The organism is Bartonella sp. AP58NXGY, assembly GCF_042195785.1.
Taxonomy (GTDB): Bacteria; Pseudomonadota; Alphaproteobacteria; order Rhizobiales; family Rhizobiaceae; genus Bartonella.
The window spans coordinates 1-115,343 of the sequence record NZ_JBHIOY010000006.1; the positions used below are offsets into that span (position 1 = coordinate 1).

Annotated in this window: 88 protein-coding genes, 1 other RNA gene and 1 pseudogene (1 of these 90 running past the window's edge); 45 read left to right on the top strand and 45 right to left on the bottom strand. The window is 37.3% G+C overall.

What is annotated here, in order from left to right; genetic code table 11:
* Window positions 1–124 (top strand): annotated as a pseudogene (locus ACFINC_RS05255) (integrase); the annotation flags it as partial.
* Between the two features lie 31 nt (window positions 125–155).
* On the opposite strand, the gene ACFINC_RS05260 reads toward ACFINC_RS05255, so the two are convergent.
* The 3 genes from ACFINC_RS05260 to ACFINC_RS05270 form a co-directional block, all read right to left on the bottom strand.
* Window positions 156–332, bottom strand: coding sequence for a hypothetical protein (locus ACFINC_RS05260; protein WP_375616496.1), 177 nt, complete (start codon window positions 330–332; stop codon window positions 156–158).
* A 509-nt stretch (window positions 333–841) separates the two neighbouring features.
* Window positions 842–1,408, bottom strand: a complete 567-nt coding sequence (gene rsmD, locus ACFINC_RS05265; protein WP_375616400.1) for a 16S rRNA (guanine(966)-N(2))-methyltransferase RsmD — start codon at window positions 1,406–1,408, stop codon at window positions 842–844.
* Window positions 1,389–2,789 (bottom strand): pseudouridine synthase, encoded by a 1,401-nt coding sequence (locus ACFINC_RS05270; protein WP_375616401.1) that lies wholly within the window; start codon window positions 2,787–2,789, stop codon window positions 1,389–1,391. Before ACFINC_RS05270 ends, rsmD begins: the two co-directional genes overlap by 20 nt.
* A 269-nt stretch (window positions 2,790–3,058) precedes the next feature.
* Between ACFINC_RS05270 and ACFINC_RS05275 the strand changes: the two genes are divergently transcribed.
* Window positions 3,059–3,505, top strand: coding sequence for a nucleoside deaminase (locus ACFINC_RS05275; RefSeq protein WP_375616402.1), 447 nt, complete (start codon window positions 3,059–3,061; stop codon window positions 3,503–3,505).
* A 681-nt stretch (window positions 3,506–4,186) separates the two neighbouring features.
* On the opposite strand, the gene ACFINC_RS05280 is transcribed toward ACFINC_RS05275, so the two are convergent.
* From ACFINC_RS05280 to gshB, 18 genes are all read right to left on the bottom strand, one after another.
* Complete coding sequence (locus ACFINC_RS05280; protein ID WP_375616403.1) at window positions 4,187–4,672, bottom strand: hypothetical protein; 486 nt, start codon at window positions 4,670–4,672, stop codon at window positions 4,187–4,189.
* Between the two features lie 177 nt (window positions 4,673–4,849).
* Window positions 4,850–7,765: an isoleucine--tRNA ligase gene (gene ileS, locus ACFINC_RS05285; RefSeq protein WP_375616404.1), complete on the bottom strand. Its 2,916-nt coding sequence runs from the start codon at window positions 7,763–7,765 to the stop codon at window positions 4,850–4,852.
* A 247-nt stretch (window positions 7,766–8,012) separates the two neighbouring features.
* Window positions 8,013–9,725, bottom strand: a complete 1,713-nt coding sequence (locus ACFINC_RS05290) for an outer membrane beta-barrel protein (RefSeq protein ID WP_375616405.1) — start codon at window positions 9,723–9,725, stop codon at window positions 8,013–8,015.
* Window positions 9,726–11,430: 1,705 nt separating this feature from the next.
* Window positions 11,431–12,309, bottom strand: coding sequence for an outer membrane protein (locus ACFINC_RS05295; protein ID WP_375616406.1), 879 nt, complete (start codon window positions 12,307–12,309; stop codon window positions 11,431–11,433).
* 1,361 nt (window positions 12,310–13,670) lie between these two features.
* The gene (locus ACFINC_RS05300; RefSeq protein ID WP_375616407.1) at window positions 13,671–14,507 is read right to left on the bottom strand and encodes a porin; all 837 of its coding nucleotides are present in this window, start codon (window positions 14,505–14,507) and stop codon (window positions 13,671–13,673) included.
* Window positions 14,508–14,842: 335 nt separating this feature from the next.
* Complete coding sequence (locus ACFINC_RS05305; protein ID WP_375616408.1) at window positions 14,843–15,676, bottom strand: outer membrane protein; 834 nt, start codon at window positions 15,674–15,676, stop codon at window positions 14,843–14,845.
* 1,481 nt (window positions 15,677–17,157) lie between these two features.
* Entirely contained in the window at window positions 17,158–17,511 is a 354-nt protein-coding gene (locus ACFINC_RS05310; RefSeq protein ID WP_375616409.1) for a hypothetical protein, read from the bottom strand.
* Between the two features lie 1,404 nt (window positions 17,512–18,915).
* Window positions 18,916–19,536 carry a ribonuclease D gene (locus ACFINC_RS05315; protein ID WP_375616410.1) on the bottom strand — a complete coding sequence of 207 codons (621 nt, stop codon included), beginning with the start codon at window positions 19,534–19,536 and terminating at the stop codon, window positions 18,916–18,918.
* Window positions 19,529–20,923 carry a M20/M25/M40 family metallo-hydrolase gene (locus ACFINC_RS05320; protein WP_375616411.1) on the bottom strand — a complete coding sequence of 465 codons (1,395 nt, stop codon included), beginning with the start codon at window positions 20,921–20,923 and terminating at the stop codon, window positions 19,529–19,531. Before ACFINC_RS05320 ends, ACFINC_RS05315 begins: the two co-directional genes overlap by 8 nt.
* Before the next feature lie 86 nt (window positions 20,924–21,009).
* Entirely contained in the window at window positions 21,010–21,885 is an 876-nt protein-coding gene (mutM, locus tag ACFINC_RS05325) for a bifunctional DNA-formamidopyrimidine glycosylase/DNA-(apurinic or apyrimidinic site) lyase (RefSeq protein WP_375616412.1), read from the bottom strand.
* Between the two features lie 285 nt (window positions 21,886–22,170).
* Window positions 22,171–23,418, bottom strand: a complete 1,248-nt coding sequence (locus ACFINC_RS05330) for an aminopeptidase (RefSeq protein WP_375616413.1) — start codon at window positions 23,416–23,418, stop codon at window positions 22,171–22,173.
* A gap of 179 nt (window positions 23,419–23,597) precedes the next feature.
* Window positions 23,598–24,434 carry a cell wall hydrolase gene (locus ACFINC_RS05335; protein WP_375616414.1) on the bottom strand — a complete coding sequence of 279 codons (837 nt, stop codon included), beginning with the start codon at window positions 24,432–24,434 and terminating at the stop codon, window positions 23,598–23,600.
* Window positions 24,435–25,020: 586 nt separating this feature from the next.
* Window positions 25,021–25,743, bottom strand: a complete 723-nt coding sequence (phoU, locus tag ACFINC_RS05340) for a phosphate signaling complex protein PhoU (protein ID WP_375616415.1) — start codon at window positions 25,741–25,743, stop codon at window positions 25,021–25,023.
* A gap of 21 nt (window positions 25,744–25,764) precedes the next feature.
* Complete coding sequence (gene pstB / locus ACFINC_RS05345) at window positions 25,765–26,523, bottom strand: phosphate ABC transporter ATP-binding protein PstB (protein ID WP_012230692.1); 759 nt, start codon at window positions 26,521–26,523, stop codon at window positions 25,765–25,767.
* A 50-nt stretch (window positions 26,524–26,573) separates the two neighbouring features.
* Complete coding sequence (gene pstA / locus ACFINC_RS05350) at window positions 26,574–27,866, bottom strand: phosphate ABC transporter permease PstA (RefSeq protein WP_375616416.1); 1,293 nt, start codon at window positions 27,864–27,866, stop codon at window positions 26,574–26,576.
* Complete coding sequence (gene pstC / locus ACFINC_RS05355; RefSeq protein WP_375616417.1) at window positions 27,863–29,323, bottom strand: phosphate ABC transporter permease subunit PstC; 1,461 nt, start codon at window positions 29,321–29,323, stop codon at window positions 27,863–27,865. The genes pstA and pstC overlap by 4 nt, the downstream gene beginning before the upstream one ends.
* Window positions 29,324–29,398: 75 nt before the next feature.
* Complete coding sequence (locus ACFINC_RS05360) at window positions 29,399–30,445, bottom strand: substrate-binding domain-containing protein (RefSeq protein ID WP_375616418.1); 1,047 nt, start codon at window positions 30,443–30,445, stop codon at window positions 29,399–29,401.
* Window positions 30,446–30,578: 133 nt separating this feature from the next.
* The gene (gene gshB / locus ACFINC_RS05365) at window positions 30,579–31,526 is read right to left on the bottom strand and encodes a glutathione synthase (RefSeq protein WP_375616419.1); all 948 of its coding nucleotides are present in this window, start codon (window positions 31,524–31,526) and stop codon (window positions 30,579–30,581) included.
* Window positions 31,527–31,613: 87 nt separating this feature from the next.
* On the opposite strand from gshB, the gene ACFINC_RS05370 reads away from it, so the two are divergent.
* Complete coding sequence (locus ACFINC_RS05370) at window positions 31,614–32,369, top strand: molybdopterin-synthase adenylyltransferase MoeB (protein ID WP_375616420.1); 756 nt, start codon at window positions 31,614–31,616, stop codon at window positions 32,367–32,369.
* A gap of 1,555 nt (window positions 32,370–33,924) precedes the next feature.
* Here ACFINC_RS05370 and ACFINC_RS05375 read toward each other — a convergent pair.
* Window positions 33,925–34,488, bottom strand: a complete 564-nt coding sequence (locus ACFINC_RS05375) for a c-type cytochrome (protein ID WP_375616421.1) — start codon at window positions 34,486–34,488, stop codon at window positions 33,925–33,927.
* A gap of 104 nt (window positions 34,489–34,592) precedes the next feature.
* On the opposite strand from ACFINC_RS05375, the gene ACFINC_RS05380 reads away from it, so the two are divergent.
* The 24 genes from ACFINC_RS05380 (at window position 34,593) to truB (ending at window position 60,668) form a co-directional block, all read left to right on the top strand.
* On the top strand, window positions 34,593–35,324 hold the full coding sequence (locus ACFINC_RS05380) for a 3-deoxy-manno-octulosonate cytidylyltransferase (protein WP_375616422.1): 732 nt from the start codon (window positions 34,593–34,595) through the stop codon (window positions 35,322–35,324).
* On the top strand, window positions 35,321–36,184 hold the full coding sequence (locus ACFINC_RS05385; RefSeq protein ID WP_375616423.1) for a prephenate dehydratase: 864 nt from the start codon (window positions 35,321–35,323) through the stop codon (window positions 36,182–36,184). The genes ACFINC_RS05380 and ACFINC_RS05385 overlap by 4 nt, the downstream gene beginning before the upstream one ends.
* A 550-nt stretch (window positions 36,185–36,734) precedes the next feature.
* Window positions 36,735–37,142 (top strand): hypothetical protein, encoded by a 408-nt coding sequence (locus ACFINC_RS05390; RefSeq protein WP_375616424.1) that lies wholly within the window; start codon window positions 36,735–36,737, stop codon window positions 37,140–37,142.
* A gap of 1,608 nt (window positions 37,143–38,750) precedes the next feature.
* Window positions 38,751–38,848: signal recognition particle sRNA small type (ffs, locus tag ACFINC_RS05395), an RNA gene on the top strand.
* Between the two features lie 219 nt (window positions 38,849–39,067).
* Complete coding sequence (locus tag ACFINC_RS05400) at window positions 39,068–41,008, top strand: DNA polymerase III subunit gamma/tau (protein WP_375616425.1); 1,941 nt, start codon at window positions 39,068–39,070, stop codon at window positions 41,006–41,008.
* 14 nt (window positions 41,009–41,022) lie between these two features.
* Window positions 41,023–41,346 carry a YbaB/EbfC family nucleoid-associated protein gene (locus ACFINC_RS05405; protein WP_375616426.1) on the top strand — a complete coding sequence of 108 codons (324 nt, stop codon included), beginning with the start codon at window positions 41,023–41,025 and terminating at the stop codon, window positions 41,344–41,346.
* Window positions 41,347–41,379: 33 nt separating this feature from the next.
* A complete protein-coding gene (gene recR, locus ACFINC_RS05410; protein WP_375616427.1) occupies window positions 41,380–41,985 on the top strand; it encodes a recombination mediator RecR in 606 nt (201 codons plus the stop codon).
* Between the two features lie 68 nt (window positions 41,986–42,053).
* On the top strand, window positions 42,054–43,082 hold the full coding sequence (locus ACFINC_RS05415; protein WP_375616428.1) for a YeiH family protein: 1,029 nt from the start codon (window positions 42,054–42,056) through the stop codon (window positions 43,080–43,082).
* A gap of 743 nt (window positions 43,083–43,825) precedes the next feature.
* The gene (gene tsaB / locus ACFINC_RS05420) at window positions 43,826–44,512 is read left to right on the top strand and encodes a tRNA (adenosine(37)-N6)-threonylcarbamoyltransferase complex dimerization subunit type 1 TsaB (RefSeq protein ID WP_375616429.1); all 687 of its coding nucleotides are present in this window, start codon (window positions 43,826–43,828) and stop codon (window positions 44,510–44,512) included.
* Window positions 44,512–45,003 carry a ribosomal protein S18-alanine N-acetyltransferase gene (rimI, locus tag ACFINC_RS05425; protein ID WP_375616430.1) on the top strand — a complete coding sequence of 164 codons (492 nt, stop codon included), beginning with the start codon at window positions 44,512–44,514 and terminating at the stop codon, window positions 45,001–45,003. Before tsaB ends, rimI begins: the two co-directional genes overlap by 1 nt.
* Before the next feature lie 31 nt (window positions 45,004–45,034).
* Window positions 45,035–46,411: a tRNA (N6-isopentenyl adenosine(37)-C2)-methylthiotransferase MiaB gene (gene miaB / locus ACFINC_RS05430; protein WP_375616431.1), complete on the top strand. Its 1,377-nt coding sequence runs from the start codon at window positions 45,035–45,037 to the stop codon at window positions 46,409–46,411.
* Window positions 46,412–46,540: 129 nt separating this feature from the next.
* A complete protein-coding gene (locus ACFINC_RS05435) occupies window positions 46,541–47,698 on the top strand; it encodes a PhoH family protein (RefSeq protein WP_375616432.1) in 1,158 nt (385 codons plus the stop codon).
* On the top strand, window positions 47,695–48,186 hold the full coding sequence (gene ybeY / locus ACFINC_RS05440; RefSeq protein ID WP_375616433.1) for an rRNA maturation RNase YbeY: 492 nt from the start codon (window positions 47,695–47,697) through the stop codon (window positions 48,184–48,186). Before ACFINC_RS05435 ends, ybeY begins: the two co-directional genes overlap by 4 nt.
* An 83-nt stretch (window positions 48,187–48,269) precedes the next feature.
* Window positions 48,270–49,295 (top strand): hemolysin family protein, encoded by a 1,026-nt coding sequence (locus ACFINC_RS05445; RefSeq protein WP_375616434.1) that lies wholly within the window; start codon window positions 48,270–48,272, stop codon window positions 49,293–49,295.
* On the top strand, window positions 49,258–50,892 hold the full coding sequence (gene lnt / locus ACFINC_RS05450; protein ID WP_375616435.1) for an apolipoprotein N-acyltransferase: 1,635 nt from the start codon (window positions 49,258–49,260) through the stop codon (window positions 50,890–50,892). The genes ACFINC_RS05445 and lnt overlap by 38 nt, the downstream gene beginning before the upstream one ends.
* A 149-nt stretch (window positions 50,893–51,041) precedes the next feature.
* The gene (locus tag ACFINC_RS05455) at window positions 51,042–51,455 is read left to right on the top strand and encodes a helix-turn-helix domain-containing protein (protein WP_375609192.1); all 414 of its coding nucleotides are present in this window, start codon (window positions 51,042–51,044) and stop codon (window positions 51,453–51,455) included.
* A gap of 131 nt (window positions 51,456–51,586) precedes the next feature.
* A complete protein-coding gene (gene metK / locus ACFINC_RS05460; protein ID WP_375616436.1) occupies window positions 51,587–52,846 on the top strand; it encodes a methionine adenosyltransferase in 1,260 nt (419 codons plus the stop codon).
* 5 nt (window positions 52,847–52,851) lie between these two features.
* Window positions 52,852–53,553 carry a tRNA (guanine(46)-N(7))-methyltransferase TrmB gene (locus ACFINC_RS05465; protein ID WP_375616488.1) on the top strand — a complete coding sequence of 234 codons (702 nt, stop codon included), beginning with the start codon at window positions 52,852–52,854 and terminating at the stop codon, window positions 53,551–53,553.
* A 151-nt stretch (window positions 53,554–53,704) separates the two neighbouring features.
* Window positions 53,705–54,331 (top strand): ribosome maturation factor RimP, encoded by a 627-nt coding sequence (gene rimP / locus ACFINC_RS05470; protein ID WP_375616437.1) that lies wholly within the window; start codon window positions 53,705–53,707, stop codon window positions 54,329–54,331.
* Between the two features lie 50 nt (window positions 54,332–54,381).
* Entirely contained in the window at window positions 54,382–56,013 is a 1,632-nt protein-coding gene (nusA, locus tag ACFINC_RS05475) for a transcription termination factor NusA (protein WP_375616438.1), read from the top strand.
* Window positions 56,014–56,649 (top strand): RNA-binding protein, encoded by a 636-nt coding sequence (locus ACFINC_RS05480; protein WP_375616439.1) that lies wholly within the window; start codon window positions 56,014–56,016, stop codon window positions 56,647–56,649.
* Window positions 56,646–59,165 (top strand): translation initiation factor IF-2, encoded by a 2,520-nt coding sequence (gene infB, locus ACFINC_RS05485; protein ID WP_375616440.1) that lies wholly within the window; start codon window positions 56,646–56,648, stop codon window positions 59,163–59,165. The genes ACFINC_RS05480 and infB overlap by 4 nt, the downstream gene beginning before the upstream one ends.
* Before the next feature lie 123 nt (window positions 59,166–59,288).
* On the top strand, window positions 59,289–59,702 hold the full coding sequence (rbfA, locus tag ACFINC_RS05490; RefSeq protein WP_375616441.1) for a 30S ribosome-binding factor RbfA: 414 nt from the start codon (window positions 59,289–59,291) through the stop codon (window positions 59,700–59,702).
* 3 nt (window positions 59,703–59,705) lie between these two features.
* Window positions 59,706–60,668 carry a tRNA pseudouridine(55) synthase TruB gene (truB, locus tag ACFINC_RS05495; protein ID WP_375616442.1) on the top strand — a complete coding sequence of 321 codons (963 nt, stop codon included), beginning with the start codon at window positions 59,706–59,708 and terminating at the stop codon, window positions 60,666–60,668.
* Between the two features lie 1,611 nt (window positions 60,669–62,279).
* Here truB and ACFINC_RS05500 read toward each other — a convergent pair.
* Complete coding sequence (locus ACFINC_RS05500) at window positions 62,280–63,908, bottom strand: MFS transporter (RefSeq protein WP_375616443.1); 1,629 nt, start codon at window positions 63,906–63,908, stop codon at window positions 62,280–62,282.
* Between the two features lie 311 nt (window positions 63,909–64,219).
* On the opposite strand from ACFINC_RS05500, the gene rpsO reads away from it, so the two are divergent.
* From rpsO to ACFINC_RS05515, 3 genes are all read left to right on the top strand, one after another.
* Window positions 64,220–64,489 (top strand): 30S ribosomal protein S15, encoded by a 270-nt coding sequence (rpsO, locus tag ACFINC_RS05505; RefSeq protein WP_005774142.1) that lies wholly within the window; start codon window positions 64,220–64,222, stop codon window positions 64,487–64,489.
* 253 nt (window positions 64,490–64,742) lie between these two features.
* Complete coding sequence (pnp, locus tag ACFINC_RS05510) at window positions 64,743–66,938, top strand: polyribonucleotide nucleotidyltransferase (RefSeq protein WP_375616444.1); 2,196 nt, start codon at window positions 64,743–64,745, stop codon at window positions 66,936–66,938.
* Between the two features lie 73 nt (window positions 66,939–67,011).
* Window positions 67,012–68,007 (top strand): class I SAM-dependent methyltransferase, encoded by a 996-nt coding sequence (locus ACFINC_RS05515; protein WP_375616445.1) that lies wholly within the window; start codon window positions 67,012–67,014, stop codon window positions 68,005–68,007.
* A 19-nt stretch (window positions 68,008–68,026) separates the two neighbouring features.
* Here the strand turns inward: ACFINC_RS05515 and hslU are convergent, their stop codons facing one another.
* The gene (hslU, locus tag ACFINC_RS05520) at window positions 68,027–69,337 is read right to left on the bottom strand and encodes an ATP-dependent protease ATPase subunit HslU (RefSeq protein ID WP_375616446.1); all 1,311 of its coding nucleotides are present in this window, start codon (window positions 69,335–69,337) and stop codon (window positions 68,027–68,029) included.
* Window positions 69,338–69,919, bottom strand: a complete 582-nt coding sequence (gene hslV, locus ACFINC_RS05525; RefSeq protein ID WP_375609183.1) for an ATP-dependent protease subunit HslV — start codon at window positions 69,917–69,919, stop codon at window positions 69,338–69,340. It abuts the gene before it with no gap.
* Between the two features lie 217 nt (window positions 69,920–70,136).
* Between hslV and ACFINC_RS05530 the strand changes: the two genes are divergently transcribed.
* The 4 genes from ACFINC_RS05530 (at window position 70,137) to ACFINC_RS05545 (ending at window position 74,657) form a co-directional block, all read left to right on the top strand.
* Window positions 70,137–71,126, top strand: a complete 990-nt coding sequence (locus ACFINC_RS05530) for an asparaginase (protein WP_375616447.1) — start codon at window positions 70,137–70,139, stop codon at window positions 71,124–71,126.
* A gap of 176 nt (window positions 71,127–71,302) precedes the next feature.
* Complete coding sequence (gene coaA / locus ACFINC_RS05535; protein WP_375616489.1) at window positions 71,303–72,247, top strand: type I pantothenate kinase; 945 nt, start codon at window positions 71,303–71,305, stop codon at window positions 72,245–72,247.
* Between the two features lie 13 nt (window positions 72,248–72,260).
* The gene (locus ACFINC_RS05540) at window positions 72,261–73,628 is read left to right on the top strand and encodes a M17 family metallopeptidase (RefSeq protein ID WP_375616448.1); all 1,368 of its coding nucleotides are present in this window, start codon (window positions 72,261–72,263) and stop codon (window positions 73,626–73,628) included.
* A 165-nt stretch (window positions 73,629–73,793) separates the two neighbouring features.
* Complete coding sequence (locus ACFINC_RS05545) at window positions 73,794–74,657, top strand: NlpC/P60 family protein (RefSeq protein WP_375616490.1); 864 nt, start codon at window positions 73,794–73,796, stop codon at window positions 74,655–74,657.
* A 1,558-nt stretch (window positions 74,658–76,215) separates the two neighbouring features.
* Here the strand turns inward: ACFINC_RS05545 and mutT are convergent.
* The 3 genes from mutT to ACFINC_RS05560 form a co-directional block, all read right to left on the bottom strand.
* Window positions 76,216–76,629, bottom strand: coding sequence for an 8-oxo-dGTP diphosphatase MutT (mutT, locus tag ACFINC_RS05550; RefSeq protein WP_375616449.1), 414 nt, complete (start codon window positions 76,627–76,629; stop codon window positions 76,216–76,218).
* A 126-nt stretch (window positions 76,630–76,755) separates the two neighbouring features.
* Window positions 76,756–77,988 (bottom strand): bifunctional glutamate N-acetyltransferase/amino-acid acetyltransferase ArgJ, encoded by a 1,233-nt coding sequence (argJ, locus tag ACFINC_RS05555; protein ID WP_375616450.1) that lies wholly within the window; start codon window positions 77,986–77,988, stop codon window positions 76,756–76,758.
* A 129-nt stretch (window positions 77,989–78,117) separates the two neighbouring features.
* Window positions 78,118–79,071, bottom strand: a complete 954-nt coding sequence (locus ACFINC_RS05560) for a peptidylprolyl isomerase (RefSeq protein ID WP_375616451.1) — start codon at window positions 79,069–79,071, stop codon at window positions 78,118–78,120.
* Between the two features lie 434 nt (window positions 79,072–79,505).
* Between ACFINC_RS05560 and secA the strand changes: the two genes are divergently transcribed.
* From secA to prmC, 4 genes are all read left to right on the top strand, one after another.
* Window positions 79,506–82,223, top strand: coding sequence for a preprotein translocase subunit SecA (secA, locus tag ACFINC_RS05565; RefSeq protein ID WP_375616491.1), 2,718 nt, complete (start codon window positions 79,506–79,508; stop codon window positions 82,221–82,223).
* Between the two features lie 10 nt (window positions 82,224–82,233).
* Window positions 82,234–82,653 (top strand): Fur family transcriptional regulator, encoded by a 420-nt coding sequence (locus ACFINC_RS05570; RefSeq protein WP_375606771.1) that lies wholly within the window; start codon window positions 82,234–82,236, stop codon window positions 82,651–82,653.
* Between the two features lie 222 nt (window positions 82,654–82,875).
* Window positions 82,876–83,952 (top strand): peptide chain release factor 1, encoded by a 1,077-nt coding sequence (prfA, locus tag ACFINC_RS05575; protein ID WP_375616452.1) that lies wholly within the window; start codon window positions 82,876–82,878, stop codon window positions 83,950–83,952.
* Window positions 83,949–84,815, top strand: a complete 867-nt coding sequence (gene prmC / locus ACFINC_RS05580) for a peptide chain release factor N(5)-glutamine methyltransferase (protein WP_375616453.1) — start codon at window positions 83,949–83,951, stop codon at window positions 84,813–84,815. Before prfA ends, prmC begins: the two co-directional genes overlap by 4 nt.
* On the opposite strand, the gene nrdF is transcribed toward prmC, so the two are convergent.
* The 4 genes from nrdF to nrdH are packed head-to-tail and all read right to left on the bottom strand — an operon-like array spanning window position 84,812 to window position 88,552.
* Window positions 84,812–85,786 carry a class 1b ribonucleoside-diphosphate reductase subunit beta gene (gene nrdF, locus ACFINC_RS05585; RefSeq protein WP_273722534.1) on the bottom strand — a complete coding sequence of 325 codons (975 nt, stop codon included), beginning with the start codon at window positions 85,784–85,786 and terminating at the stop codon, window positions 84,812–84,814. The genes prmC and nrdF overlap by 4 nt on opposite strands.
* A gap of 11 nt (window positions 85,787–85,797) precedes the next feature.
* Window positions 85,798–87,948, bottom strand: a complete 2,151-nt coding sequence (nrdE, locus tag ACFINC_RS05590; protein WP_375616454.1) for a class 1b ribonucleoside-diphosphate reductase subunit alpha — start codon at window positions 87,946–87,948, stop codon at window positions 85,798–85,800.
* Window positions 87,930–88,328: a class Ib ribonucleoside-diphosphate reductase assembly flavoprotein NrdI gene (nrdI, locus tag ACFINC_RS05595; protein ID WP_375616455.1), complete on the bottom strand. Its 399-nt coding sequence runs from the start codon at window positions 88,326–88,328 to the stop codon at window positions 87,930–87,932. The genes nrdE and nrdI overlap by 19 nt, the downstream gene beginning before the upstream one ends.
* The gene (gene nrdH / locus ACFINC_RS05600; protein WP_005774163.1) at window positions 88,328–88,552 is read right to left on the bottom strand and encodes a glutaredoxin-like protein NrdH; all 225 of its coding nucleotides are present in this window, start codon (window positions 88,550–88,552) and stop codon (window positions 88,328–88,330) included. Before nrdH ends, nrdI begins: the two co-directional genes overlap by 1 nt.
* A 683-nt stretch (window positions 88,553–89,235) precedes the next feature.
* Here nrdH and ACFINC_RS05605 point away from each other — a divergent pair.
* Genes ACFINC_RS05605 through ACFINC_RS05615 form a run of 3 tightly spaced genes read left to right on the top strand, consistent with a single transcriptional unit; the run spans window position 89,236 to window position 91,791 of the window.
* Window positions 89,236–89,988, top strand: coding sequence for an ABC transporter ATP-binding protein (locus ACFINC_RS05605; RefSeq protein WP_375616456.1), 753 nt, complete (start codon window positions 89,236–89,238; stop codon window positions 89,986–89,988).
* Window positions 89,989–89,991: 3 nt separating this feature from the next.
* Complete coding sequence (locus ACFINC_RS05610; RefSeq protein ID WP_375616457.1) at window positions 89,992–90,861, top strand: metal ABC transporter permease; 870 nt, start codon at window positions 89,992–89,994, stop codon at window positions 90,859–90,861.
* 9 nt (window positions 90,862–90,870) lie between these two features.
* Window positions 90,871–91,791 carry a metal ABC transporter solute-binding protein, Zn/Mn family gene (locus tag ACFINC_RS05615; protein WP_375616458.1) on the top strand — a complete coding sequence of 307 codons (921 nt, stop codon included), beginning with the start codon at window positions 90,871–90,873 and terminating at the stop codon, window positions 91,789–91,791.
* A 1,264-nt stretch (window positions 91,792–93,055) separates the two neighbouring features.
* Here ACFINC_RS05615 and ACFINC_RS05620 read toward each other — a convergent pair.
* The 7 genes from ACFINC_RS05620 to ACFINC_RS05650 form a co-directional block, all read right to left on the bottom strand.
* Entirely contained in the window at window positions 93,056–94,102 is a 1,047-nt protein-coding gene (locus tag ACFINC_RS05620; protein WP_375616459.1) for a sn-glycerol-3-phosphate import ATP-binding protein UgpC, read from the bottom strand.
* Window positions 94,103–94,113: 11 nt separating this feature from the next.
* Window positions 94,114–94,965, bottom strand: a complete 852-nt coding sequence (gene ugpE, locus ACFINC_RS05625; protein ID WP_375616460.1) for a sn-glycerol-3-phosphate ABC transporter permease UgpE — start codon at window positions 94,963–94,965, stop codon at window positions 94,114–94,116.
* 10 nt (window positions 94,966–94,975) lie between these two features.
* Window positions 94,976–95,860, bottom strand: coding sequence for a sn-glycerol-3-phosphate ABC transporter permease UgpA (gene ugpA / locus ACFINC_RS05630; protein ID WP_375616461.1), 885 nt, complete (start codon window positions 95,858–95,860; stop codon window positions 94,976–94,978).
* A 95-nt stretch (window positions 95,861–95,955) separates the two neighbouring features.
* The gene (ugpB, locus tag ACFINC_RS05635; RefSeq protein ID WP_375616462.1) at window positions 95,956–97,290 is read right to left on the bottom strand and encodes a sn-glycerol-3-phosphate ABC transporter substrate-binding protein UgpB; all 1,335 of its coding nucleotides are present in this window, start codon (window positions 97,288–97,290) and stop codon (window positions 95,956–95,958) included.
* Between the two features lie 1,277 nt (window positions 97,291–98,567).
* Window positions 98,568–99,290, bottom strand: coding sequence for a glycerophosphodiester phosphodiesterase (locus ACFINC_RS05640; protein WP_375616463.1), 723 nt, complete (start codon window positions 99,288–99,290; stop codon window positions 98,568–98,570).
* Window positions 99,291–99,458: 168 nt separating this feature from the next.
* The gene (gene guaA / locus ACFINC_RS05645) at window positions 99,459–101,015 is read right to left on the bottom strand and encodes a glutamine-hydrolyzing GMP synthase (RefSeq protein WP_375616492.1); all 1,557 of its coding nucleotides are present in this window, start codon (window positions 101,013–101,015) and stop codon (window positions 99,459–99,461) included.
* 132 nt (window positions 101,016–101,147) lie between these two features.
* The gene (locus ACFINC_RS05650; RefSeq protein ID WP_375616464.1) at window positions 101,148–102,437 is read right to left on the bottom strand and encodes an RsmB/NOP family class I SAM-dependent RNA methyltransferase; all 1,290 of its coding nucleotides are present in this window, start codon (window positions 102,435–102,437) and stop codon (window positions 101,148–101,150) included.
* A 515-nt stretch (window positions 102,438–102,952) separates the two neighbouring features.
* Between ACFINC_RS05650 and ACFINC_RS05655 the strand changes: the two genes are divergently transcribed.
* Window positions 102,953–103,099 carry a hypothetical protein gene (locus ACFINC_RS05655; protein WP_375608015.1) on the top strand — a complete coding sequence of 49 codons (147 nt, stop codon included), beginning with the start codon at window positions 102,953–102,955 and terminating at the stop codon, window positions 103,097–103,099.
* A 177-nt stretch (window positions 103,100–103,276) separates the two neighbouring features.
* Here the strand turns inward: ACFINC_RS05655 and guaB are convergent, their stop codons facing one another.
* From guaB to ACFINC_RS05670, 3 genes are all read right to left on the bottom strand, one after another.
* A complete protein-coding gene (gene guaB / locus ACFINC_RS05660; RefSeq protein WP_375616465.1) occupies window positions 103,277–104,776 on the bottom strand; it encodes an IMP dehydrogenase in 1,500 nt (499 codons plus the stop codon).
* Between the two features lie 157 nt (window positions 104,777–104,933).
* The gene (locus tag ACFINC_RS05665; RefSeq protein ID WP_375616493.1) at window positions 104,934–106,505 is read right to left on the bottom strand and encodes a phospholipase D family protein; all 1,572 of its coding nucleotides are present in this window, start codon (window positions 106,503–106,505) and stop codon (window positions 104,934–104,936) included.
* A gap of 404 nt (window positions 106,506–106,909) precedes the next feature.
* Window positions 106,910–108,301, bottom strand: coding sequence for a sigma-54-dependent transcriptional regulator (locus ACFINC_RS05670; protein WP_375616466.1), 1,392 nt, complete (start codon window positions 108,299–108,301; stop codon window positions 106,910–106,912).
* Window positions 108,302–108,554: 253 nt separating this feature from the next.
* Here ACFINC_RS05670 and ACFINC_RS05675 point away from each other — a divergent pair, with 253 nt between their 5' ends.
* A complete protein-coding gene (locus ACFINC_RS05675) occupies window positions 108,555–108,914 on the top strand; it encodes a hypothetical protein (protein ID WP_375616467.1) in 360 nt (119 codons plus the stop codon).
* A gap of 295 nt (window positions 108,915–109,209) precedes the next feature.
* Here ACFINC_RS05675 and ACFINC_RS05680 read toward each other — a convergent pair whose 3' ends face one another.
* Together ACFINC_RS05680 and ACFINC_RS05685 are read right to left on the bottom strand one after the other, a co-directional pair.
* Window positions 109,210–110,202, bottom strand: a complete 993-nt coding sequence (locus ACFINC_RS05680; RefSeq protein ID WP_375616468.1) for an SIS domain-containing protein — start codon at window positions 110,200–110,202, stop codon at window positions 109,210–109,212.
* Window positions 110,203–110,241: 39 nt separating this feature from the next.
* Window positions 110,242–111,132, bottom strand: coding sequence for a UTP--glucose-1-phosphate uridylyltransferase (locus ACFINC_RS05685; protein WP_375616469.1), 891 nt, complete (start codon window positions 111,130–111,132; stop codon window positions 110,242–110,244).
* 269 nt (window positions 111,133–111,401) lie between these two features.
* On the opposite strand from ACFINC_RS05685, the gene ACFINC_RS05690 reads away from it, so the two are divergent.
* Together ACFINC_RS05690 and ACFINC_RS05695 are read left to right on the top strand one after the other, a co-directional pair.
* Window positions 111,402–112,658: a lytic murein transglycosylase gene (locus ACFINC_RS05690; protein WP_375616470.1), complete on the top strand. Its 1,257-nt coding sequence runs from the start codon at window positions 111,402–111,404 to the stop codon at window positions 112,656–112,658.
* Between the two features lie 14 nt (window positions 112,659–112,672).
* Window positions 112,673–113,749 (top strand): SGNH family hydrolase, encoded by a 1,077-nt coding sequence (locus ACFINC_RS05695; RefSeq protein WP_375616471.1) that lies wholly within the window; start codon window positions 112,673–112,675, stop codon window positions 113,747–113,749.
* 162 nt (window positions 113,750–113,911) lie between these two features.
* Here ACFINC_RS05695 and ACFINC_RS05700 read toward each other — a convergent pair whose 3' ends face one another.
* Window positions 113,912–115,343 carry the 3' portion of a M3 family metallopeptidase gene (locus ACFINC_RS05700; RefSeq protein ID WP_375616472.1) on the bottom strand. The gene runs 593 nt beyond the window's last position, so the window shows 1,432 of its 2,025 coding nt (coding positions 594–2,025); its start codon lies off the right edge, out of view; the stop codon is at window positions 113,912–113,914.

Genomic DNA, 115,343 nt, shown 5'->3' on the forward strand with positions numbered 1-115,343 from the left:
ATCACAATTGAAAGCAATTTTTGGCTGGACAGAAGATCAGATGGCATCCCTTTATACAAAGAGTGCAGATCGTAAAAAGCTCGCAATAGAGGCAATTAAAAAACTTCAAAAAAATGAGGGATAGAGGCAAAAAAATATAATAGAATCAATAATCTTTAAATTCCCTTATATTTGCTTAATATATTTGATTTTATTGTAATATAATATGCCCAAGAAGGCCATTTTTCTACATCCTCCCATATAACCCAAATTTGCTCAGCACTTGCTTTTGTGTTAATTTCTTCGCTATACATCCATTTAAACACGATAATCTCCCCTGTTTTAGAAATCATTTAGCTTTATTGCTAAAGAATAATATAAAAAGTATCCTTAAAGCTGCACAACGATAAGATACTTAATACTCTCAAATTTACTTAATATGTAATGATTAAATCAACAAGAGATACTACTAAACTAAACACACAAATATTCAGGATAAATGAACAATATTTTCAATAATAAACAAACTATCTTTTTTAAATTTATACAATAACAAAAATAGAAGTTACGCATCATATAAGATATAAATGTAGACTGCATAGCTTAAAGCTTTCAACTGCTGATGAAATGTGATGATTAAGGTATAGCAGAAAGAAATTAGACAAAAAAGATCATACTATTATCGAGGAATATATATCCTATTGGAGAAAAAACATCCTTCTGTAGTAAAGCTAATAAAAATTCATCAATTCCTTTAACATTAGAATCTTTTATTGATTTTCTGCTTAACCTTTTAAAAAACATATAAAATGAAGAAAACTGTGAAGAAACATCACCCTATCGGATAAAAACAAGAACTTTCTCAAGATGTAAGCGATCGTAATTTATAGAGACGTATTGCTGTTTCACCATAAAAACGCTCATCATCTAGATAAAAGACGTCAGGTAAACGAATCATTGTATCTTTCTTTTCTTCAAGTATGAAGAGTGTATCAGCTTTTGCCCAACCTCCTCGCAAAGCTTCTACAAAAGCACGTTCACCTAAACAACGGCTATAGGGAGGATCAGCGCAGATAACATCAAAGGGAAGCATTGTTCCAATATTGCCAAGTTTGGTTGCATCACGACGCAAAATCCGTCCAACCCCTTGCAATTCAAAAGCTTCGATATTTTTTTGAAGTACCCCACGCCCCTCAACTGAATTTTCAACAAAAACAGCAGCCTTTGCTCCACGTGAAAGTGCTTCAATGCCTAAAGCCCCCGTACCAGCAAAAAGATCAAGAATGCGTTTATTGGTCCAAAATTGTTCTTCACGGCTAGAAAGAATATTAAAAAGGCTTTCACGTGTACGATCACTCGTTGGGCGAATCGACTGATTAACAGGCGAAAATAAAACACGACCAGCAAATTTACCGCCTATAATCCGCACGCGGACCTCCAAATCGCTTCGAAGTTTTTGCACCATCACTCTGTGATTTAGATTTTTTCATAGCACCACCAAATGATTTTACTTTTTTCTTTCTCTCAAAAGAACGCTCATCATGACAACCTTTTATCATTTTCTCTTTATCCTTTAAAAAGCGATCTTTCTTACCAAAGGGATGCGTCCCGTCATAAGATATTTTGCCACGTTTTTGAACAAAACTTTCCCTCTTCTCTTTGTGTGACGAACTTTCTTTTAGTTTTTCCTTGCCTCGATGAAAGGACTTTCTACCATCTAAATCGCTCTTATAACCATGCGATTTCTCCTCACTATAGGAAGGCTTTCTACGTGCACTTTGCGGACGTGCACCAGGAGCCATCCAAACATTAGCACGGCGAGAACGCGGTAGAAAACACTCTACTTTTCCTTCTTCACTTTTCTCCTTTTTTACATTTTCATGAGATTTTGTACTTAATCGTGCACGACTATGTTCAACAGAACCATCTCTTGAGCGACGTCGTATCACCCTTTCACTTGAGAAAACCCAACCATCATTTGCAACAGAAAGATCTTTCTGGCTTTGCTTTTCTGCAACAACTGCAGAATTTGAAAATGGCTTAAGAATAGGAGCATCAAAATCTGCATTGGCTTGCATAATCAAACGCTCCCCCAACTGATCTCGTAACATCCGCCCTTTTAACTCTTGCACAGCTCCTTCTTCTAAATCAGAGAGATGAAATGGACCATAAGATACACGTATTAATCGATTAACTGATAATCCCAATGCACCTAAAACATTCTTTATTTCACGATTTTTTCCTTCTCGCAAAGCAACAGAAAGCCATATATTCGACCCTTGTTCGCGTTCAATTGATGCTTCAATTGAACCATAAAAAATACCATTAATCGCAATACCATTTTTAAGGTTATCCAGCGCACTCTGTTTTACTCTTCCATGAGCACGGACGCGATATTTGCGGACCCACCCCGTTACAGGAAGTTCTAATACACGCGCTAAGCCACCATCATTGGTTAAAAGCAAAAGCCCTTCCGTGTTAATGTCAAGCCTTCCAACAGAAAGAACACGCGGCATTCCTTTTGGTAAATTACTAAATACTGTAGGTCTGCCTTCAGGATCACGGTTCGTGGTGACAAGACCTGCTGGCTTATGGTAAAGCCATAAACGCGTTCGTTCTATAGGAGGTAAAAGTTTGCCATCAACTTTAATAACATCAGAGCGGCTAACATTAAAAGCTGGCGTTTTCACGACTTTACCATTCACAGAAATACGACCTGAAACAATCATCATTTCTGCATCTCGACGCGAAGCAACACCAGCACGCGCTAACCTTTTAGCAATTCGTTCACTCTCATTATTTTCATTCATTTGCGTTTCAAACCAATCTTTGCAAGTATGTTCAGAAAATTATTCACATGCACCATACCGCTTATCCTGAAAAATGAAGTAGCATAATCATTTATCATTTTCTATCCTTTAACGACAATAATGTATCTGTTGACTTGCAAGTTTGTTTTAAACTCTTTAAAAAATAGAGGTATTCTTTTCATTATAAAAGCGTAATAAATTATTCATTCCATAGCATTCCTTATCGAGATAACCTTTAGATTTTCTATACCTTCAGTAGAAAGAATATTATGACTTTGACACCCATGGAAATAGCCCTTTTAGAAGCGCAAGAAGCTGCAAAAAAAGATGAAGTTCCCGTAGGTGCTATCATTACACGTGGAAAAGCTATCATTGCACGCGCTGGTAACTTTATAAAATCTACATATGACCCTACAGGACACGCAGAAATACGCGCAATCCGTATGGCTTGCAAAACATTGCAAAGCGAAAGGCTTCCTGGTTGCGATCTTTATGTAACACTTGAGCCTTGTGCTATGTGTGCCGCTGCCATTTCATTTGCACGCATACGACGTCTCTATTACGCAATAAATGATCCCAAAGGAGGTGCTATAGAAAATGGTCCACGTTTTTATCAGCAACCAACCTGTCATCACAAACCTGAGATTTATTCTGGTTTTAAAGAAAAAGAAGCAACTCAATTACTTAAAGATTTTTTTGTACAAAAGCGATACTAAAAATAATTCTTCTTCCATAGCTTTCACTCTTTAGAAACTATCCTATTTCTTAAAAAAGATTATTCATCCTTCTGATATAGCGAAAGCTATTTCAAAATATTTTTTCTCTCACACTCTTTTAATACTGCATATTTAATACTGCATATTGTTTCTATTATACAACATATTGATTTATAAAAATAATTCATTTCTTTTTATATAAAATATTTTTATATAAACTATAAAGTTCAAAATATCGTGGAATACTCTCATTTCAAATGACGTTGAATCAATAAAATCCTTTATTGGCACATCATAAGTGAGGTTACTGTCTAGATAAAAAACGATTTAGAAAAGACTAAAAATGTCTCTTATGAAAGCTCTCAAATGCAAAAATTGTCACAACATTGGAGTCTGAAAAACAAAATGATGGTATAAGCTCTCTCCTTCATAAGAATAAAGATGCTAATTTTCAATGGCTTTCATGTTATACTATCCACACAAACAACGTTGTGAAATGGACTTAAAAGATATTTCTTGTTAAAAAAGCAACGCCGAACCACTCTCTCGATGCTATAGCCATATTGCTATTTCATGGAAATAACAACCAGCTTGCAGCAGCATTATAACGCTGCATGAACGAGAACTTGGTGTCATAAGTAATGAGAAGAATACTTCGCATACTTTTATTTTGTCTTTTTCTTATCGACCAATAGGTGCAATTTTTGCCGGTTGGCGATAACTTAAAGGTGGTTCAGTGAGATAGCGACGGTATTTTGAACTTCCAACTTGTGCTCTCTGACGACGTAAATATTCTTGTCGTTGCTTCGCACTCAACTGTGAAGGATTTTTTGAACCAGCGCCATTAACTGACGATCCTTTGTGAGGAAAAGGAGTACTTTCTCGATGCTGCTTCGATGCTTCTATTTCATTGACAGATCTATCTTGTTGTGGGACCGGCAAAAATCTGCGTGAACTAGGGCTTGGTATTACAAGTTTTGGATGAGGTTTCATGACAATCTGGCTGCTATTATTTGTTGGTGTTAAGGAAGTAATATTAGCAACATCTTCAAAAAACTGTATCGAAACTGGTTTATTGGTACCATAGGTAGGCGCATTACATCCCGTTAAAACAAAGCATATACCTAAAATTCCTATTGGAAATATTTTTATTTCACGTTTTCTCACTGCCTATTCCATTTCCTAAGTATATGGCTGATTAATATTCCCGTTATTTATGAGAGAACGGTCCATACACAAATTTCCCCCCTGCAGACAAAATAACGGAATTTACTTTGTACCACAAAAAACTATACTCATCAATATGAGAAATATACTTGCATTTCTTTCCTTTGATTTAAAATTTTAAATCTTACCAAGAATCTGTAGTTCCCGCAAAGCAGCAGCATCACGAGCAGATACATCCGGATAAGCTGGATCACTCCCAACATCTTGTGTATAACGCCATGATCGAGCACATTTTTTTCCCAACGCTTTCTTTGGATATACACCAACACCTTCAACATCATCCAAAGTAAATGCATCGGAAGGAATTGTATCCTGCGTAATTGTTAGAGCACTGGTGATACAGATCTCCGCCATATCCACATTTTCTAATGCCTCTCGTAAAACCGGATTAGAAATAAAAACAACAGGCGCAGCTTCCAAAGAAGATCCAATACGCTTATCAGCGCGTTCGAGTTCTAAAGCACCTGTCACAACTTTACGGACCTGCCGAATTTTTTTCCAACGCTCAGCCAAAGATTGGTTTTGCCATTCTCCTGGTACAGAGCGAAATTGTTCCAAATGCACTGATTGGCTTTCTGGATAACGCTCTAACCAAGCTTCTTCCATAGTAAAAGGCAACATTGGAGCAAGCCATGTTACCATACGCTCAAAAATCTCACGGACAACCTGCAAGGAGGCCTTGCGTTTTTTTGATGAAGGCGCATCACAATAAAGAGAATCCTTGCGGATATCAAAATAAAATGCCGATAACTCAATGATTGAAAAATCTAATAATGCACGCATAATCTTTTTAAAATCAAACTCATCGTAAGCGCGATGAATCAACTGATCAAGTTCAAAAAGCCTATGCAATATAAATTTTTCAAGATCCGGCAGTGCACCATAAGATATTTCTTCTCCATCATCATGTGCTAAAGTTCCAAGCATCCAACGAATTGCATTGCGTAGTTTACGATATGAATCCACATTTGTTTGAAGTATTTTTTTGCCTAAACGCTGATCTTCCCAATAATCTGTTGTCATCACCCAAAGACGAAAAATATCAGCTCCAGATGTTTTAATGATCTCTTGCGGAACAACCGTATTGCCTAAAGATTTAGACATTTTCTTACCATTCTCATCCAAAGTAAAACCGTGTGTGATCACGGCCTTATAAGGAGAACAAGCACGCGTACCACAGCTTTCCAAAAGAGAAGATTGGAACCATCCGCGATGTTGATCTGAACCTTCAAAATAAACATCAGCAGGCCATTTTAAATCAGCCCGATCTTCTAACACAAAGCTATGGCTGGCTCCAGAATCAAACCAAACATCCAAAATATCATAAACCTGTACCCAAAGCTCATGTGCACGCTCACCTAAAAAACGTTCACGTGCTCCTTCAGCAAACCATGCATCTGCCCCTTCTGCTTCAAAAGCCCGTAAAATACGCTCGTTCACACCTTCATCTTTTAGAATAACACCATCCTCATTCGCAAAAATACAAATAGGAACACCCCAAGAACGCTGACGAGAAAGAACCCAATCAGGACGATCTTCTATCATAGAAGCTAGGCGATTTTGCCCAGAAGATGGCACAAAACGCGTTTTTGAAACAGCTTCCAAAGCCCGACTACGTAAAGTTGAACCATCCCCAAAATCTTTATCCATTGAAATAAACCATTGTGGTGTATTGCGAAAAATAACGGGTTTTTTTGAACGCCAACTATGCGGATAGGAATGCTTTAAACGCCCCCGTGCAAACAATCGATCTGCTTTAATTAAAGCATTAATGACCTCTTTATTGGCGTCCCCCATTTTTCCATTATCATCAATAACACGTGCAGGTCCTCCTTCACGATCTGGTCCTAAACCTGGAACATCTTTCGTATAGAACCCTGCATCATCAACAGGAAACGGTATAGATAAATCAATCCCCGCTTGCTCCAGTAAGGACTTATAATCATTCCAAATTTCAAAGTCCTCACGCCCATGGCTTGGTGCTGTATGGACAAAACCTGTACCAGCACTCTCTGTTACGTGCGAACCATCAAGCAATGGAATTTTAAAGTTATACCCCCCAGCTAAACCTTTGAGTGGATGAGAAAGAACAAGAGCTTTCAACTCTTCAGAAGAAATAACACGCAAACGCTTCAAAACAAGTTTGGCTTTTTCTCCACAACTCACCGCTAAAGCGTCTGCAAAGAGAAGCTTTTCTCCCACTTGAGGACCAAAATCATTTTCAGCACTTTCAACTTCGTAAATACTATAAGAAATTTGCGAAGAATAACTCACTGCACGATTGCTTGGAATTGTCCATGGTGTTGTTGTCCAAATGACGACATAAGCACCATATAAATCATCAGAATTTGCTTCAAAAACAGGAAACTTAACCCAAATCACCTCTGATTCATGATCATGATATTCAATCTCAGCCTCTGCCAAAGCCGTACGCTCCACAACAGACCACATCACCGGCTTGGAACCACGATAAATCTGATCTGACATAGCAAATTTTATCAATTCACTAGCAATGCGTGCTTCTGCATGAAAAGCCATTGTAGTGTAAGGTGTGTTAAAATCTCCCACAACACCAAGGCGTTTAAATTCTTCGCTTTGAACGGTTACCCAATGTTGTGCAAATTCACGGCATTCTTGACGAAACTCATTCAGAGGTACCTCGTCCTTATTTTTTCCCTGTGCTCGATATTTTTCTTCAATTTTCCATTCAATTGGAAGCCCATGGCAATCCCAACCAGGAACATAATTTGCATTAAAACCGCGCATTTGAAATGAACGAACAACCACATCCTTTAGAACTTTGTTTAAAGCATGCCCGATATGAATATGACCATTTGCATAAGGTGGACCATCATGAAGAATATAAAATGGACGATCTTTTGCTTGTTGGCGCAATTGCGCATAAAGCCCTATATTTTCCCAATGCGCCATCAATTCAAGCTCTTTTTGCGGAAGACCTGCACGCATGGGAAAATTTGTCTGTGGGAGATAAAGAGTTTTTGAATAATCTATTGTTTCATTTTTCACAGTCATTGTGAAATATTCCTGTCCACTTTTACGAGTTTACTTTTGCATAACTTCCCTGAACCCTGCAACTCTGGTTTTTATCTATAGGGAAATCCGAGCTTATCATTCGTATTAAGCAGCGATCAAGAAAATATATCATTACACTTTATGGGCTTTAACATGAAATTCACAAGAAAAGAAACCAAAAAATGATTAAAAAAAATAAAGGCTCCACTATTAGTGGAGCCTCTTAGAAATTTACTCTTAAAAAAGATCAAAATTTGTATGCTACACCAACACGGAAATCATTGGTTTTGTAATTAACTTCAAGTTTTTCTTTTGCAAATTTCTTTTTACCAAAATCGGAATAACGATATTCTGCACGTACAATCACATTATCCAACATCGCGAAATCAATGCCACCACCCAGAGTGTAACCAATCATGGTTTTTGTCTCATCAGTTAAGTTTTTAGAAGAAACGACACTTCCATCCTCACCCTTAACAGATATTGATACAGTGTCTTGGAACTGCCCATAAGCAATACCACCAGCAAGATAAGGCATAAAGCGATCAGCAGCAAAACCGATACGTACCCGTGTAGCACCACCCCAATTTTGTTTGAAAGTATGGTTTAAAGCTTCAACTTCATCTTCTTGATCCAGAGCAAGTTCAGAAGCAACCTTTTTGATTTGTTCTATACCGTATACACTGGAATTGCTCTTATCTGCCACTTGGGGACTTTGTGCACCGTGTCCAGCCATATTCTGTCCACCATGAGGATAAGAAGCATGTGGGCGAGAACCATGCGAGTATGCAACAGAACTATGCCCACCTCCGTGAGATGCACCATGTGGATGAACATGTCCACCTCCAGTTCCATTAGAGGAAACGCGCGAATGAGCACCGTTTGTCCCATTGGAAGTTTTTGGATCTGTTCCAGATAATCCTGATCTCGCCAGTACAAGTGGTGCACTCGGTATTGTTCTTTCTGCTAATGATGATTCTACTGATGTAGGTGTTTTTGCTGCCTGCTTACTTGATTCTGTTGATGGAACAGAAAGTGTTGCTTTTGTTACAACTGGTTGCGCAGGAACACTTGATCCTCTTGTGCCTACTTCTACTGCTTCACCTCCCACAGACGATCTTGCCAATAAGAGGGGTTGTGACTGCTGTGGTTTTCCTGTCTCTGTGCTAGAGGATACTTGTGTAGGTACACCTGGCTGTGATCCACTTACCTCGCTTACCGAAGTGCCTCTTGTATCTGATACTGTCTCTGTCTTTGAGGAGGCAGATTGCGTTTTTAACGATATTGTAGAAGAACTGCCAGTTGTTGCTGAGTGATTTGATTGTCCTGCTCCTGCATTTGATTGTTGAACTAGGGCCATTTGTCCATCTTGTGTTTGACTGGATTGTGTTGCAGTAGGTTCTGCTGGTGGAGTTTCTGCACTTGTTGCTGGTGTAGATTTTTCTGATTCCGCCTGTTTAGGCAATATTGCCGCAGGCTGTCCTGAAGCATTTCCTAGTGTGCTTGCTTGTGGGGTTGAAAGAGTTTGTGTTTCTGCTGATCTGCGGGCTCTTCCTACTGCATTCTCTACTGTAGCGTTATTAGATGCACCTATGGTTATGGTTTTTGTGTGTTTTTTTCCAGATAACATTAAATCCGTATCAATACCAAAAACAAAGCTGTCACCGAGATCGATATTAGACCCTGCATAAAAACCACCTGCAAAACCTGAAAGTTTAGGAGAGAACTCTTTATCCAGCGAGAAATTCTTTTCTTGATCAATAAGAGCCATATCCGCTTTGCTCGAAAAACCACCGGCTTGGACACCTAAATAAAGACCTGTCCATGAAAAAGTAGGAGCAACAATGGCAGAAGAAGTCGATGATGCTGGCTGATGAGGAATCAGAACATCAGCAGCTAACGCTGTAGATGCCGAAATTAAAGAAAAAATAGACGCTGTTATTAAACGTTTTGTGTTCATAAAATCTCTCCAAATATCCAAAATGAAATGTATATAGAGTATCTTTTTTGAAATATCTGTAGCAAAAATAACACACTCACAAAAAAATAAAGGATTTTTGAAAATAAGCTTTCTTAACTATTTAGTTTTGTATTCAATGAGAATTTGTAAATTAAATCACACTAAAATTATGTGTCTTAAAGTTGGATTCATTTCCATTAAATTTTCGCATAACTGTTAATGATAATATTCTTTATAAATTTCTTTTTACCGAAATCTGAATAACAGCACTCTGCATGCAATAAACTATTATCTGTTATTGCAAAATCAATGCCAGTGCAAACAGTGAAATAAAATATTGCCTTTTTTAAAACCAAGCACCCTAAAAGTTTCATAAAATAAAACATTCATAAAAAAAACTTTTAGATTTTTTTCAGAAATCTTGTCGTCCTAACACATCACTTTGATTTATAAAGATAACTTATTGTTTGTATGTTTAATAAAAAAATCTAATACCGTAGGATTCTCTCGTTTAAAACCTGTTCCATGTTGAAACCATCAAAACCATGTCTCTGTGTATGTCATAAACGGGATGGAGCATGTCAATAAAAAATATTAAAGACAAGATTAAAAATACTTTTTATAAACGCTCTTAACAGCTAAGGTCTGTCTGAAACATTGGTGGCTAGTACAGTGTATGATGGTGCCAGTTTACTCTTTTTATTAAGCATAAAGGTCGTAGTACTCAATGGAGTTATTATATTGGGGGATTATCGCTTTATACTATTCACGAATCTTGACATGAAACGGATATGATATGCCCTGAGAAATATTTCTTTAAAACAAGCGTGTGAATACGTAACAACGATATAGTCCGTTTGGGGCATTTTGTTTTCATAAGAGGTGTGATCCCATTAAAGAATGCAATAAATAAAAGCGCAAAACAATGCATCATCCTCACTATTAAAAAAACATTGCTCTCAATGCTTTTGAAAATCATAAAACTCAATTAAAAGAAGAAGACAAAGTTGAAAACTGATTTTTATCTTTATAACTTTATATGCCTCTCCAATGAAACTGTATTTCCGTTTCAGAGAGTACTCTAACAGGATATATGTAGTACGATCGCTCTAAACTAGCATATAAAAGGAGGCTAAAGTTAGTCACTGGTTATGATCTTTTCCTGTTTCTGAGATTAATTGAACGCTTTTCACTTAAGCGTGAAATAGCAGCAGTGATATAAGATTTTATTAATCAGTAATTATAAAATCTCTATATATGTAACCAATTTGCTTATGGAGAAGCAAGCCGGCACCCTCACACACTTTGCCAGCTCGTGAGTGTTGCTACAGCCCTTTCATTAAGACGGTTCATAAGAGCCATTTTTAGTCCTTTCTTCTATAGTTTTTATCCACACATTCATCCTACCTGTGATGTGCAAGCAAGTGATTTTTATTGATTCAACATACACAGATTTGAAATGAGAAAATTTTACGGTATTCGAGAATCTAATTCAACATGAATAATGTTAAATTATCTTTATAAATCAATATTTTGTATGACATTTATAATAGACAACTTTTTTCTTTAAAGCTTTATAACACAAAATGAAACAATAAAAACAAGAAGGGATTAAGAGAGATTAAAATAAATGGCTAATAAAATAAAGGCCCCGTTAAACGAGGCCTTCGTATTTTTTTGTGCTTATAATCTCATTTTTAGGAAATTAGAACTTGTAAGCGACACCTACCCGAAAGTCATTGGTTTTGTAGTTGAATTCACGTGTATCGTTTGCGAATTTCTTTTTACCAAAATCGGAGTAACGGTATTCTGCACGTAAAAGAACGTTGTCTGTCATTGCAAAGTCAACTCCACCACCAATAGTAAAACCAACCATTGTCTTCGTGTCATCAGCCCAAGTACCACCAGTCAAATCTACATTTTGCTTAACTGGTGGGTTTTCCACCACATCAGCTTTCTGCTCAACTTTAGCTCTCTCTCCTTTTCCTGCAACTGACTGAATGCCCTGTACCTGTGCATAGGCAATACCACCAGCAACATAAGGCATAATGCGGTCAATAGCAGCAAAACCGATACGAACGCGTGTAGCACCAGACCATTTTTCTTTATAACTGTGTTTTTCCGTTACTTTGTCACCTATTTCAAACTGCTGCTGATCTTTTAGTTCAACCTTAGCTTTTTCAAAGGCATTATTAAAAAATGCCACATCTTCTTTAGTAAGAGTCAATTCACGGGCTGTTTTTGATTCTTCACGGTCTGCCCAAACTGCATCGGTTTCAACACCCAGAATGAGACCATTTCCGAGGTCTACGTTAGATCCTGCATAAATACCACCCATGAAACCAGAAGGACTAGGTGTATTATCTTTTTTGTAAAGTTCTTTGTCTGCTCCTGGAACAGATAATTTTGTTTTACTTGAAAAATTGCCAACTTGACCACCAAGATAAAAACCTGTCCAAGAAAACGAAGGAGCTGTGATAACTGCTGGTGCGGCTTCATAAGGAATCATGACATCAGCTGCATGTGCTACAGAAGATGAAATCAAAGCGACAACAGAAGTTGCTATTAAAGATTTTGTATTCATAATTTTGCTCCTAAATTAACTACAAGATGATCCTACAAGATTATAAACGGAAAAGCTGTAGTAAAAATGTCACAATTGTGCAAATAAAAAACCGAGAAAACAGCGCTTTTGTAAAAGTCAAGATCTTTTGGAAATTTAATTTTTTATTAATACTTTGTATTCATAATTGCGCTTTTGACAAAATTAGAACTTGTAAGCAATACCTACACGAAAGCCATTGTTTTGTAGCTTAGTCTATCCTTTGCAAATTGCTCCTTACGAAAGTCTGAGTAATGGTGTTCTGCACGCAACAGAACGTTGTCTGTCATTACAAAGTCAACACCTAAGATGAAACTAACCAGTGTCTTTGTCTTCATCATGCAAATTATCAGAAGCGATCACTTGACCAGTATTATCAGCCAGTCTCTTTTTTCACTTTAATTGCGGGAATGCCCTACATTTGCGTATAAGCAATACCATCAGCAAAATAAGGTATTATACGATTAGCAACTGCAAAACTAATACGGGACCATGTTACACTAAACCATTTTTCTTCTTCAGTAAAAATTATAAACTATTGTATCATCATCGTGAAGCTTTTCTGCATCAGCCAAAGTAACGCCAGCATTTATAAGATTTTGGCTAAATTTTTATATCTCATACGCCTCAAGATCCTCTAAGTGCATTTTTGTATTTCCACGGTCGTGCCCAGACTGCATCTGTTGCTACACCTAAGATGAGGACATTTCCAAGATCTACGTTGGAACCAAAATAAATACCACCCATGAAACCAGACGGCTTAGGCAATCCATATTTGTATGGAGTTTTTTCTTTTATCTCTAAATAAAATAGATCAACTTGACTTGAAAAGTTGCCAACTTAACCACCGATAAAAAACCTGTTCAAAAAAGTAGGAGCAGCAATACCTGTTGGAGCTGCTTCACCAAGGATGATAGCATTAGAAGCTTGTGTCGCAAAGTTGTAGTTATAGTGATAACAGAAATTATGATTAAAGATTTTATATTCGTAAACTTTGCTCCTAACTTATTTAGGAACAAAGTATTATACAACTACAGAAAAACGCTGTAGTCAACATGATACAACCATAGGAAATGAAAGACAAACCCAAGATAAAATCATTTCATAACTTCACTTCGTACAATAAATTGTAAGTTATAAATATGCATAAGATATTGATTTTACATCGTAGTTATTGTCTCTCGTTTATGAAAATCTTTTTAAGAAAATCCGAAGAATATATTTTACACCGCCAATAAATATGGGGTGTGTGATAATATAGCAATAGAAAAATAACAGAGGCTCCGTCTTCGACAGAGCCTCATAACAATTTATTTTGTCTTCATCATTTCGTTTTTACGAAATTAGAATTTGTAAGCAACACCTACACGGAAATCATTGGTTTTGTAAGCTATTTTATCCCCATCCTTTACAAATGCTTTTTTACCAAAGTCTGAGTAACGGTATTCTGCACGCAACAAAACATTGTCTGTCATTGCGAAATCAACACCACCACCTACAGTGAAACCAACCATTGTTTTCGTTTCATCAAACACTTTAGCAGAAGCGATTTCGGCACCTTTAGCTGTCTCTGCCTTAAGAGAATCGACTACCTGCAGCTGCGTATAAGCAATACCACCAGCGAAATAAGGCAAAATGCGATCAACGGCTGCAAAACCAATACGAACGCGTGTAGCACCAGACCATTTTTCTTTTAAAGAGGTGCCCTCTACACGTTTGTCAGTCGCCACGATACCAGCAATAGTTTTTCCTGTAGCAGGTGTAGCTTTAGCTTCTGTAAGCTCATCTTTGAAAGCTTGAAGTCCTGCTTCCCCAATGACTGCTGAATGCGCTTTTGAATCTTCGCGGTCAGCCCAGACTGCATCGGTTTCAACACCTAGAATGAGGCCATTACCAAGATCTACGTTGGAACCTACATAAATACCACCCATGAAACCAGAAGGCTTAGGTGTCCAGTCTTTATCTGTAATTTTCTTTTTTGTTTCTGAATCAACTACATCAACTTTACCTGAAAAGTTACCAACTTGACCACCGATATAAAAGCCTGTCCAAGAAAATGAAGGGGCTGCTGCGATGACTGCTGGGGCTGTTTCACGAGGGATGACAACATCAGCAGCTTGTGCTGCAGAAGCTGCCGCTATAGCGATAACAGAAGTTGTTACTAAAGATTTTATATTCATAAACTTTGCTCCTAATTTATTTATGAGCAAAGTGCTACAAGATTACAGAAAGAAAAGCTGTAGTAAAAATGATACAGTCACAGAAAATGGAGGACACATCCCAGACAAAATCGCTTCATAGCTTGATTTTGTACAGGAAATTACAAACTTTATATATAAATAAGTTACTGATTTTAAATATAATTCTTGTTTATTGTCTATGATTTTTTTAAGAAAATCTGAAGAATATCTTTTCATATCCACAATAAATTATGTGTTGTGTGATAATATAGCAACAGAAAATAACAGAGGCTCTGTCAAAGACGGAGCCTCTTCGTTATTCAACTTACCATCTGTTAAAATTTGTAAGCAACACCTACACGAAAATCATTGGTTTTGTAAGAAGTCTCATATTTATCATTTGAGAATTTCTTTTTACCAAAATCTGAGTAACGATATTCTGCCCGAACAATAATATTATTGGTCATTGCTAAATCAACACCAGCGCCAAAAGTGTAACCAACAAGGGTCTTTGTTTCATCAGACAGAGTACCAGAAGCGATTACTTTGTCTGAATCTTTATCTGTTATTGAAATCAACGCACTATCTTGAAGCTGTGTATAAGCGATACCACCAGCAACATAAGGCATAATGCGTTCAGCTGCAAAACCAATACGCACGCGCGTTGCACCAGCCCACTTTTCTTTAAAAGTGAAACTGTGGGTTCGTTTAGCGCCAGGTTTCAGCGCATCTTTACCAATATTAATTGCAGCGTCTTTTAATACCTTGTTAATATAATTGATGTGTTCTGGGGCAATGACATATGTTTTTCCTGTCTTCGTGTCATCTTTATTAGACCACATGATATCTGTATCAACACCTAAAATAAGGCCATTGCCGAGATCAATATTGGAACCTGCGTAAAGACCACCCATGAAACCAGATAGTTTAGGCAAATAATCGTCATCTACTGGAATCTTTTGTCCTTTAGCAAGAATATCCATCTTCGTTTTACCCGAAAAACCACCAAGCTGCCCACCAAGATAGAAACCTGTCCAAGAAAAAGTTGGAGCAACAATAACGGGAGCAACAGGGGTTGGACGCGGGGGAACAATAACATCTGCTGCCTGCGCCGCTGAAGCTGAAACAAAAGCGAAAGCAGAAGCTGTTATTAACCATTTCATATTCATATTTTCTCTCCATAGCTGAATATTTATTTGAACACACCATTTCATATAGAGCCCTATCTCTAGATATCTGTAGCAAAAATGATACACTCATAAAAAAAACAAAAAGCCACTCCAAGCACCTTTAATTGCTTGATCTGTAATAAATAAGAATTAAACTATGCCACTGCACAAAGGATCTCTTTTCGTCACATTTGCTCTCCTTTATGAATTTTGCAAAAAATCTGTGCTCCCCCCCTCCGTGTAAAGCATGTACTATGGCTATGAAAGATTGTCTTTTATAGCTCACCTGCACTATTGAAGATGCTCTCATTTATATTAAAATAATGAAAACCATTCCCCTGTACATCACAAAAGAGCAAATGTGTGTGGATAAATAAAACTATTAAAGGCTAAAATGCCACCTATGAATACTCTCAATATCAAAAATAGCGAGAACTGTTAAAATATTGAGAACAGCCAAATGCAACCGTTCTATTTAAATTCATACAAACAACGTTTTTAGCTTCATCCTTCGCATAACAAAATGTGAATAGCTCTTTGATTGTTTTTTCATCATTGTAAAGAATGCTTGTACCGCACAAAATAAGATCTCCACTACCCTATGGACTGCAACAAAATTACCATGCAATTTCATCACGCTTGCTCTTTGTTTTTAATTTAGGAATTTATTCCTTTTTGACATACTTACCATTTTTTTCTTCTCTCAATCTATAGTAAAGTCTTTTCAGAGCTTCAGCCTTATTTGTAGGCTATCATTTCATACTTCTTTACAAGACTAAATTGAAAAAAAATGCCTAAAGACAGACAACCGGTATGATAAACATTAAAACTTTATAGAAATCTCCTTAAAGCTGAAAAAATGAGAAATCTTTCTTAAAGTTTTCAAACATACCTTTCTTAAAAAATCATAGATTTAGCAGAAAAAATATCTGATATTTTGAATCATAGACAAATGAATATTTTATAAATTCTGTAGTCGAAGCATACCATCAAAGATCAAAAATTTAATATTTTTGTTTCTTCACGCGATTTTGATGAAGTATCCTCTCAGATCCTCTCTGCAAACAGCTTAGTTTCTTGTCGAGAGAATTTTTCTTAGCTCCTTCCCCATGTGATTCATTTAACTAAAGGCTCCCTCTGAACAAGCCCTACTCTAAAAACACTTAATCAAGGAGTTTTATATGCACTGTATAGTCACGCTTAAAATGACAGTATTTACAGCATAATAGCGTAACCCAAAATCCGGAGGCTATATTTATCCAAATCCATGAATTTTGTAACGAGGATTGCCATTATACAGAGTACTCTTGCACCGAAATCCACTTCCCCATATCTTTCCAAATAGTACTCTTCCCCCCTCCGTACACAATTATAATACCCTTTGCGAACAACTGCTCCTCCACTTTTCAAATGATAAAAAATATCTCCTCTCTTCAATTCCCGATCATACGTTAGATCTCTTGAAGTTGTTTTTTTACTTTTTAATAACTCATTGGACTTCGTGCAAATAGGTTTGGTCGTCCTCTTTTCCCTGATCCTCTTTTAGGATAATGACCTCTTTTTTTACCAGAATGTAACACAGGGACTAACTTAGCTGCTGTTATGCATTGGTTGTTATGCGTGCAAGAAAGTTCCATTTGAACAACTTCAGAGAAGATCTTGCTCAACTGTTCACTAGAAAAAAGATCTATAGGAGGAACAAGAGAAGGTACACCCTCTATTAACTTTTGAGAAGACAAGAAAGAAGCTCCCTGAGCTACAGAGATTGAAGCAAACGTAGCAAAAGCCGTAATAAAATATTTTATATTCATAAATTTAACCTCACAAATATCCATAATGGATTTTACCTAGTGTCTTCATTGCAAATTTCCAGAAAAAATAGCATGTTTATAGATAAAAAGTGAGAATCCTCAAAAAACAAAACTTTGAGGCATTTTAATTTTAAAATAAATGCAAATTGCCCCACTTTACAAACATAGAAATCACTTGTTTGGCAATGCATAAAAGCACAAAATATCGTCTGGGGCGAATAAACTACGCAAATGTCATATCAACATATTGATTTATAAATCCCCCTATTGAATGAGCACTCTCAGTATCATAAGATTATCTTATTTTAAATTCGCTCATGATACATTAAGCAAAATTATTCGCTTACATGTCATAAATGAGGTTGATATATGGATAAGACTCTTGAAAAAAGGGGGGGCTTCCGAATCTGTTTAAATACAAAAGCTATTGCAACATTTTGATTTAGTAAAAAGTGCTCTTGCTGACTTGTTTCTAGCAAACTTTTCTAGGAGTCGTTCCTTGCATTGTTCAGTATAATCGTGGTTATCTTTATACATTAATCATATAACATATTGATTTATAATAATAGTTTAGCGTTATTTATATTGAATGAGAACCCTGAATACCATAAGATTCTCTCATTCCAAATCTTTTTCATGTTGAATCAATCAAAACCATTTGTTTGCACGTTACAAGTTGGGAGAGCTGTGTGGAGTGAAACTGTACAATAAAGGACTAAAAATGCCTTTTATGAATCGTCTCCAGTGCCAAGGGTTGTCGCAAAATTGGATGTTGGCAAAATGTGTGATGGTAGCGGCTTGTTAACTCCATAAGCGTAAGATGGTAGTGTTCAATAGATTTTATATTGATTGGAGGCTTTATCGTTATATCTTTTATGAGCGCCACCGTAAAATAGACTTGAGTGCCGGTTTCTTAAAAAAAAGCACATGAATTAGCAACATAAATATATTCCGTTTAGGGCGTTCTGTTTTACACGAAGAACGTAAATCCATTAAAAAACATGAGAAACAAAAGCATGAAGCAATACGTAATCTCTATTATTTAACAGACATTTCTTTAAATACTTTTGAAAGTCGTAAAGCAAAATTAAAAATGATGGTAAAGATGAGATTTGGTTTTTACATTTACACATTCATATTCTCCCCCAATTAGGCTGTATACCGGTTTCAGAGATTTAAGCCTTCTAACCTACCGTATGTTTCCAGCCTCTCCTTAAAACCGCTTTTTTCAAATAAAAGCTGTTACAAACACAAAAAATATAAATTCGTCAATGTTACTTTTATTGCCTAAATTTCCATTGAAATAGAACTTAAAAATTATATTGTAACTCTTGAAAAGACGAGAGAACAAAAAACTGCTTGTATATTATCAGCATTTTATCCTCTCGCATTAACTAATTAACGCCATTTAAAAGCCAATTTCTAAAGTTAGCTATGCGCAAAAATATCAACTTCCGCCCATCCTAAAAGATCAAGCCTAGCTCTCATAGGTAAAAATTGAAAGCATGCCTTGGCAACACTTTCTCGCTCTTCACGTCTTAAGCGTTCTTCAAATATAACTTTTAAACGATGTAAATATAACACATCCGACGCAGCATATTCAATTTGTGCCTGTGATAACGTTTCTGCTGCCCAATCCGAAGATTGTTGCTGTTTAGAAATATTCACATTCAGCAATTCATTACAAACTTCTTTTAAGCCATGACGATCCGTATAAGTACGCGTGAGTCTAGAAGCAATTTTTGTACAAAAAACAGCTTCTGGCATAACACCAAATGTATGCGCTAAAATAGCAAGATCAAAACGCCCAAAATGAAATATTTTGGTAACCGCGTTATCTTCAAGAAGCTTGACCAAATTAGGTGCACTCTTTTGTCCTTTAGCAATTTGTATAATATCAGCAGTACCATCTCCGGAAGAAAGCTGCACAACACATAAACGATCACGATGCGGTTGTAAGCCTAAAGTTTCGGTATCAATCGCAATAGCATCAGTTTTATAATTGTCTAAGCTTGGTAAATCACCTTGATGAACACGAATCTCAGCCATTTACCCTCCTATTTGCTAAAGCTGCAAGAATACGCGCCCAAGACCGCTGCCCCTTATGAAACGATTTTAAATTATACTTTTCATTGGGAGAATGAATACGATCATTATATAATGCAAATCCAACCAGAACAGATTCCATATCAAGAATTGACTGAAAATCTCCCACAACCGGAATTGATCCCCCCATAGCGTCGAGTATAGCAGGATTGCTCCATTCTTGCGACAAAGCTTCTTTTGTGGACTTTATAAAAGGTGAATCATAAGGAATTTGAATTGCAGAAGAACCACCATGCCCCTTAAATTCAACAGTACAATCAGCAGGAATAAGACCGCACACATAATGACGGAAAGCTTGGCGTATCTTCTCTGGATCTTGCTTATGCACTAAACGAAAAGATACTTTCGCATTCGCTTGAGAAGCAATAACCGTTTTTATTCCTTCTCCTTCATAACCACCACTAATCCCGTTAACTTCTGCTGTAGGACGCGCCCATACAAGTTCTAAAATGCTCCGTCCTTTTTCACCAGCAGGAATGGAAAGTCCTATAGGACCAAGAAAATTTTCAGCAGTACAATTCAGGGCATTCCATGATTGCAAAATCTGTGAAGGTGTTTCTTCCACTCCATCATAAAAACCTGGAAGCGTTACACGACCATTGTCATCATGAAGTCCTGCTAAGATTTTTGTTAAAATATGAATAGGGTTGGCAGCTACCCCTCCATAAGCACCAGAATGCAAATCACGATCGGCTGCCGTAATCGTAACCTCTTCTCCTAAAATACCCCGAAGAGTAATACAAACAGATGGTGTATCAGCATCCCACATTGCTGTATCACAAACCAATGCACAATCAGCCTTAAGTTCATCCCTATTTTCTTTTAAAAAAGGAACAAGAGAAGGAGAACCACTTTCTTCTTCTCCCTCAAATAAAACAGTAACCTTAATGGGAAGTTGCCCCGTTTCTTTCTTAAATGCACGACATGCCTCAACAAAGGTCATGAGCTGACCTTTGTCATCAGAAGCGCCACGAGCACAAATAACTTTTTCTCCATCTTTTTCCTTTAATGAAGGATTAAATGGATCATCTTCCCATAAATTTAATGGATCAACAGGTTGAACATCATAATGTCCATAAAATAACACATGCAGACAATCATCTGAAGGTCCTGGATGATGTCCAACAACCATTGGATGACCTGGTGTATCACGCCGTGAAGCCTCAAAACCTATTGTTTTTAAATCTTCTACCAACCAATCAGCTGCTTTACGACATTCATCCTTATAAGCCAAGTCTGTAGAAATCGATTGGAAACGTAAAAGAGAAAAAAGGCGTTCAAGGCTCTTTCCTATATTCTCATCAAGATGTGTTAATACTTTATTCAGCATAAAAAAAACCTCTCAAGCCTCGTATATTCGTATAATTGTAAAAACCTGACTTTAAGCCTCTTGTAGGATTTTGCAAGACACCTTATTCATTTTTGACACTGTGAGCAGTAAAAACTTGAACGCCCAGCCTGTAAAATACGTATAATAGGCGCTCCACATTCCAAACATTCCTTGCCTTCTCGTCCATAAACTGAAAAAGCGTGTTGAAAATAACCAAGTGAACCATCTATATGCATATAATCACGTAAAGAAGAGCCACCAGACAAAATGGCTTCAGAAATCACATTGCGTATATTTTGTGCTAAAGAATCTGCAAATTCACGTGCACGTGTCGTTTTTGATGCCAATGTAAATGCACTACGTTGTGGAGATAAACGACTCCGCCAAAGTGCTTCGCAAACATAAATATTCCCAAGACCCGAAACAATAGACTGATCAAGTAAAACGCCCTTGAGAGACATTTTTTTATTAACAAAAGCCTTTTGTAAATAACGACCAGAAAACGAATTACTCATAGGTTCAAGCCCTAGCTTATTTAAAAGCGGATGTTCATAAAGCTTGTCCGTATCGACTAAAAGCATAAACCCAAAGCGACGCACATCATTATAAATAAGATGATAAAACTCACCATCCCTTGTCTGAATATCCATGATAAAATGGTCATGCTTAACCAATTTATTTCTCGTTGAAAAAGCTTTTCTCAAAATATCATGCTCTATACGCCATGAACCAGACATTCCTAAATGGCTTAAAATCGTTTCATTATGAGAAAGATGAAATAATAAATATTTCGCACGCCGACCAAGTTCTATAATTTTCCTGCCGATAAGGCGCTCAGAAAAAGCCTCAGGAAAAGGAAAACGTAAATCTCTGCGATTAAGTTTAATAGACACTATCTTTGCATTAGTTACAACGGACTCAAGTCCACGACGAACTGTCTCTACTTCGGGAAGTTCAGGCATTACTCTTCTTTAATAATTATACACTTTCCAATCGTATGACTGATAAATTGACTTCTTCCCCCCTCCTTTAAAAACGAAGACTCCCACAACATCTGGTCTGTAAACAATCCAGTTTCTTGTTGAGTGGCTTTCTCTTGGTTTCCTACTCATGAATTTACTCAACTAAAGACTCTACAATCAAGCCCTGCCTTGAATATACACCACGCACTTTAAAAATACTTAACGCGTTAATGAAGTTTACATACCACCCCACCTTAAATGACAGTGTTTTACGGCATTACAGAATTAAGCCCATTCACCCTTACGAAATACAGGAACTCTTTCATCATCCTGAGTAATGCCATCTATATCAATTTCACCAGAACCAATCATCCAGTCAATATGAATGACACTTTTATTACCACCACGCGCTGCAATCTCTTCTGCTGTCAATGATGCCCCATCTAAAAAGCATTTGGAATAACACTGCCCTAAAGCAATATGACATGCAGCATTTTCATCAAATAAAGTATTATAAAAAAGGAGATCGCTCTTAGAAATCGGTGAAGAATGCGGAACAAGAGCAACTTCGCCTAAGCGACTAGCCCCTTCATCACTTTGCAAAACCTGCTGCAAAACTTCCTGACCTGTTGATGCACGAGCCTCAACAATACGCCCCGCTTCAAAACGCATCTCAATATTATCAATCAGTGCTCCTTGATAAGAAAGAGGCTTTGTCGAACGAACAAAACCCTCAACCTTATGAGCATGAGGCGTGGTGAAGACTTCTTCTGTCGGAATATTAGGATTGCAAACAACACCATTTTGAGCTGCAGATGCACCACCATGCCATTCATGATCATCTGCCAAACCAACTGTTAAATCGGTACCTGGTCCCGTAAAATGCAAAGCAGAGAAACGCTGATCATTAAGCCAAGATGACCGTTGCTTCAAAGCTGCATTATGAACACTCCATGCATGCACTGGGTCCTCTTCTGTAACCCGTGAAGCAGCAAAAATTGCATCTGCTAATTTCTTAATCGCCTCATTAAGTGGTAAAGAAGGAAACATCGCCTCAGCCCATCCTGCTGTTGGATACGCAACAATCGACCAATTCATAGCAAAATTAGATATTTTTTTAAGAGCAGGCTGGTAAGCTAACGAAGTCGCCTTATTTAAACGCGCAACCTTGTCAAAATCTTGATTGGACAAGAGCAACGGATTATCACCAACAATCGCTAAACGTGCTGCCCCATTTTCATAAGCCTTCGCCATTCCCTCATAGAGCCAAGAAGGAGCACAATCAAAACTAGCCGTATGAGCATTTTCAAAACGTGTAAGCGATAACATATCATCACTAAAAATTGGTGTAATGACATTCGCGCCAATCTTATAAGCATGATATGCAATACGCCGAACAAAAGGGAGGGCTGAAACTGGAGCAGTCAAGACAAGATCCTGCCCCTCTTGTAAATTCAGCCCCACTTTTACTGTAATTTCTGCAAGACGATTAAGCATTTCAGGCGAAATTGTCTCATGAATATCAAAGTACATTACCAATACCCTTCTTTAAATAAAATGCGTTCTTTTCGTCGTCATATTATAAATTGTTATTCAATATCTTTTGAATTTACTTTCTCCACGTATAATTATGGATATCATGATCGCTAAAGAGTTCACTTAATTCATAAACTGCAATGGATTGTAAAAACACTTCTTTGGTCGTGCAAAAATTATCGGTTTGTGTACCGTTTTTCTAACATTGCAACAATTGCATTTAACTGATCTGATGAAGGTAACGCCATAATCGGTTTATTTTCTTCTTTCCTAGCTGGATGTTGAGGCGCATAGGCGGGAATGGGAACTTTATCAAGCTTTACCATAGCAAAAGATGTAGGATGGACAGTCTCGGACTGTGCTACCTTTGTCGAAGAAGACACACTCTTTTCTGTTGTTATTCCCCTATTTTCTAAACCTGCATCCATAAAGCTTGGTGCATTACCAGAACGCTCTTGAGCAAAAGCATACGCAACATCATAAGGGCGATTATTCGTAGGAATTTGAAGTGACCCATCGCGTGATCGTTTTTCATAAAAAGCATTTCCTCCCGCAACATGAACATAGTGCATGTTTTTATAAGGAAAAGACAAACCTGCCGTATGAAAAAACTTAGCGTTTTTAACTTTCTTATCTCGCTCACCCCGCAAAACAGCATCAGCAGCCTCTCTTACTCGAGCAACAGATGCTTTCTCCGTCATAGGACGCGTTAAAACACCAGGAGCAAACTGCTTATATTGACCAACAACACCACAAATCGTCTTAGGATAGGCGGTTGAATTAACACGATTCATAACAACCGTCCCAACGGCAATCATTCCTTCACGGCTTGTGCGATTTGATTCAAAATACATCGCACGCATAAGGCATTGGCGCTCTGTCAATGGATACGTAACTGTTTTTTCCTTATTATTATTTATTTTTCCAGTATCTAAATGATTTGAAGCGCACCCCACAACAACTAACGGTGCTACGCAACAGGTCACAAAAACATTCCAATGACTTTTTTTCATCTTATGCAACACATTCCTATAATCTTTAAGCTATTCAAATTTTGAAATGAGCTTTAAATATATCTCGAAATAAAGTATACAGCTAAGTGTTACCACTCAGTAAAATTTTAATACAAGTGGTAATAAAAAGTGTCTATGCGAAATAAAAAATTTAAAACTCTTAATTTATAGATCAATATTGTCGCTCCTCATGGGGAAACATAGGCCCATAAAACCCCTTACGTTTCAATCCAAAGAAAATAATATGCTTCCCAATACGCTCACCTCATTCTACATACGAAAAAGATTTAGGTATGAAAACTTTTTGCATCAATATTGAAAAAAACAATACAGATATCCCCTTAATATAAATTTTAACAAAATAATCAGAAAGAAAACTCCCCTCCGGTCACAGTATGAATAATGATATCATTCAATAGACAAATATGTCAAATCAAGAGTTAACAACCTGCCATGCTCCTCTGAAAAATTTTTATTGCTCCTTTGTGCTGTTTCATAATATATCATCATATTCCCCTCCTGTAGCTATACTGTAAGAAAATGCCCCATAGATCTACAAACCTATTTTATACATCTAAGAAAAATTTTAATCTATTTTCTTCTCTCCTACCCCAACTTTATAAGTAAGATCATCGCGAGGACGATCAGAAGACATATGATAACCCGTTATGATATAATGCAACATTTCAGCAATATTGGTAACATGATCACCAATTCGTTCAATATTTTTTAAACAAAACAGTAAGTGCGTACAAACCGTAATATTGCGCATATCTTCCATCATATACGTCAAAAGTTCACGAAAAAGAGAAGTATACAAAGCATCAATCTTTTCATCGCGCTCCCGCACAGCGTCAACACGCTCTAATAGGCGACTCGTATAAGCATTTAACACTTCTTTTAATTGATTGAGCGCTAAAGCTGTAATTGTTTCAAGTCCATGATAAAAGGACGCAGATTGACGTATTTCTGAAAGTGCAACAGTCCTCTTAGCAATGTTTTTGGCCATATCCCCAATCCGCTCAAGATCAGAAGAAATACGAATAGCTCCAATAATTTCACGCAAATCGACAGCCATCGGCTGGCGTTTGCATATAATAGCAACCGCTTTTTCATCAATGTCACGTTCTGCTTCATCTAAAAACACATCATCGGCAATCACTGTCGTTGCAAGTTGAAGATCACTACACACAACCGATGCGATAGAACGTTCAATCATCCTTTCTGCATGGCTCCCCATTTCTGTAATCCTTACTCTCAAATATTTTAGTTCTGCATCATAAGAACGGACAGTATGTTTCATAGACATATCTTACACTCCTCAATTCACCTATCCAAAACGCCCCGTAATATAATCTTGCGTCCGTTGCTCTTTTGGTGAGGTAAAGATCATTTCAGTCGCACCAACTTCTACCAAATGCCCTAAATGAAACATAGCCGTATATTGAGAAACACGTGCGGCCTGTTGCATGGAATGTGTTACAATAACAATTGTATAATTTTGCCGTAACGCATCGATAAGCTCTTCAATCCGTGCTGTCGCAATGGGATCAAGAGCTGAACAAGGCTCATCCATCAAAATAACTTCAGGACTAACCGCAATAGCACGTGCAATACACAAACGCTGTTGTTGTCCCCCTGATAAACTTGTTCCAAGATCATGAAGACGGTCTTTTACTTCTTCAAACAAACCTGCTTGCCTCAAACTCTTTTCAACCACATCATGCAATTCAGAGCGTGTTTTAACCAAACCGTGAATGCGTGGACCATACGCAACATTCTCAAATATAGATTTTGGAAAAGGACTAGGCTTTTGAAAAACCATTCCAACACGAGCACGCAATTCTACAACATCAATCCGTGTGTCATAAATATTCTCCCCATCTAAGGTAATAAGACCCGTTATTTTAGCACCTTCAATTGTATCATTCATACGGTTAAAACAACGCAAAAAAGTTGACTTCCCGCATCCTGATGGACCAATCAAAGCAGTCACTTGATGTTCAGGAATATCAAGTGTAATACCATGGAGTGCCTCTTTGTCTCCATAAGAAACCTTCACATCCTGACCACGCATTTTAATCTTCATTACAAAACTCACCTTACAAAAATCTTATCGAAATTGTTATTTTATTAAAATTATTGGCGGCATTCAAATCGTCGACGTAAAAAAACCGCAGAAATATTCATGATCGCAAGAAAAATCATTAATACAATAATAGCCCCTGACGTCTTTTCAACAAAAGCGCGCTCTGCTTCACCTGCCCACATAAAAATTTGAACAGGCAACGCTGTTGCTGGATCCATGGGAGTCGTAGGAATATTAACAACAAAAGCAACCATTCCAATCAAAAGCAAAGGCGCAGTTTCACCCAAAGCCTGAGCTACTCCAATAATTGTACCTGTCAAAATACCAGGCGCAGCTAAAGGAATAACATGATGAAAAATCATTTGTGTTTTTGATGCCCCCAAACCTAAAGCTGCTGCACGAATAGAGAGAGGAACAGCACGCAAAGCAGAACGTGTTGCAATAATAATCGTGGGGAGAGTCATGAGCGCTAAAACAAGACCTCCAACAAAAGAAGCGGAACGTGGTAATCCCAAAAAATTAATAAAAACCGCGAGTCCTAAAAGACCAAAGACAATCGAAGGAACAGCTGCAAGATTATTGATATTAACTTCGATAAAATCTGTAAATTTATTTTTACGTGCATATTCTTCCAAATAAAGAGCCGTTGCTATGCCTATCGGAAGTGAAACCAATAAAACAATGCCTATCATATAAAGAGAACCAATAATCGCAACCCCTAACCCAGCAGTCTCAGGACGACTTGAAGCGCCAAGTGTAAAAAAACCAACATTAAATGTTTTATAAAGCGTACCATCATGCGCTAAACGCTTTATCCATTCTATTTGCCGATTAGAAACTTTACGGTTTTTTTCTGCTACATGCAGATCAATCTGCCCCTTATAAGCAGAATCGATATCCGCAGCTGCCAAAACTTTGATTTTTTGCATTGTGCCAATCAGTCTTGGATTCTTTGTCACCATTTCACGGAGTTGAACACGTACACCACTTGAAAACATACGGCTAACATCCCGCAGAGAGGCTCGATCATTTTGATCGATATCAAGTTTCTTGGCTAACGCATTGCGTACAAGAATTGGATAATTCGCCATTATGAGGACCTGTGGATTTGTTTTATGTTGACCACCTGGATCAATAATCTTTTCATCCAAATAAATCGATAATGTCATTTGACTCTGCAAAAAGGCTGTATAACCTTGACTAATGATAGACCATAAAAGCGCAAATAAAAAAAACAAACCAATAAAAATGGCAATCAAACCATAGGCACGAAAACGACGTTCAGCCCAATACCGACGTTTGAGGCTAATATTGCGACGAGGCAAAAGAATTTTTTCATTCATTCATATTGTTCCCGATATTTACGCACAATATAAAGAGCTAGAATATTCATCAAAAGTGTCATGACAAAGAGTGTCATTCCTAATGCAAAAGCCACCAAAGTTTGTGGAGAGTTAAACTCAAAATCACCAGTCAATTGATTAACAATCTTAACTGTCATCGTCGTCATTGCTTCGAAAGGATTGAGTGTTAAGTTTGCAGCAACACCCGCCGCCAAAACCACAATCATTGTTTCACCAATTGCACGCGATGCTGTCAACAAAATTGCTCCCATAATCCCTGGAAGCGCTGCCGGTATAACGACTTTCTTAATTGTTTCAGATTGTGTTGCTCCTAAACCATAAGAACCTTCACGTAAAATGCGTGGAACAGCTGTTATAACATCATCCGACAAAGAGGAAACAAAAGGAATCAACATAATTCCCATCACAACTCCAGCAGTCAAAACACTTTGCGCCATAATAAAACTAACCCCGTCTGAGAGAGAAGCAGAGAGATCTCGTAAAAATGGTCCTACAACCTTCAAAGCAAAAAAGCCATAAACAATCGTTGGAATGCCAGCAAGAACTTCTAACAATGGCTTCACAATTGCTCGCAATCGCGAAGAAGCATACTCGGCCATATAAAGAGCTGAAAATAATCCTATAGGTACAGCAAAAAGCATGGCAACAAATGCAATATAAAGCGTACCAGCAAGAAGTGGTATTAAACCAAATTGTCCTACTTCACCGCTTGAACCGCTCGCGGAAAAACGCGGATCCCAAACCGTTCCTAAAAAGAAATTTGAAAAAGATACAGACTGAAAAAAGCTTATTGTCTGAAAAAACATAGAAAGTGCAATGGCTATTGTCGTCAAGATAGCAACGATAGAAGCACAAACCAGTCCAATAATAATCAAAGATTCAACCTTATTACGCGCACGCTGATGAGGAGCAATTTGCATTATTCCACAGATAAAACCAAAGAATGCAATAGCAAAAAGGAAACCATAACCAATGAACTGAAGCTTTTCAGAAGAAAATACCCATGACTGTGCCATTTTGTACACATCATCCGATACTTCATCAGGTAAAACAAATCCCTTCGCGAATAATTGTGCCTGCACTGTCTTATAGGAAGCGGTAGAAAGATCCCCTTCAAAGTGATGAAGCATTTTGGCAAGACTTCGAAGAGTCTCCCAAAGTAGATCATGATTTACAGGCTCTGTTATATGCGCACTATATGCCTCAAGCTCTTGAGAGGCATTATATTCTAAATAAATTGTACTCCCAGCATCCCAAAAAATTAAAAAAATAAAAGCTGGAATAACAGTAATCAAAAATGTCCACCAGCCATAATAATACGCACGAGAATGCATTTTATGTCGTCTGTATTCAAGAAAGCGTGCGCGCATATAAGAAATACAAAAGCCACAAAATCCAAGAATTAATAACAGCAAAATAATGAAGGAAATGCGCATTTTATCTTTCAGTTTTTATAAAAAAATAACACCCAAATTTCCTATCCCAGAAATCCAACAAATTTTCCCTGCAAATTATTTCAATGTCATTACTCGACCAGCAGAAAAATCAGAACGCTGTGCTTGACGTTCCTTTTCAGAAGAAACAATCAAACCATATTCAGCCAAAGGACCCTCTGGACCAATCATTTGATCAGAAAGAAAAAAATCAACATACTCTCGCAAACCTGAAATAATACCTAAATGTGCTTTCTTAATATAGAAAAAAAGTGGACGAGAAACTGGATATTGTCCACTAGAAATCGTCTCAACTGTTGGCGCAAAACCGTTAATATCGGCAACCTTTAGCCTATCAGCATTATTTTGATAAAAAGACAAACCAAAAATACCAACCCCTGTTTTATTAGAAGTTAGACGCGCAAATGTTTCAGAATAATCACCATCAATATCAACCGCTTTTCCATCCTTACGTACCGCAATACAAGCAGTGTGTATCTCCTTATCATCCATTCCTAAAGACTTCATCACCTCAACTGCCCCACTCTCTTTACACCCCTCAATAAGTAATTTTTCCTCAAAAACTTCACGTGTCCCATGCTTCTCTCCAGGAATATACGCTGCTATCGTCCAATCAGGAAGAGCACTATTAACTGTACTCCATTTCAAAAAATTATTCGGTTGCAATTTTCCGTCTATAATAATTCGAGCAGCAAGGGCTTTATAAACATCTACTGGCTGTAATTTCCAATCAGGCCCCTTAATATCTGTTGCAAAAACAATGCCATCATACCCAATACGTATTTCCTCAACATCTTTTACACCAGCATCAAAACAAGACTGTAATTCACTCGGTTTCATTGCTCGCGAAGCATTAACAATATCAACAGTGTTCTCCCCAATACCACGGCAGAATTCCTTAATACCAGCTCCTGTTCCACCCGATTCGATAACAGGAACCTTAAAATGGGGATAAATTTCTCCAAATGTTTCAGCAACAATCTTTTGATAAGGTAAAACTGTAGATGAACCAGTAATCTGTATTTGATCGCGCGCATTGCCTCCATTTGCTGACAGCAGTAGCGCAAAAATCAATCCCACTCCAATTGATAATACTCTGTTCATCTATAAACTCCCTAAAAATTGGAAACAAAGCCTCTTAATTTATATCATACGGTCATTCTAGTTCACATTTGCAACATAACAAATATAAAAAACAACATGGATCATTTTTTTAAAACCATGTTTTTATCCTCTGTCAAATAAATTCATTTGAACGCTTGAACTCAATAACATCCCAAAACAAATGAGCAACATCTGTACCGCAGAAGCGTTTAATTTCACGAATTCCCGTAGGAGACGTCACATTGATTTCTGTTATATAATCTCCAATCACATCAATCCCCACAAAAAGAAGACCTCGTTCCTTTAAGGCTGGACCAATGCGTTCACAAATCTCATAATCACGTTTTGTTAACTCAACATTTTCCGCGCGACCTCCAACATGCATATTAGAGCGCACATCTGTTTCTGTCGGAATTCGATTAATAGCTCCAACAGGTGTACCATCAAGCAAAATAATCCTTTTATCTCCTTTTCGTACTGCCTCTAAATAGCGCTGAACAATAAAAGGTTCGTGATAAATTTCTGCAAACATTTCCAACAATGATGCTAAATTACGATCATCTTGTTTTAAATAAAAAATACCAGCGCCCCCATTTCCATAAAGTGGTTTAACAATAATATCGCCAAATGTCTCTCTAAAAGCTGTTATTTCTTCAATATCTTTGGTAATTAATGTTTCTGGCATCAGATCAGAAAATTCAGTAACAAAAATTTTTTCTGGACTGTTGCGTACCCATGCGGGATCATTCACAACGAGTGTTTTAGGATGAATACGCTCTAACAAATGGGTTGTTGTGATATAATTGAGATCAAAAGGGGGATCTTGGCGTAAAAGAACCACATCCATATCTGTTAATTCCGTGCGAACAGGCTTTTCTAATTGATAGTGGCTTCCCTCTTTATCATGTACAATCAATGGCTCTAGTCGTGCAATCACACAACCATCGCATAGAGATAAACGATCTGGTGTATAATGGAAGAGAGAATGTCCACGTTCTTGTGCTGCTAAAGCGAGTGCAAATGTCGTATCTCCCTGAATCCGAACTGTTGAAATATGATCCATCTGAATGGCAATTTTCATAAATAAATCCTCCCTATCCTAAAAGCAGACTGGTCTATGCATCATAAACTTAGTAAACAATAAAAGAACTATGACAAGAGAAAATTTATGACACAAGAAACAGATACAAAATTAAGCAACGAAGAAATCGAACGCTATGCACGCCACATCATTTTGCCTGAGATTGGTGGTGCAGGGCAACAAAAGCTAAAAAAAGCACGTGTTCTTGTTGTGGGCGCTGGTGGTCTTGGGGCTCCTGTCTTAACCTATTTGGCTGCCGCAGGTGTTGGAACCCTTGGAATTATCGATAACGACATCGTTTCACTTTCCAATTTACAACGCCAAGTTATTCATAAAACAAATGCAATCAACAAAAGCAAAACAGACAGCGCTGAAACCACTATAAAAGCAATAAACCCCCATGTCGTAGTTGAAAAATACCCCCTACGCTTAGATAACAGTAATGTGGATAAACTGCTCAATGCTTACCACATCATTGTTGATGGAAGTGATAACTTTACGACACGCTATCTTCTTGCTGATCACGCTGCCCAATGTAAAAAACCTTTGATAAGTGGTGCTGTAGAACGTTTTAATGGCTCATTAACCGTCCTTATGCCATATAAAGACAATAATCCTCACTATCGCGATTTATTCCCCACCCCTCCTGCTCCCAATACTATTCCAACATGCGCTGAAGCTGGAATCATTGGTATTTTACCTGGCGTTATTGGAACCCTACAAGCAATGGAAGTTATTAAAATGATCACAAACATCGGAGAGCCATTAGTAGGAAAGATTCTTCTCTATAATGGATTATTAGCGCAATTTAATATTATTACTTATAAACGCTCAAATTATTAAAGAAAATGCCGTAGCTCTTAAGAATTTTGGAGAATCTTGATGATGTTCTCTCTTCTGTTCTCTTATATTCTTTTAGCATATTCTAAAACTGGAAATAGCGATATTTTACTTAGCGCCATTGGAACTCTACATGCAATGAAAACTATTAATCTTATCGCAAATATTGAAAACCTTTTGTAGAAAAAATCCTTCTTTATAATGAATTATCAGCGTAATTTCATGTCATCTTTTATAAACGATTAGATATTCGTGCAAACGTAGCTGCCATCAGTGTTCTTATGTAAAGAATTTTTGAGGGGAATAAAAATACACTCAGCAGGACCATATTCAACTCTCTCTCCATTCACGCATAATAACCTCTTCATGTGACAGCGCTTTAATAACTCTAAATCATACCCCATAAACAGATAACCTCGTGATACTTTAGTTATTAATGATGTAAAAATGTCTGCACGCTTGCATCAAGACAAAACGTTTAGTTTATCAAACATCAGAGCAATCCATTTGCTCTGTTCCTAAAAAATACAGAGGTAATAATGGCGCATAGAAGAGAAAAGATTAACTTCACGCAGAGCTTCAATCATAAAATCATCGCATTCAAAAGTAAAAAATTGTAGTTCATAAATTGACAATTCTTCAGCAATAATTTCACTTACAAGTATATGTGGAGAAAGTGAAGCAAACCAATCTTAAAAAAAATCTGAATACTCCTCCATAAAGAACGTATTTTCTTATAAATAAAATTGCTCATGTCAATATTATAAAAAGTGATCTGCACCTTAAAAAACAACATTCGTATAAGTGTAAACTCCAATGTTGTTTTTCCTGAGATCTCTCTGTATAATTTCAAGTGTTTAACCAACACGAATTATAATATCTGTACCCTAACAGCATCACATAATCCTTTTATTCACTGTAAAAATTCTTTTTAACTAGGAACCAAACACAAATTTTTACTTTGCACCAGATAGGTGCATTCCTATCTGTTTAAAGAAGTTGTCCCTTAGATTTATTGCCAACAATTTCTTTTGTATGCTGTTAGAAATTTTAGAATTCTTGATTTGTTGGACCATTTTCAATAATTTTTTTCCTCATCACAGACACACACTGATTTATAATCTATTGCTTCATATATTAAGTGAGCGCCTCAAATACCGTAATTTTTTTTATTTCATTTCTTTATATTCACTCAATCAAATCACACCCCATAAGGGGGAATAGCATGTGAATAAAAATATGTAAAACAGAAGTAAAAATGCCCTTTATAAACTATCTGAATAAACAAAGACTATTGCAACATTAGGAACTGGAATAATATGATGGAGCCCTATAGATTATCCCATTCACGAGTGCCATCGTGAAATGGGCGTGGGAAGCATCGAGAAAAATCTCTTTAAAAAAAGTGGGTGAATGTGCAAGGTTAAATATGTTCTGTTTTGCAATGAGAGAAGTGTTTCCCTTATTAAAACATCGGTAAGAGCTCTTTTGATAAAACCTTGAAATCAAAATTACAAAAAAATAGACTTCTTTCTAAACTAAACATCTATAATGTACGTTATTTTGGCTCGTTCGCTTTGTTATTATCCATTGGTAAAGGAACGGGATGATCCGATAGACTGCGTAAATAAAGCAAAAGATCGGCACGATCTTGGTCATTTTTAATTCCACGAAAAGACATAATGGTCCCCGGAAATGCTTCACGTGGAGAACGCAGATAACGATCTAACGTTACAAAATCCCATTTTTGATCAGAGTGCGCACGCAATACCCGTGAATATGCAAAACCTGCTGCTGATGCCAAAGGGCGGTCAACAATTTCCCAAAGAACTGGACCTACACGCCCTGCTTCATTGCGTCCAGAAGTATGGCATATGGCACATTGGCGAAAAACTTTACGCCCATTTTCAAAATTACCTTGTTGAAGGCGGCTATTTAGTGATAGAGAAACATCAGTTGCTTTCTGTTTTTCTTTAAATATATCGTTCTTGGTAACTGTATGATAATATTGAACCGATGTAGGCTGATCATAAACTATATTGCTGAGTGTGGAAATTCCCACAACAATGACCAACACACATAAACAAGCAGAAACAAAATAGATAACTCTCCAGCGATTCATAAAAACTCAAATGTTCATGGTTTCATTACCATTTTTAGTATAAGCTTTTTCTTTATAACACACAACATCCTAAATGCACCACAGACGACGTTTGGAATCTTGCAATGGCTCTTGAACCAATTATTCTTATTCCTGCCCGTATGGGCTCAACCCGTCTACCTCAAAAAGCTCTCGCTGAAATCGCTGGAAAGCCGATGATTGTTCATGTCGCAGAACAAGCAAAAAAAGCCGCATTAGGTCGAACCATCGTTGCAACAGATCATCATGATATTGCTGAAGCCGTTACAGCTTATGGACATGAATACATCATGACATCTTGTGATCATAAGTCTGGATCTGATCGTATTTATGAAGCTTTAATGCGCATTGATCCTGCACAACGCTACAACGCCATTTTAAATATACAAGGTGACCTCCCAACGATAACGCCTCATGAAATCATTCATGCACTACGCCCTTTAGAAAATAGCTTTACCGATATTGCAACCTTGGGTGCTCAAATCATTGAAGAAAATGAAACAAGAGATCCCAATGTTGTCAAGATCATTGGGACACCGCTTTCTCAAAATCGCCTTCGTGCTCTTTATTTTACTCGCGCCACAGCACCCTATGGAGATGGTCCTCTTTATCACCATATTGGAATATACGCCTATAGGCGCGAAGCACTTGAGAAATTTGTATCATTCAAACCCTCGCCACTTGAGCAACGTGAAAAACTTGAACAATTACGCGCATTAGAGCATAACATGCGTATTGATGTAGAAATAGTGGATACAATCCCCTTAAGCGTCGATACACAACGTGATCTTGAAAGGGTACGAAAAATTTTAGCATGAAGACACTTAAAAAAACCAATAAAATTTCCTTCCAAGGAGAATACGGCGCCAATTCTCATACAGCGTGCCTCAATATGTTTCCCAATATGGATGCTGTACCCTCTACTACTTTTGAAGATGCGCTCAACTTAGTGGAAAACGGGCAAGCTGATCTTGCTATGATTCCTATTGAAAATACTCTTGCTGGCCGTGTTGCGGATATTCATCACCTCTTACCGCACTCTTCCCTTTATATCATTGGTGAGTATTTTTTGCCTATCCATTTTCAACTCATGGTTCTACCAGGTGTTACACATGATGAAATTAAAACCGTCCACAGTCATACGCATGCCCTAGCACAATGCCGAAAAATCATACGAAACAATGGTTGGGAACCTGTTGTTTCTGCGGATACCGCTGGAGCTGCAAAGTTTATAAAAAAAAGTGCTCAACGTTCACAAGCGGCCTTAGCGCCTCTGATAGCAGCAGAACTCTACGGACTTGATATTCTTGAAAAAAATGTTGAAGATAGTCCTCATAATATTACTCGTTTTGTCATCCTTTCGCGTTCTCAAAAACGTGTGCCCAAACCCCAAAATGGCGAAAAAATCATCACAAGTCTTCTTTTTCGCGTGCGCAATGTCCCTGCAGCCCTTTATAAAACACTAGGAGGATTTGCGACGAATGGTATTAATATGACAAAATTAGAAAGCTATCAAATTGGTGGAAATTTCAATGCAACACAATTCTTTGTTGACATTGAAGGACATCCTGAAGATCCTATGATGAAACTTGCCTTAGAAGAGTTGTCTTTCTTTTCTGCAGAATTGCGCATTATCGGTACTTATCCAGCACAAAATGATCGAGCATCGCATATATAAAAGAAATTAAGCTACCATCATTTTTTGCTTATATCGAAAAGAATCGTAACAATCCCATGACGTAATGTGTCTTGGAGAAACTCGTTTTTTCTCATAAACATCCTTCATGAACACTAAAGAAGAAAAAACAACGCATAACAGAATATATAAATTATTTTCATAATATTTTCTCACAAATTATATCATGAAAAACAGCAATTTAACTCGTACAAAGACCAATATTAAAGAAACTCTAGCAAAAACAGGAAATAAAACGCTTGTACCATCTATTTCACTTTCATATATCAAGAAAATTCTTGCGAAGGATCATTTCCTATGACAATTTATTCCAATAAAAATAATGAACTTCTAATTTAAGTCTAAAAATAATGTAAATTATCCATCAGAGTATATGCATAACAGAGCATTCAAACCTCTGAGAGAAGTCATTCTGGACATGATTTAAAGCTAGAAAATGCAACTTATCCCTACTTTTGATATTAAATTCTAACTTTCATATTTATAAAAACTGATTTATAATTCATCCTGTTTTAAGAAAAAAGAGAGGATAATGAAAAAAATCTTCACGCAAGGATTGTTAGCTGCAAATATTCTCGTCTACTCTAGTGTTGCATTTGCTGGTTTTGGTGAGAACAAATGGTTTTTTGCGCCAGATGAAAGTGTTACAATTATCCCCTCCGATATAGTCCGTCAAGGAGCTGAATATTCTTGCGAGGTGTTTGAACCGAAGAAAGTATCCTTTACTTTATCGTACTCCACTCCTTCCGATTTAAACAAATTGAAAATTGTTGGTGATGATGAAAAGAAAATAACCCATGATAAAGAAAAAAAGATCTTTACCCTAAAAAATATAAAATCTCTTCATATAAGTTTTCCTTCGTCAGGACATTATATTTTTAAAAATATTACGAAGAAAAAAGTTATTGGAACACATTGTGACACAGGAGATTATGATTAACAATATTTCTATAGCATCTAAATTTGAGTAGAGTTATTCTTTTTTCAGGTGTTTTTTTTCAAAATAGGGCATAATGAGCTATTAAAACTTATCGCTGAAGAGGTGTTTTGTACTGATATAGAAAACCTTAAGCTGCTCATAAGGTTAGATATTAAAGAACTTTTGCGACAACTAAATGACTAAACTTAAATTGTTCTGTACTCTCTACCATCAGAGCTAAGTTTTAAATAAGAATATAACTTTTACCTTCGCAACTGCTTCATTTTAAATAATATAAAGCACACCATACAGAAATCGCTTATAGATTAAGAAGAGAAGAAAAAATTTCTTTATAGACGTATTCCTCACTGCATTTTTAATCATATTCATTCAAGCTTTTTGTAAAAAACTCATCTCGCTTTTCTCTTCTCTTTAAAAAATCTAATTATTTAAAGCTATAAAATGTCGTGTATATAAAATACCGTTTTTACAGTTATGAAGTCATAAATCTGTGCCACCCTTATTATTCTATAGCTTTTAATGCTGCATCTCTTGCATAAGTACAGCCCTTAAAAGATATATGAAATCTTTCTCAAATAACGGGAACTCATACATTGATCTATTTTGTGATGAGTATCAATGTTTTTTAATTAAGAAAATAAGCACTCAAGAAAAAAGAGCGGTAACATCTACTCAGTTTACATTCATATATGTTAAAAGAAAAAATATTACGTACTTGATATGCTCATTCACTATAGAAATGATGAAATTTTCTTATAAGTCAAAATATTGATTTATAAATATAATTCTCTGTTCTGCATATTGAATGAGAGTCCCGAATATCGTAAGATTCTCTCATTTCAAACTTGTTTATCTTGAATCAATCAAAACCATCTCCTTGCACGTCACAAGTGGGATGAGTGTGGGGATAAAAACTGTATAAGAAAGGAGTAAAAATGGCTTTTATGAACCGTCTTAAGTGCCAAGGGTTGTTGCAACACCCACGAGTTGGCAAATATTAATGATGGTGCCGGCGTGCTTCTTCACAAACGTAAAGATGGAATTTCTCAATGGATTTATACCTCAGAAGCAGTATGTATACACTTTACAAGTGATGTGATGAAATCGAATTAACAGTATTGAAAAATATTTCTTGTAAAAGCATGTGAATGTACAACATTAAATGTATTCTGTTTGAGGTGCTCTGTTTTGTATGAGGAGAGCGATACTATTAAATTAGTATTTATAATTATTCATCAACAATATTCTTCCTCTAAATTTCTTATTTTAACTCACTGCACGATTTATATGCTTTATTTTCCTTTTTTGCCGTTGCAAATTCTCAATGATTCAACTTCGTAATTTTAGAACAGACGGAGTTATCCTAAAACTCTTATAGGCAGGTTTGAACGAACGATTATAATTATACATTCAGATTATCTTAAACGAAGAAAATATTTTCATCCCCAATAAATATGAAGAACTCCTGCTATGAAGACTGATAAGTCCTCAATCTCTTTGTTGTTTATATGTCAATAAATTAAACGCAAAGGAAAATTCTTTGTCGTTCTGAAGATATTTTTCGTTTCTGAGCTTGATTTTTCATTCCAAATCGACAATATGAACTTGGGAGGTTGGTGGTGGACGAACTACTCGCCAACTGGGTCAGGTCTGGAAAGAAGCAGCCCCAACGGGTTCTGGTACGGGTCATCGTGCCGACCTCCTATTTTGCTGAAGAAATTATTTTTATGCTGTCTTTTAGCGAGGTATTTTTAATCTTCAGAGTGGCTGTATGCAGTGAGTAGAGGGTTTTGATTGTCTTTAAATAAAGGCTCCCATAAATAATTTGATTAAGAAAAAATCCTTTTATATGAGAGTACAGTATTGACCTATGCTTTTGTATTATCAAAATATACGCATAACAAACTTCGAAGTTGGAAACATTCATGGAAAGTGTACCGGTAGAAACAGCCTATCGTGTTCTTGCTCGTAAATATCGACCACAAAACTTCTCTGATCTCATTGGTCAAGAAGCTATGGTGCGTACTCTCACCAATGCCTTCGAAAAAGGTCGTATTGCACAAGCGTGGATGTTAACAGGAATTCGTGGCGTAGGTAAAACCACAACAGCACGTGTTTTGGCACGTGCGCTCAATTATAAAACAAAAGATATTGACCAACCAACAACCATATTAGACTCTCTTGGTGAACATTGCGTACAAATTATCGAAGGACGCCATATTGATGTTATAGAAATGGATGCCGCTTCTCATACGGGCATTGACGATATTCGTGAAATTATTGAACAAATACGCTATCGTCCTGTTTCTGCGCGTTATAAGGTTTATATTATCGATGAAGTCCATATGCTCTCAACACAAGCCTTTAATGGTTTGTTGAAAACTCTTGAAGAACCACCATCCCATGTAAAATTTATTTTTGCCACAACAGAAATTCGCAAAGTTCCTATTACAATCCTTTCACGTTGCCAACGTTTCGATTTGCGACGTATTGAATCAAAAGCTTTGAGTGCGCATTTGCGCCAAATTGCAAAATATGAAAAGGTAGAAGTAGAAGAGCAAGCACTCTCTATGATTGTTCGTGCTGCAGAAGGCTCTGCACGTGATGCATTATCCATTTTTGATCAAGCGATTGCCCATAGCAATGGCAATGTTAATGCTGTTGAAGTGCGTACAATGTTAGGGTTAGCTGATCAAGCACGTATTATCGATCTCTTTGAATTTATCATGAAGGGTAATGTTGTCAATGCATTACATGAATTACGCAGTCAATATGATGCAGGTGCTGATCCTCTTACTATATTGACAGAACTAGCCGATTTTAATCATCTGGTCACACGTTTACGTTTTACACCAGAAATAGTGGAAGATTTCTCACTAACTGAAGAACAACGTTTAAGAAGTTTAGACTTTTCAAAAAAACTTTCCGTTCCTGTTTTATCCCGAAACTGGCAAATGTTACTCAAAGGCTTACAGGAAGTTAATCAAACTGCACGTCCACTTCAAGCCGCTGAAATGCTTTTAATTCGTCTTGCTCACACGGCTGACCTACCAACTCTTGATGAAGCTTTAAAAAAGCTTACGCAAGAAAAAACACCCCTCACACTCGTTACAAACTCTTCTCATCAAGAATCTACGAATGCAAATAATATAACAAAAGAAACAACAGTCGATGCCCATACTTTCTCAAGCGTTACCAATACATTACCCGATCTATCAGATTTAAAAACATCCTTGAAAAGCCAATTAGATAATTCCTTACAACCGGAAAATTTAGTTAAAAATCAAACTCCTGAAAAAACCAACGCCCACGAAGTAACAAAAACTCTTGAAACTTTTCAATCTACTGATCTTTCTGAAAAGATTGAAAATTTATCGCATTGTGTCACACAAATAACAGAAGAGATTGCTGAACCTAAAACTCTAGTGATTAATTCCTTGCACGATATTGTTAAATTAGCTGAACAGCATAATGATGTTCCTTTCAAACTCCTTGTTAAAGAATTTGTTCATCCTGTTTCTTTTGATGCTGGGCATATTACCTTAAGACTTTCTGAAAATACTCCACAATTTCTTGCTCATGATATAGAAAAAAAAATATCTCAATGGACTAAAAAACGCTGGACAATAGCTTTTGTCAATGAAGGAGGTGGCCCAACCTTACAGGAGGAAAGTATAGCGATTCAAAAGACTCTTTTTTCCAAAGCAGAGACAGATCCTGACATCGCAAAAATCCTTAATCATTTCCCAGAAGCAAAAATTGTCGATATTCGACTCAATAAAAAAGAAAATGATCTTGATTTACTTCCTAATACCTTTAAAAATGCTGATATTTTTCAAAATAACAGTAATATCAATGATGAATAAGGATACCTCTTCCTATGCGTGAAATGATGAGCATGATGAAAAAAGCCAAAGAAATGCAAGAAAAAATGCAGCAAATTCAAGAGGAAATGGCGAATTTACAAGTGGTTGGTGTTGCCGGCGGTGGGCTTGTCAGTGTTACATTAAACGGCAAAAATACCATAACCGACATCCAAATTGACCCTTCATTACTCAAACCGGAGGAATCTGAAATTCTTGAAGACCTTGTTATGGCAGCCCATAATGAAGCCAAAGCAAAAATTGAAATAGCTATGGAAGAAAAAACTAAAAGCATGACAGCAGGGCTACCACTCCCATCAGGTTTCAAGCTTCCATTTTAATGAATCCGATTTTTTCCGTGGAACAAAAAAAATATGTCTAAATACATTGCAGGACCTGAGATTGAACGTCTCATTCAAATTTTAGCACGAATACCAGGTCTTGGTCCACGTTCGGCACGTCGTGCTGCGCTTCATCTTATCAAAAAAAAGGAGACATTGCTGGAGCCTTTAGGAGCAGCAATACAAGCAGCTATAGAAAAAGTCGGCATTTGTTCTGTTTGTGGAAATGTCGATACTGTTGATCCTTGTTCAATTTGTACAGATTCGCGCCGCGATGATACAACAATCATCGTTGTTGAGGATATTGCTGATCTGTGGGCTCTTGAGCGCGCAAAAACTTTAGCCGCACGTTACCATGTGTTGGGTGGACGACTCTCCCCCTTAGATGGAATAGGTCCTGACGAACTCAACATTGCCACCTTAATACAACGTGTTGTACAAAACCCTATTACGGAGATTATTCTTGCTGTCAATGCGACTGTCGAAGGACAAACAACTGCTCACTATATTACCGATCAGCTTTCTAATTTTTCAGTTAAAATTACGCGACTTGCTCATGGTGTTCCTGTAGGAGGCGAGCTTGATTATCTTGATGACGGAACTTTAGCAGCAGCTGTACAAGCACGAACGAATCTTTAAAAATTTCTTTCTCTTACCTGTTATCTCGTTTTATTTACTATCATTTCTTTTTATGGGGAAATATTAAAATGATCAAAAAACATCTCTCACTTTTAAACGACTTTGGTCCTGGTATTTTAGTATGTTTACTCATATCAGCCTTAGCTTATGGTTTAGAAGTTGTAGAAAAACAGCTTTTCGCAGAAGCATGGCTTGAAAGCCTTGTTTTGGCAATTCTTGTAGGATCGATTATCCGTAGTTGTTTTCCTTTGCCAACATATTTTCAAAAAGGTATCACCTTTTGTGCAAAAACACTTCTCGAAATTGCTATCGTTCTTCTAGGAGCAAGCATTAGCATTAACGCAGTCCTTTCAGCTGGCTGGAATTTGCTTGCTAGTATCATATTCGTGATATTCGTAACGATTATCCTGAGCTTTGCCATCGGCCGACTTTTCGGGCTTTCCACACATTTAGCAATGCTGGTCGCTTGTGGGAATGCTATTTGTGGCAATTCAGCTATTGTTGCCGTTGCACCTGTCATAAAAGCAAAACATGACGATGTAGCCGCATCAATTGCTTTTACCGCTCTTTTAGGGGTTCTTATTATTTTATTTCTACCCTTTTTACATCCATCTTTGAATTTGTCATTTAGCCAATATGGCGTGCTTGCTGGCATGGTTGTTTATGCTGTACCGCAAGTTTTGGCAGCAACAGCATCTATCTCTTTTGTAAGCGTCCAAATTGCAACAATTGTCAAATTAGTACGGGTTCTCATGTTAGGCCCTGTTATTTTTACTCTATCAATCATTTATCGCCGATCAGCACAAACACGCTTGCGTTTACATACCCTCGTCCCATGGTTTATCATTGGCTTTATTATCATGATGCTTGTTCGCTCAAGTGGTCTTATCCCTGAAAAGGCTATCAATCCCATCAAATTTATTGCCCAGTTGTTTACTGTTATCTCAATGGCTGCACTAGGATTAGGTGTTGATATCCGATCACTAAAAAAAGCAGGATGGCGCGTCATTTTGGCTTCAACCTGCTCCATAATTATTCTCGGTATTTGTAGCCTTATCATGATACAATTGAATGATTTAAATCATATAACATTTTAAAATGTGCATTGATTATTATTTTTTCAACGTAGTATGCAATCAACCCAAAGTCCTCATTATTATTAAAATCAGTTCTTTCATAAACCAGAAAAAGTTCTAAAATACTGCTCATTATTCTATATTCTATACAAAAAATTGAAAGAGCTGATATTTAAGTGAAAACTGTCAAATTTGTTTTTCAGTCCATAATGATTTGCAACGGGGTAGTATCAAAATATGTAACTCATACAAAACAATGCCATTTCTTTCATCTTCTCTCATTACGCTGAGGTTTTTATACAAAGACGGATAGAATATGTTCTTATTTGGAAAAAATGTGGGATCATAACTTTTCCTCTTTTAAATTACTTTTACTTACTATGTAATACAAGTAGCATCAACGTACTATTTGATAGCTTACAAGTTGTGACAACTCTTACATTTAAACGATTCGTGAAAGGAGTTTTTATTCTTTTCTTCAACAGTTTTGATTCATACACTAACTCCGCTTGCTAATATATAAGCTAATAACTTTAATTGTTTCACCATAAGTAGATTTAAAATAAGAGAATCTTACAATACTCAAGGTACTCATTCAAAAAGTGAAAAAATAAGGATTAAATCAACATCTCGTTCTATCCCATAAAAAGATATTGTTGCTTATTGGCACTAGTAACTTTCTTACAAATGAAATATACGATAATGAAAAGATTAAAAATACAGCAGGACTTTTATTTATCGTTTTATTCAACTAAAATATTTTTATGCTTATCCTTGCCATAGATACTGCTTCAATTTATTGTGCTGTTGCGCTTATTCGTCATAAATCTGTTATTGCGCGTATCAATGAGCGCATGAACAAAGGACATGCTGAAAAACTTATTGGGCAGATTACACAAATAATGACACAAGCCAATATGACGCTTGATCAAGTTGAGCGTATTGCTGTCAATATTGGACCTGGATCATTTACTGGTGTACGTGTCGGTGTTGCAACAGCGCGCGCTTTGGCATTAGCACTTGAAATACCAGCTATTGGAGTGAGTGCTCTTGAAGCGTTAGCAGCACAAATCATAAACAGCAAAAGTACAGTATCGGCAATTACTGTTGTCATTGAAGCAGGGAGAGGGATGTTCTACCATCAAAATTTTCATAATGATCTTACACCTTTGGGAGAGCCGGGATTAAAAACAATTGAAAATATCCTCGAAGATTTGCCCAAAAAAACCCGACTGACTGGTCCAGCTGCTGATGTCGTTGTGCAGCATATTAAAAAACATAAAATAAACGAAAAAATTATCCTAGAAAAAATCCCCTGCGAAGCAGCTGATATTGTAAACTATGCTTATCTTGCCGCCAAAAAACAACCACAAAATTCACCTCGCCCACTCTATCTACGCAGCGCTGATGCAAAACAACAAACCAATTTTGCTTTACCACGAAAAAAATAATGTCCAAATTTTCATTGACAAAAAAGAATTTTGGAATTGCTCCGCTACAAGTTCATGATAGTGCTGCTCTTCATCAAATTCATCAACATTGTTTTACCCCGTCTTGGGGAAAACAAGCTTTTGATAATTTCTTAACAGATCACTCTATCTTTGGGTACAAAGTCTTTCTCATTGATCGCTCTGATCAAATTTTAGGCTTTTGTCTCTGCCGTCTCATCCTTGATGAAGCAGAAATCATCACAATTGCTGTTCATCCTCATTATCGTCAACAAGGAATTGGTACCTTTCTTATCGATCGTACAGTTTGCCATCTTCACGACAAGGGCGCCATAAAATTATTTTTGGAAGTAGAAGCCACAAACCTTTCTGCTTTGAACCTTTATCAACGCTTCAAATTTCAAAAAATTTCTGAACGTCCTGCCTACTACCTATCAAAAAATGGTCGTGGTGATGCAATTATCATGCAAAAAACTTTTAAGCAAATAGATTGAGATTTGTGTAAAAAACATTTACACATGCGCTATGAATAAAGTAAATCCTAAAAATACGCCTCCTGTTGCTCCTAAAAAGGTTTTTATCAAAACTTATGGATGTCAAATGAATGTTTATGATAGCCAACGGATGACTGATAGTCTCAGTTCACAAGGCTATGTGACAACACAAACGCCAATTGATGCCGATCTTATTCTTGTTAATACCTGTCATATTCGTGAAAAAGCAGCAGAAAAACTTTATTCTGATCTCGGTCGTTTGCGCGTTATGCGTCAAGAGCGCGCACCTGATAAACCCTTGACAGTTGGTGTAACAGGTTGTGTTGCACAAGCTGAGGGAAGTGAAATCTTGCGCCGTGCTCCAATAGTGGACCTCGTTATTGGTCCGCAAATGTATCATCACTTGCCAGAATTATTAGAAAAAGCCAAACAAGGAAAAAAAATTATCGAAACAGACTATGCTGTTGAAGATAAATTTGCTCATTTGCCGCCTCATAATAAACATGCAGTAAGAAAACGGGGTGTTAGCGCATTTTTAACAGTACAGGAAGGGTGCGATAAATTTTGTACTTTTTGTGTTGTTCCCTATACACGGGGTGCTGAAATATCACGGTCTGTCGAGCAAATTACCGAGGAAGCCCGCCAACTTATTGAAGCTGGTGTTAAAGAGATTACGCTCCTTGGACAAAATGTCAATGGTTGGCATGGACAAAGTGCTGATGGCAAAACTTGGCGTCTTGGCGATCTTCTTTATCATCTCGCAAAACTTGATGGTTTAAAGCGTTTGCGTTACACAACCAGCCACCCGCGTGATATGGACGATAGCCTTATTGCCGCGCATCGAGATCTTGATATGTTAATGCCTTACCTCCATCTGCCTGTTCAATCAGGTTCAGATCGCATCTTAAAAGCCATGAACCGACAACACAAAAGTTCTCATTATCTTCATCTTATCGAAAAAATTCGGACTGCACGGCCAGATATTGCCTTTTCAGGCGATTTTATTGTAGGGTTTCCAGGAGAAACAGATGAAGATTTTGAAGAAACCATTAAACTTATTCAACAAGTGCAGTACAGTTCAGCTTATTCTTTTAAATATTCCCCCCGACCTGGAACAGTGGGCGCTACAATGAAAAATCATGTTGATGAATCTGTAAAAGATGCCCGACTTCAACATTTACAGCACCTGCTCCTTGAGCAACAAAATGTGTTCTTGCGTTCTAAAATTGGTCAAAAAACGAACGTTCTTATCGAAAAACCTGGGCGTCACTCAGGGCAAATGGTAGGGCGTTCCCCTTGGCTTTTACCTGTTGTCGTCGATACAGAAGCCTCTACGGGCACCGTAATAGAAATTCATATTAAAAATGCAAGTTCGAACAGTTTTGTCGGGGAAGTAACCAATAGATAGCCATGCCTCTAACACCTTGCTCACAATAAATATTTTGGAAAACTCTTTTATTTTAAAAGAAAATGATTACATCTAAAGCGTGCACTTTTGCGAAAGAGAGTTTGTCTTTTATAGAGTTTACTCAAAAAGATGTGTGGTATTTATGTAGAGATGGAGAATAGGCTGAAAGCTTCAACCGAAAAAATAAAGCGCGTTAAAGAAAACGTAAATATTGCCCTTGAAAAGACTGATCCCTTGGAACAAGTAAACGCTTCAGATACAAGCCAAGTTGTTTTGATTTTTGAAAACAATAAATATGCAAAAGTGGTTTTTGGTAAATTTGACGAAAATCTTGCTTATATCGGAAAAAAACTTGAACTCAGTATTCATCCGCGTGGTAATGAAGTCTTAATCCATGGAAGTATTTCTGTTATAAAACGTGCACAATATGTATTGCAGCAGCTTTATGAACGTGCAAAAACACATCAAGAGCTCACTTTATCAGATATAAAAGGAGCGATTGCTATGGCAAGTATACCAAAAAAGCAGAAAGAAGACACAATAACACACCAATCTGCAACAAAAAGTACACCAGCACAGTTGAGAACTCATAAAAAAATAATTCATGCACGGACTCCAACACAAGATGCTTACATCCACGCTATGGAGCACACGGAACTTGTGTTTGGTGTAGGTCCAGCAGGAACAGGCAAAACGTATCTTGCTGTTGCTCATGCCGCAATGCTTCTAGAACGTGGTATCATTGAGCGAATTATTCTCTCACGTCCTGCTGTTGAAGCTGGAGAACATCTTGGTTTTCTTCCCGGTGATCTCAAAGAAAAAGTTGACCCATATTTAAGACCACTTTATGATGCTCTTTATGATATGATGCCTGCTAAAAAAATAGAACGTATCTTAGCTTCTGGTGTCATAGAAATTGCTCCTCTTGCCTTTATGCGCGGACGAACACTTGCCCATGCTGCTATTATTCTTGATGAAGCACAAAATACTACGCCCATGCAAATGAAGATGTTCCTCACACGTCTTGGAGAAGGAGCGCGTATGATTGTTACCGGTGATGTAAGCCAAATTGATTTGCCTACAGGGCAAAAATCAGGTCTCACTGAAGCAATCCGCATTCTTTCAAATGTAGAAAATATTGCAATTGTGCGTTTTGAGGAAAAAGATGTTGTACGCCACCCGCTTGTTACTGCTATCGTTCGCGCTTATGATCGTGATTCTAGAATACACAATAAAAAAAAATCACTCGCGTGCGACACATTAAAAAATGAATTTGATTCATCATGATTATTATTGATATAATGATTAAAAGCACAGGGTGGAATGATGAGGAAATGCTTTATAATATCACCGAAAAAGCATTAACGACAACAATGCATCATGTTTCATTGGAAAATGTTGTAAGCGAAATTAGCCTGCTTTTTACGGATGATGAACATATGGCACAAATCAATGCACAATGGCGCAATAAAAACAAATCCACCAATGTATTATCCTTTCCTGCTTTTCCCCTTAAAGCTGGAAATCCTCCTGGTCCCATAATGGGTGATATTATTATTGCACGAGAAACTGTTGTTCTCGAAGCGGAGAAAGAAGGAAAAACATTTCAAGACCACTTAATGCATATGATTGTTCATGGCATCTTGCATCTGCTTGGTTATGACCATGAAACTGATAATGAAGCACATCAAATGGAAAAGCTTGAAAGAGAAATTCTTCAAAAGCTTTCCATAAAAGATCCTTACGCTGAATTGTCTATAAATGATAAAATTTAACTTTTAAAATTAATATTACGAGCATACCATTTAAGCCTCTCATTCATCTATTATAAAAAGAAAGTTTAGAAGATTTCAAAACCATGGCCAACAAAATAAATGCACAAAATAATAGTCCAACATCTTCTAATAATGAAAAAAATCCCTCTCAACAAACGAATCATACAGAAAAATATTCTCTGATGAATCATTTATTTTCATTCTTACGTGGTCGTAATTGTGCATCTACGTCACTGCGCGATGACCTTACCGTTGCCCTCACGACTGACAATGAAAAAGACACCGCCCTCTTCTCACCTGAAGAACGTACTATGCTGCATAATATTTTACGCTTACGTGAAGCACGCGTAGATGATGTTATGATACCCCGTTCTGAAATTGAAGCATTAGAAATAAACACTTCACTTGGAGAAACCCTTAAGTGTTTTGCAAAAATTGGTCATTCTCGCATACCAGTTTATGCTGAAACTTTAGATGATCCGCGTGGTATGATCCATATACGCGATATTCTTAACTATATGATTCGCTTTATTATCACCCCAACAAAAACCGAACAGAAATCCGATTTTCTTCAATTAAACCATACAGACTTGCATACCCCAATCGGTGAATTGGATTTGATCCGAACCGTTCTCTTTGTTCCCAGTTCTATGCTAGCAAGCAAATTATTAACACGGATGCAAACCACACGAACACAAATGGCTTTAGTTATTGATGAACATGGAGGAACAGATGGTCTCGTTTCAATGGAGGATATTGTTGAATTAGTCGTTGGTGATATCGAAGATGAACATGATAATGTTGACAATGCTATCGTACGCGAACCCAATAATAAATGGCTCGTTGATGCAAGAACTGAACTAGAAGATGTGGAGAAAGCTCTTGGTCCTGATTTTATCGTAGGGGAATATGGTGATGAAGTTGATACTATTGGTGGTTTGATTGTCTCCATTCTTGATCGCATTCCTGAAAAAGGTGAAATTATCGAAGCTGTACCTGGCTATAGATTTCGTATTTTAGAAGCTGATAAACGTCGGATTAAGCGATTACGCATTTTTCGCATTCCAGAAAATGAGAATCTTGAGAACAATGCCATTCCTAAAGAATAGTCCAACGTTTTTAAACAATTTCATCGTTTTTTTATTCTCTGTTACCGGCTGGAAGCGCCAAGCATTGATCTTTCTATGCGGTGCTTTTACTTCTTTTGCACTTCCACCCTTTTATTTGACACCTCTTTGCTTTTTAACTTTCCCCATTTTTATTGTTTTACTGGACTCAATACAGTCCTCCCCAAACAATAAAAAACATTTTTTTACCTACGCTTTAAGCTGTGGAACCTTTGGTTTTAGTTATTTTATTTGCGGACTTTGGTGGCTCTGCAATGCTTTGTTGACAGATCCAGATTCTTTTGGTTGGGCAGTCCCACTAGCCATTTTATTTCCTCCTCTCTATCTTTCTCTTTATTGGTTTTTTTCTGGTTTCATTGTCGGCTTATTATGGACAAAAGGAATAGCACGCTTTTTTGTTTTAGCCTTTTCTTTAGGATTAGCCGAGTGGTTGCGTGCGTTCTTATTCACAGGATTTCCATGGAATGCTCTTGGCTATACAGCCATGCCAACCCCAATGTTCATGCAATCTGATGCCATCGTGGGACTGTACGGAATGAATATTCTTGCGGTCTTAACCTACAGTTTGCCAACAGTTTTACTCACAAATGAAAAAAAGAAAGCTGCACTTTCTCTTTGCTTAGCACTTATATTTATTCACTGTAGTTTTGGATTTTATCGCCTCCATACGATAGAGAATACAGCTGAAGATCAAAAAAGAAATTATTGGGTGCGCATTGTTCAACCTTCTATCCAACAAAATATAAAATTGCGCGATAATACACGAGAAGCCATGTTGGAAGCGCATATGAATCTGAGTGCAACACCAGCAACTGGTAAAAATCCAGAACCTGATTTTATCGTATGGCCTGAAGCATCTGTTCCTTATCTTCTCTATGATCAATCATCTATCACAATGCACATTGCCTCTCTTTTAAAACCTAAACAATGGGCTATTATCGGAGCAATACGCGCCAGTGATGATTTACCCCATTCCCAAACACAATATTTTAATACAATTGTAGTCATTAACGCTCAAGGTAATATTTTAAACACTTCCGATAAACTTCATTTAGTCCCTTTTGGTGAGTATCTTCCCTATCAGAATTTATTGAAAAAAATTGGATTGCATATCCTCGCTGATAATATTGGTGGATATAGTGCTGCACATGTGCGCGAAACTGTCACAATGCCAAACGGATTTTCTTATCTACCCTTGATTTGTTATGAAGCAATATTTCCTCATGAAATGACTTTTAAAGGTCCTCCGCCTCAAGCAATCATTAATGTTACAAATGATGCATGGTTCGGTGTAACACCGGGACCCTATCAACATCTTCAACAAGCACAGCTTCGTGCCGTTGAACTGGGAATCCCCCTCATACGTGCAGCCAATAATGGAATATCAGCAGTTATTGATTCTTATGGACGAATCGTTGTAGCTCTTCAACAAAATGCTGTGGGCATTATTGATTCAAAAATTCCATCATCCATTACCCCTATAGGAAGCAATGAATACAGAACTTTCTCTACTTTTATCTTATTCATCCTTATGCTATTGTGTCGTATTGGTTTTGGTTTTACAAAACAGCTTAAATGATTCAAGTGCTCCTTGTGCGATATTATGTTGCATATACCGGTAATATTGGGAAAAAATATTACATATTATTTTAATTATATGATAAATCAGCTTCGCATAAATCTGATGTTGGTTTAAAAGAAAAGTGCTGGAAATTAAAGAGTTGCATTATGACCGAAACTAGAAAAAAACCTGACCCTATAGATATCTATGTTGGAACTCGTATTCGTTTACGTCGTAATATTTTAGGACTTACTCAAGAAAAACTAGGTGAAAAATTAGGCATCACTTTTCAGCAAATCCAAAAATATGAAAAAGGAACAAACCGTATCGGTGCCAGTCGTCTTCAAGCGATAGCAGAAATTATGGATGTTCCTGTTTCTTACTTTTTTGATAAAGGACTTACCTCTCAACAAGTAGAAGGTTTTGCTGAAAGTGATCACAATTTTATGGACTTTTGTTCTAGCAGCGAAGGTATCCAACTCATGCGGGCTTTTACAAATATTTCTGATGCTAAAGTGCGTCGAAAAATCATTGACTTGGCAAAAGCACTTTCTGAGGAAGATTTGACAAATAAGCTATAAAATTAAAATTATATTTTTTCTCTCTTATTCATATAAATTCGCATTAACGATTTGCTGTGGAATTGGCAAACCGTAGAAATTTTAGTAGGCAATTAATTGAATCGTTGGTTTTCTTTTTTGAAGGAGTTCCTATGCCGCATCAAGATTATCTTTTTACGAGCGAATCTGTATCAGAAGGGCATCCTGATAAAATTTGTGATCGTATTTCTGATGAAATTGTTGATATGATCTATAAAGAAGCTCAAAAGACTGGTACTGATCCGTGGTTAGTCCGCGTTGCTTGTGAAACTCTCGTCAGTGTCAACCGTGTTGTTATTGCCGGTGAAGTGCGTGTTCCCGATACACTCTTAAAAAAAGATAAAAATAAAGAATTTATCTATGATAAAACTGGCTTTCCACTCATTAATCCTACGCGTTTTCGTACAGCAGCACGCCGTGCTATTCGTGCTATTGGCTACGAACAAGCCGGATTTCATTGGAAAACTGTTAAAATTGATGTTCTATTGCGCCCTCAATCAACGGACATTGCAAGAGGCGTTGATAATGCTACAGATCGGCATGGTGAAGAAGGAGCAGGTGATCAAGGCATCATGTTTGGATATGCTTGCCGTGAAACACCAGATCTCATGCCTGCACCAATTTATTATGCGCATAAGATTCTCAAACTTCTTGCCGCAGCCCGTCATAAAGGAGAAGGAGAAACTGGAAAATTAGGACCAGATGCTAAAAGCCAAATAACCATACGTTATAAAAATGGAAAACCTATAGAGGTAACATCCATCGTTCTTTCAACGCAGCACCTCGATGAAAGTTGGGATTCCAACAAAGTACGGACAGTGGTTGAGCCATACATTCGTCAAGCTTTACATGATATTCCCATTTCTGATCAATGCAGTTGGTATATAAACCCAACAGGAAAATTTGTCATTGGTGGTCCTCAAAGTGATGCCGGATTAACAGGACGCAAAATTATCGTGGATACTTACGGAGGTGCAGCACCCCATGGAGGCGGTGCTTTTTCAGGAAAAGATACGACAAAAGTTGATCGTTCTGCAGCCTATGCAGCACGCTATCTGGCTAAAAATATTGTTGCAGCTCATTTAGCAGAGCGGTGCACCATTCAACTCTCCTATGCAATTGGTATTGCACAGCCTTTGTCTATTTATCTTAATCTTCATGGAACAGGGAAAGTTGATGAAAAAGTTATTGAAGCAGCCATTCGCAAAATAATGGACCTTTCACCCACTGGAATTCGAAAACATCTTGACCTTAATAAACCTATCTACACAAAGACAGCTGCTTACGGTCATTTTGGGCGGAAACCAAAGCACGATGGTTCGTTTTCATGGGAAAAAACCGATCTCGTGAAAACACTTCAAGCAATGATTTAAGTCGCATGATTAAACATAATACACGCAAGAGTGAAGCCTTTTTTGGACGCAGACAAGGAAAACAGCTCCGAAATAGTCAGCTCGCGCGTATAAAAATGCTTCTCCCACATTTTAATATTGATTTAAATGTCCCTCCTCCCTCAAACTTTACATCCTTATTTTCAAGCAAAGTAAAAGAAGTTCGACTTGAAATCGGCTTTGGTGGAGGTGAGCATTTACTCCATGAAATGGAACATTTTCCACAAACCGGTTTTATCGGCATCGAGCCTTTTATTAATGGCATGGCGAAAATATTGTTGTCCCTTGAACAACATAAACACCATCAAAATCGTCTTCGCCTCTATAATGATGATGCTACGCGCCTCCTTGATTGGCTTCCTGATAACTCGCTTGATGGAATAGATCTTTTCTATCCTGATCCTTGGCCGAAAAAGAAACACTGGAAACGACGTTTCATCAACATAAAAAATCTTAACCGTTTTGCTCGCGTTCTTAAAAAGGGGAAAAAATTTCGCTTTGCTAGCGATATAGACAGTTATGTAAACTGGACCTTATACTATTGTGCACAACATGATCACTTTGAGTGGAAAGCAGAAAGCCCTCAAGACTGGAAAAACCCTTATCCACTATGGAGAGGAACCCGCTATGAAGCAAAAGCTCTCCGCGAAGGACGAACGCCAACCTATCTTACCTTTATCAAGAAATAAATGATCAAGCGCTTTTCTCATAAACAACTTGAAAAATTTTGAATTTAAGAGTATCAATGGTTAAATTCTTGGTCTTATGATGAAGAGTGGGCCGTTGGACCCGCTCTTTTTTAATATCATAAAACTGATGAAAACAACTTGGATTAACTGTATGAACGAAGCTGAAAAAATAAGCAATCTTGATGAACCACGCCTGTTTGAAGAAGATGGTATCGAAGCACAGGTTGCTGCTCTTGTCATACCATTGTTTAAACCTTTAGGTTTTCGTTTGGTTCGTGTGAAACTTCTTGGACAAAATGGTTTAACACTTCAAATTATGGTTGAACGCGCTGATGGTTCTATGACCGTAGAAGATTGTGAAACGGTTAGTCGGACTGTTTCCCCCCTCCTTGATGTACAAAATGTTATTGAACGCAAATATCATTTAGAAATCTCATCCCCTGGAATTGATCGTCCATTGGTAAGAAAATCTGATTTTTTTCATTGGCAAGGGCATCTTGCAAAAATTGAAACCAAAATAACAATTGATGGGCGCCGAAAATTTCGTGGGACACTTACAAATATCACGCAAAATGGATTTATTTTAAACACTGATAAAGCTGCTTATGGAGAAGCCATGTATACCCCTATTTCATTTTGTGATATCATAAATGCGCATTTAGTGCTTACTGATGAGCTTATTCGCGATGCATTGAAAAAAAATAAAAATTTAAGTCAACAATTCATTCCCGAAGATAATCATAACGACTCAATACAGACGCTCAATTTCGAAAAATAATAATATCACTGGGAAATACCTATCGTGTGGCACAAAGAAGGAGAAAATTGATGGCTACAAGCGCTAACAGGCTTGAAATTCTGCAAATTGCAGATGCTGTTGCACGTGAAAAGTCAATCGACCGTGAAATTGTCATTTCTGCGATGGCTGACGCTATTCAGAAAGCAGCACGTTCTCGTTATGGTCAAGAAACCAATATCCGTGCTGAAATCAATTCCAAAACAGGTGAAATTAAATTACAACGCTTGCTTAAAATCGTTGATGTCGTTGAAGACTATACAACGGAAATTACTTTGTCGGATGCACTCAAACGTCAAGCAGAAGCAAAAATTGGTGATTTTTTTGCTGATCTTTTACCTCCTATGGATTTTGGACGTATAGCGGCACAATCTGCTAAACAGGTTATTGTACAAAAAGTACGTGACGCAGAGCGTGATCAGCAATATGAAGAATTCAAAAATAAAGTTGGTGAAATTATCTCTGGAACAGTAAAGCGTGTGGAATATGGTAATGTTATCGTTGACCTAGGGCGCGGTGAAGCTATTGTGCGCCGTGATGAATTAATTCCCCGTGAATCCTTCCGCTACGGAGACCGTATTCGTGCTTTTGTTAATGATGTACACCGTGAAACGCGTGGACCGCAAATTTTCCTTTCACGCACACATCCCCAATTTATGGTAAAACTTTTCACTATGGAAGTGCCAGAAATCTATGATGGTATTATAGAAATCAAATCTGTTGCCCGCGATCCAGGTTCACGAGCTAAAATCGCCGTTGTTTCACGCGATGGTTCCATTGATCCTGTTGGAGCATGTGTTGGAATGCGAGGAAGCCGTGTACAAGCTGTTGTTGCAGAATTGCAAGGCGAAAAAATTGATATTATTCCTTGGTCACCTGATGCGGCAACATTTGTCGTTAATGCACTGCAACCTGCTGAAGTTTCTAAAATCATCCTTGATGAAGATGCTGAACGTATAGAAGTTATTGTGCCAGATGATCAACTTAGCCTTGCTATTGGACGACGTGGACAAAATGTTCGTTTAGCGTCGCAGCTAACAGGATGGAACATTGATATTTTAACGGAAAAGGAGGAATCTGAAAATCGTCAAAAAGAATTTACTGAACGCAGTAAGTTGTTTATGGAATCCTTAGAAGTTGACGAAATGATCGGACAAGTTATGGCGTCAGAGGGTTTTTCTTCTATTGAAGAAATCGCCTATATTGATCTTGAAGAAATCGCTTCTATTGATGGTTTTGACCATGAAACTGCTAATGAAATCCAAAGTCGTGCCCGCGAATATCTTGATCGGCAAGAAAAAGAGCTCGATGAAAAACGTAAAAAACTTGGAGTTTCTGACGAATTGCGAACACTTCCTGGAATGACAAGTGCTATGTTGGTTGCTGTTGGTGAGGATGGTGTAAAAACAATAGAAGACTTTGCTGGCTATGCCGTTGATGATTTAGCCGGCTGGAGAGAACGTAAAGAAGGTCAAACACAGAATTTTTCTGGTATTCTGACCCCTTTTGACATTACACGTGCTGATGCAGAAGCTATGGTTTTAGCCGCACGTGTACAAGCAGGCTGGATAGACCAAGCTGATCTTGTTACAGAAAATCCTGTAGAAAGTGAAAATTCTGCAGAAAATGAAAAAACAGATGATTTGAATGTGGATGCACTTTAAATGAATGAACGGACTTGCATTGTAACCAGAAAAAATGCTTCAGTACAAACGCTGATCCGTTTTGTTATTGGTCCCAATAACCAAATTGTTCCTGATCTTAAAGCCAATTTACCAGGGCGTGGCGTTTGGATTTCTGCCCATCACGCTGTTATTGAGAAGGCAATCAAACAGAAAGCTTTTCATAAAAATTTTAAAACAGATGTTGAGGTTGCACCAAATCTTGTGCATATTATTGATATGCTTTTACTAAAAGCTGCTCTTTCAAGCCTTTCCATGGCAAGAAAAGCAGGAGCCGTTGTCGCAGGGGCAACAAAGGTTGACTCCGCTATTCGCTCTGGTCAAGTTATTCTTGTACTTCATGCCAAAGAAACAACAGAAGATGGAAAACGAAAAATTGCACAGGCCATCCACACAATACAACAACAAACAAATCGCACTATAAAAACCATATCTTTATTTACAAGTGATGAAATGCGAGTGGCTTTTGGCTCTAGTCCTGTAATGCACGCAGCTTTATTGGATACAAAGGCTGCTGAAGGATTTCTCAAAATGATACATAAATTGATCACCTATCGTGATGACAAACATAGTAAGCTTGGTGAGATGACGGCACAAGCCGTGAAGGAAGTACAATGAGTGAAAATAACAACGACAAAACAACAATCAAGAGGACACTAACTCTCAAGCGGTCTGTCTTGGAAACGAGCACGGTCAAACAAAATTTTAGCCATGGCCGTACCAAGGCTGTCGTTGTCGAAACTAAACGGCGTAAAATTACGCGACCTGATGAAAAAACTGAAACCCTACAGCCCATTACAAAGCCGCATGTGGCTCCCCAGCGCTCTAAACCACGTTTTGAGGAAAAAAAGCCTCAAGAATCTGTAGCCAAAAGCAATCTTTCATCAGCTGAAATGGAAGCAAGACTTCGCGCATTAGAAGAAGCACATATCCAAGAAAGAATAACGCGAGAACAAGCCGAAGAAAAAGCAAGACGCGCTAAAGAACAGGAAGAAATTTTACAGCAAGAAATTAAAGAAAAAGAAATACATCCCCAACAAGAAGAAGAAAAACTGCCGGTACAGACTCCACCTGTTCCTCCTCTCATCGAACAAACAGATATTCCTCTTGCGCCTAAAAACACAACTGTGATTGAAAAACGCAAAATAGATGAAGATAAAGAAGAAGAACGGCATAACCGACGTTCTAATCTTTCTAAATCAGAAATACGCGTGCCAAAAGTTATCAAAGGGGCTGATGAGCGACGTCGTGGAAAACTAACTCTTAATAGCGCACTGGATGAAGAAGGAAGCGCACGTGGGCGCTCAATGGCTGCAATGCGGCGCAGACAGGAAAAGTTTAAGCGTGCACAAAACCAAGAACCAAGAGAAAAAATTTCTCGCGAAGTTGTTCTTCCTGAAACGATTACCATTCAAGAGCTCGCACAACGTATGACTGAGCGTTCTGTTGATGTGGTTAAATTTTTAATGAAACAGGGACAAATGGTGAAACCTGGCGATGTTATTGACGCAGACGTTGCCGAACTCATCGCTGTTGAATTTGGCCATACTGTTAAACGTGTTTTAGAATCTGATGTAGAGGAAGGTATCTTTAATGTAACAGATAATCCTCAAAATATGCTGCAGCGTCCCCCTGTTGTAACTATTATGGGCCATGTCGACCACGGAAAAACTTCTCTTCTGGATGCTATTCGTAAAGCAAATGTTGTTTCTGGCGAAGCAGGTGGTATTACGCAGCATATTGGTGCCTATCAAGTAGAACAAAACGGTCAAAAAATTACCTTTATTGATACACCAGGGCATGCTGCATTTACCGCTATGCGTGCCCGTGGAGCTCGTGTTACCGATATTGCCGTTCTCGTTGTGGCCGCTGATGATAGTGTCATGCCCCAAACTATTGAATCAATCAATCATGCCAAAGCTGCTGGTGTCCCTATCATTGTTGCTATCAACAAAATTGATAAACCAGCTGCGAATGCACAAAAAGTACGTACAGAACTTTTACAACATGAAGTGTTTGTTGAAACTATGGGCGGGGAAACTTTGGACGTTGAAGTTTCTGCTAAAACTGGACAAAACCTAGATAAACTTCTCGAAGCTATCCTTCTTCAAGCTGAAATGCTTGATCTGAAAGCAGATCCTCAGCGAACTGCAGAGGGCGTTGTCATTGAAGCCAAATTGGATCGTGGACGCGGATCTGTTGCAACAGTTCTTGTTCAAAAAGGTACATTACACCCTTCTGATATTATCGTTGCTGGCAATGAATGGGGTCGTGTGCGCGCTTTGATTGACGACCGTGGTCGCCATGTCAAAGAAGCTGTTCCCTCTACACCAATTGAAATTTTAGGCATGCAAAGAACACCACAAGCTGGAGATCGTTTTGCTGTTGTCACACATGAAGCAAAAGCACGCGAAATTTCTGAATACCGTCAACGATTAGCACGTGATAAAGCTGTTGCTCGACAAACGGGTTCGCGTGGTTCTCTTGAACAGATGATGACAAAATTACAAACAACTGGTGTTAAGGAGTTTTCTCTTATTATAAAAGGAGATGTGCAAGGATCAATTGAAGCAATCGCTTCAGCATTAGAGAAGCTAGGAAATGATGAGGTTCGTGCGCGTATTGTACATTCTGGTGCTGGAGGAATTACTGAAAGTGATATTTCTCTTGCCGAAGCTTCTAATTCAGCTGTGATTGGTTTTAATGTTCGAGCCAATAAACAAGCGCGTGATTTTGCTAAAACACAAGGAATTGAAATTCGTTATTATAACATCATTTACGATCTTGTTGACGATATCAAAGCCGCCATGTCTGGATTACTCTCACCAGAACAGCGAGAAACCTTCCTTGGTAATGCTGAAATCCTAGAAGTCTTTAACATTACAAAAATCGGAAAAGTTGCTGGATGTCGTGTTACAGAAGGTAAAATAGAACGAGGAGCGGGTGTTCGCCTTATCCGTGATAATATCGTTATTCACGAAGGAAAGCTAAAAACACTCAAACGCTTCAAGGATGAAGTCAATGAAGTACAAAGTGGTCAAGAATGTGGAATAGCCTTTGAAAACTATGAGGATATGCGCGCAGGAGATATCATTGAGACCTTCCGTATCGAACATATTAATCGCACATTATAAAATAATCCAATAACTTTGCCCTAGTGTAAAATGAGAAAAGTTATTGGATTATATAAACAATGTCTCTTTTTTTCCTTATCTAGATAATCAAAAAAGAGGTCTTGTGGCAAGGATAAAACTTTGATGAAAAATGCAGGGCCATCACAACGGCAACTTAGAGTAGCAGAGCAAGTACGTCACGCGGTAGCGCATATATTACAGCGTGGTATTTTGCTTGATGATATCTTGAAGGATATTGTCATTTCTGTCTCTGAAGTACGCATGTCACCAGATTTAAAAATTGCTACTTGTTTTGTATCACCTCTCAGCACTCTTAAAAATACTTCCTGTACCGATACCGATGTCGTTGATACTCTCAATAAACATAGTCGTTTTCTCCGTGGAGAAATCAGTCATATGTTGCGACAAATGAAATATATGCCTCAACTACGTTTCCGACTTGATAATAGTTTTGATAATTTTTCAAAAATTGATGCCCTACTTCGTTCGCCTGAGGTTGCGCGCGATCTTCACCATAGTGATAAAGATGAGGTTTAAAGTATGGTACAGCACCGCAAAAAAAAGGGACGTCCTGTTTCTGGCTGGGTCATATTTGATAAACCAAAGGGAATGAAATCCACAGAAGCTGTCTCACAAATCAAATGGCTCTTTCATGCACAAAAAGCAGGACATGCCGGTACGCTTGATCCTCTTGCTTCTGGTCTCTTACCCATTGCATTGGGTGAAGCAACAAAAACCGTTCCTTACGTGATGCAAGGCAAAAAAACTTACCGTTTTCATATCGCTTGGGGACAAGAGCGTTCAACAGATGATCTAGAGGGAGAAATAACCAAAACATCTCTCAAACGTCCAACTCAAGAAGAAATACTTGCTCTTCTTCCTCAATATACAGGTATTATTTTGCAAACACCTCCACAATTTTCAGCAATAAAAATTGCCGGAAATCGCGCTTATGATCTAGCGCGTGAAGGGGAAATCGTTGAAATTCCACCCCGTGAAGTGGAAATAGAAACTTTCAAGTTAATAGAAACTCCTACCAAGGAGTATTCTGTCTTTGAAATAACCTGCGGGAAAGGAACTTATGTGCGCTCTTTAGCACGCGATATGGGACGTGATCTGGGATGCTACGGGCATATTGCTGACTTAAGACGTATTACCGTCGCACCTTTTGATGAAGAGGATCTCATCACATGGGATGAACTAAAAGCAGCTAGCCCGCTAAATAAAAATACTACAGAGGAAAATAATAGTTCTTTTGAAAAAAAATTCACAACACTCGATGGGCTCTTAATTGAAACGAGCGCCGCATTGGATTGCCTCTTTCATTATACCCTTAATGAAACCCAAGCACAAAGGGTTATGAAGGGGCATTCTATACCCTTGTGTCATCACAAAATACCTCTTGATGAAGATGAAATTTGTGTCCTCTATAAGGAACAACTTCTTGCTATCGGCACCCTCGACAAAGGTCTATTTAAAGCAAAGCGGATTTTTACAATTTAATCGATTCTTTCTCCCTTTTGCGGAAAAATCATTTTTCTCTCTCAAATAAAGAAAATGTGTTGCTTTTCATTGTCTCCATTTTTCTTATTCACATCAAAAATTAAGTTAACGATACAAGCCAACACCATCATACACTTTGTCCCCCCTAATGTCACAACAGTCCTTGCATTTAAAAAGATTCATAAGCGGCATGTTATATCCCTTTTTCAATCTCTTTTTACTCACACGTTAACCTCCGTTTGTAATGTGTCAGCGAATGATTTGGATGGATTCAACCTAAACACATTTAAAATGAAATAATCCTAAGATATCTAGACTTTTACATTCAATATAAAAAACAGTTATTTATTCTTATAATCAATGTATTGGAATCATATGCATTGCATCTAACCTTAAAAACTCAAGAATCTATATCATGTTAAATCACTCATTTGATCATTACAGTACACACCTCCATAATCTCTTTTTGGCGAAAAGAATTGTTTCGAATAGAAAAACTCAAACCTTAGGATTTAAACGCATTTTAAGGATAATCCCTTCCAACTATCTATCCAATAAAAATTGATCGTTGACCACTTAAAAATGGTATCATTATGCTTACAATTGATCATTCTAATTGTCATGAAAGCATGCAAAGGTTTTGTAAAAACATCTGTAAAGAATAAGAAATTGTCAAGCTAGGGATTATCTTATCGTTGTTTTTTGTATCGAATAAAAAGCTGGTATATCTCTTCATTCCATAGTTGGTATATTTTTTATTTCATGACTTTATTTATCTGATAATACTATATTCCTTCTCTTGCTTATAAAGCAATATTCAACCCTAATACTGTAACATTTTTGAAAGAAAGATTAAAATGGTTGGTATTTTATAAACAGTTTCAACCTTCTATTCCAGATATGAGTAAAGATATATCTGGTTGAGTAATGTTTAAAAGGATAAGACAGCTTCATTTTGAAAAAATATGCAAGCAAAAACAAGCTATTTTTCATCTTACTATTATCCCTTTCATTCGACTCTACTTTTTAAATAATAGGGATTACGCTTTGTCTTACGTTCTTATTTTTCTCGTCTTTCAATATGATTATTTCTCACTCAAAATAGGACGCCTAAAATAAAAAATTGTTGTGCTGCTTATTCACATGCTTTTTTAAGAAACATTTCTCAATGCATTCGAACCTATTTCACAACAACGCTCGTAAAATATATAAAATTCATTGCGCATGGACCCATCTTTACGCTTAATAAAAATATAAGCCGATATTATCATTCTATTTTCTAATTTAAAGTGTCGTAATAAACCTTGGCACTCGAAATAGTTTATTAGAAATCCTCCTTTTTCTATTATTTCTATCATACCCACTCTTACTTATGACGCACAAGAAAATGGTTTTGATTAATGCGATATAAAGTGAGATAAACAGATTTGAAATGAGAAAAGCTTAAATTTTTGAAGACTATTACTCACCATAAAAAATGATAATTAGTCATTATAAATCAATGTATTAATTATTGGAATACCCATTTTTTTGTTGTTGCAATTATGCAAACAAATTGATCAAAATAATATTAACATAATTTAATGTTTTACAAAAAAAACTGTTTTAACCCTAAGGGAGATGATCGGAGGAGGATTTTAAAAGCATCTCATTGGCTTGGGGTATTGTTTGGCGTTCAATCATGCGGTGTACTCTTATACCGTTAGGAGCACAATTTAAATGACGCAAACGCTTATTGACTTCAGCATCCGCTTTTGTACGACGATGATTATGGCGTAAATAATCTACCCATGTTGGCATATGATAAGCCTCTGTCCAATATTCAGGTCTTTCAAGATCTCGTAAAAGGACCCATTGACGCGCACCATCGCGTAACCGAATATGGCGTCGTCGCGTCATCACTTTGAGAAATTCTTCGAGATCATTTTCATGAATTTGATAATCGATCATTATCATGATCGGGCCACTTCTTGCTTTGAGATCGAGTAATAGTTCCGGCTCTCTAAAATGATCAAGAGGATTTAAATCTATCTGAGGAATTTCTTGAATTCTAAACTTTACCCCCGCAAAAGCACCTAAAATCAAGAATAGAGAACAAACACTCAAAGCAATTGTTGGAGAATAACCATCAGCCAAAACTCCCCAGATTGCACTTCCAATAGCCATCCCCCCATAAGATGCCGTTTGATAAAGTGCTAAAGAACGAGCTACAACCCAGCGTGGTGTAGAAAGTTGTACAGATGTATTAAACAGTGATAATGCCAAAACCCAACATAAACCTGCAGGAAATAAAGCAATATGGCTTATAATCAGTGAACGACTTATTCCCAATAAAAAGCAAGAAAAGGCAAAACCAATAAATGAACTTGCAATAATTGTTTCTGAACGAAAATGATGCCGTACAAATTCATTAATAATACCTGCTGTCATGGCTCCTAACCCAAAACAACCCAGCAACGTACCATAAAGAAGAGCATTTCCTCCGAGAACTTTATGCGCAACAATTGGCAAAAGTGCTAAAATCGAAATTGCTCCTATACCAAAAAGGAACGCTCGAACCATAATACTTAAGAGATTAGGTGACATCGCAACATAACGCAAACCATCTGAAACAGCTCCTAATAGTCTTTCTCGTGGCAATGGGTTGTTTTTATAATTCGATTTCCAGAAAAATAACGCACCAATAAGAGGAATATAGCTTATAGCATTAAACAAAAAAGCAGCAGATGCACCCAAAGTTGCAATGATGGCACCACCAATCGCAGGGCCAACACTCCGCATCAAATTAAAGCCAACGCTATTCAAGCTAACAGCAGCAGGAATATTTTCCCTACTCACAATATCTCCTATCGTTGCTTGCCAAGAAGGATTATAAAAAGCCGTGCCACATCCAATCAAAAACGTAAAACATAATAAAAGCCAAGGTGTGAGAAATCCCAAATAGGCTAAAACAGCTAAACTCATGGATATGACCATCATCATAATTTGCGCGCACAACATAATTTGACGCCGATTAAAATTATCGGCTAAGGCCCCTGCCATCAAAGAAAACATAACAAGTGGTAACGTTGTCGCACTTTGAACAAGCCCAACCATGGAATGCGAGGAACTAATCAACGCCATTAACCACCCTGCTCCAACAGCCTGTATCAATCCCCCTAAATTAGAAATAAGAGTCGATGACCATAAATTTCGAAATACCGAATTACGAAAAAGTTTTAACGTTGAAATGCTCTGCATCTTTTTCCTCCAAATCGGTATTTATCATTTTTTTACCATACACACACAATAATTTTTGTATCAAAAGGATGCATAATTCTTTAAAAATTCTCATAAAATCCTCTTTAAATCAATATTTCTAAATAAAAGCCCTTGATTTAGAGAAAGACTTCAAAATGCTGTTAAGGACTAGTATTTTAACCTTCTTTCCTATATAAGAACGAGAATAGGTAAGAGTCTTCGACTCTTCTTGTTTCTTAACAGACCCTTGCTGAACGACATCTCGGCTGTGGGTGACTTTATGTTTCTTCGTTTTTTGAAAGGATAATACGATGTCGATTACAGCTGAACGTAAACAAGCTCTTGTCGCAGAATACGCAAATAAAGTTGGTGATACAGGATCACCAGAAGTACAAATTGCTGTACTTTCTGAACGTATTTCTAATTTAACAAACCACTTTAAATCTCATAAAAAAGATAACCATTCTCGTCGTGGTCTTTTGAAGATGGTGTCTCAACGCCGCCGCCTTCTTGATTATCTTAAAGGAGTTGACCAAAATCGTTATCAAACACTTATTAAGAAGTTAGGTTTGCGTCGCTAAAAGAAAAATGGGGGTGGTATTTAAAAAAACCACCCATTTTTTTCAACGTGTTTCTTTCAGTTAAAATTTTTAAAAACTGATAAGTTATTATGGGATAGGATTGCTTACCATTTCACACTTAATGCGGTTTTCTTCTTTTTTTCACCAAAAAGATAGAAGTAACTTGTTGTCTACCCCAGAGATTGAAAATATGCTACGCACAACCAGAATTTGAGCAATCAAAGATTTAAACACTGGTCATTAAGGATAAAAAATGTTTAAAACGCACAAGATAGAAATTGAATGGGCCGGGCGTCCGCTCACCCTTGAGACAGGGAAAATAGCGCGTCAAGCTGATGGTGCTGTGATTGCCACCTATGGAGAAACGATTGTCTTAGCAACCGTTGTATCAGCCAAAAGCCCAAAGCCAGACCAGGACTTTTTTCCACTCACCGTTAATTATCAAGAAAAATCCTATGCTGTTGGTAGAATACCTGGTGGCTATTTGAAACGTGAAAGTCGGCCAAGTGAAAATGAAACTTTAGTTTCACGTTTGATTGATCGTCCAATTCGTCCCCTCTTCGTTGAGGGTTATAAAAATGATACACAAGTCATTGTTTCCGTTATACAGCATGATCTCGAAAATAATCCCGATATCCTTGCAATGATTGCATCCTCTGCCGCATTGACCCTATCAGGTGTTCCTTTCATGGGGCCTATAGCTGGTGCTCGCGTTGGCTATTGTAACGGACAATATGTTCTCAATCCTCATATCGATGAAATGCCGGAATCCAAACTTGATCTTGTTGTGGCTGGAACAGAAAGTGCTGTATTGATGGTTGAATCAGAAGCACAAGAATTACCGGAAGATATCATGTTGGGCGCCGTAATGTTTGGTCACAAAGGACTTCAACCTGTTCTTGATGCCATCATCAAACTTGCTGAAGTTGCTGCAAAAGATCCTCGTGATTTTGTTCCTGAAGATCTTTCTAGTCTTGAAAAAGCGATGCAGAAAATGGCAGAACAGGATATACGAAAAGCTTACACAATTACTGATAAGCAAGAACGTTACGCCGCAATTGATGCTCTAAAAACAGAAATTATCAGTAAATTTATGCCAGAAACAGAAGACGACTGTCAATTCAGTACAGACCAAATTGCAACCGTCTTTAAACAATTGCAAGCAAAAATTGTTCGTGGAAACATTCTTGATACTCAAAAGCGTATTGATGGACGCAATCTTTCTACCGTGCGCCCTATCCAATCAGAAGTAAGTATTTTACCCCGCACACATGGATCCGCACTCTTTACCCGCGGAGAAACACAAGCTATTGTCGTTGCAACCCTAGGAACGGGTGAAGATGAACAATATGTTGATTCTTTAACGGGTATGTATAAGGAAACATTCCTCCTTCATTACAATTTTCCACCATTTTCAGTGGGTGAAACAGGACGCCTTGGTTCTCCTGGTCGTCGTGAAATTGGACATGGCAAATTGGCATGGAGGGCAATTCACCCCATGTTGCCAAATAAAGAATCTTTTCCTTATACCATTCGTGCTGTCTCAGAAATTACTGAATCCAATGGATCTTCTTCTATGGCAACGGTTTGTGGAACGTCACTTGCTCTCATGGATGCTGGTGTTCCTCTAGCACGCCCTGTTGCTGGTATTGCTATGGGCTTGATTAAAGAAGGAGAACGCTTTGCTGTTCTTTCTGATATTTTAGGAGATGAAGATCATCTTGGAGATATGGATTTTAAAGTCGCAGGAACAGAAAATGGTATTACTGCCTTGCAAATGGATATCAAAATTGATGGTATTACCGAAGAGATTATGAAAATTGCGCTTGAACAAGCTAAAGGTGGCCGAATCCATATCCTTAAAGAGATGGCGAAAGCTTTAACCAGTGCGCGTGCTGAGCTGAGTGAGTTTTCTCCACGAATCGAAGTTATGAATATTTCTGTCGATAAAATCCGTGATGTTATCGGCTCTGGCGGTAAAGTTATTCGGGAAATCGTGGAACAAACTGGAGCAAAAATTAATATTGAAGATGATGGTACCATTAAAATTGCTTCTGCTGATGCTAAAACCATTGAAGCGGCAAAACGCTGGATCCATTCTATTGTCGATGAGCCTGAAGTTGGTGCTATCTACCAAGGAACAGTTGTAAAAACTGCAGAATTTGGTGCATTTATAAACTTCTTTGGTTCTCGTGATGGACTCGTTCATATCTCTCAGCTTGCATCAGAACGCGTCACCAAAACAACCGATATTGTAAAGGAAGGTGATAAAGTTTGGGTTAAATTAATGGGCTTTGATGAACGTGGAAAAGTTCGGTTATCAATGAAGCTCGTTGATCAAACAACCGGAAAGGAAATCACCGGTGATAAAGCGATGAATGAAGAAAAGTTCGTGGATGAAAAAAAACAACCTGAAAATAAGCGCCGCCGTAAGAAAAAAGAAGAGTAAGCCTTTCTTCTTATCGTAATCATGAAATGCCATCCCAACATTGGAATGGCATTTTTCTTTGAAAGAGCCTTATGTGTTATTATTTTTGCCTTTTGAAAATCATGAACTCCCGTATCCAGATCCAAGCCAATGTTGGCTAAGTTTCGGTTTAACAGAAGTTCCAGCTCAAAAATGGGCGCAAAATTTAAAAATTATTACGCCTTGGCGACCAGATTTTTTAAAATTTGTCGATACTCAATTTCACTGCTCTCCTCAAATAGATAAAACTTTCAACTATGATGGTGCATTTTTACATTTGAGCAAATATCGTGGTTTTAATCAAAATTGTTTTCTTGATTTATTAGAATGCGTTAAACCCAATGGATGGATTGTAATCAGTGGGAATAAAACTGCTGGTGCTGCTTCAATGATGAAATGGGTCAAAACAATTGTTCCCATCACCAATAAATTGTCTAAAAATCATGGTCTGGTATTTTGGTTGCAAGTTCCTCAACAAATTGAGAGACATAACATTGCGCAATTGCGCTCACCACCGCTCACTTTTGGTAAATTTCAAACCACTTCTGGTATGTTCTCACACGGACGTATTGATCCAGGGTCTGCTGCGCTTGCTTCTTATATGCTCAAAGTTATTTCTGGAAAAACAGCTGATTTTGGTGCTGGATGGGGCTTTCTTTCTCATGTTGCACTCGAAAGCAATGTAAAACTTACATCTCTTGATCTCTATGAAGCAGACTACAACGCTTTGAGAGCAGCAAAACAGCACCTTAAAGACATAACAGCTCCTTTTCCAATTCATTTTTATTGGCATGACCTCGTGCATGAACCTGTCACAAATCTGTATGATACAATCATTTCAAATCCACCGTTTCATACGCAACAAACGACAGATGTTTCATTAGGAAAACATTTTATTATAAATGCTGCAAAGAGCCTAAAACCAAGGGGCAATCTGCTTCTTGTTGCAAACCGCCACCTCCCTTATGAAACATTGTTAAAAGATATTTTCCACACAGTATTGATACATGAACAAGCCCATGGTTTTAAAATTATCGAAGCACGAAAATAAACAAAACGAGCAATAACTTTCAAAGAATAAAACGTGAAAGATCGATATCAGCAGCAAGTTCACCAATAGATTTTCTCACATAAGCAGCATCAATTTTAAATGATGTTCCAGCTCTGTCAGGCGCGGTGAAAGAAATTTCATCCAAAACGCGCTCCATCACCGTTTGCAAACGACGTGCTCCTATATTTTCAATCCTTGCGTTTAAATCTACAGCAATATCTGCTAAAGCATCAATAGCATCATCTGTAATTTCCAAATGAACCTCTTCCGTTGCCATAAGAGCGATATATTGTTTAATCAAACTAGCTTCTGGTTCTGTTAAAATGCGTCGTAAATCTTCCCTTGTTAAAGGGTTGAGCTCCACACGGATGGGCAAACGTCCTTGAAGTTCCGGTAATAAATCAGATGGCTTGGAAACATGAAATGCACCTGAGGCAATAAAAAGAATATGATCGGTTTTTATTTGCCCATATTTTGTAGCAATTGTTGTTCCTTCAACCAAAGGCAAAAGATCCCGTTGAACGCCCTCACGCGAAACCGCAACACTTGCTCCACCATCCCTGGTTGCAATTTTATCAATCTCGTCGATAAAAACAATACCGTCATTTTCAGCAACACGAAGCGCCTCTTGAATAATTTGCTCCTGATCAAGGAGTTTTTCAGATTCATCATCAATGAGCGGCTTAAAAGCATCTCTTACTGTCGTCTTACGGACTTTTGTACGACTGCCCATTTTTCCCAAAATATCTGATAAATTCATAATACCCATTTGCGCCCCAGGCATACCAGGAATATCAAAAGTTGAAGCACTACTGCTATTATTATCGGCGACTTCAATTTCAATCTCTTTTTCATCCAATTCACCTTCACGCAATTTTTTACGAAAACTATCACGAGTAGTAGGACTTGCTGTTTTACCAACAAGGGCGTCTAAAACACGCTCTTCAGCATTCACGTGAGCCTTTTCTTTTATTTCATCCCGTTTCTTTTCACGTACAAGAGAAATGGCAATTTCAACAAGATCTCGAATAATTTGTTCAACATCACGTCCCACATAACCAACTTCAGTAAATTTAGTCGCTTCTACTTTAACGAAGGGTGCTCCAGAAAGTTTTGCTAATCGACGTGCAATACCTGTTTTACCAACACCTGTTGGCCCTATCATTAAAATATTTTTTGGCATAACTTCTTCACGCATCGGCTCATCAAGCTGTTGTCTACGCCACCGATTGCGCAGTGCAATAGCTACAGAACGTTTGGCATCATTTTGGCCAATAATAAAACGATCAAGTTCAGAAACAGTCTCACGAGGGGAAAATACAACACACATTTAAATAGCTTTCTCTAAAGAAGATAATTCTGCATCCAATGTTTCAATTGTGAAATGATCATTGGTGTAAACACAAATTTTAGCGGCAATAGCCATAGCTTTACGAGCAATGGTTTCTGCATCCAAATCCAAGTCCATGAGTGCCCGCGCTGCCGAAAGCGCAAAATTTCCTCCAGAGCCAATTGCCATAACCCCATCTTCTGGTTCTAAAACATCACCCAACCCTGTTAAAGCCAAAGTTACTTTCTTATCAGCCACGAGCATCATTGCTTCAAGACGACGCAAATAGCGATCTGTTCGCCAATCTTTTGCAAGTTCTACACAGGCACGCATAAGTTGATCAGGATATTGCTCAAGCTTTGTTTCCAATCTTTCTAGTAATGTGAAAGCATCTGCCGTAGCACCTGCAAAACCAGCAATAACCACTCCGCTTTTGCCAAGACGACGGACTTTACGTGCATTGCCCTTCATAATCGTCTGTCCAAGAGAGACCTGACCGTCGCCAGCCATCACGACTTTGTCACCTTTTCGTACCGTAATAATCGTTGTGCCATACATTATGTCTGGCTTATGTTCTGTCATAAGGAGACTCCTTAATATTAACTTATCTTTTTAATATTGTCTTTTCATACAATGTAAAACCCTATTACTATTGTCCTATTTAAGAACATATATAGTAAAACACAATGATTGAGCATAACTCAATTTGTTAAAATTGAAAAAATGATATCATTGTTGTCAATGTAAATTACTGCTAAATAGCTTTATGTAAACAGTTTATACCCTTTAGAGGAAAATTATGAAAAAAATAGCTATAGGAACCTTAGGTGGAACAATTGCAATGACTGCTGATAATTTTGGCCACATGCAACCAACTTTAACCTCAGATGACCTCATAAAAAATGTTCCTAATTTAAATGACGTTGCTGATATTCATGCACAAACATTAATACAAATCCCAAGTGGATCTTTATCTTTTAAAATTCTTTTTGAAATAATCGCGTGGGCAAAACAACAAATAAACGCTGGCGCAGAAGGTATTGTTTTAACGCAAGGTACTGATACTCTGGAAGAAACAGCTTTTTTTCTTTCTCTTTACTGGAAGGAAGCTGAACCACTCATTATAACCGGTGCTATGCGTATGCCTCATGAAGCAGGCGCTGATGGACCAGCTAATATTTTAGCAGCAACTCGCGTTGCGGCAGCCCCACAAAGTCGTAACAGAGGCGTTCTCGTTGTCATCAATGATACAATTCATTCACCTTATTGGCTCTATAAAAGCCATACCGTCAAAGTCGAAACATTTCAATCAGGTCTTGCAGGTGTTTTAGGAACTATTTTAGAGGGAAAACTCATTTATTTCAATGATCAAAAATTTTTCCCGACAACATTTGATCTTCCCCAAAACCACGATCATCAAATTGCACTCCTCTATTCCTCTTTATCTTCTGATGCACAATTAATGAAACTCTGCCTCGAAAGTGGGTATTATGCTGGGCTTGTTATCGCCGGTTTTGGTGCAGGACACTGTAGTTTTCAAGCGGCAGACCTCGTACAACAATATGCACAAAAAATACCAATCATTATTGCTAGTCGTTGTTGTAATGGCTCCACAACTCGTATAACTTATGGCTATAAAGGCTCAGAAATCGATATGATTGCTTCTGGTGCGCTCATGTCTGGTTATTTATCAGCCGTAAAAGCGCGTCTACTTTTATGGGCTTTTTTGGCGCAAGGGTACTCATTGGAACAAATCCGTATAGATTGGAATGACTGGACGATAAGCTAACAAAAAATGACCTATTATCTTGAAGAAGAGAGCATGAAAAACAAAATTTACTTGAATACAAAGCCGTTCACATGTCCGTTCTTAATCGATTGCTGCGGCAAAAAAATTCTCGACCAATAAAAATGATTGATACGACTATACAAAAAATTAATCAGGAAAATAATCTGGTCAAATCCATTTCTGACCGATATTCCCCCTACCGTGTCTTTACTGCACAACAATGGTCAGAGTTTCGTGCGGATACACCTCTTACTTTGACTTTTGATGAAATTAAACGTTTACGCTCTATGGATGATCCTATCGATCTTGAGGAAGTTCAACGCATTTATCTTTCTTTATCGCGTTTGTTATCATGCCATGTTGAAGCCGTACAGGAACTTTTTCACAAACGTCAGAAGTTTCTCCATCAAGAAGAAACGAGGAAAACGCCTTTTATTATTGGAATTGCTGGTTCTGTAGCCGTAGGAAAATCAACCACCGCTCGCATTCTTCAAGAACTATTGAAAAGATGGACATCTAGTCTTAAAGTTGATCTGATCACAACGGATGGTTTTCTCTATCCTAACGCAATCTTACAGCAAAAAAATCGTATGAATCGTAAAGGATTTCCTGATTCCTATGACATTAAAAAATTGTTATGCTTTCTTTCTGCTATAAAAGCAGGTGTCGGAAATGTTCGTGCCCCGCTTTACTCACATATGATCTATGACGTTCTAGAAAACCAAACAATTACCATTGACCATCCTGATATTTTAATTGTTGAAGGTATTAATGTATTACAGGTCAGTGATCTTCCTAAAGATGGGAAAGCCATTCCTTTCGTATCAGATTTTTTTGATTTTTCGATTTATGTCGATGCTGAAACAGAAGTCATTCGTCACTGGTATTTGGAACGTTTTAAGCGTTTGCGTAAAACAGCTTTCCAAAATCCTGAATCCTATTTTCATCGTTATGCCCACCTCAATGAAAAAGAAGCCTCAAAAATTGCTGAGGATCTTTGGCAAACGATTAATTTAAAAAATTTACAAGAAAATATATTGCCAACACGACCAAGGTCCAATCTCATTCTACGAAAGGGAAAAAATCATTTGGTCGAGTATGTCGCACTTAGACGACTATAAGGACTTCATAACTATGCATCACCACTCCATTCATTTTACCTCAACGCGTATCGATAACAGTTGCCCTATCATCTTGGTAAATCAAAGAAGTCTTGCCAACTTATCACTTGATGCGTCAACAACAGCATGGATAAAAGTGAATGACTTTACTGGAAAAGAAGGACAAATACTCTTTGTTCCTCACGAAACGGGGCATTTAAAAAAAGTTTTATTTGGAATTGGCAATGGTAACGACCCCTTTATCACAGGACTTCTTGCTCAAAAGCTTCCTGCTGGTCAATGGCATTTAGAAGGTGAAAGCTCTGATGAAATAAATGCCTATCTTGGATTGGCATTCGGCAGTTATCAATTTAATCGCTATCGTCAAAATTCTTCTTTCAAATCATTATCCATCCATGTCAATGAGGTCGTTGATCTTAATGAACTCCAACGAATTTATGAAGCTGTCTTCTTTGTCCGTGATCTCATTAATATTCCAGCCAATGATATGAACCCTGATACTCTCGAAAAAGAAGTACGACAACTAGGAAAAATTTATGGTGCTCATGTCCAAAGTATTTGTGGAGATGATCTCTTAACCCATAACTTTCCGATGATTCATGCCGTAGGACGAGCAGGCAGTACTCCACCACGACTGATTGAGTTACTCTGGGGCCAAGAACATCATCCTAAAATAACCTTGGTTGGCAAAGGCGTAACTTTTGATACTGGAGGACTCGATATTAAATCAGCCAATAACATGTTGCTTATGAAAAAAGATATGGGCGGTGGAGCAAACGCTTTGGGATTGGCTAAACTTATCATGGATGCAAAATTGCCCTTCCGTCTCCGTGTTTTGATTCCAGCCGTAGAAAATGCAATTTCTGCCAATGCTTACCGACCAGGTGATATTCTCAAAAGTCGTAAAGGCTTAAGTGTTGAAGTGGGCAATACAGATGCTGAAGGGCGACTTGTCCTTGCTGATGCACTCGCCTATGGTGATGAAGAAAGTCCACAATTCATGCTTTGCATGGCTACTTTAACAGGAGCAGCACGTATAGCATTAGGACCAGATCTTCCCGCATTTTATTGTAATGATTCAATATGGGCACAACAAATTTCTGAATCTGCTCACGCTGTTTTTGATCCTCTTTGGCAAATGCCCCTTTGGAAACCTTACCAAGAGATGTTATCATCACCAATTGCTGACCTTAACAATGTAACTGGAAATAGCTTTGCTGGCTCTATAATCGCTGCTTTATTTCTTAATTCTTTTGTTGAAAAAACTGAACATTTTGCCCATTTCGACCTTTATGGATGGGTTCCAAAAGAAAAACCAGGGTATCCTATTGGTGGATCAGCGCAAACTATTCGTACCCTTTATAATATTTTTAAAAAATGAAGTTTAACACAAAATATCCACAAAGATGGACAATTTTGCAGTTTTAGGAACAATTGCTATCGTATTAAACTCTGTTCTTGGTTTTATTGGAAGATAAAAATCTTACCAAGACAGTTTTCGTGAGTCTTCTTAAAGGTGAGACGCCCAAAAATGGAAAGCAAAAAAATGATCTCTAAAGACCCAAGACTTTATGCATTCAGAGATGATCTAGCAGATCAACGTCTTGAAAAAGAAATTACAGCTCAGCGCTTTGTTCAAGGTGAAAAAAGACGCGTTAATACAGCGATCGCTGGACTTTTTAAAGAAAATAATAAAAAAAGTGAAAGACAAACAGAATGCTTATTCGGAGAAGAACTTCTTATTTTTGAACAAGGGGAAACAATGTCGTGGGGACAATCACTCAAAGATGGTTATGTCGGTTATATTGATACAAAAGCTCTTTGTACATCAACCATAAAACAAACACATGTGGTTTCAGTACCACGCACATTTAAATATTTACACGCTGACTTACGTGGACCGATAGAGTCCCCTTTATCTATGGGAAGCAAAGTCAGTGTTGTTGATGAAATTGAAGTCTGTGATACAACGTATTCTATTCTTGAAAATGGAAACGCTATCATTACGAGCCATCTCAGCCCCATTGGACGTGTATACGAAGATTATGTTACTGTTGCAGAAACCTTTATTCATACACCTTATCTTTGGGGTGGTGTCAGCGGTTTTGGAATTGATTGTTCGGGACTCACCCAACTCTCTATGATGATGACCGATCAAATAGTTTTACGAGACACCGATATGCAGCAAGAAACTATAGGTAAGCTTCTTACAGACACTGATAAACTTCAACGAGGCGATTTGGTTTTTTGGAAAGGTCATGTGGCTATTATGGTTGATCATGAAAATATTATTCACGCTAATGGTTTTTCTATGGACGTTATGATCGAGCCATTGGAAGAAGCAATTACGCGTATCGCTAAAAAAAATCAATATCCCATCGCAAAACGTCGCCCAATTCAAAAAACTTAATACATGCCTCCTATAAAAAATTAATTGAATGTTTTTTATTATACAACAAATTGATTTATAAGGATAATTATCCATTATTCACTCTGTGTCAAGCCTTCTAAATATCGTAAAATTCTTTCATTTCAAATCGGTTTTTATGTTGAATCAATCAAAATCGCTTGCTTGTTCATCACAAGCAAAACTGATGTATAAGTAAAAATATCCCTTCTGAATGCTCTCAAATGCCAAGAGCTATCATAATAACATTGGGACCAACTTACTCCTTCATAAGCGTAAGGGTAGTGGTGCTCAATAGATTTTATATTATAAGGCTTTACCGTTATACCATTCACGAATGCCGGCACGAAAATTGCGAGATGTCTCTTTTAAACAACCCCGTAAATATGCAACACAATAGCGTTCTATATTACGTAAGGGATATGTCCCTCTTAATCAAAAGCAACATTTTTGATCTTTTCTTAAAGTTCATATTCATTTAGAAATCTTTATCAATATTCGCCTATCTTTAAATACTGAGAAAACTCATCGACCGTCTTACTGAAGAACTTTCATTAAAATATCATATAGTCAATTATAAATCGTATTACATAACTTAAATAAGAGTTCCTAATATTATCGTATTTTACTATTTCAAATACCTTTATTACAAGTCAATAGAGAAATAAGCGTATTATTTAAAAAAAATGAAAATAAAGATTACTACGCAGATTTATTATTTCTTTTCTATTCAGTTTTATGTTTTTTTAAATATACAAAAATAATATATCCCTTATTTATATACTTACTTAGGTAGCTTTTTCTTCATCTCTCATACCATAGATATGTATGATATATAGTTCTCTAAGAAGTCTTATTTTCATGTTTTCTTTTATATTTAATCATTCATTAACCGTATGTTTTATTTTTTTTAAAATTATTTTTTAAATTACATACCACTCTTTTTATTCGTACGTTATTGAACATTTTTTTGATTGGGAAATCGTATAACATCAAGAAAAATAAAACTTATGATTACAAAACAATACGTTATTATATAATATATGTATTACATATGATAATTAAGTTTTTGGTCATGTAAAACAATCTCTAACAATAAACACAAAGTGTTCTTTTTTAAAGCATTTTTTGAAATTTTTCCTATTATCGATACCTTATGAAATAAATACTCCTAATATCTCTCAGTGCATCGAAGACAATCTCTCAATGATACAAGTGAAAAATATAAATCCATTATCTGCCACCATTTTTATGCTTATAAAGCGTGCAAAGGCATCATTATATACTTTGCTAATTCTCAATGTTGCGATAACCCTTGGCTATTGGAGAGTGTTCTTTCAGCACGTATTTTATTTCTTTCTTAAATAATTTTATCCACCTGACCCGCCCCGCTTGGAACGTGAAAAAGAATGATTTTGATTAATTTAAAATAAGACAGTTTTGAAATGAGAAAATTTTTTACGACCCTGGACTTCCCTATTCAACATAAAAAATTATAAATTATCATTATAACTCAATATACTGATTTATAATTTAAGCAATATTTCCTTCTTATAACACATCAAAGAAGATGACTTTTTAATACCTGAACCAATGGCTTATCAGCATCAGGCATCGGGTATTTATCAAGATCACCAATAAAAACCCATGATAAGTTTTGCCCTTCTCGCCCTTGCGCAATGCCCTCATAATGGTCACAAAGATACAATGGCATTAAGAGATGAAACGTTTTATAGCTATGACTTGCAAATGTTAAAGGATGCAAATTATTTGGTTGAACATAAATACCAAGCTCTTCCTCTAGTTCACGAATCAATGATGCTTCCGGAGTTTCACCTTGCTCAACCTTGCCACCAGGAAACTCCCATAAACCAGCTAGTGATTTTCCTTCAGGACGCTTAGTTAGCAAAACACGATTATTCTGATCGAACAATGCGCATGCAACAACAAGAAGAATGGAACTTTTTATATACATATTACTCGCCAATAGGGATCATAAAGATAACTGTCTTTATCTATCATATCCCCCCTGCTCCTAAAAGAACTTACATCCTTCATTTTTTCTAAAAAATAATAAGCTATTAAATATAAAATGCATCCGTTAACTTCTATAATTGCTGTTGATCATAACGTACTCTTTTGTTAAATCGCAAGACCAAACTGTCGCTGTACCATTACCCAAACCGATATCAACACGAATTGTGATATGCTTACCTTGCATATAAGTACCTATTGTCTCTTCACAATACTCAGAATCTCGTTCGCCATTGATCGCCACACGATGTTCACCAAACCAAATTGTCAACAGATCACGCTCTACTTCAATACCTGCCTTACCTACCGCCATAACCACCCGCCCCCAATTGGCATCTTCACCGGCAATAGCCGTTTTTACAAGTGGCGAATTTGCAATTGACAAAGCAATCGTTTTTGCAGCATCGTTTGTTGTAGCACCAATTACATTAACCTCAATTAAATGACGAGCACCTTCACCATCACAAACAATTTGTAATGCAAGCTCGTGCAAAAGTGCACTCAAGTGCTTTGAGAATACTTCATAACGCGGATCTGTTTTACATCTAATGCAGGGAAAATGTTCTTTTCCTGTCGCAAACAACATAAGCGTATCTGAAGTTGAGGTATCACTATCAACAGTAATTGAATTAAAAGAACCCTCAACTGCCTCTGATAACATGGATTGGAGTGCATCCGAAGAAATAGTAGCATCACTTACAACAAAAGAGAGCATTGTCGCCATATCGGGCGCAATCATACCAGCACCTTTTGCAATTCCATTAATGGTAACAGTCTCTCCCCCACAGTCAAAAGTGCGCGTCGCAAGTTTTGGAAATGTGTCCGTTGTCATTATGGCTTTTGCAGCTTCCAACCAGTTTTCTTCTTTTGCTGTCTCTGTCATACTTGGTAAAAGATTGATAATACCCGAGGCATCCATTGGCTCACCAATAACACCTGTGGAAGCTATAAAAACTTCATTTTCTCTAACCTTTAAAACATTCGCTGCTGCACAAATAATTGCATTGGTTGTGTGCTTTCCTTTGCTTCCTGTAAAAGCATTTGCATTTCCAGAATTCACAACAACACCTCTAGCAACCCCATGAGGAAGCGATGCGCGACAATGCTCTACAGGAGCAGATGGACATTTAGAACGTGTAAAAACGCCTGCCACACTCGCTGGCTCATCGAATATAATCAAAAGAAGATCTGTACGACCTTTATATTTAATCCCAGCTTCAGCTGTTGCTATCCGTACACCAGATAAGGGAGAAAGCTCCTGGATCTTTTGAGGCGACAAAGGAGAGATTTTCAAAACCACAATATGCTTTCTATAAAACAAATGAAATGATTGCAGATCAATAACCTCTCATAGACAACTGCTAGACTTTTTGAACAAAACCAACCTAGCAAATTATCTATTAAAGAGGCTATCTACTTATTTTCCTAGCTATTCCGTATCTTCTTCATCGGACGTCTCATCGGGAAGCAGCGTCCCATTTTGATGAAGCGATTCCATGATTTTTGTAACATTAGGATCAGGGTATTTCACATCTATCTTACTACGTAAATCAACAATCAGTTCTTGATAGCGCTTTTTTATCAGCTGTGTACGCAACATTTCTTTAACATCATCAAATGCAGGAGGTTGTTTTACACGACGATCTTCTAATTTAATAATATGCCAACCAAAAGGACTTTCAACGGGTTGTTTCGTGTATTCGCCAACTTTTAAACCAAATGCTGCATCTTCAAAAGGCTTAACCATTTGACCATGGCTAAAATAACCAAGATCACCTCCAACAGCAGCGGAACCATCTGTTGAACTTTTCTTTGCAATCTCTTCAAAATTTTCACCTTTATTTAAATGCTTAATGATAGCTTCTGCTTCTTTTCTCGTTTTGACCAAAATATGACGTGCTTTAACCTCATCCTCTTTAGGTAAAGCAGCGACTTCCTGCTTATAAAGAGCTTCCAAATCAGTATCCGATATTTTGTCAACAATCGTCTGTTTAAAATAAAGCTGTTGAAGAACATTATCACGCATAACTGCCATACGTTTATCGTAAGCTTCTGTCTTATCAAGACCCTTGCTTCTTGCTTCTTTTGCAAGTGCTTGCATATCCAAATAAGCTTTTAAGACCATAATACGACGTTGTTCATCAGGAAAACGTGCTAAATTAGGATTTATTTCAAGTGCTAAATCATCCAATTGACCTGCTGTAATATCCTTCCCGTCAATAACTGCCATAACATGAGAAGGAGAAATTGCTTTTTCAGAAGCTTTCTCCAAAGTTTTTAAATCATTCGATGGTGAATTCACACCTTCTTGGGCTTTCACCCCTAAACTTGTACTTGCCAATAAAGTTGATGCTAAAAACAGCGTGATAAAGTTGAATTTCATAAATATACTCCTTAAAAATGAAGGCAGGTTCAAGATTCCAATTTTCTTTACCATAACACTTTATTCTTTAAATATAGAGAAATAAATTAGTAATTTCATTGTAAAAAGTATAAAATCGTTCTTTTATCTCAGTTTCTACAACCCTATTTAATGCAAATGAAAAACATGATCATAGAGAAAAATGACATATTGTATCTTCAATTACTTTGTATTGTATCAGTTAAATAGCATACCTAAAGTTGACATAGCGCGCTTAGCCTCTTATCTCTACGTTACAATTAAAATGGAAAATTGCACACCAGCAAGTATAATGGTACCATCTGCATTTCATTATATCTCTAATGATATCAGAAAACTTAAAGAAAATGTAGAGAATGGGGAAAACGTATGAATTACCCAACAAAAGTGACAATAATTAAAAGAAAGGGCCAGTGATGGTCGGTTTAGGTGTTTTTGCACGTAAATTTTTTGGTTCAGCTCATGAGCGACGCCTCAAAGCACTCCGCCAAAAAGTTGCACAAATTAATGCTTTGGAAGAACAATTCGTAAAATTAAGTGATGAGCAACTTTGCCAAAAAACAGATGCTTTTCGTAAACGTCTTAGTGAAGGTGAAAGTATTGATTTACTCTTACCAGAAGCTTTCGCAACCGTTCGTGAAGCAGCAAAACGTGTTTATGACATGCGTCCTTTTGACGTACAACTTATTGGTGGAATGGTCCTTCACGAATGTGGCATAGCTGAAATGCGTACTGGTGAAGGTAAAACATTAATGGCCACTCTACCAATTTATCTCAATGCATTGGAAGGTAAAGGCGTTCATGTTGTGACAGTAAACGATTATCTCGCCAGTCGTGATGCTGAAACAATGGGGAAAGTTTTTAGTTTTCTAGGACTTACAACGGGTGTGATTCTCCATGATCTTGATAGTGATGCTCGCCGCAAAGCCTATGCATGTGACATCACCTATGCCACAAATAATGAACTAGGTTTTGATTATTTACGTGATAATATGGCCTTTGATCATAGTCAAATGGTCCAACGTGGACATCATTATGCAATTGTCGATGAGGTGGATTCTATTCTCATTGATGAAGCCCGTACGCCCCTTATTATTTCTGGTCCTCTAGAAGATCGTACTGACTTCTATAACCTTATTGATACATTTATTCCTGCCTTAACTCCAGAAGACTATGAAATAGACGAAAAACAAAAAACATCGACCTTTACCGAAGTTGGTACTGAAAAAATTGAAAAAATGCTCGAACAAGCTGGGTATCTTAAAGGTGAAAGTCTTTATGACATAGAAAATGTCGCTATCGTTCATCATGTTAATAATGCTCTAAAAGCTCATAAACTGTTTGCTCGCGATAAAGATTACATTGTTCGCAATGATGAAATCATTATTATTGACGAATTTACGGGGCGAATGATGCCTGGGCGGCGTTATTCTGAGGGACTTCATCAAGCGTTAGAAGCTAAAGAGCATGTTGCTATTCAACCAGAAAATCAGACACTTGCTTCTATCACTTTCCAAAATTACTTCCGTATGTATAGAAAATTATCTGGCATGACTGGAACTGCAACAACAGAAGCCGAAGAATTCAGAAATATTTATGGTCTTGATGTTGTCGAAGTCCCTACAAATTTGCCAATACAACGTATTGATGAAGATGATGAGATTTATCGAACAGCAGAAGAGAAATATCGGGCAATTGTGCGTGATATCCGTCAAGCACACGAAAAAGAACAGCCTATTCTTGTTGGAACAACCTCTATTGAAAAGTCAGAACAATTGGCAGAGCGTTTGCGAAAAGAAGGCATTACCGATTTTAGAGTCTTAAATGCTCGCTATCACGAACAAGAAGCATACATCATTGCGCAAGCAGGCGTTCCTGGAGCTCTCACCATTGCAACCAACATGGCAGGACGCGGTACGGATATACAGCTTGGTGGTAATGTTGAAATGCGCATCCGACAAGAGTTACAGGATATCCCCGAAGGTCCAGAACGGACAGCTAAAATTGAAGAAATAAAAAAAGATGTCAAGCAACTTAAAGAAAAAGCTTTAGCGGCTGGAGGGCTTTATGTTATCGCTACTGAACGTCATGAAAGCCGTCGTATTGATAACCAGCTTCGTGGACGTTCTGGTCGCCAAGGCGATCCTGGTCGCTCAAAATTCTTTCTCTCTCTTCAAGATGATCTTATGCGTATCTTTGGCTCCAACCGTATGGATGGTATGCTGCAAAAACTTGGATTGAAAGAAAATGAAGCTATTATCCATCCATGGATTAATAAAGCCCTTGAAAAAGCACAAAAAAAGGTCGAAGCACGAAACTTTGAAATTCGTAAAAATCTACTAAAATATGATGATGTCATGAATGATCAACGCAAGGTTATTTTTGAACAGCGTATGGAGGTCATGAACGCAGATGATTTATCAGAAATGATCCTTGAAATGCGCAATGAAGTCGTAGAGGATCTCGTAGAGGCTTATATTCCTTCAGGGACATATTCTGAAAAGTGGGACGTAAAAGCTCTCGAAGAAGAACTTCAACAACTCTTTAATCTCGAACTTCCAGTGGAAGAATGGGCAAAAGAAGATGGAATTGCTGAGGAACAAATTTTAGAGCGTATCTCAGATGCCGTTACAAAACTTGAAAATGATCGTACTGAACGATATTCTCCAGAAGTTATGGCTTATTTTCATAAAGCAGTATTGCTCGAAACTATTGACACGTTATGGCGCGAACATCTGGTAAGTTTAGACCATTTGCGTTCTGTTGTTGGGTTTCGTGGTTATGCGCAGCGGGATCCACTCAATGAATATAAGACAGAATCATTTGAACTCTTTCAAAATATGTTGAAAAATTTGCGCAGAATTGTCACTTCTAAACTTATGCGCTTTGAAATTATTCAACAACCCACAGAACCAACCATGCCTAAGCAAACGGATGCTGTTTCATCCGTCTTTAATGATCAAAGTCAAGAAAATGCTCCCACTTTATGGGCACGATCACAAGAAAATAGATTTGTTAATCCACAAGATCGTGACCCTAACGATATAACTACATGGGGGAAAGTTGGACGTAATGAGCGTTGTCCTTGCGGTTCAGAGAAAAAATACAAACACTGTCATGGAGCCTTTGTTTGAAAAGTAAACTATGCAAATGAATAAAAAGCGAAATTATGAGCAAGAATTGCGCACAGCTGGTTTAAGAGTAACACGTCAACGACGTGTTATTCTTGATATTTTGACGGATACAAATGATCATCCCAATGCATTTGAAATTTTTCAGCGTGCAAACAAAATAGATTCGAATATTTCACTCTCAACGGTTTATCGAACCATGAAAATATTAGAAGGAAATGGAACAATTCATCGCCATAGCTTTAGTGGTGGTCCATCTCGTTTTGAGCAAGCAGATGGGCAACATCATGATCATCTCATTGATATAGAAACAGGACAAGTTATCGAGTTTCATTCTGATGTTATTGAAAAGCTGCAAGAGGAAATTGCAAAATCCCTTGGCTATGATATTATTCATCATCGCCTTGAACTTTACGGAAAAAAAAACTCTTAAAAAAATGATTATATATCATTAGATAAAATACCTCAGGCAAATCAAATTTTATAAAAATTTACCTTTAAAATATAATAGTTTTCATTGGCAAAAAAAAAGAATTGCTTTATTACCTCTTTTTGTATGATGCTATACGGTAATTCATTGCCGATATTATCACAAAAAATCATTGCAAAAAAATATTATAAAAATTGTATTATGAAAAATTAGGCCAGTATTATCATGGTTTCTTTGCCACAAGATCGTATGAAACAGCTTGAAAAGCGCTTTGAAATAATTGAAAGCCAAATGACAACAAATCCAAATGCTGAAACATATGTCAAATTAGCTTCTGAATATGCAGAACTACAACCCGTTATTGCCTCTATACGCGCATTAAATGCTCTTTACGAAGAGATTACAGAATTAGAAACGATTATCAACGATAAACAAACAGATATCGAGATGCGTAATCTTGCCCAGGAAGAGCTACCATCGTTATATAAAAAAGGAGAGCAATTTGAAAAAGAACTCCAGATTCTGCTTTTGCCTAAAGATGTTGCTGATGAAAAAAGCGCTATTATTGAAATTCGAGCAGGAACGGGTGGATCAGAAGCAGCACTTTTTTCCGGTGATCTTTTTCGCATGTATGAACGTTATGCCCATGCTCACCATTGGAAAGTAGAAGTTATTTCACTCAGTGAGGGGGAAGTTGGCGGATATAAAGAGATTATTGCTAGCATTTCAGGAAAAGGTGTTTTTTCTAAATTGAAATATGAATCAGGTGTCCATCGTGTGCAACGCATCCCTGAAACAGAGACAGGTGGACGTATCCATACATCTGCTGCTACCGTTGCTGTACTTCCAGAGGCTGAAGATATTGATATTGATATTCGTCCTGAAGATATTCGTATCGACACAATGCGTGCATCTGGAGCAGGAGGACAGCATGTTAATACAACGGATTCAGCTGTTCGTATCACGCATATTCCAACAGGAATTATGGTCGTACAAGCAGAAAAATCACAACATCAAAACCGAGCACGAGCCCTTCAAATTTTACGGGCACGCTTATTCGATATCGAACGACAAAAAGCGGAAAATGAACGTTCAGCTTCCCGTAAGAGCCAAGTTGGTTCTGGTGATCGTTCAGAACGTATTCGTACCTATAATTTTCCACAAGGACGCATCACGGATCACCGTATTAATCTGACCCTGTATAAGCTTGATCGCATTTTGGAAGGAGATCTTGATGAGCTTATTCATGCACTCATCTCAGATCACCAAACAGCACTGCTGATGGAAATGGACAATAATTGAACAAATATTCTTTCAAAAATGTCATCCAACAAACTCAAGAAAAATTGCGCATGAAAGGAATTTCTGAAGCCAATCTCGATGCGAAAATACTCATTGAATGGATAACAGGAATAAATGCTGCTGAAAGAATTTCTCAACCAGATATGCCTCTATCTTCTGAGCACATTACACAAATAGAACAGGCTGTCCAACGGCGGATTGCAGGCGAACCCGTCTACCGTATTATAGGAGAACGAGAATTTTATGGCATATCCTTCGCTTTATCTCAAGAGACGTTAGAACCCCGTCCTGATACAGAAACGTTGATAGATCTTGTTCTCCCTTTCCTCAAAAAATATGTCGAAAATTCGAGAAAAATAACACTCCTTGATATGGGGACAGGAAGTGGCGCCATTGCCATTGCCATTCTTAAACAAATTCCACAATCCTATGCAGTCGCTGTCGATATTTCTGAAGATGCCCTTAAAACAGCGACAAAAAATGCAAAAAATGCTGAAGTAATACATCGCTTCACACCTCTTCTTAGCGATTGGTTTGATTCTGTCACTGGTCGCTTTGATTTTATTGTTTCCAATCCACCTTATATCCCCGCAAAAGATATCAAAAAACTTGCAAAAGAAGTGCGCTTACATGATCCATTGCGCGCTCTTGTCGGTGGAAAAGATGGTCTTGATTTTTATCGAAAGCTCGCCCATGAAGCAGCCAACTACTTAAAAGAAAACGGCACTATCGCTGTTGAAATTGGTTACTCTCAAGAAAAAGAAGTTTGCAATTTGTTTGAAACAAATGGCTTCCAATGTTTAGAAATGCGCAAAGACCTCAGTGGAATACCCCGCGCACTTCTATTTGCATGCAAACATTAAAATTCCCAATCATCATCCGTGGTAGCAACCGCCTTGCCAATGACATAAGAAGAACCAGCCCCTGAAAAAAAGTCATGATTTTCGTCAGAATTTGGTGATAAAGCTGCCAAAATAGCGGGATTAACACGACAAACCTCGGGGGGGAAAAGAGCTTCAAAACCTAAATTCATTAAAGCCTTGTTAGCATTATAATGAAGAAAAATTTTAACATCTTCCGTCAATCCAAGTGCATCATAAAGATCTTCAGTATATTTGCACTCAATGTTATAAAGGTCAAAGAGCAGGTTAAAAGCAAAATCTTTAATTTCTTGTCTTTTGGCTTCATCAAGCTTTGCAAAGCCCAATTGGAATTTATAACCTATATAATAACCGTGAACCGCTTCATCACGAATGATCAGTCGAATGAGATCTGCTGTATTGGTTAACTTAGCGCGACTGGCCCAATACATGGGCAAATAAAACCCAGAATAAAATAAAAAGCTTTCCAGTAAAGTAGAAGCAATTTTTTTCTTGAGTGGATCATTTGCTTCATAACGCTCAAGTACTAATCTAGCCTTTTTCTGCAAATGAATATTTTCTTCCGACCATCTAAATGCATCATCAACTTCTACCGTCGAGCAAAGGGTTGAAAAAATAGAGGAATAAGAACGTGCATGAACCGCTTCCATAAACGCAATATTCGTCAAAACCGCCTCCTCATGCTCTGTTATCGCATCAGCCAGAAGTGAAATGGCTCCTACAGTATTTTGAATTGTATCGAGAAGCGTTAATCCTGTAAAAACACGAATTGTTAATTTACGTTCTTCATCCGTTAAGCTTGACCATGAGGGAATATCATTGGAAAGTGGAACTTTCTCAGGTAACCAAAAATTCCCAGTTAAGCGGTTCCATACTTCAAGATCTTTTTCATCATGCAATCTATTCCAATTAACAGCACACACAACAGGATTTTTGGTTGTAATCTTTGTCATATGATGACCTCCTATAAACTGCACGAAACACAGCCATCTACTTCTGTTCCACTTAATGCTACTTGCCGCAGTCGTACATAATAAATACTCTTGATACCCTTTTTCCAAGCATAAATTTGTGCGCGGTTAATATCACGTGTGGTCGCTGTATCGGGAAAAAATAATGTTAATGAAAGACCTTGATCAACATGCTGTGTTGCAACAGCATAGGTATCTATAATTTTTTCAGGCCCAATCTCATAAGCATCTTGGTAAAAATTCAAATTCGTATTATCCATATAAGGAGCGGGATAATAAACGCGCCCAATTTTTCCCTCTTTGCGAATTTCAATTTTTGAAGCAATTGGATGAATAGAAGAAGTGGCATGATTAATATAGGAAATAGATCCCGTGGGTGGAACAGCCTGTAGATTGCGATTATACAACCCATACTTAACAACTAAATCTTTTAGTTCCTGCCAATCCTTTTGACTTGGAACAACAATATTATTCCGTGCAAAAAGCTCTTGCACAAGCGCAGATTCCGGTTTCCATTCTTTTTCAATATATTTTTCGAAAAAACGTCCATCTGCATAAGCTGATTTTTCAAACCCTGCAAACATTTCTTGACGTTCGCGCGCAATTAAATTGGAAGCACGTATGGCGTGATATGTCACAATATAAAAATAGATATTGGTAAAATCAATCGCTTCTGGAGACCCATAATAAATCTGCTCACGCGCTAGAAACCCATGCAAATTCATTTGTCCCAAACCAATCGCATGACTTTCGGCATTGCCTTTCGCAATGGAAGGTACACAAGCAATATTGCTCATATCCGAAACCGCAGTAAGAGCACGAACAGCAGATTCTACGGTCTGTCCAAAATCAGGACTTTCCATTGCTTTGGCAATATTCATGGATCCAAGATTACAGGATATATCACTTCCAATCGTGCGATACGTTAAATCTGTCTCCAGTTCACTCGCCTCACTCACCTGCAAAATTTCTGAACATAAATTGCTCATACTTATGCGCCCAGCTATCGGATTTGATCGATTAGCAGTATCCTCAAATAAAATATAGGGATAACCTGACTCAAATTGAATTTCCGCTAGTGTCTGGAAAAAAACGCGTGCACTTATTTTCTTTTTACGAATCTTTGCATTATCAACAAAGGAGCGATAATGCTCCGTTAAAGAAATATCGCTAAAGGGTTTGCCTGTAACACGCTCAATATCATAAGATGAGAAGAGGTACATATCCTCATTATTCCGTGCAAGCTCAAAAGTAATATCAGGAATAACGACACCAAGCGAAAGCGTTTTGATTCTGACTTTTTCATCAGCATTTTCACGCTTTGTATCCAAAAACTTCATAATATCTAAATGATGAGCATGCAAATAAACAGCTCCAGCCCCCTGTCGTGCCCCAAGCTGATTGGCGTAGGAAAAAGAATCCTCCAAGAGCTTCATCACCGGTAAGACACCTGAGGACTGATTTTCTATTTGCTTAATTGGCGCTCCAGCCTCCCGCAAATTGGTCAAACAAAGCGCCACACCTCCACCACGTTTTGAAAGCTGCAAAGCCGAATTAACCGAACGACCTATCGATTCCATATTATCTTCAACACGTAGCAAAAAACACGAAACCAATTCACCACGTTGTTTTTTGCCAGCATTTAGAAATGTCGGCGTTGCTGGTTGAAAACGTCCTGTAATAATTTCATCCACAAAACTTTCAGCAAGAGCTTTATTCCCTTGTGCTAAATATAAAGCCACAAGACAGACACGATCTTCATAGCGTTCAAGATAACGTTTCCCATCAAAAGTCTTTAGCGTATAGCTGGTATAGTACTTAAATGCGCCTAAAAAGGTAGGAAAACGAAATTTAAATGCATAAGCACGTTTAAAAAGCTTTTTAATAAAAGAAAAATCATAAAGCTCAAACAAAGCTTTTTCATAATAACCTTCTTCTATTAAGTAATCTATTTTTTCCTTCAGATTATGAAAAAAAACTGTATTCTGATTAACATGCTGAAGAAAATATTGCCGTGCGGCAAGCCGGTCCATATCAAATTGAATATGACCATTTTCATCATAGAGATTAAGCATTGCATTCAGCGCATGATAATCAGTAATCTGTTCTGATTTCTGCGACTGTTCTATACCAATTGTTTCCAAAATCTTTCCAATCCCTTTTTTACACAAATAACGTCTTCATCAGTTCCACGCAGCTCAAAACGATAAAGGCAAGGGACACAACATTTTTCAGCAATAATCTTACTTGCTAAATTATAATAGCGACCAAAATTACGATTCCCACCACCAATGACACCACGAATTAATTTGCGGTTTTCAGCTTCATTAAGAAAATGGATAACGGCTTTTGGCACTGCCCCTCTTCCTTCACCATCTGCATATGTAGGAACAACCAGTACATAAGGCTCGCTAACCAATACAGAGGGCTTTCCTTTATCAATTTTGAAAAGTTTTTGACCAAGCTGCGAGACAAAATGTTCTGTATTACCCGTTGCACTCGAATAATAAACAATAAGCCCCATTAAGCACAAAGACCACTAATCATATCTGGTCTAAAACCAGACCAATGATTCTCACCACAAACAACGACAGGAACCTGACGATACCCCAGAGATTGAACAAAACTGTATGCTTGTTCATCACAGGAAATATCAACAACACGATAATGAATGCCTTTTGCATCAAAAGCACGGCGTGTAGCATCACATTGGACACAAGATGGTTTGCTATAAATAGTGATCGACATTTTCTTCAACTTTCACAATTCAAAACAATCAACCCTACCTAAGAGAGTCAATCTAATAATTTTATAGGTACTCAAGAATAACAAACAACAGAAATCGTACGCAAAACGTATTATTATTTTCAAATAACACACAGCTTTCTAAACATAACAAAATCCCTCATCAAATAACTTCAAAGACTATGATGAGAATAAGCGATTATTCTACAACTTAAATAACCCCCCAGTTATAAAACAATCTTTTGCTTAGCAAAAAATTCCCTCCTGCTGTCTAAAAAACTAACGTTCTAAATCACCGTTTTCAAGAGTCTTTTTTTACTCTTTTACGGCAAAAATCAATTACAAAAACGAAAGGAAATCCTTCTAAAAGAGATCTTTCAGCAAGAATATCGCTATACCCTTGCTCAACAAACTTTTACGATAACATTGGAAATAACTTAGACACCAAACGAAACACACTAACACCCTCTCTTGTGCTTATTTAGAATCACCAATCATTTTGATACTATATATAGTATATACTCTCTCTCTTTCGTCAAGAAAAATTCGACCATTATTTTGAATTGTCCACGATCTCCCCACTAAAATATTCAGCACTCAAAATTATGTAATAATATAACATTTTATTGACAAACGTTATATTATTACATAGTTATCCAAAATAATAAGCAAAGATGGTATAAGTTATGGATCTGCACTTAAAAAAAACAACATTAGGCTATGGGAATAGAATAGCGATCAAGGGCTTTTCAGCAAAGTTAAAAGCGGGTTCTTTGGTTGCAATAACGGGTGATAACGGTGCTGGAAAATCAACATTGCTAAAAGCCATCGCTGGATTGATTAAACCTCTTAAGGGGAAAATTACAAAACCGAAAAAAAGCCGCATTGCTTATCTTGCTCAGCAATGTGATATAGACCAAACATTTCCAATTGATGTGAAAACGCTTATCAAAACAGGATTATGGTCCTTTTGTGGATTATGGAAAAACCAGCGCCCTTATGATTCTAAGATTCAGAATGCGCTTGAAATGGTTGGACTCACAGCACTTGCCACCCGTTCGCTTGAAACATTATCAGGTGGGCAATTACAACGCGCCCTTTTTGCACGCATCATTGTACAAGATGCCGATATTATCTTGCTTGACGAACCTTTCAATGGTATCGACCGCAATACTCAAAAAGACCTTCTTGCACTGATCACGTACTGGAAACAGCAAGGACGTACAGTTCTCACAGCACTCCATGACCCTCTCGTCGTGCAAGAATTTTTTCCTCAAATGATTCAAATTAATCAACAAAACGCCTTTTATGGAGAAACAACACAGTTTCTCGACAACACCATTCACCACGTTATTCCTCCCCTTTCCTCCAACTCTTTGTGTATTAGTACACAAAAGAATCTCCCTCCTATTAATGATTCTCTTTTTCTTAGGTTATAAGACGTGTATGCATTTTTTCTTGCCCCCTTTGTTGATTTCCGCTTTATGCAAAACGCTCTTATCGGCTCTATTCTCCTCTCTATTAGCGCTTGTCCTGTTGGTGTATTTTTGATGCTCCGTGGAATGAGTTTGACAGGAGATGCTATCTCTCATGCCATTCTTCCTGGTGTTGCAACTGCTTTTCTTATTTGCGGCTTCTCCCTTATATCTATGACACTTGGTGGTATTTTTGCCGGCATTATTGTTGCTTTAGCAACCGTTTTAATTTCACGGAATAGCTTTCAGAAAGAAGATGCATCCATGACCGTCTTTTATCTTATTGCACTTGCAGCAGGTGTCATTATTATCTCACTGAAAAATTCAACCATTGAACTGCTTCATCTCTTATTTGGATCGGTTCTTGCACTTGATACACAGGCTCTTTGGTTGATCACTATCATAATGCTGATCACACTTTGTAGCCTTTTTATTTTTTGGCGTGCGCTTGTCCTAGAAAGCTTTGACCCCCTCTTTTTTAAATCACTCTCTCCATTGAGTAAATATATTCATATTTCATTGCTTGGACTTGTGGTGTTGAATCTGGTTGGAGGCTTTCAATCCCTAGGAACATTACTTTCCGTTGGCATTATGATGATTCCAGCGATTACAGCCCGTTTTTGGTTTTCACGCTTAATCCCTATTTGTGTGCTTTCCATTCTTTTTGGCATCATTTCTAGCGTATGTGGTCTCCTGCTTTCTTTTCATCTTTCACTGCCCTCAGGCCCTGCTATTATCATTGCCGCAGGATTTATTTATCTTGTTTCCTGCCTAATAAGTCCACGCGGTTTTATTGTAACATGGTTTCCCCATCTTTTTTATACTTCCTCACTTTAAGGAAAAAATATGCCTAAGTTTATTCAAAAATTTGTTCTGTTTACTGCTTTATTGTTTGCCTTTTCTCCCTTTTCTGCTTCTGCACACAATAAAATACAAGTTGTTGCAAGCTTTTCTATTCTTGCCGATCTCGTAAAAAATGTAGGAGGAAACCATATCTCTATGACCACTTTTGTCGGTCCCAATGCGAATACCCACACTTATGAACCGACCCCTCATGATGCTCAAGCTCTTAGAAATGCTCAAATTATTTTCATCAATGGACTTCATTTAGAGGGGTTTATTGACCGTCTCATCACAGCAAGCGGTACAAAAGCACTTCTTGTTGAGGTTAGCGCTAATATTCCTCCCCTCGAAACGAAAAATCAAGAACAGAACATCCATCACCACCATCACAGCGTTATTGATCCGCATGCTTGGCAAACAATTCCCAATGTCGAAATCTATGTGAAAAATATCGCTGCTGCTTTTTGTAAAATTGATCCACAATCTTGTACTCACTACAATAAAAATACCGAAACATACATTAAAAAGCTTAAAACAGCACAAGATACCCTAAAAACAAAAATTGCTACCATCCCTCAAGATAAACGTATCATTATCACATCTCATGATGCTTTTGGCTATTTTGCCAAAGAATATGGCTTCACTATCCTTGCTCCCCAAAGCGCTTCAACAGAAGCTGAAGCAACCGCAGCTGATGTTGCTAAACTTATAAAACAAATTAAAGCGAATAAGGCAGCAGCATTGTTCGTTGAAAATATCTCTAATCCCCGTCTCATCAAACAAATTTCAAAAGAAACAGGCTTAAAAATTGGGGGAACACTTTATTCTGATGCATTGTCAAATGAAAATGGCCCTGCAGCAACTTATCTTGATATGATGGAACATAATGTGAATACCATCATTGATGCTATCACAAAACATTAAAAAATCTTCTATGAAAAAAAGAAGAAAAAGTTCATAAAAATCATAGGTATATGATCATGTAACCAATGACACTCAAGCTTCATGATTGGTAATATTAATATAAAACAATGTTGATTTTACAGAAAAAATTTATGTCCAATAGAGGCTAAGATGGATAAAGTCATAAGTGGATTTATTGCCTCATGGTGCCCAAACCATCAGCATTATCATTCTATTTTCCAACGCTTCTTTTACGATAATTCTTGATACTTCAAACAATTCAATAACTGTCGTAACATTGGGGATCAGCAACATCATAAAACCATTAATAAACTGTCAATTTATAAAATGCTTTGTAAAACAACAATGACAATGCAACTGCTTTGTCTCTGCTTATTTTTACAGATGTTTGTACCAATCTCTTGTGTTATTTTCATAAAGATCAGTTTGAGGATGATCTAGAGATAATTTTTGCCTCGAGAATATGGAAGGTTGATAGGATGTTACAATACAATTTCACCTACCTGTATCATGAAAGGTAATGAAAATTCTAGAATAAGCGCCCCTTCTATCTCGCAATAATTTCTTTTACAACCGATTGGACACCCTCACTCAAAATTACATAGTGATTTACATAAGAAATAGGTTTTGGTGTATATCCCTATAGATTGTATTCTAATTTACGTGATTGGTAGAAACAACAGATACTCCTTATTATAAGAACTCTGAAACCATTCTAGATCATTTGGTCGGCGGTCAAGTAAAACAGCGCCTATCTCGTACAGACTATCTAGAACAGTATCGCATTTTTATGGATAAAATGGACTTTTATGTAACGGATCAAAATCAAGCTATTAGGATGTATGATGCCATCATCTGTGAATAATTTTCTCTCTATTTTTCTTATTTATTCTTTATAAGATACATAAATTATTACATCATGAAATAGACGGTACATATTGTTTTTTGTGAATAAAGCACCTTTCTAAATGAGCAGAAATATGGTTAATAAATGGATATTCCCTCTTGATATTTTTCTATAATGAGAAAAAATTATGTTTGAAAATAATATGCTTCTTACAGATCATGAAAATGCAAGATTTCATTCTATGAATGTTTAGACGTTCTCGGCGTCATGTGTGACAATGGATCATTACCAAAATTTTTTAAATTTTGTTTTTAATCTCATCGACTATACTCTGATTTTGTGAATGTAATCAAGAGAGCTAAATCGCAAAATTATTATGGGACTGCATAAAAGAAAGTCTTCCACATTAATCAATGTTTACTTATTACTTGTGCGTTTTCCAGTGTTTTTGTTAAAAGTATGAAAATCCTGATGAGCGACAGTGAAACTTAATTTTTGACCATAATCTCTTGTAAGGCGTTCTTTTACTTCAATCGTAAAAATGATACCATTCCAACGCGTTAAAACGTGGCAACCTGTTCCGATAGGCTTGATAAGCTCAATTTGTGTGTGAAAGGTAGGTCCTTTATCTGGATGTTCGCCCAATAAGATGATTTCAGGTCTGAAGGCTAAAAGATCAGTTTCTTCACCACAAGAAAATGAATGTCCTAAATGCTGTTCTAGGACATGACGATCAAGAAAATTCATAGGAGGAGAACCAATAAAATCAGCAACAAATGTTGTTGCTGGAGTGTCGTAAATTTCCATTGGTGTTCCAATTTGCTCGATAGCTCCTTTATTTAAAACGACTATTCTATCAGCTAATGTCATGGCTTCTAGTTGATCATGGGTAACATAGAGGCTGGTTGTTTCTAATGAACGCTGTAGTGTTTTTATCTCAATACACATTTGCGCCCGTAATTTTGCATCAAGATTTGAAAGAGGTTCATCAAAGAGAAAAACGCGGGGTTGACGTACAATCACACGCCCCATTGCAACACGCTGGCGTTGTCCTCCTGATAATTGTCGCGGTTTACGATCAAGAAATGGTTCTATCTCTAAAAGTTTTGCAGCATGTGCGATACGTTTTTTTATTTCTTCTTTAGGGGTTTTACGATTTTTAAGACCATATTCTAAGTTTCCACGAACTGTCATATGGGGATAAAGGGCATAATTTTGAAAAACCATAGCAATATCACGATCAGCTGGTTCACGATCATTGATACGTTCATTATCAATATACAATTCACCTGAGGTGACTTGTTCAAGTCCTGCAATAATACGTAATAAGGTTGATTTTCCACACCCTGAAGGACCGACAAGAACAAGAAGCTCTTTATCGGCAATAGTTAAGTTTAAATCATCAATGACCAGAATGCCGTTGTCATACTGTTTTTTTATATTTGATAACTGGATTATGGCCACGATTACTTCTCCTACTTCTCCGTTTCAATAAGGCCTTTGATAAAAAGCCGCTGCATGAAGATAACAACAAGAACAGGCGGTATCATGGCAACGACCGATACTGCCATGAGTATATTCCATTGAGGATCATGTTGAAGTGATTCAACAATAAGTTGTTTTAAAATAATCAGGATTGTTTGATGATTCTGATCCGTTGTGATGATAAGAGGCCAGAGATATTGTATCCATCCATAAATGAACATAATGATAAATAAAGCAGCAATATTGCTTTTACTAAGAGGAAGGAGAATATCCTTAAAAAATTTAAATGGTCCTGCACCATCAACACGTGCCGCCTCTAAGAGCTCATCTGGAACAGTCAAAAAAAACTGGCGAAATAAAAACGTAGCGGTTGCGGATGCAATAAGTGGAATAATCATTCCACTATAGGTGTTGATCATTCCCAATTTTGCAACAACCATATAGGTTGGAAGAATACGAACTTCGACAGGAAGCATCAATGTAACAAAAATAAGAACAAACGCAGTTTTTCGGAAGGGAAAACGCATGTAAACAATTGCATAAGCAGATAAAAGTGAAATAATAATTTTTCCAATACTAATCCCAAGAGCCATAATGAGTGAATTCATTAAAAGTGGCCAAAGATTGGGCAATCCGAGCTGTGCAAGACCATCACCAAAGACTTTTTTATAATTTTCCAGAGCATATTCTCCAGGTAAAAGAGGAAGTATTCCTGAGGTAAATGCTGCTGAACTATGAGTTGATGCAATGATAGCAACATAAACTGGAAAGCAAATAATGATAATACCAACAATGAGCGTTATATGGGTTAGAAATTTCAAAACAGGGCGATTTTCAACCATAACTTATTTCCTAATATTGTACACGACGCTCAATCCAGCGAAATTGGATAAACGTTAAGACAATAACCATCAACATCAATAGTGTTGATTGTGCTGCCGATGCACCGATTATTTGATTTCTAAAGCCATCATCATATACTTTATAAACGAGGATGCTCGTTGCACGCGCAGGACCTCCAGAAGTTGTGCTATCAATAATACCAAAAGTATCAAACATAACATAATTGACATTAACGATAAGAAGAAAAAATGTCGTTGGTGAAATTTGCGGAAAAACTACAGTCCAAAATCGTTTAAAGGGACCAGCACCATCAATGGCTGCGGCTTCTATTTGAGAACGCGGAACGGACTGAAGACCTGTAAGAAAAAAGAGAAAATTGTAAGAAATCTGTTTCCAGCTAGCCGCAATGACAATAAGAAGCATCGCTTGATTGCCATTAATACGATAATTCCATAAAACCCCTATTTTTTCGAGAAGAAAAGGGATAATCCCAATAGTGGGATGAAAGATAAACAACCATAATATACCTGCCAATACTGGAGCAACAGCATAGGGCCAAAGCAAAAGCATTGTATAAGCTTTTTTTGCACGGATGACACGATCAACACAAACAGCTAAAAGAAGCGATATTGTCATTGAAGCGACAGTAACTGAGATGGAAAATACTGCGGTTGTAAGAAGTGACTGCCGATAAGTAGGATCAGAAAGAACGGTTATATAATTTTCAAGGCCAATAAAAGTTGTTGTAAAGCCAAAAGGATCTTCGCGTTCAAAGGATGATTTTATTGCCTGAGCAGCAGGCCAAAAGAAAAACAAAAAAGTCACAAGGAGCTGAGGAAAAAGCAACCCGTAAGAAAGGAGACTATTTTTAAAATATGCATGCTTTTCTTGCATTCGTAGGGCTCTTTAAATGTAGAGACTTTAAAAAGATAAACAAAAAGGACTCAACGATTTTTGTTGAGTCTTTAATGTTTAACAATAAAACGAAATTAATGATTGGATTTTTCAAATTCACGCAAGAGTTTATTTCCACGTTTAACGGTTTCATCTAAACCATCTTTCGGTGTTTTTGAACCACGAAGAACAGCTTCCAACTCTTGATCAAGAATAGTACGGATTTGTGGTAAATTACCAAATCTTATACCTTTCGAATTAACTGTTGGAGGATTAAGGTTGATCTGTTTAATAGCTATATCAGCACCTGGCGTTTTTTCATAGAAATGTTGTTTTTTGCTTAATTCATAAGTCGCTTTTGTGGTTGGAAGATAACCTGTTTCTTGATGCCATCTTGCTTGATTTTCTGTTGTTGAAAGAAACTTAAGAAAAGCCGCTGCTCCAGCATATTCTTTTGGGGTATGTCCCTTAAATGCCCAAATAGAAGCTCCCCCAATAACTGAATTTTGCGGCGCTCCTTCTGCATCCTTATAGTATGGTAGCATACCAACCCCCACATTAAACTGAGCTTCAGAAACAATTCCAGCATATGATCCTGAAGATTGCATTAAAATTGCACAATTTTGCGCCATAAACATTGGTGTTGAATCTAATGCGCCAGCAGGACCACCATAGCGGAAAATACCTTGATCAGACCACTTTTTTAAGTCAGCCCACATACGCACTTGTAAAGGTCCATTAAATGTAAGTTCTGAATCAAATCCTTTAAAGCCATTTTCCTTCGTTCCAAAAGGAACATTATGCAACGCTGAAAAGTTTTCTATACCAATCCATTGAGCTGCATAAGTCATTGTAAAACCACACGTTGCCGCTTTAGTCTCAAGAATTTTTTTGGAAAAATCTTCTATATCTTGCCACGTTTTAGGAGGCTGCTCTGGATCAAGCCCTGCTTTTTTAAAGATATCTTTGTTATAATAAAGGATTGGTGTTGAAATATTGAATGGCATAGAAACCATACGCCCCTGTTCATCGGAGTAATAGCCACTAATAGCAGGAAAATAATCTGTAGGATCGAACTCTTGTTTTGTATCAGCCATAAGTTGATAAAATGGATAGATTGCGCCTTTTGCTGCCATCATAGTTCCAGTACCAACGTCATAAATTTGAGCGAGCACCGGCTGTTTTTTTCCACGAAATGCTGCAATGAGTGAAATCAAACCCTCTTCATACTCACCGCGATATGAAGAAATAACTTTATATTCAGATTGACTCGCATTAAAATCGTTAATGAGACTTTCAGTTTGCTTTCCTAGTTCACCACTCATAGAATGCCAAAAGCTAATTTTTGTCTGCGCGAAACCTTCTGTTATTCCCGCTGTTGTTATTATGATAGCAACCGTGGCTACTATGGAAAGATAAAAACGACTCATGGTTCACCCTTTCTGAAGTGATGGAATACAAACTACCCCTAAATTTATAGTATCACACATGAACATGCCATGCCGATTTTATTATAAAAATATGCTGGCTCATTTAAACAGGAACCACCAAAAGGTCAAATGAATTCGTTTAGATTTATTCGTTTTCTTTTATAAGCTTTCTTATGTATTCATGAGTCATTCGCTTGTAAATATTTTTAAAAATGAGAAGGTTTAAATAAACAAGGAAATAGGTAAAAAGATATAGATCGTAAATGTTATTCAATGACTATTGTAATATTTTGACTTACTTTTTAAAAAAGAGTTGTTTATTCTTTTGTTATTTGTCTTATAACTTTCGATTTATACCTTAAAACGGTGTTAATACTACATTTAACAAAGAGACAAATAGACTTTTTCTTAAAATGAAGAAAATTATTTTGAAGTATTTAATGGCCTCCTTCCCTGATAATGGGGTCGTGCCCTTCATGCAAAACAAAACGGCATTGTATTACCCAATTTTCATTCTGTAAAAAAATCTTCAATACATCCCCCTCCATTTCATGATTGCCACTATAATATATTGATTTATATAGATAATATAGCGTTGTTCATCTTTAATGAGACCTTCGAATATCATAGGATTCTCTCATTTCAACTCTCTGTATGTTGAAGTAATCAAAATCTCTTGCTTGCATACCACAAGCAGAGCTGACGTATGGGCAAAATTGTATAAGAAAAAACAAAAATATCTATCATGAACCGTCTCAAGTGCCAAGGGTTGTCGCAACATCCACAAGCTGGAAAAGTGTGTGATGATATCGGCTTGCTTCTCCAAAAGTGTAAAGACGAGAGGGCTCTATAGATTTTACATTATTTCCATGGAGGCTTTATCGTTAAAAGTCCCTCCACTAAAGCGTATAAAACTTTTTGCACGTCATCATTTTTATACTTCAAAAGTTAAAATAGCACCACTCTATGAACCCTCATACTTCAACAAGTCTTGTATTTGAGAACGTTAAATGAAAATTTTTATTCTTTTCTCACGAGCTGTTTATCCACATACCAAGCCTACTTGTAATGTGCAAACGAATGATTTTGATTGATCTATTGTAAAAAGATTTGAAATGAGAAAACCTTATATGTTAAGAATTCTCATTCAACATGAAAAACTATTAATTATCATTATAAATTAATGTGTTATTGTTACGTGTAAAAAATATTTCTTGCTTTCTTTCATTATGCTCGCTTTATGAAGGTACAGAAATTTCTTTTATAAGGTGTATTTTTTACCTTTGTGCTCGCAATGTCAATGCAAGATCAGGTTGATCTGTCGTAATATAATGTACAGGCATATCAAGCCAATGTGATAACCGAGCTTTTCCATTAATTGTCCATACCCCTACAATAAAACCAGCCTCAAGAGCTGATTCAATAAAATCCTGTGAAACAATAGAGCCATTTAAACTTAGATCAGTATACCCCAATTGTTTCCATTCAGAAAAATGACGGTACATATCACCTTCAAAATTATCAACACATGGACCAGATGGTATTCCTGCTTCAATAAAAGGACGAAGAACTAAAGGATCAAAACTAATTGCAGAAACCCGTTCTGTTAAATTGCGGCTTTTTATAAGTGCAAGCGCTTTTTGGGATAATATTGTTTCACGCTCCACTTCACCACATGTTTTGATTTCAAGATGTAACGCAACATTCGTTGGTGCTAGAAGATCAAGCAACTCTTCTAATAAAGGAGGTGCTTCTCGGCTTCCTTTCACGCAGAGTTGTTTGCGTGTTTCATTATCAATGTCGTGAATATATCCCTTTTTGCCAACCAATTGGTCTAGATGAAAATCGTGAAAAACAACCACCTCACCGCTTTTCAGCAAGTGAACGTCACATTCAACTTCATCAGCACCTAACGCCACGGCGTTATTAAATGCAGAAAGAGTATTTTCAGGATAAAGATGAGCTCCACCACGATGTGCAACAATTTTTTTCTCAGACATGCAAAATTTCATACTTCTCACTTTTCAATATATTGACGTACAGATTTTCAGATAAAAACTTATATCACATGAAAATGCACAATCATTTTTAAAGATTTTTTCTACATTTTTCTGAATATCAAACCCTCAGTCATATTTTATTCCTAAAAAGTTTATCCTTCATTTCAATTATTCCCATTCAATGGTACCAGGAGGCTTTGAGGTTACATCATACACAACACGATTAATTCCTCTAACTTCGTTAATAATACGTGCTGCTGTCTTACTTAAAAATGCCATATCATAGGGATAAAAATCAGCAGTCATTCCATCTACAGATGTGACTGCGCGAAGAGCACAAACAAATTCATAAGTGCGATCATCCCCCATAACACCAACAGTTTGAACAGGCAGAAGAACAGCAAAAGCTTGCCAAATTTCATCATAAAGACCAGCCTTACGGATTTCCTCAAGATAAATAGCATCTGCTTCGCGTAAAATCTCTAATTTTTCATGTGTCACAGCACCTGGACACCGAATTGCAAGGCCGGGACCTGGAAAAGGATGGCGACCAATAAATTGCTCCGGTAGCCCTAACTCTCGCCCTAGCGAGCGAACCTCATCCTTAAAGAGTTCACGCAACGGTTCTACAAGCTTCATATTCATCTGTTCTGGTAACCCTCCCACATTATGATGGCTTTTAATGGTTACCGATTCCCCAATAGCAGATACACTCTCAATAACATCTGGATAAAGTGTTCCTTGTGCTAAAAACTCTGCACCTCCTATTTTTTTTGTTTCTTCTTCAAAAACTTCAATAAAAAGGCGACCAATCGTTTTGCGCTTTTTTTCTGGATCTGTCTCACCTTCTAAAGCATTAAGAAATATATCGGCAGCATTAACGTGAATAAGCTTTATATTATAATGATCACGAAAGAGCGTGAGAACTTCTTCAGCTTCATTCTTGCGCATCAGCCCATGGTCTACCAAAATGCATGTCAATTGATCTCCTATGGCTTCATGAAGGAGTACCGCTACAACAGATGAATCCACTCCCCCTGAAAGACCACAAATCACACGACTTTTCCCAACTTTTTGTCGTATCGTAGCAATTGCCTGCTCACGATAAGAAGCCATTGACCAATTACCTTTAATAGCAGAGATCTTATGAACAAAATTTTGCAAAAGTTTTGTACCATCCGGTGTATGGATAACTTCAGGATGAAACTGTACCGCATAAAAATGTCTTTTTTCATCCGCAATAGCCGCATAGGGAGCTCCTTTTGAGGTTCCTATGATACGAAAGCCTTTTGGTAAAGCGGCCACACGGTCACCGTGGCTCATCCATACTTGATAACAAGATCCTTTTTCCCACACTCCATCAAAAAGTACACTCTTCTCTTGTACTTCCAAAAAAGCGCGCCCAAATTCACGCTCATGTCCAGCTTCAACCTTTCCTCCAAGCTGAATACACATGACTTGTTCGCCATAGCAAATACCAAGAATCGGAATACCTGCCTCAAAAATTTCCATTGGAACACGCGGCGAACTTTCATCCATAACGGAATAAGGACTCCCTGATAAAACAATAGCTTTAGGATTGATCCGTCTGGTAGCTTCTAAAGCTAATTGAAAAGGAACAATTTCACAGTATACCCCCATTGCTCGCACCCGTCGTGCAATAAGTTGTGTAACTTGTGAACCAAAGTCAATAATAAGAACAGTGTCTGGATGTGATATGCTCATGGAAAACCAATCAACAATTGTAAAAGAAAACGAATGAGATTTATGATTCAATCTTTCTCTTTTCACAAGCCTGTTTTCTTAAGAAAAAGATTATTCTCATAAAATTTATGATAAAAAATGCAAAAATATGGATTAATGTTTTTTTTGCAACACTGATAAAAAGAAACCATCTGTTTGTGTTGTTGCAGGCGATAAAGTAAGTCCATAATTTGAAAAAACCGGTTGCACAGGAGAAAAACTAAAATGTTGCTGCCAAAGTGCCTGCATATCTATGGGATAAAAATGAGAATGTTGTTGAAGGAAATGGGAAATTTGTTCCTCATTTTCATCTGTAAAAAGAGAACAGGTAATATAGACTAAGCGCCCATTTGGCTTAAGATAAACTATAGATTCATTCAAAATAGTCCTCTGTTCTGTTTGGCGCTGTCTCACCTGTTCTAATGTTAAACGCCATTTCGCATCAGGACGACGACGCCATGTTCCTGTCCCACTACAGGGTGCATCTATTAGAACTCTATCCATCTGACCTGTTAATGACCTCAATTCTTCTTTCTGCACTCGTACTTGGACATTACGAACACCAGCGCGTCGAAGACGATCAAAAATTGGAGCTAGGCGTGCTTTATCAGAATCATAAGCATAAATTTGCCCACGATTGTTCATATCAGAAGCTAAAGCTAATGTCTTGCCACCAGCACCTGCACAATAATCTAATACTTGCATGCTTTCTTGCGCTTCTACAAGATGAGCAACAATTTGAGATCCTAAATCCTGTATTTCAAAGTATCCTTTTTGAAAAGCTGGTTCAACTTGAACATTGGGATGACGGTTGAACTTTTCAATCGGTGCTATTCTTAAAGCTTGCTGAAACCATGATAGAGCTTGAGATTTAGTTCTTTTTGCTAATTCTTTCAGCACCTTCTCTGGTGTTGCCTTAAGGCTGTTTACCCGTAAATCTAAAGAAGGACGCGTTGCTAACGCAGCCGCTTCAGTAACCCAATTATCGCCAAATAAAGGACGCAGATGTGCCTGACACCATCGGGGAATATTACCACGAATATAGTCTGGCGCATCCACTAATTGCCTCCTTTGCCAAGATTCGCGCTGTTTATCCTCTAATAACTGCGGTGCAAACCGATCTCCTTCTAACGTACTATCAATTTGCTCCAACGTCATTTTTCCAGTATCTAATAAGGTAGCAAAAACAATAGCCCGAATATCATCACTCTCCATACGCCATTGTAAAGAATAGCGCCGTCTTAAAACATCATAAACGATTGTACCAATAGCTGCGCGATCACCTGCTCCAGCAAAGCGATGAGAAAGACCCCAATCCTTTAAAGCTTCTCCTACTGGGCGATGCTTCATTTCTATCTCTGTGAGAACATCTATTGCTGCTTGCAAACGCCCACCTAATCGCATTCATTTCTCCCATTAAAATAATAAAATTTTAAATCATCTAAAAAAATAATATTATCTTCTTCTTGCCAATGAAACCTTCTCAAAGCCATAAAAATCTACATTCAATATTAAAATGATCTGATCAAACTTTTTATAAGACCCAATTTAGAGTATCTATATTTTTTCTTTCATCTTCTACCCATTCGCTTTATTATCTCCTTCTACCTCTTATACTAAAAGATACGTAGCCATCCATAAAGAACTTATTTCCGCCATGCATTATGAAAAAAACAACCTCTCTATCATTGCGTAAAATAAAATTTACGAAGATTATCTGAATAACAGAAAAATCAAATATCTCCCATCTTTTGATGGCTATCCTTCTGAAAAAATAGAAAAAATATTCTCATAAAATTAAACAAGTTCATCTGACTCCCATCAAAAAATTAACTTTTTAGAAAATGCTTGGAACCACTATTTGGCATGACCGTTTTTACTCTACTGGCAACTGCCAGGAAATTTAAAAGGAGAAAATAATGACTTATAATAATGGAAAAACAACTTCATCTAAAAGTCGTCAGAACACAATGCCCTCAAACAATGGAAAGAAATCCGTTCAAAGTGATCAGACAAACACTCGCCAACGTGCATCAAAGACAGGGCGGAAGACAACAAAAAGTTAATTCTAATTTTATATAACTTATTTCACATAGTCTAGAAGAAAGAATTAGAGTTTTAGCCTCTAATTCTTTCCTTTTGGGACTTTATTCCAAATCACAAACAGAAAGAAGAACAGCCTCTCTTTGTTTGTTCTCGGAAGATTTTATATTTATGCGATATGATGCTAGACTCTTATTTCTTCAAACAGGCCCACGATAGTTTGGACTCTCCCGAGTGATAGAAACATCATGCGTATGACTTTCATGGAGTCCCGCATTTGTAATACGAACAAACGTTGCTTTTTCACGAAACTCTACGAGATCTTTTGCACCAACATAACCCATCGAAGCGCGCAGTCCACCAGCAAGCTGGTGTAGAACTGATGCTATAGGACCTTTATAGGCCACTTGCCCCTCCACACCTTCAGGAACCAACTTAAGTTCATCATGAACGTCATCTTGAAAATAGCGATCTGCCGATCCTCGTGCCATAGCACCAACAGATCCCATACCGCGATAGGCTTTAAAAGATCGACCTTGATAAAGATAAACTTCTCCAGGACTTTCTTCTGTACCCGCTAAAAGAGAACCAATCATCGCTGCACAAGCTCCACCCGCTAAAGCTTTAGCAAAATCACCCGATGCTTTGATCCCACCATCTGCAATTATGGGAATGCCTGCTTTTTCAGCAACTTCTGCAGCATTCATAATGGCTGCAAGTTGAGGTACACCAACACCAGCAACAATACGCGTTGTGCAAATAGAGCCAGGACCAATACCAACTTTTACCGCATCTGCACCACTGTCGATCAATGCCTGCGTTGCTTGAGCAGTCGCGACATTCCCAGCAATAACAGCTGGTGAGGAAGCCATCTTTTTAATTCGTTCAACAGTTTCTAGTACACGTTGAGAATGTCCATGCGCTGTATCAATGACCAAAACATCAACACCTGCGTCAATGAGACGTTCAGCACGCTCAATCCCATTATTCCCAACACTACTGGCCGCTGCAGCACGCAAGCGCCCTTGAGAATCTTTAGCAGCATTTGGATTTAATTTTGCTTTTTCAATATCCTTAACTGTTATCAGTCCGACACAACGATTCTGTTCATCCACAACTAATAATTTTTCAATACGGTGATGATGTAAAAGATATTTTGCTTCATTGAGTTGGACATTTTCACGCACTGTAATCAAATTTTCATGCGTCATTAATTCATAAATTTTTTGTTTTGGATCTGATGCAAAACGTACATCTCTATTGGTTAAAATGCCAACAAGTCGTCCCGCTGTCTCACCTTTAACGCTATTTTCAACAACCGGAATACCTGAAATACCATGAGAGCGCATCAAAGCTTTTGCTTCTTCAAGTGTTGCATCTGGTCCAATTGTAACTGGATTAACAACCATACCAGATTCAAACTTTTTTACCTGGCGGACTTCTTCTGCCTGCTCTGCAGGAGACATATTACGATGAATAACCCCAAGACCACCAGCTTGCGCCATAGCAATTGCCAAACGCGATTCTGTTACCGTATCCATTGCAGCGGAAAGCAATGGCAAATTGAGCTTAATATCAGCTGCAATGCGCGTACTGAGATCCACTTGACTAGGCATAACAAGAGAATGACCGGGTTGTAAAAGTACATCATCAAAAGTCAGTGCTAATGCACCTGTCCCCGTTTCAACAATCTTTGCCATAGCAAAATTCCTTTTATAATAAAAATTATAATAAAACACCGCAAGGAGCTTTAAAATACAACTGCGGTTCTCGTACATGGTAGATTGGCAAAAAATTATGCCATGCTACAAACAAAATGAAAAGAAAAATAAATATCTTTTCATAGTTTATAAAAATTTACAATTGTGATTCGATAGGTAGCCAACTTATTATTTTTGCAAATGCGCGACGCCAGAAATTGCTTTCTGGTTCATAATCAATGCTATACTGTTTTTCATTTTCAATAAAATCCCAATAAATACGATTATTATCACCAAGACGAAGATGATAACTCATTTCCCTCGTCGTTTCTTCAGAAAACAACAAATCTAACCTCGCTGTAATAGGCGCACATTCAAAAAGAATGCCCATTTCTGTATTTAACGCTGCTGATCTAGGATCAAAGTTTAAAGATCCAATAAAAGCTGTTTTATGATCAACTAAAAAAGCTTTGGCATGTAAACTTGCCTTACTGGATCGAAACAATCGTAATCCATGGGAATTGCCTTCCGCTTTTAATTCATAAAGCTTAACACCACTTTTCAACAGTGCCTTACGATACGGGACATAACCACCATGCACTAATGCTACATCAGTAGCAGCTAAAGAATTTGTCAGAATTTTGACATCAACACCCTTTGAAACCAAATTACTAAAATTCTGCGTGCCAACCTTACCAGGAACAAAATAAGGTGACGTAATCTGAACGGTTTTTTGGGCATTTCCAATAACCTTTGACAGTGCCTTCATAAGCCAATTGCTTGCTTTTTTACGCAATGCTTTTTCTGGAGGATCAGAAAGAACGACAACTTTATCTGCTAAAAATAACCGCTTTCCTGTTTGGATAAAACAACTAAAGTTAATGTGTTCTTTGACATAATCTAAATAAACCTTTGCAACCTTAGAATCCCGAAATTTTCGTAATTTATCTCTCCAATAGCTAAGATCACTTGCGCTTTTAGGAACAACCAAAGTATGAATTGGCAAAACAACAGCACTATTCCAAAAATCATCAAAGATACTTTCCACTTTTTTAACAGAGGGACCGATTAACATCAAATCTAAATCTCGAAAATGAGATTCTTTACCAGCATCAAAATAAGAATCTGCAAGATTACGCCCTCCGACAAAAGCAACCCTACCATCAACGATAAAAGCTTTATTATGCATTCTACGTGTTACAGTAATTGCCCGTAATATAATTTCTAAACCACGGCGTAAACCACCTTTACGCGATCGCCCTGGATTAAACATTCTCACCTCAATATGAGGATGTTTATCTAGCGCAATATAAGCTGGATCACGTGCCTGAGCATTAATATCATCCAAAAGAAGCCGTACCCGAACACCCCGATCAGCTGCCTCAACTATTTCACTTAATAATAGGCGCCCCGTTAAATCATCGTCCCAAATATAATACATCAGATCAAGGCTACGCCCAGCTTCTGCAGCCCCTATTGCACGAACACAAAACGCATCCAAATTGCTGATGATGAGGGAAAGGGCATCTTTATCAACCCCCAATCCATTTTCTTCCTCACCTAATTGACTGACAATACGATCAAGCTTGGTTTCATCTTTCTTAATAGGCAACGCATATGAACATTGTCCCTTAGCACTTTTCACAAAACGCCCATATGTATAGATTGCCAACATAGACGCAACAAAAAAAAAGAGAACAAAACCAATAACAATCTGTAAAAGAGTCAAAGAGGATAAACTTTCTATTTTCAAGCTAACGCATCACCAATGATACAAACGACAATCCTAACACTAATCATTTTATCTTAAACGTGTAGCAGATAAAATGCCACTTCTTGCTTAAGAGAGTATAAACTTAATATCCATGATGCAAAAATTTTAGCTTTAATCTCTCAAAGCTTAAAAAATGCCTCTCAGCTGTAATAAATGCAAACTTCACTAAAATTGTATAAATTGAAACAAAAGATAAAATAGTCAAATAAAATTTATACTTGATTTAAATCTATAAAATCATCCTCACTACATAAACTTTACAATAAATGATCATTTTCTTAAGTCTTTCTATGGACTTTATAAACGGACTTTATCAAAAGCCACTTCATCTTTTTTGAAAATCATGTTTATTATGAATTTCACTTCCGTTCTTGATTTCTTATTGCTCTCAATTCTTCCATTTTTCTATAAAGTGTAGAGCGACCAATATGAAGGCGGCGCGCAATCTCGCTCATATGTCCTTTATAGTGTTTAACCGCTTTCTCGATAATATCATGTTCCATTTCTGCAAAAGTACGCACATGGCCATCAGTATTCAAAAATTGGATCGATTCTTGTTCATTATCTTCATCTTCTTGCATATTACCCTCAATGATATTGGGAACATTCATTAACGAATTTCCCATTAATTGAGGAAAATCTCGAACCGTTAATAAAGGTCCTTCACTGAGTAAAATCGCACGAAATAAAAAATTTTCAAGTTCATTTCTATTACCAGGCCAATCATACTGCATAAGCAAGGAAAGAGCCGATCCTGCTAAACCATGAACATGTGATCGCCCTGTTTCTACGATAATACGATCAATCAAATGTTGTGTGATCTCTGGAAAATCATCCCTTAATTCTCGTAAAGCAGGAACGCTAATAGACAAATGAGAAAATTGTTCAAACAAACTATGCAAAAGAAAGTTCTCTTTAACCAAGTCCTTTAAACGCGATGTTGAAATAGCAATGATCCGAAAAGGAAAAAGTTCTCCTTTTGTATTCTTTTCCCTTTCTTTAAGATAATGCGCAAACCGTTTCTGCTGTATGGGCTCAAGTCTATCAATATCACAAAGGCAAAGTGTCCCTTTTTCAAGCGAAGAAACCAATGGTAGGAATTCTTTAAACCATTGCTGATTTTCTTCTTCTGGATCAACAATGGCGGAACATTGAAAGCGAATAAAAACGCCCTCTGAGAATAAACCCTCATGATGAATAATCCGAGCTAATGTCTCACGTCCTGTTCCAACTTCACCCTCTATCAAAAGATTTTGCAAAGAATTCGCTGCTTTTCTCGATTGTTCTAAAACTATCTGCATAGCTCTACTTTTTATACAAAGGTCAGAAAATCGTAAATGATTCTCTTTTTTTCGTTGAATATCTCGAACCTCATGCTTCAAAGCAGAAATAAGAGCAAGAATATCCAACGTAACTCTTACTCGTAATAATGTTACTGGATGAATCCAATAATCAATCGCTCCAGCTGCTAGAGCTCTCTGGAGTAAATCCTGATTTTCTTGCTGTGCTATAACAATAATAGGAATAGAAACACCAGCAACTCTAATCATTTTAATCAAATCGCTCACACTCAAATCACTCATAACGACATCAAGGAGTGCAAGCACAATGTTTTTACGCCTGTGTAAAAGATCAATCGTACGGAGACCATTTTCTGCTTCAATGACACGGTAGCCAAAACCTCGGAGCATAGCAGAAAGCTCTATACGTCTTCCATAATCTTCACTCGCAACAAGAATGGGACCAACCATAATGTCAATAATCTCCTTTGAGATCACTCAGCAGCTTAATGTAAAAATTATTGTAAACCATAAGAAATATTTCACCTTTTGTGTTTCACTTACGAACTTCATTAAGCTGTTAATTAAATACAACATTAAGGCATTTTTTTCTATTTTTTTGCTTTTTCATTGATTTTCATCAAATTTTTCATATTGACTCATGGGATAATTTAATAATGTTATAGAAACTAGAGAGCAAAATAATCTAAATAGAGTGCAATAAATGAAACATACCTATCATATTTTATGTCTTACAATCACCACTTTCCTATTAAGTGCTTGTAGCTTTTCGCAGTATTATAACCCAAATATGCCAACAGGAATTGATGGAAAATGGGTTGACGAGAATGGTATTATTTCTTCTTTTCATAATGGTGTTTTTGAAACACATGCAGCAGATACAGAAGAAAAGCTATCAGAAGGAGCATATAATTATATCAATGCTCAAAATATAGAAATTGAAATACGCTCTATTCTTCGTGGAACAATCTCTAGAGTCAATTGCACAATGTCATATGACGCCACACAACTTCTCTGCACCTCACATACAGGAGCACAATTTTTTCTTAAACGAAAATCTTAGACAAAATATAAAGTAAAGCTTTTCTTATAAGATAGACAAAATACATACATTAAGCAGGAGGTGTTCCTTTCTCCTCCTGACAGGAAATCTTCTCTCAAATACGTAAAGAGACTGATACAATCTCTATCCGTAGAATTTTCTAAACATTATGAAATGCGTAAAACACTCATTTTCTTCCACAAAACATCAGAAAAACCGCTTCACAATAAAACTGTGACCACAATAAAACTGTGACTTTGTATCATTCAATCTATTTTAAGCTAAAATAACATTTTATTTGGTAGGGAACTTTAATCTAAGCAGCACCAATACGCAAAAGATCATGAAAATGAACAATTCCTATCGGCTTCTTATCTTCAACCACGAAAAATGCGCCAATATGATGATCATTAATAAAAGCTGTTGCGGCACCAACAAGTGTATTTGGCGTTACAACTTTAGGGGTTTTTGTCATCACCTCATCAACATTAAATTTCGATAAATTAGAATGAATGTTACGTGCAAGATCACCATCGGTCACAATTCCGATTAGTTCACCTTTTTTATTCACAACACCAACACAACCAAAATGTTTTTTCACCAAAACATTCATCGCTTCAGTCATAGCTGTTCCCTGCATAACCAGAGGAATACTATCACCCTCATGCATAATATCCCGCACATATTTGAGGCTTGCACCAAGAGAACCACCAGGATGATATATTTTAAAATCCGTTGCAGTAAAACCACGCATTTCTAAAAGAGAAACCGCTAATGCATCTCCCATTGCCAATTGCATAATTGTTGAAGTTGTAGGAGCTAAACCATGGGGGCAAGCCTCTTCTATCTTTGGTAATAACAGAACAATATCCGCTTGTCGTCCTAACACAGAATGCTCATTTGATGTCATTGCAATAAGGGGGATACGAAAACGTGCAGCATAGCTCATAATACCACTTAACTCTTGAGTTTCACCAGACCATGATAAAGCAAGAATAACATCATCAGATCCAATCATACCAAGATCACCATGATTGGCTTCTGCAGCATGAACAAAAAAAGCAGGTGTTCCAGTTGAGGCTAAGGTTGCTGCAATTTTTGTTCCTATATGACCACTTTTCCCAAGACCCGTAATGACCACATGTCCACGAGCATTTCTAATAGTTTGAACAGCCGCTTCAAAAGAAGCAGAAAGACTTCCAAGAAGAGCTGCTTCAAGAGCTTTAAGCCCTTGCTTTTCACTCGCAAGTGTTTTAAGCGCCGATGCAACAGCTCCTTGCAAGGCCATGTGAGGAGACGGTATTGTCATAATCAAATTCGATCAATAAAATTAAATGAGAAATCTACATCATTTTTCAATTTTAACGGTTTCCAATAAATTTTTCAATGAGGCAGAAATGTGGCTGTGCATATCAGCGCGGGCTAAAGAAAATGCAACATTAGCTTCAATAAAACCAGCTTTAGAACCGCAATCAAAAGTGCGCCCTTCTAATTGCAAACCCCAAAAATCCTGTTCGTTTGAAAGCCGTATCATAGCATCTGTTAATTGAATTTCATTTCCTGCTCCTCGTTCTTGAGTGGAAAGAATATTAAAAATTTCTGGCTGCAAAATATAACGCCCATTGATGTACAAATTTGATGGTGCTGTTCCTTGTGCTGGTTTCTCTACCATTTTTGTGATTTCAAAACCATTTGCAATCTGTTTGCCTTTCCCAACAATACCATATTTATGTGTTTCTCTAGGATCGCATTCCTGAACTGCTATAATATTCCCCCCACCTGTTCTTTCATAAAGGCTCATCATTTCAGAAAGACAGCCCTTTTTCGCTTGTATCAACATATCCGGTAATAACAAAGCAAAAGGTTCCCCTGCAACTAATTCACGTGCACACCAAAGAGCATGCCCTAGTCCCAAAGGTTGCTGTTGCCGTGTAAAAGACGTTGTCCCTGGCAACGGCTGTAAACGATATAAATGCGCAAGATCTTCTTTTTTTCCACATTCAGCAAGTGTCGCGTATAATTCAACTTGCGCATCAAAATAATCCTCAATGACTGCTTTGTTGCGTCCAGTCACAAAAATAAAATGCTCAATACCAGCCTCCCGAGCCTCATCCACAACATATTGAATAACCGGCTTATCAACAACTGTTAACATTTCTTTAGGAATCGTTTTTGTCGCAGGAAGAAAACGCGTACCAAGACCTGCTACAGGAAATACTGCTTTCCGGATTTTACGCACACTCATCCTCCTTAATGAATTCATATAACCTTTTTGTTTTATTTATCATATGTTTTTACGAAATGATAAAAAAGATATCTTATTGTTTTATTTATTATTATAATGGGTAATTAAAAATGTAAAAAGAAAGTATGAGAATTTATTGAAAGGATTAAAATGAATTATTTGTTCCAATTTTTTTCTCTTCTTGATCGTATTATCGATTAATACTAAATACAAAATAAAGTTATTGCACATCTAACAAAATGAATATTAATGGGGGTTTTAAAATGCAAAAAACAGAATTGAAGATCTTCTCTTTTTCAGAGAAGTCAATAAATTGGAGTCCCCTTGTCACTGGCTCTGCCGTTCTTTTGTCTGCTTTTTTAATGTTTTTTGCATCATTTTCACATGCGGATAGCGGATTTAAACACTGGATTAAAGAGTTTAAAACAATAGCTCTTGCTCACAATATTACTCCCTCTACGTTTCATATGGCTTTTAAAGACATTAATGCCATTGATCCAGAAGTTTTAAAAAGCGCCGCATACCAACCGGAATTTATTGCTCCTTCATGGAACTATTTCGATAATCGTGTCCATGATATTGCTATTATAGAAGGACGGCGCCAAACTCAAAAATGGAATAAATGGCTTCTTCAAATTGAAAAACGTTTTGGTGTAGACCGCAATATTCTGCTTGCTATTTGGTCAATGGAAAGCAACTATGGGAAAGTTTTAACCAATAAAAGTGTAATGCGTGATGCCATTCGCTCACTTGCAACGCTAGCCTATGCTGATAAAAAACGTGCAAAATATGCACATATGCAACTGATTGCCGCTTTGAAAATTCTACAAAGTGGCGAAATTAAACGCTCTCAACTCACTGGATCTTGGGCCGGCGCATTGGGGCATACACAATTTATTCCAAGCAGTTATCTTGCCTATGCGGTTGATATGGACCAAGATGGACAGCGTGATATTTGGAACTCTGTTCCCGATGCTCTTGCGACTGCTGCTAATCTTCTCCACAAAAATGGCTGGCAACCTAATCTTATTTGGGGAGTAGAGGTAAAAGTGCCGCAGGGGAAAAAACTTCCTGAAGGCTGGTATTCCTTTGAACAATGGAAAAAATTAGGTGTAAAACACGCTAATGGGCATCCTCTTCCTACATTAGCTGAACAAGCAGTATTAAAATATCCAGATGGAGAAAAAGGACCTATATTTTTAGTCACAAAAAATTTCTTTGTTCTAAAACGTTATAATAATGCAGACCGTTATGCTCTTGCTGTTGCCCTTCTTGCTGATCGCATTGCTGGACGTCCTGGATTGGTACATGATTGGCAAAGACCTTTTCAATCTCTTACTTTCCAAGAATGTAAAGAACTGCAATCTCGCTTAAGAACACTGGGCTATTATAAAGGGAATATTGATGGAAAAATCGGAACAGCCTCTCGCGAAGCAATTAAAGCTTTTCAATTGCGTCAAGGTCTAAAAGCAAATGGATATCCATCATCTCAAGTGCTTTTTCTCCTGCGCAAACAATAAAGGAGAATAAGGTTTTGTCTCTTTTTCGCCTGATATACTTAACGTTCCTACTGCTCTCACTTTCTATTGTGGCGATTATACAGCCATCCCCTAGTCAGGCAACAAACTTCTTCAAATGGTTGTCACAACATAACAAACAGACGCAACAACCACCGCAAATTATAGAACAAAAAATAAACAAGCCGCAAAAAAAGATCGTAACACAAAAAAACATACAAAAGCTAAAAAATGAAAACGCAAAGCGCATTCTTGTCATAGGAGATTTTACAGCTTCTGCTGTTGCCGATGCACTTAAGAAGTTTTTTATAGATAATAGTGATATCGTTATCATGAACAACACAATGCCAGCTTCCGGATTAGTTCGAACTGATTATTATTCTTGGCAAAGCAATATTTCTAAACTCATTGATCAAAATAACCCCGATGTTATTATCATGATGATCGGTGCAAATGATAATCAACCCATCATAGACTCTCATAGCACGATTAACACAGATCAATCAGAATGGATGCACATCTACAAACAAAGAATTATCGAAATTGCTGAAAATCTTCATGCCTCTGGAAAATCATGGATATGGATAGGTCAACCTTCTTTTGGAAATGACCTTTTGACACAAAAAATGAAAATTTTTAATGCGCTCTACAAACAAGTAACAGAAACAGCAGGAGGATATTTTCTTGATATCTGGAGTGGCTTTAATGATGAAGAAGGAAACTTTTCTTTTTCAGGCTATGATATTAATGGAAAAATGACCAAATTGCGCACCAATAATGGCATACATTTCACCTCTGAAGGAAAGAAAAAACTTACTTCTTATTTAGAAAAGCCATTGAAAAATATTTTAAATTTTCATGCCTTTTCTCATGAAAATCCATACTCAACCGATAAAGCTATTCAAAAACTTATACAAGAATCAGACAATCAAGAGCCAAGTAATATTATGCGCCAACCTCCAATGAGCCTTAATGATATGGTACAACAAAACACCCATCTCATAGGCAGAAAAAAATCAAGTTTTATAGAAAAATCATGGTTTCCGCTCAATGGACATCAAAAAGATCGAGCTGATAATTTTTCTTTCCCATAATGTCTATTTAAAATACAAAATCTAATTTTTCCCATAAACGAAAAGCGAATAAGATAAAAACACTGTTTACATAGCTATAATGAAGAGAAAATTTGCATAAATTGCAACTACATCCTTCCGAAGAATATGAAAACGGCATGGTTAGCACCATGCCGTTATATCTTACAATCCACGTTTGTTAATCATTGCCTCTGGTAAAGGCATCCGTCCCCGAAAAGCTTTATAAAGCTCCTCTGGATCACGACTTCCCCCAGCAGAGTAAATAAAACGTTTCAACTTATTAGCAAGCTCTGAATTAAAAACATCTCCCGTTTCTTCAAAAGCCTGAAAAGCATCAGCATCAAGCACTTCCGACCACATATAAGAATAGTAACCAGCGGCGTAACCATCCCCTGAAAATATATGCGTAAAATGTGGAGGACGATGGCGCATAATAATTGTATCAAGCATTTGCAGCTTGTCTAATTCTTGGCGTTCAAATACTGTTGGATCAGTTACTGTTTCTCCTCGGTGAAAAGCCATATCCACGAGAGCTGATGAGATAAATTCAACCGCAGAAAATCCAGCATTAAATGTCTGTGCTGCTAAAACTTTATCTATCAACTCTTGTGGCATAGGAAGCCCTGTTTTTGCATGTATAGCATAAGATTTTAATATTTCTGGTACAGTTAACCAATGTTCATAAAGTTGAGAAGGCAGCTCAACAAAATCACGAGAAACCGATGTTCCCGATACAGATGGCCATACAACATCAGAAAGCAAACCATGCAATGCATGCCCAAATTCGTGGAAAAGCGTACGTGCATCATCAAGAGATAAAAGAGCAACCTCCCCTTTGGATGGTTTAGCAAAATTACAAACATTGTAGATAATGGGCTTTTGTCCGCCTTCCAATTTATGTTGTGATTGCAAACTACTCATCCACGCACCAGACCGTTTTGAAGAACGTGCAAAATAATCACCAATGAAAAGCCCAAGTAAGCTTCCATCAGATTTCTTTACTTCCCATAAACGTGCATCAGGATGCCAAAGTGCAACAGCATTTTTTTCTTCAAATGTAATGCCAAAGAGTTTTTCTGCTACTCCAAAAGCGGCTTTAATCATATGATCAAGTTGAAAATAATATTTAATTTCAGCGCCATCGAAAGAAAATTTTTCAGTGCGAAGTTTTTCAGCATAATAACGCCAATCCGAAGCTGTTAAAAATTCATTGCTTCCCTGATTATTGGCAAAATTTTGTAATTCAATTTGCTCAGTAGAGGCCTTCGCTTTTGCTCGCTCCCATACAGGCATAAGCAAATTCATAACAGAATCAACACTTTTAGCCATGGTATTATCGAGTTTTAAATCCGCAAAAGATTTATATCCCAATAATTTAGCTTTCTCATCTCGAAGCGCCACAATCTCTAAAATAATGGTTCGATTGTCATTCTTGTTATTATTTTCACCACGTTTAGCCCAAGCTTGGAATGCAACCTTACGCAAATCACGACGATCAGAGAATTTTAAAAAAGGTTCAACAATTGAGCGTGCTAGTGTTAATGCATAGGCTTCTTCACTGCCTCTTTCGTACGCAGTTTCTTTCATTGAAGCA

Coding starts and splice junctions, on each gene's coding strand:
- ACFINC_RS05260 (WP_375616496.1), bottom strand. CDS start 332: ATGATTTCTAAAACAGGGGAGATTATCGTGTTTAAATGGATGTATAGC.
- ACFINC_RS05270 (WP_375616401.1), bottom strand. CDS start 2,789: ATGAATGAAAATAATGAGAGTGAACGAATTGCTAAAAGGTTAGCGCGT.
- ACFINC_RS05275 (WP_375616402.1), top strand. CDS start 3,059: ATGACTTTGACACCCATGGAAATAGCCCTTTTAGAAGCGCAAGAAGCT.
- ileS (WP_375616404.1), bottom strand. CDS start 7,765: ATGACTGTGAAAAATGAAACAATAGATTATTCAAAAACTCTTTATCTC.
- ACFINC_RS05290 (WP_375616405.1), bottom strand. CDS start 9,725: ATGAACACAAAACGTTTAATAACAGCGTCTATTTTTTCTTTAATTTCG.
- ACFINC_RS05295 (WP_375616406.1), bottom strand. CDS start 12,309: ATGAATACAAAATCTTTAATAGCAACTTCTGTTGTCGCTTTGATTTCA.
- ACFINC_RS05300 (WP_375616407.1), bottom strand. CDS start 14,507: ATGAATATAAAATCTTTAGTAACAACTTCTGTTATCGCTATAGCGGCA.
- ACFINC_RS05305 (WP_375616408.1), bottom strand. CDS start 15,676: ATGAATATGAAATGGTTAATAACAGCTTCTGCTTTCGCTTTTGTTTCA.
- ACFINC_RS05310 (WP_375616409.1), bottom strand. CDS start 17,511: ATGGATATTTGTGAGGTTAAATTTATGAATATAAAATATTTTATTACG.
- ACFINC_RS05315 (WP_375616410.1), bottom strand. CDS start 19,536: ATGGCTGAGATTCGTGTTCATCAAGGTGATTTACCAAGCTTAGACAAT.
- ACFINC_RS05320 (WP_375616411.1), bottom strand. CDS start 20,923: ATGCTGAATAAAGTATTAACACATCTTGATGAGAATATAGGAAAGAGC.
- mutM (WP_375616412.1), bottom strand. CDS start 21,885: ATGCCTGAACTTCCCGAAGTAGAGACAGTTCGTCGTGGACTTGAGTCC.
- ACFINC_RS05330 (WP_375616413.1), bottom strand. CDS start 23,418: ATGTACTTTGATATTCATGAGACAATTTCGCCTGAAATGCTTAATCGT.
- ACFINC_RS05335 (WP_375616414.1), bottom strand. CDS start 24,434: ATGAAAAAAAGTCATTGGAATGTTTTTGTGACCTGTTGCGTAGCACCG.
- phoU (WP_375616415.1), bottom strand. CDS start 25,743: ATGTCTATGAAACATACTGTCCGTTCTTATGATGCAGAACTAAAATAT.
- pstB (WP_012230692.1), bottom strand. CDS start 26,523: ATGAAGATTAAAATGCGTGGTCAGGATGTGAAGGTTTCTTATGGAGAC.
- pstA (WP_375616416.1), bottom strand. CDS start 27,866: ATGAATGAAAAAATTCTTTTGCCTCGTCGCAATATTAGCCTCAAACGT.
- pstC (WP_375616417.1), bottom strand. CDS start 29,323: ATGCGCATTTCCTTCATTATTTTGCTGTTATTAATTCTTGGATTTTGT.
- ACFINC_RS05360 (WP_375616418.1), bottom strand. CDS start 30,445: ATGAACAGAGTATTATCAATTGGAGTGGGATTGATTTTTGCGCTACTG.
- gshB (WP_375616419.1), bottom strand. CDS start 31,526: ATGAAAATTGCCATTCAGATGGATCATATTTCAACAGTTCGGATTCAG.
- ACFINC_RS05370 (WP_375616420.1), top strand. CDS start 31,614: ATGACACAAGAAACAGATACAAAATTAAGCAACGAAGAAATCGAACGC.
- ACFINC_RS05375 (WP_375616421.1), bottom strand. CDS start 34,488: ATGAATCGCTGGAGAGTTATCTATTTTGTTTCTGCTTGTTTATGTGTG.
- ACFINC_RS05380 (WP_375616422.1), top strand. CDS start 34,593: ATGGCTCTTGAACCAATTATTCTTATTCCTGCCCGTATGGGCTCAACC.
- ACFINC_RS05385 (WP_375616423.1), top strand. CDS start 35,321: ATGAAGACACTTAAAAAAACCAATAAAATTTCCTTCCAAGGAGAATAC.
- ACFINC_RS05390 (WP_375616424.1), top strand. CDS start 36,735: ATGAAAAAAATCTTCACGCAAGGATTGTTAGCTGCAAATATTCTCGTC.
- ACFINC_RS05400 (WP_375616425.1), top strand. CDS start 39,068: ATGGAAAGTGTACCGGTAGAAACAGCCTATCGTGTTCTTGCTCGTAAA.
- ACFINC_RS05405 (WP_375616426.1), top strand. CDS start 41,023: ATGCGTGAAATGATGAGCATGATGAAAAAAGCCAAAGAAATGCAAGAA.
- recR (WP_375616427.1), top strand. CDS start 41,380: ATGTCTAAATACATTGCAGGACCTGAGATTGAACGTCTCATTCAAATT.
- ACFINC_RS05415 (WP_375616428.1), top strand. CDS start 42,054: ATGATCAAAAAACATCTCTCACTTTTAAACGACTTTGGTCCTGGTATT.
- tsaB (WP_375616429.1), top strand. CDS start 43,826: ATGCTTATCCTTGCCATAGATACTGCTTCAATTTATTGTGCTGTTGCG.
- rimI (WP_375616430.1), top strand. CDS start 44,512: ATGTCCAAATTTTCATTGACAAAAAAGAATTTTGGAATTGCTCCGCTA.
- miaB (WP_375616431.1), top strand. CDS start 45,035: ATGAATAAAGTAAATCCTAAAAATACGCCTCCTGTTGCTCCTAAAAAG.
- ACFINC_RS05435 (WP_375616432.1), top strand. CDS start 46,541: ATGTGTGGTATTTATGTAGAGATGGAGAATAGGCTGAAAGCTTCAACC.
- ybeY (WP_375616433.1), top strand. CDS start 47,695: ATGATTATTATTGATATAATGATTAAAAGCACAGGGTGGAATGATGAG.
- ACFINC_RS05445 (WP_375616434.1), top strand. CDS start 48,270: ATGGCCAACAAAATAAATGCACAAAATAATAGTCCAACATCTTCTAAT.
- lnt (WP_375616435.1), top strand. CDS start 49,258: ATGAGAATCTTGAGAACAATGCCATTCCTAAAGAATAGTCCAACGTTT.
- ACFINC_RS05455 (WP_375609192.1), top strand. CDS start 51,042: ATGACCGAAACTAGAAAAAAACCTGACCCTATAGATATCTATGTTGGA.
- metK (WP_375616436.1), top strand. CDS start 51,587: ATGCCGCATCAAGATTATCTTTTTACGAGCGAATCTGTATCAGAAGGG.
- ACFINC_RS05465 (WP_375616488.1), top strand. CDS start 52,852: ATGATTAAACATAATACACGCAAGAGTGAAGCCTTTTTTGGACGCAGA.
- rimP (WP_375616437.1), top strand. CDS start 53,705: ATGAACGAAGCTGAAAAAATAAGCAATCTTGATGAACCACGCCTGTTT.
- nusA (WP_375616438.1), top strand. CDS start 54,382: ATGGCTACAAGCGCTAACAGGCTTGAAATTCTGCAAATTGCAGATGCT.
- ACFINC_RS05480 (WP_375616439.1), top strand. CDS start 56,014: ATGAATGAACGGACTTGCATTGTAACCAGAAAAAATGCTTCAGTACAA.
- infB (WP_375616440.1), top strand. CDS start 56,646: ATGAGTGAAAATAACAACGACAAAACAACAATCAAGAGGACACTAACT.
- rbfA (WP_375616441.1), top strand. CDS start 59,289: ATGAAAAATGCAGGGCCATCACAACGGCAACTTAGAGTAGCAGAGCAA.
- truB (WP_375616442.1), top strand. CDS start 59,706: ATGGTACAGCACCGCAAAAAAAAGGGACGTCCTGTTTCTGGCTGGGTC.
- ACFINC_RS05500 (WP_375616443.1), bottom strand. CDS start 63,908: ATGCAGAGCATTTCAACGTTAAAACTTTTTCGTAATTCGGTATTTCGA.
- rpsO (WP_005774142.1), top strand. CDS start 64,220: ATGTCGATTACAGCTGAACGTAAACAAGCTCTTGTCGCAGAATACGCA.
- pnp (WP_375616444.1), top strand. CDS start 64,743: ATGTTTAAAACGCACAAGATAGAAATTGAATGGGCCGGGCGTCCGCTC.
- hslU (WP_375616446.1), bottom strand. CDS start 69,337: ATGTGTGTTGTATTTTCCCCTCGTGAGACTGTTTCTGAACTTGATCGT.
- hslV (WP_375609183.1), bottom strand. CDS start 69,919: ATGACAGAACATAAGCCAGACATAATGTATGGCACAACGATTATTACG.
- ACFINC_RS05530 (WP_375616447.1), top strand. CDS start 70,137: ATGAAAAAAATAGCTATAGGAACCTTAGGTGGAACAATTGCAATGACT.
- ACFINC_RS05540 (WP_375616448.1), top strand. CDS start 72,261: ATGCATCACCACTCCATTCATTTTACCTCAACGCGTATCGATAACAGT.
- ACFINC_RS05545 (WP_375616490.1), top strand. CDS start 73,794: ATGATCTCTAAAGACCCAAGACTTTATGCATTCAGAGATGATCTAGCA.
- mutT (WP_375616449.1), bottom strand. CDS start 76,629: ATGTATATAAAAAGTTCCATTCTTCTTGTTGTTGCATGCGCATTGTTC.
- ACFINC_RS05560 (WP_375616451.1), bottom strand. CDS start 79,071: ATGAAATTCAACTTTATCACGCTGTTTTTAGCATCAACTTTATTGGCA.
- secA (WP_375616491.1), top strand. CDS start 79,506: ATGGTCGGTTTAGGTGTTTTTGCACGTAAATTTTTTGGTTCAGCTCAT.
- ACFINC_RS05570 (WP_375606771.1), top strand. CDS start 82,234: ATGCAAATGAATAAAAAGCGAAATTATGAGCAAGAATTGCGCACAGCT.
- prfA (WP_375616452.1), top strand. CDS start 82,876: ATGGTTTCTTTGCCACAAGATCGTATGAAACAGCTTGAAAAGCGCTTT.
- nrdF (WP_273722534.1), bottom strand. CDS start 85,786: ATGACAAAGATTACAACCAAAAATCCTGTTGTGTGTGCTGTTAATTGG.
- nrdI (WP_375616455.1), bottom strand. CDS start 88,328: ATGGGGCTTATTGTTTATTATTCGAGTGCAACGGGTAATACAGAACAT.
- nrdH (WP_005774163.1), bottom strand. CDS start 88,552: ATGTCGATCACTATTTATAGCAAACCATCTTGTGTCCAATGTGATGCT.
- ACFINC_RS05605 (WP_375616456.1), top strand. CDS start 89,236: ATGGATCTGCACTTAAAAAAAACAACATTAGGCTATGGGAATAGAATA.
- ACFINC_RS05615 (WP_375616458.1), top strand. CDS start 90,871: ATGCCTAAGTTTATTCAAAAATTTGTTCTGTTTACTGCTTTATTGTTT.
- ugpE (WP_375616460.1), bottom strand. CDS start 94,965: ATGGTTGAAAATCGCCCTGTTTTGAAATTTCTAACCCATATAACGCTC.
- ugpA (WP_375616461.1), bottom strand. CDS start 95,860: ATGCAAGAAAAGCATGCATATTTTAAAAATAGTCTCCTTTCTTACGGG.
- ugpB (WP_375616462.1), bottom strand. CDS start 97,290: ATGAGTCGTTTTTATCTTTCCATAGTAGCCACGGTTGCTATCATAATA.
- ACFINC_RS05640 (WP_375616463.1), bottom strand. CDS start 99,290: ATGTCTGAGAAAAAAATTGTTGCACATCGTGGTGGAGCTCATCTTTAT.
- guaA (WP_375616492.1), bottom strand. CDS start 101,015: ATGAGCATATCACATCCAGACACTGTTCTTATTATTGACTTTGGTTCA.
- ACFINC_RS05650 (WP_375616464.1), bottom strand. CDS start 102,437: ATGCGATTAGGTGGGCGTTTGCAAGCAGCAATAGATGTTCTCACAGAG.
- ACFINC_RS05655 (WP_375608015.1), top strand. CDS start 102,953: ATGACTTATAATAATGGAAAAACAACTTCATCTAAAAGTCGTCAGAAC.
- guaB (WP_375616465.1), bottom strand. CDS start 104,776: ATGGCAAAGATTGTTGAAACGGGGACAGGTGCATTAGCACTGACTTTT.
- ACFINC_RS05670 (WP_375616466.1), bottom strand. CDS start 108,301: ATGGTTGGTCCCATTCTTGTTGCGAGTGAAGATTATGGAAGACGTATA.
- ACFINC_RS05675 (WP_375616467.1), top strand. CDS start 108,555: ATGAAACATACCTATCATATTTTATGTCTTACAATCACCACTTTCCTA.
- ACFINC_RS05680 (WP_375616468.1), bottom strand. CDS start 110,202: ATGACAATACCGTCTCCTCACATGGCCTTGCAAGGAGCTGTTGCATCG.
- ACFINC_RS05690 (WP_375616470.1), top strand. CDS start 111,402: ATGCAAAAAACAGAATTGAAGATCTTCTCTTTTTCAGAGAAGTCAATA.